This window comes from Pseudomonas lopnurensis (genome assembly GCF_015070855.1).
GTDB lineage: Bacteria > Pseudomonadota > Gammaproteobacteria > Pseudomonadales > Pseudomonadaceae > Stutzerimonas > Stutzerimonas lopnurensis.
On the sequence record NZ_JADDIX010000077.1, the window covers coordinates 233,747 to 345,398 of the forward strand.

The following is a 111,652-nucleotide window of genomic DNA, read 5'->3' on the forward strand; positions in this document are numbered from 1 at the left end:
CGATCCTGCGGCAGGCCCTTGTTCAGGTCGTGGCGCAGGTTCTGGCCGATCCTGTCGGGCGGGTGAAACCGGCGGGGTTGCACCGGCCAAATTCCCAGGAAGGAACAAAAGGCGTTTGCGGCGCTGCTATGATGAGGTCATTTTTCATTAAACGAGTGCCTTGCAATGAATGACTCGGATGTTCGCTGGCTGCAAAGGCTGGCCAACTATGGACGCGCCCTCGGGCAACTGACCCGCGCCGTTGAGCTGGCGCAGGAACGGCCGCTTAGCGAGCTGGAGCGCCAAGGTCTGATCCAGGCTTTTGAGTTTGTCTTCGAGTTGGCCTGGAATCTGATGAAGGATTACTTCCTTTACCAAGGCAATCCGACCATCACCGGCTCCCGGGACGCCATTCGCACCGCGTTCAAACAGGGGTTGATCGCCGATGGCGAAGGCTGGATGGAGATGATCAAAAGCCGCAATCAAAGTTCGCATACCTATAACGAGTCCGTCGCCAATGAAATCGTCGAGGGCATTCTGGGGGGCTATCAGCAACTATTCGTACAATTTCACCAGCAAATGCAGGTGCTGGCGGAGCAAGCATGAAAAGCGAGGAGCGTTTCGGCCTGCCACAGCATGCGGTCGATAAGCTATCGGGCGTGTTTCGCTCCTGCCCGCAGGTCGAACGGGTCGTTCTGTATGGCTCACGTGCCAAGGGAACCTATCGTCCGGGGTCGGACATCGACTTGACCATGGAAGGACAGGAACTGACTTTTGCGCAATTGCTGGCGCTGGAAAACCAGATAGATGAGCTGCTGCTACCCTGGATGGTCGACCTGTCTTTACGAGCGAGTATCGACAATCCCGCTTTGCTTGATCATATCGAGCGCGTCGGCACTCCATTCTATGAACGCGATGCGCATTAGCCCTGCAGGACGGGTGAAACACGCGCGGTTTGCGTAGCGTAGATTTCCGATCCGATAAAATCGCCTGGTGTCTGTGCCGTTACCTACCGCGCAGGGCGAGTTGCACCCACCCTGCGCCGACACAACCGATGGTGCGATCAGATCGCCCCACGCTCACGCAGCAACTGAATCACCTGCTTGGCCCCCTCTTCCACCGTCGCCGTTTCGGTGTCGATCACCAGATCCGCCTTCAGCGGCACGTCGTAGGGGAAGGACTCGCCCGGGATGTTGTCTGCTCCGGCGGCGTACAGGCCTTGCGGGTCGCGCTGCTGGCAGGTTTGCGGAGAAGCCTGGACATAGACGGTGATCAGCCGATCGTCGCCGATCAGCGTCTTGGCCTGCTCGCGGCCCTCGGCGTCCGGGGCGACGAAGGCGGCCAGGGTCAGCAGGCCCGCCTCGTTGAACTGCCGTGCTACCTGGGCGGCGCGGCGCCAGTTCTCGGTGCGGCCGGCGCGATCCTGCGGCAGGCCCTTGTTCAGGTCGTGGCGCAGGTTCTGGCCGTCCAGTACGTAGACCGCGCGCCCCATGTCGAACAGCTTGCGCTCCACCGCATAGGCCAGGGTGCTCTTGCCGGCACCGGACAGGCCGGTGAACAGCACGGTCGCCGGCTGCTGGCCGAAGCGGGTAGCCCGCTCTTCGGTGGAGACGTGCGCCAGCGCGCCATGGTGCCCAGCGGAACCCTGCACGACAGGATCGGCGATGATCATGCCCGCACCGACGGTGCCGTTGGTGAGGCGGTCGATGACGATGAAGGCGCCGGTGGTGCGATTCTGTGCGTAGCCATCCAGGGCGATCGGCGCGTCCAGGCTGACCTTGACCTTGCCGATTTCGTTGAGCTGCAGGCTGCTCGCCGCACCCTGCTCCAGCGTATTCACGTCCACCTTGTGGGCGATGCTGGCGATGGAGCCCGGCACATAGCTGGTGGCGCGCTTGATGTCGTATTTCTTGCCCGGCAGCATCGGCTCCTCGCCCATCCATACCAGCATGGCATCGAAGCTGTCGGCGATACGCGGACGATTGTCGGCATGCACCAGCATGTCGCCGCGGGAAACGTCGATCTCGTCTTCCAGCGTCAGGGTGATGGCTTCGCCCGGCGTGGCCTGTTCCAGCTCGCCGTCGAAGGTGACGATGGATCTCACCCGGCTGGTCTTGCCGGACGGCAACACGGCGATCTCATCGCCCTTGCGCACGATACCGCTGGCCAGGGTGCCGGCGAAGCCACGGAAGTTGAGGTTGGGGCGATTGACGTACTGCACCGGGAAGCGCAGGTCGTCGAAGTTGCGATCGCCGGCGATCTCGACGCTTTCGAGGATTTCCATCAGCGACTGGCCGTCGTACCAGGGTGCGCGCTCACTCCGGTTGACCACGTTGTCGCCCTTGAGCGCGGACATCGGCACGAAGTGCAGCGAGGACGGTTTCAGTTCGATGCGCTCGGCGAAGGCGAGGTAGTCGGCCCTGATCTTCTCGAAGACATCCTGATCGAAGCCCATCAGGTCCATCTTGTTGATGGCGACGACGATGTGCTTGATGCCCAGCAGCGAGGTGATGAAGCTGTGGCGCTTGGTCTGGGTCTGCACGCCGTAGCGGGCGTCGACCAGGATGATCGCCAGGTCGCAGGTGGACGCACCGGTGGCCATGTTGCGGGTGTACTGCTCATGGCCGGGAGTATCGGCGATGATGAACTTGCGCCTGGCGGTGGAGAAATAGCGGTACGCCACGTCGATGGTGATGCCCTGCTCGCGCTCGGCCTGCAGACCGTCGACCAGCAGCGCCAGATCGACATCCTCACCAGTGGTGCCCACCTTCTTCGAATCGCGGGTGATGGCCTCGAGGTGATCCTCGTAGATCATCTTGGAGTCGTGCAGCAGACGACCGATGAGCGTGCTCTTGCCATCGTCGACGTTGCCACAGGTGAGGAACCGCAGCAGCTCCTTGCGCTCGTGTTGCGCCAGGTAGGCGAGGATGTCGGCGGAAATAAGATCGGATTGGTGACTCATTCTTCGTAGCTCCAAGCTTCAAGCGGCAAGTAAAAGCACTCGGCTAGCCTGAAATTCTGTTGATCAACCCACTGAGCATTCTGGACAGCTCGCGGGTTTCCTGTATCCACCGAGTTGCAAGCGGTTCAGGGATATAGCCAATATCGCTACCGATCAGCAATTGAGTACGCAGCTCTGCACAGGAGCCTTTGGCGGTGCGTAGGTAGTGGCACTTTTCCTTGCCACTGCCGCGCTCCATGCCTTCAGCGATATTGCTCGGGACAGAAAGCGCGGAACGGCCTATCTGATCCCTGAACCCGTAGTCTCGACACTCGCGCAAGCCTACGAATACCTGTACTGCCAACTGCCTGGCGCGCTGCCAGACCTCAAGCCTCTCAAAATCCATCTGTCCCAGCTCCAGTCCACTTGAAGCTTGTCGCTTGCAGCTTGTGGCTTAAAAATACCCCTGCCGCTTCTTCTCCTCCATCGACCCTGCGGCATCGTGGTCGATGACGCGGCCCTGGCGCTCGGAGGTGCGGGTCAGGAGCATTTCCTGGATGATCTCCGGCAGGCTGGTGGCGGTGGATTCCACCGCGCCGGTCAGCGGGTAGCAGCCGAGGGTGCGGAAGCGCACCATGCGCTTTTCGATACGGGACTTTTCCTCGTCGGACAGGTGCTCGAGGATCCGCTCGTCGTCGATCATGATCAGCGTGCCGTTCTTCTCGATGACCTCGCGCTCGGCGGCGAAGTACAGCGGCACGATCGGGATCTGTTCGAGATAGATGTACTGCCAGATGTCCAGTTCGGTCCAGTTGGACAGCGGGAAGACGCGGATCGACTCGCCCTTCTTGACCTTGCCGTTGTACAGGTTCCACAACTCGGGGCGCTGATTCTTCGGATCCCAGCGGTGCTTGCTGTCGCGGAAGGAATAGACGCGTTCCTTGGCCCGGGACTTTTCCTCATCGCGTCGCGCGCCGCCGAAGGCAGCGTCGAAGCCGTACTTGTCCAGCGCCTGCTTGAGCCCCTCGGTCTTCATCACGTCGGTGTGCTTGGCACTGCCGTAGGTGAAGGGGTTCATGTCCTGGGCCACGCCGTCCGGATTGACGTGAGTGATCAGGTCGAGCCCCATTTGCGCGACCATCTCGTCGCGGAAGCTGTACATTTCCTGGAATTTCCAGCGGGTGTCGACATGCATGACCGGGAACGGCAGCTTGCCCGGATAGAAGGCCTTGCGAGCCAGGTGCAACATCACGGCCGAATCCTTGCCGATGGAGTAGAGCATCACCGGGTTGTCGAACTCGGCGGCGACCTCGCGGATGATATGGATGCTTTCCGCCTCCAGCTGTTTCAGATGCGTCAGTTTATCGACCATGGCTACTCACGATGTTTTTGCGAATGGACGGCCGGCCGGCCGTTGAGGTGGGCGCAACTCTAGCACGGCTCTAGATTCTAATCAGGCTGCCACTTAGATCTAAAAGTTCTAGTTTTATGCCGATGCAGAATCCCGGGCTCACCTGTAGCGTAGCGAGGCGCTCGAGAACCCCGCACGCCGAAAACGAGGGGCTCAGGCAGGATTCGGGCAATCGATGAACAGATGCTCGACGGCAAACCGGCGTGCAAGATAGTCGCCCAGGGCGCGCACGCCGTAGCGTTCGGTGGCGTGATGCCCGGCAGCGAAGAAACTCAGGCCATTTTCCCGCGCGACGTGCACCGTGGGTTCCGAGATTTCTCCCGTGAGGTAGGCATCCACCCCTGCCGCGACCGCCTGGTCGATATAGCCCTGAGCGCCGCCGGTGCACCATGCGATACGCCGGATCAACCCTTTTCCCTCGATCATCAGCGGCTCGCGGCCGAGCGCCTGGTGCACCCGGTGCAGGAAGTCCATCGGCGCCAAGGGGATCTCCAGCGAGCCGACCAAACCCACCGAGCGTGGGTTGTCCGGCTCCAGCGGTCCCTCGACGGTAAGCCCGAGCAACTCGCCCAGCCGGACATTGTTGCCGACCTCGGGGTGGACATCGAGGGGCAGGTGATAGGCCAGCAGACTGATATCGTTGCTCAGCAACGTCTTCAGGCGACGCTGCTTCATGCCGACGATGCGTGCGTCCTCGTTCTTCCAGAAATAGCCGTGATGGACCAGCACCACATCGGCCTGAGCCTCGACGGCGGCATCCAGCAACGCCTGGCTGGCCGTCACGCCGCTGACGATCCGCCGTACCTGTGGCCGCCCCTCGACCTGCAAGCCGTTGGGACAGTAGTCGGCAATTCTGGCGACATTCAGGTAACGGTCCGCCTCTTCGACCAGGGTGGTCAGTGCAATCGCCATGGAAAACCTCTTGAGTGAATACAGCAGGGCCCGCAGCGGACACGCTGCCCTGTGACAATTCTGCATGGGCGAAGCTGCATTTCAGCTTCAGCTTCGTATAATGCCGCCACCTTAAGGGGCGCTCCCCGCGCTCGCAACTCTTGCCCGGATTTCCAAGCGATGTTCAATGCCCTGCGTTTCCTTGGCTGGCCGTTGCTGGTCGGCGTACTCGTAGCTCTACTGATCATCCAGCGTTACCCGCATCTGGTGGGTATCCAGGAGCAGAGCATCGGGCTGCAGCAGGCACCGGCCTCTACCGCCGCGCAGCAAGGGCCGTATTCCTATGCCAGCGCAGTGGCCGGCGCCGCTCCGGCGGTCGCCAACCTCTATACCACCAAGGTGATCGAGAAGTCCGAGCAGCAGCCCCTGGCCAGGGATCCGCTTTTCCAGCGCTTTTTCAACGACAGCCTGCCAAGACAGCGGCGTATGGAATCCAGCCTCGGCTCGGCAGTGATCATGAGTTCGGAAGGCTATTTGCTGACCAACAATCATGTGACCGCCAATGCCGAGCAGATCGTGGTGGCGCTCAAGGATGGCCGCGAGACGCTGGCTCGAGTCATCGGCAGCGATCCCGAAACCGATCTCGCGGTGCTGAAGATCGACCTCACCGACCTGCCGGTGATCACTCTCGGTCATTCGGACCGGATTCGCGTCGGCGACGTCACCCTCGCCATCGGCAACCCGTTCGGCGTCGGCCAGACGGTGACCATGGGCATCATCAGCGCAACCGGCCGCAATCAGCTGGGCCTCAATACCTACGAAGACTTCATCCAGACCGACGCGGCGATCAACCGGGGCAACTCCGGCGGCGCGCTGGTGGACACCGGCGGCAACCTGATCGGCATCAACACCGCGATCATCTCCGAGTCCGGCGGCTCTCAGGGCATCGGTTTCGCCATCCCGGTGAAGCTCGCCCTGGAGGTGATGAAATCGATCATCGAGCACGGCCAGGTGATCCGCGGCTGGTTGGGGGTCGAGGTGCAATCGCTGACCCAGGAACTGGCCGAATCCTTCGGTCAGGAAGGCCGCCCGGGCATCGTGGTCGCCGGTGTCTATCGAGACGGCCCGGCCGAACGCGCCGGCCTGCAGCCGGGGGATCTGATCATCAGCATCGACGGCGTGCAATCGGCCGACGGGCGCAGCTCGATGAATCAGGTCGCTCGTGCCCGCCCGGGCGACGAGATCGACATCGACATCCTGCGCAACGGCAAGCCGCTGACGCTGACCGCCGAAGTGGGCATACGCCCGCCGGTAAAGGCGGGACCGAAATAGGAAAAGCATCGCCCAGAGGGCGGGCCGGCAAAGCAGTAGGCGCCACACCAGGCCTGAGAAAGGCACGACCTCGCGGGACTGCTGGCCGAAGACCTGCCCGAAGCTCAAAAGCGACGCCGAGGGCAGCTCTACTCCAGAGACGCCCCGTCTCTAGCCGAGCGCGTCCAGCAGCGCCTGGTTCTGTTCCGGCGTGCCGATGCTGATGCGCAGGAACTGCTCGATGCGCGGGAGCTTGAAGTGGCGGACGATGACGCCCTGTTCGCGCAGATCGGCGGCGATCCCGGCGGCGTCGCGCTGCGGGTGGCGAGCGAAGATGAAGTTCGCGGCCGACGGCAGCACCTCGAACCCTTTCCCCTGCATGGCCGCTACCACCGCCTCGCGACTGGCGATGACCTGCTGGCAGGTCTGCTGGAAATAGGCTCGATCCTCGAACGCCGCGGCCGCGCCGGCAATGGCGACACGGTCCAGCGGATAGGAGTTGAAGCTGTTCTTGATCCGTTCCAGCGCCTCGATCAGATCCGGATGGCCGACCGCCAGGCCCACGCGAAGCCCGGCCAGCGAACGGGACTTGGACAGGGTCTGCGTCACCAGCAGGTTCGGATAGCGATCGACCAGCGCAATGGCGGACTCGCCACCGAAATCCACGTACGCCTCATCCACCAGCACCACGGATTCGGCATTGGCCTGCAGCAGCCGCTCGATGGCGTCCAGCGCCAACAGGCAACCGGTCGGCGCATTCGGATTGGGGAAGATGATGCCGCCATTCGGACGGTTGTAATCGGCCACCTCGATCTGGAACTGCGCGTTCAGCGCGACGGTTTCGTAGGCGATGCCGTAGAGCCCGCAATAGACCGGATAGAAGCTGTAGGTCACATCGGGGAACAGCAGCGGACGGCCATGCTGGAACAGGCCGTGGAAAGCGTGGGCAAGCACCTCGTCGGAGCCATTGCCGACGAATACCTGGGCGGGCTGCACGCCATAGTAGTCGGCCACCGCCTGCTTGAGGCGTTCGCCGGTGGGGTCCGGGTACAGGCGCAGGTTCTCGTTGAGCTCCGCCTGCATCGCCGCGATCGCCCTGGGCGACGGGCCATAGGGGTTCTCGTTGGTATTGAGCTTGACCAGCTTGCTCAGCTTCGGCTGCTCCCCCGGCACGTAGGGCACTAGGTCCTTGACGAAGGGGCTCCAGAATCTGCTCATCTGCCCTTCTCTCCTCGAATGTGGTCGGTTTGCCGTAGGGTGGAAAACCGCGAAGCGTTTTCCACCTGCCAAGTTGGCCAGAGGTGGACAAGCAAAGCGTTGTCCACCCTACGATCTGACTTATCGCTTGCAGCTTGAAGCTTGCCGCTAGCCTTTGATCCGGTATTCCGCGCTGCGGGCGTGGGCGGTCAGCGACTCGCCGCGCGCCAGCACCGAGGCCACCTTGCCCAGCGTCGAGGCACCCTCGGCCGAGCAGTTGATGATCGACGAACGCTTCTGGAAGTCATACACGCCCAGCGGCGACGAGAAGCGCGCGGTGCCCGAAGTCGGCAGCACGTGGTTGGGCCCGGCGCAGTAGTCGCCCAGCGCCTCGGCGGTGTAGCGCCCCATGAAGATCGCCCCGGCATGACGGATCTGTGGCAGCCACTGCTCCGGCTCGGCGACCGACAGTTCCAGGTGCTCCGGGGCGATACGGTTGGCCACTTCGATGGCCTGCTGCATATCGGCGACCTGGATCAGTGCGCCACGCCCTTCGATGGACGTGCGTGCAATATCGGCGCGCTCCAGCGTCGGCAGCAGGCGGGCGATGCTCTCGGCGACCCGGTCGAGGAAAGCGGCATCCGGACTCACCAGGATCGACTGCGCATCCTCGTCGTGCTCGGCCTGGGAGAACAGGTCCATGGCGATCCAGTCCGGATCGGTCTGGCCGTCGCAAACCACGAGGATCTCGGATGGCCCGGCGATCATGTCGATACCGACCTTGCCGAACACGTGGCGCTTGGCGGTGGCGACGTAGATGTTGCCCGGGCCGACGATCTTGTCCACCGGCGGTACGCTCTCGGTGCCGTAGGCCAGCGCGGCGACGGCCTGGGCGCCACCGATGGTGAACACCCGGTCGACACCGGCGATGCAGGCAGCGGCCAGCACCAGCTCGTTGATCTCGCCACGCGGCGTCGGCACCACCATGACCACTTCCGGCACGCCGGCGACCTTCGCCGGAATTGCGTTCATCAGCACCGAGGAGGGATAGGACGCCTTGCCGCCCGGCACGTAGAGCCCGGCGCGATCCAGCGGGGTGACCTTCTGCCCGAGCACGGTGCCGTCGGCCTCGGTGTAGGTCCAGGAATCCTGTTTCTGCTTCTCGTGATAGCGGCGTACCCGCTCGGCGGCGACTTCCAGCGCCCCGCGCTGCTCCGGGGTGATGCGCTCGAGGGCCTGTTCGAGGCGCGCACGCGGCAGGATCAGGTCGGCCATGCTGGCGACTTCCAGCCCGTCGAAGCGTTGGGTCAGCTCGACCAGCGCCGCATCGCCGCGCTCGCGCACGGCCTTGATGATGTCCAGCACCCGCTGATTGACCCCGTCGTCGGACACGCTTTCCCAGCTCAGCAGATGATCCAGATGCCGGGCGAAATCGGCATCGGCAGCATCGAGTCGGCGAATGGCGGTGGGAGCGGTCATGGCGGGCCTCATGGTTGGCTAAGCATCGGAAACGGCCGGCATCGCTGCATTGGCAAGGAAGCTCAGGCCAGGCTCTCAGGCGCCGCTAGAATAACAAGCCCACCGTGCGGGCACCCGAGAATTTCGGCTATGACACGGATAGGCAGGCGCGGTGACGACCGCGAAGCATATCAATGCCGGTGCTGCTCGACGGCGGCCTGCAGCGTGTCGATCAGCGCCTGGATCCGCGCGTGCTGCATCTTCATCGAGGCCTTGTTCACCACCAGCCGCGAGCTGATGGTGGCGATCAGTTCCTGCGGCTCCAGGCCATTGGCGCGCAGCGTGTTGCCGGTATCGACCACGTCGATGATCTTGTCGGCCAGGCCCACCAGCGGCGCCAGCTCCATCGAGCCGTAGAGCTTGATGATGTCGACCTGGCGGCCCTGCTCGGCGTAGTAGCGCTTGGCGACGTTGACGAACTTGGTCGCCACCCGCAGCCGCCCCTTGGGCTCCGGCGCACCGACCTTGCCGGCGGTCATCAGCTTGCAGTTGGCGATCTGCAGGTCCAGCGGTTCGTAGAGGCCCTGGCCGCCGTACTCCATCAGCACGTCCTTGCCGGCGACGCCGAGGTCGGCCGCGCCGTGCTCGACATAGGTGGGCACGTCGGTGGCTCTGACGATCAGCAGGCGCACGTCATCCTGGGTGGTCGGGATGATCAGCTTGCGGCTCTTGTCCGGATTCTCGGTCGGCACGATGCCGGCGGCCGCCAGCAATGGCAGGGTGTCATCGAGGATGCGGCCTTTCGACAGGGCGATGGTGAGCATTGCGTTAATCCTTGGGTTGCGCGCGTTCGGCGGTCAAAAGCTGGCTCTTATGGAAAAGGACATATTATCCGTAACCTTTTCCTGTAGGAGCAGGCCATGCCTGCGAACAATCCCGCACACAAGCGCGGCGGCCTTTCGCGGGCATGGCCCGCTCCTACGGAGACCGGTCATCACAGCGCAGCCCTGGGCCGGCTGATATCCATCGCTGCGCCTCAGCCCGGCACCCGGCGAATCTTCGCGCCCAGCAGCTGCAGTTTTTCCTCGATGCACTCGTAGCCACGGTCGATGTGGTAGATGCGGTCGATCAGCGTATCGCCCTCGGCCACCAGGCCGGCGATCACCAGGCTCGCGGATGCCCGCAGGTCGGTGGCCATGACCGGCGCGCCCTTGAGCCGCTCGACGCCGGTGACGACGGCGGTGTTGCCCTCGACCAGAATCTGCGCGCCCATGCGGTTCATTTCGTAGACGTGCATGAAGCGGTTCTCGAAGACCGTCTCGATCACCGTGCCGGTGCCTTCGGCGATGGCGTTCAGGGCGATGAACTGTGCCTGCATGTCGGTGGGGAATGCCGGGTACGGCGCGGTACGCACGTTGACCGCTTTCGGCCGCTTGCCCTGCATGTCCAGCTCGATCCAGTTGCTGCCGGTATCGATGTGCGCGCCCGCCTCGACCAGCTTGTGCAACACGGCTTCGAGCAGGGTCGCGTCGGTGTCCTTGAGGCGTACCCGCCCACCGGTCGCGGCGGCGGCCACCAGGTAGGTGCCGGTCTCGATGCGGTCGGGCATGACGCTGTAGCGGCCACCGCCGAGGCGCTTGACGCCGTCGATCACGATGGTGTCGGTGCCGGCGCCGGACACCTGGGCGCCCATGGCATTGAGGAAGTTGGCCAGGTCGACCACTTCCGGCTCGCGCGCGGCGTTTTCCAGCACACTGCGGCCGTTGGCCAGCGCGGCGGCCATCATGATGTTCTCGGTACCGGTCACGCTCACGGTATCGAAGAAGAAGTGCGCACCGCGCAGCCCGCCGGCCGGGGCCTTGGCCTTGATGTAGCCGCCCTCCACCTCGATCTGCGCGCCCATGGCCTCGAGGCCACGGATATGCAGGTCGACCGGTCGCGAACCGATGGCGCAACCGCCCGGCAGCGCCACTTCGGCCTCGCCGAAGCGCGCCACCATCGGACCGAGGACCAGGATCGAGGCGCGCATGGTCTTCACCAGCTCATAGGGCGCGACCAGGGTCTTGATGCTGCTGGCGTCGACTTCGACGCTGAGCTTCTCGTCGATGATCGGCTGCACGCCCATGCGGCCGAACAGCTCGATCATGGTGGTGATGTCGTGCAGGTGCGGCAGGTTGCAGACGGTGACCGGGGTGTCGGCCAGCAGGGTAGCGGCCAGGATCGGCAGGGCGGAGTTCTTCGCGCCGGAAATGCGAATCTCGCCATCGAGGCGAATACCGCCGGTAATGATCAGTTTGTCCATGGATGTTCCCGTAACCCGCAGGCTGGAAGGCCCTGTCGAAGGGGGCGGCGCAGTCGGCTGACGACGCGCTCTACCTGGTCTGTATGGATGTCGCCGGTGGGCGCCCGGTCAGGCGCGCCCGGCCCAGTCGGCACGACTGAAGAACTTCATGGTGACGGCATGAATGCTGCCATCGGCGATCCAGGGATTGAGATGGGCATAGATCTGCTGCTGGCGTTTGACCGGGCTCAGGCCGGCCAACTCGTCGCTGATCACGTTGAGCTGGAAGTTGCAGCCTTCGCCTTCCACTTCCACCTGGGCTCCCGGAAGCTTCTCTTCCAGGAAATTCTTCACTTCTAGGGCCTGCATGTTCAACCTCGATCGGCGCAGGACGCGCACGGGCCGGCCATCATACAAAAAAGCCCGAAGGCTGCGAACCCCGATCCGCGCCGAGACCTCTCAATCGAGTGTCTCGGCGGCCTGGTCGCGGCTACTTCCGCGGTGCGCCCGACCACTGTCGGCCTGTACGGCCGGGAAGCGCGAGGACGCGAAGCGCACCACCAGAATCGCCAGCGCCAGCAGCAGGATCGCACCGGACACGTAGACCACGCCCATGTCGGGACGGTGGTGGTGAGAGACGTCGGAAATCAGCAGGCGGGTCAGCGCGGTGATCGCCACATAGATCAGGAAACGCACCGGCATATGGTTGGTCTTGAAATAGATCCCGACCATGGCGCCCAGTTCGAGGTAGATGAACAGCAGCAGGATATCGTCGACCGTGATGTGGCCTTTCTCGACCATGCCGAGGAAGGCCATGACTGCCGCCCAGGCCGTCACGCCGCCGATGGCGAACAACGCCAGGTAATGGAAGGTCTCGACCAGCAGGTTGCCCAGCGACTCGGCCAGTTCGTGGACGCTGTCGCGCAGATTCTCGGCCCAACGCATCTTCATTCGGCAGCTCCTTCGACCGTTGCGCCGTCCAGCGGCAGGATATCCAGCAGACCCGACACGCCGGCGATCTTCGCCATGTCCTCGGGCAGGCCGCTGATGTGCAGCTCGATACCGGCGGCCCGGGCATCGCGCATGAAGGCCAGCAACAGCGACAGGCCGACGCTACTGGATTTCTCCACCGCCGAACAGTCCAGCGTCAGCGCATCGCGAGCGCCGCCGATCAGTGCCCCGCCGGCCTCGCGCAGCGCCGGCCCGCTGCGGTAGTCCAGCACGCCGGCCAGGCGCAGCACGCCGTCCGCGCCGCGCTCGATACTGCCGTCACTCATCGCCCGCAGCCTGCTGCCCGGCCTCGGTGTCCTTGGCCCGCGCCACCACCTCGGCCCAGCCGTCGATGGTCTTGTCCAGGTCGCCGCCGTTGCGCTGCATGGCGTCGGCGAACTGGTCGCGGAACAGCTTGCCGATGTTGATGCCATTGATGATCACGTTGCGCACGCGCCACTCGCCTTCGTTGACCATGGTGTAGGACACCGGATAGACCTCACCCTGGCGGCCGACCACTTCCATGCCGACACTGGTGCGCTTGTCGTCCTGCTTGCCGCTCGGCGGCAGCACGCGAATCTGCTGGTTGTTGTACTCCAGCAGGGCGTTGCCATAGAACTGCATCAGGCTGCGCTTGAAGTTCTCCTGGAAGCGCTGCATTTGTTCGGAGGAGGCGTTGCGCGAGTACTTCACCGTCATGATGCTGCGCGAAATCCCCTCGGCATCCACCACCGGACCGAGAATCTCGTTCAGCGAATCGTAGAAGGCCGCCGGATCGTTGCGGTATTGCTCCTTGTTGGTCTTGAGGTCGGCCAGCAGCTCATCGGTGGTCATCTGGATCACCTGATGGGCGCTCGGGGCGGCATGGGAGAGCAATGGCAGTGCCGCCAGCAATACCAGCAGGCCGCGACGCAGGGCAGTCATCATCAAAATCTCCTTTAGTCTCTGTTAACCGAGTTGAGCAGGAACTTGCCGATCAGGTCTTCGAGCACCAGCGAGGACTGGGTGTCCTGGATGGTGTCGCCGTCCTTGAGCAGCTCGTCGTCGCCGCCCACGCTGATGCCGATGTATTTCTCGCCCAGCAGGCCGGCGGTCAGGATCGACGCCGTGGAGTCGGACGGCAGGATGTCCACGTCCTGCTGGATTTCCAGAGTCACGCGGCCGGTGTAGCTGTCGCGATCCAGATCGATCGCCGTGACCTTGCCGATCGTCACGCCGGCCATGGTCACCTTGGATCGGACAGTCAAACCGGCGATATTGTCGAAATAGGCATACAGCTTGTAGGTATCGGCGTTGCCGACGCTCAGCCCGCTGACGCGCAGCGACAACAGCAACAGGGCCAGCAGGCCGGCAAGCAGGAACAGGCCGACACCCATTTCCAGTGTGCGGATACGCATCAGAAATCTCCAAACATCAACGCGGTCAAAATGAAATCGAGGCCGAGCACCGCCAGCGAGGCGTATACCACGGTGCGGGTCGTGGCCCGGCTGATACCTTCGGACGTCGGCTCGCAGTCATAGCCCTGGAACACGGCGATCCAGGTGACCACCAGCGCGAACACCACGCTCTTGATCACGCCGTTGAGCACGTCCGAACTGAAATCGACGCTGTTCTGCATATTGGCCCAGAACGAGCCCTCGTAGACGCCGAGCCAGTCCACGGCGACCATCGCGCCACCCCAGATGCCCACCACGTTGAAGATCAGCGTCAGCAGCGGCAGCGAGATGAATCCCGCCCACAGGCGCGGGGCGATGATGTACTTGAGCGGATCGACGCCGATCATCTCCAGGCTCGAGAGCTGCTCGGTGGACTTCATGTTGCCGATCTCGGCCGCCAGCGCGGAACCGGCGCGACCGGCGAACAGCAAGGCCGTCACCACCGGCCCGAGTTCGCGCAACAGGGTCAGCGCCACCATCTGCCCGACCGCCTGCTCCGAGCCGTAGCTGCTGAGTATGTTATAGCCCTGCAGCGCCAGCACCATGCCGATGAAGATGCCGGAAACGACGACGATCGCCAGGGACAGTACGCCGACCGAATAGAGCTGTTTGACCAGCAGTGCCAGGCCGTTGTGCAGCCCGCTGCGGCCGAACAGCGCATGCACGAGGAATATCGTCGAGCGCCCCAGCGCCGCCAGCACATCCAGGCCGGCACGCCCGAGCAGGGTAATCCGATCCAACAGGGAACGCTTACGCATCGGTGCCTCCCAGCAGATCCTCGGCATAGGCCGGTGCAGGAAAATGGAACGGCACCGGGCCGTCGGCCGAGCCCTTCATGAATTGCCGGATGCGCGGATTGTCCGACTCCATCAGCTCGGCCGGCGTACCCTGGCCGAGCACCTGGGCGTCGCCCACCACATAGATGTAGTCGGCGATGGAAGCGGTTTCGGCCAGATCGTGGGAGACCACGATGCTGGTGATCCCCAGCGCATCGTTGAGCAGACGGATCAGGCGCACCAGCACGCCCATGGCGATGGGGTCCTGGCCGGCGAACGGCTCGTCGTACATGAGTATCTGCGGATCCAGGGCGATCGCCCTGGCCAGCGCGACGCGGCGCTTCATACCGCCGGAGAGTTCGTCGGGCATCAGTTCGACGGCGCCGCGCAAGCCCACCGCCTGCAGCTTCATCAGCACGATGTCGCGGATCATCTCCTCGGGCAGCCGGGTATGCACGCGCAGCGGGAACGCGACGTTCTCGAACACATCGAGGTCGGTGAACAGCGCACCGCTCTGGAACAGCACGCCCATCTGCTTGCGCATGTCGAACAGTTCGCTACGCGAGAGCTTCGGCAGGTTGTGCCCGGCCACCCAGACCTCGCCCCGCGAGGGCATCAGCTGAGCGGCGACCAGGCGCAGCAGGGTCGTCTTGCCACAGCCGGACGGCCCCATGATGGCCGTGACCTTGCCCCGGGGGATGGCTATATCGACGTTCTCGAAGATACTCCGCTCCCCGCGCTTGAAGGTCACTCCCTTCAGCTCGACGGCGTAGTCGTTGCAGGCGCTCATCTGGTCTCCTTGCATGCGGTCTGCGAAACAGACGGCTCCCGGCCGCGTCAGGATACGTTCTGGCATGACCGTTTACGGCGGCGCACTATAGCACCGCGCCGATAGCCGCCCAACCGGCGACCATTTCAACAGATGACCGACAGCCTCCCCGTTCAGCCTCGGTTCAGCTTGCGCAGCGATGATCGAAGCGCCCGGACGACAGGCGACCCCGCCACTTTTTCGATGAGCCACGGTCCGATTCCCGCTATAATCGCCGCCTTTTAATCGGACGACCTCGCCAACGATGAGCCAGAGCAGCCAACTGATCGAGACCGCACAACGCACCATCCGACTGGAAATCGAAGCCGTGGAGCAGCTCAATGCACGCATCGACGCGCGCTTCGTCCGGGCCTGCGAGCTGATCCTGGGCTGCAAGGGGCGGGTCGTCGTGGTCGGCATGGGCAAGTCCGGGCACATCGGCCGCAAGATCGCCGCCACCCTGGCCAGCACCGGCACCGCCGCGTTCTTCGTGCACCCCGCCGAAGCCAGCCACGGCGACATGGGCATGATCACCCGGGACGACGTGGTACTGGCGCTGTCCAACTCCGGCACCACCAGCGAGATCGTCACCCTGCTGCCGCTGATCAAGCGCCTGGGCATCACCCTCGTCAGCATGACCGGCAACCCCGAGTCGGTGCTGGCCAAGGCCGCCGCGGTCAACCTGGACGCCAGCGTGGCCATCGAAGCCTGCCCGCTCAATCTCGCACCGACCTCGTCCACCACCGCCAGCCTGGTGCTCGGCGATGCCCTGGCCATCGCCCTGCTCGAGGCGCGCGGTTTCACCGCCGAAGATTTCGCCTTCTCCCACCCGGGCGGCGCGCTGGGCCGGCGCCTGCTGCTCAAGGTCGAGCACGTCATGCACAGCGGCGAGCGTTTGCCGAGAGTCCTGCGCGGCACCTCGCTGCGTGATGCGCTGCTGGAGATGACCCAGAAAGGCCTGGGCATGACCGTGATCGTCGAAGCCGACGGCCGGCTGGCCGGGATCTTCACCGACGGCGACCTGCGCCGCGCGCTGGACAAGGGCGTCGACGTGCGCCAGACCCGCATCGACGAGGTGATGACCGTCCACGGCAAGACCGCCAACGCCGAGATGCTCGCCGCCGAAGCGCTGAAGATCATGGAAGACCACAAGATCAGCTCGCTGGTGGTGATCGACGAGCAGGAACTGCCGATCGGCGCGCTGAACATGCACGACCTGCTGCGCGCGGGGGTCATGTAATGCACGAACAGCTCCTGCAGCGCGCCCGCGACATCCGCCTGGCGATCTTCGACGTCGACGGCGTGCTCACCGACGGCCGGCTGTACTTCCTCGCCGATGGCAGCGAATTCAAGACCTTCAACACCCTGGACGGCCACGGCATCAAGATGCTGATCAATTCCGGCGTACGCACCGCGATCATCAGCGGCCGCAAGACCCCCGTGGTCGAGCGCCGGGCGCAGAACCTCGGCATCCAGCACCTCTACCAGGGCCGCGAAGACAAGCTGGTCGTGCTCGACGAACTGCTGGCCGAGCTGAACCTGAGCTATTTTGAAGTGGCCTACCTCGGTGACGATCTGCCGGACCTGCCGGTGATTCGCCGGGTCGGCCTGGGCATGGCCGTGGCCAGCGCCGACGCGTTCGTCCGCGAACACGCGCATGGCGCGACCCAAGCGCGTGGCGGCGAAGGCGCGGCGCGCGAATTCTGCGAACTGATCATGCGCGCCCAGGGCACCCTGGCCGCCGCTCAAACCGCTTACCTGTAGGGGCCTCGATGTTTCGCAAACTGCGCTTCGCTGCCGTTCTCGCCCTGATCGCCGCCCTGCTGGTGGCGATCGGCTACTGGAACATCCGCCCGGAAAGCTTCATGCAGCAGCCAGCCACCGCCAGCGGCACCGAGCCGGAAGTCGACTTCTACGCGATCAATTCGCGCACCGTGCAGTACCAGCCCGACGGCAAACGCCACTACGAAATGACCGCGGACAAGGTCGAGCACCTCAGGACCAGCGAAATCAGCCTGCTCACCCGCCCCGATCTGCTGGCCTACCGCGGCACCGAACTGCCCTGGCATGCGCGCAGCGAGCGCGGCGAAGTATCCGCCGACGGCAGCGAAGTGGAGCTGATCGACCAGGTGCGCATCGAACGCACCGATGCCAAGGGGCGACCGACGATCCTCACCACCAGCCGGCTGACCGTGCTGCCGGAGAAGGATTATGCCGAGACGAGCCAAGCCGTTAGAATCGAGGCCGCCAATGGCGTGACCACGGCGACCGGCATGAAAGCGTATCTGGATGACGGCAGGATGCACCTGCTGTCCAACGTAAGAGGCCAGCATGAGCTGCGTTAAGACTTTCCCCCTCCTGCTCGGTTTGAGCGCATTCCTGCTTGGCGCCTCTGCCTGGGCGCTTCCCGAAGACCGCGACCAGCCGATTCGCGTGCAGGCCGACTCCGCCGAACTGGACGACCGCCAGGGTGTCGCGGTGTACCGCGGCGACGTGGTGATCACCCAGGGCACCATGAAGATCACCGGCGACACGGTGACCATCACCCAGAACGACAACGGCGATGTCGAGGTTTTCACCTCCATCGGCAAGCCCGCCTACTACGAGCAGAAGCCGGCGGTGGACAAGGAAATCGTCAAGGCCTACGGCCTGACCATCCAGTACTTCGCCGCCAACGAACGCATCGTCCTGATCGACCAGGCCAAGGTAGTCCAGGAAGGCAACACCTTCGAAGGCGAGAAGATCGTCTACGATACCCGCCGCCAGATCGTCAACGCCGGCCGGGCGACCAACACCGACGTGACCACGCCACGCCCGCGGGTCGACATGGTGATCCAGCCGCGCAAGAAGGAAGCGGCAGCGGAGCAACCCCAGTAATGGCCGTCCTCAAAGCCCAGCATCTGGCCAAGAGCTACAAGAGCCGCCAGGTCGTGCGCGACGTCAGCCTGTCCATCGAGAGCGGCCAGATCGTCGGCCTGCTCGGGCCGAACGGCGCCGGCAAGACCACCTGCTTCTACATGATCGTCGGCCTGGTCAACGCCGATCAGGGCCGCGTGCTGATCGACCAGCACGACGTCACCCACCTGCCGATGCACGGCCGCGCCCGCGCCGGCATCGGCTATCTGCCGCAGGAAGCCTCGATCTTCCGCAAACTGTCGGTCGCCGACAACATCATGGCGATCCTCGAGACCCGCAAGGATCTGGACCGCAGCGGCCGCCAGCAGGCGCTGGAAGGCCTGCTGCAGGAGTTCCACATCAACCACATCCGCGACAGCCTCGGCATGAGCCTTTCCGGCGGCGAACGGCGGCGGGTGGAAATCGCCCGCGCCCTGGCCACCGCACCCAAATTCATCCTGCTGGACGAACCCTTCGCCGGCGTCGACCCGATCTCGGTGGGCGACATCAAGCAGATCATCCACCACCTCAAGGCCAAGGGCATCGGCGTACTGATCACCGATCACAACGTGCGCGAAACCCTGGACATCTGCGAGACCGCCTACATCGTCAACGATGGCCAACTCATCGCCGAAGGCGACGCGCAGACCATTCTCGACAACCAGCTGGTCAAGGAAGTCTATCTGGGCCACGAATTCCGCCTGTAGATCGGTTTTCGTCCCGGCACATCGCCCCGAGAGACCGTTGAGATTCCGTCACAAGCTACGGCCGTGCGCTTCGCGCATTGCCAGACCGCGGGACAGGCGCACCCGTGCGGCCCTGCCGGGCATCGCAAGCGACGGTTGCCCAACAGCCACTACGACCCGCTGGGCTCGGCAGAATCTCGACAGACCCTATGCAAAGGTATCGTCGGCAGGCATATAATTTGCTTTCTGTCGCGCCCAGCGCGTCGCATGTCGGAACAGGCGCGGTTGCGCCGGCATAATAAGGTTCGAAGTCCTCTGCCATGAAACCATCGCTAGTCCTCAAGATGGGCCAGCAGCTGACGATGACACCGCAGCTGCAACAGGCCATACGCTTACTCCAGCTTTCGACGCTCGATCTGCAGCAGGAGATCCAGGAAGCGCTGGACTCCAATCCCATGCTCGAGCGTGAGGAAGAAGGTGACGATTTCGACGGCGGCGATCCGATGGCCGAATCCGCCGACACGCTCGGCGACGGCGGCGCGCAGACCAGCGCCAGCCAGGACAGCCAATACCAGGAATCCACGCATACCGCCGAGAACCTCGACGACACCGACTGGGGCGAGCGCATTCCCAACGAGCTGCCGGTGGATACGGCCTGGGAAGACATCTACCAGACCAGCGCCAGCAGCCTGCCCAGCAATGACGACGACGAGTGGGACTTCACCAGCCGCACCTCCAGCGGCGTGAGCCTGCAGAGCCACCTGCTGTGGCAGCTCAACCTGGCACCCATGAGCGACACCGACCGCCTCATCGCCACCACCCTGATCGACTGCATCAACGACCAGGGCTACCTCGAGGAGTCGCTCGAGGAGATCGTCGATTCCTTCGATCCCGAACTGGAGATCGAGCTCGACGAGGTCGAGGTCGTGCTGCGCCGCATCCAGCAATTCGAACCGGCCGGGATCGGTGCCCGCGACCTGCGCGAGTGCCTGCTGCTGCAACTGCGCCAGTTGCCCGAACGGACCCCGTGGCTGAGCGAGGCACAACACCTGGTCGGCAACTACCTCGACATCCTCGGCAGCCGCGACTACAGCCTGCTGATGCGACGGCTCAAGCTCAAGGAAGACGAGCTGCGCCAGGTCATCGAGCTGATCCAGAGCCTCAACCCGCGCCCGGGCTCGCAGATCGAGGCCAGCGAACCGGAATACGTGGTGCCCGACGTCATCGTGCGCAAGCACAACGACCGCTGGCTGGTCGAGCTCAACCAGGAAGCCATGCCGCGCCTGCGCGTCAACGCCCAGTACGCCGGCTTCGTCAAACGCGCCGATTCCAGCGCCGACAACACCTTCATGCGCAATCAGCTGCAGGAAGCCCGCTGGTTCATCAAGAGCCTGCTCAGCCGCAACGAAACGCTGATGAAGGTCGCCACGCAGATCGTCGAGCACCAGCGCGCCTTCCTCGAGCACGGCGACGAAGCGATGAAGCCGCTGGTGCTGCACGACATCGCCGAAGCCGTGGGCATGCACGAGTCGACCATATCCCGTGTCACCACGCAGAAATACATGCACACGCCGCGCGGCATCTACGAACTCAAATACTTCTTCTCCAGCCATGTCAGCACCGCCGAAGGCGGCGAGTGCTCGTCCACCGCGATCCGCGCGATCATCAAGAAGCTGGTCGCCGCGGAAAACCAGAAAAAGCCGTTGAGCGACAGCAAGATCGCTGGTTTACTGGAGGCGCAGGGCATCCAAGTGGCCCGCCGCACGGTAGCCAAATACCGCGAATCGCTCGGTATCGCACCGTCCAGCGAGCGCAAACGATTGCTGTGACCGGCACCGGCCGAAACCTTCCGGTAGCGGGTCCGCCAGCCTGCTCTTCGCACAAGGCAAAGGAGATAGCAGTATGCAAGTCAACATCAGCGGTGTTCATCTGGAAGTAACCGATGCCCTGCGTGACTACATCGAGGAGAAATTCGACCGACTCGCCCGTCATTTCGACCGTATCATCAGCGCCCAGGTGATCCTGCAGGTCGAGAAGCTCAAGCAGAAAGCCGAAGCGACCCTGCATGTCGCCGGCCGCGAAGTGGTGGCCAATGCCGAACACGAGGACATGTACGCTGCAATCGATCAACTGGTCGACAAGCTCGATCGTCAGGTGATCAAGCACAAGGAAAAGCAGCTCGACCATACCCAGGGAACCGTCACTCGCTGACCCTCCTATGATCCGACTCGAAAATATCCTGACCCCCGGACGTTCCCTGGTGAACGTCCCGGGCGGCAGCAAGAAACGCGTCCTGGAGCAGATCGCCAAGGTGATCGCCCAGGACCTGCCCGACATCGACGCCCAGACCATCTTCGAGAGCCTGATCGCTCGCGAGAAGCTGGGCTCCACCGGCTTCGGCAATGGCATCGCCATCCCGCACTGCCGCATGGCCGGCTGCAGCGCCCCGCTGAGCGCGGTGCTGCGGCTGGAAACCCCGGTGGACTTCGACGCCATCGACGGCGTGCCGGTGGACCTGCTGTTCGTCCTGCTGGTGCCCGAGGCGGCCACCGACGAACACCTCGAACTGCTGCGCCAGATCGCCAGCATGCTCGACCGCGAGGATGTGCGCCAACGCCTGCGCCAGGCGCCCACCAACCAGAGCCTCTACCAGGTAGTGGTCGACGTGCAGAATGGGGCCTAGCAGAATGGGAACCAGATGCGGCTGATCATCGTCAGCGGTCGCTCGGGCTCGGGCAAGAGCACCGCGCTGAACGTGCTCGAGGACAACGGCTTCTACTGCATCGACAACCTGCCGGCGGGCCTGCTGCCGGAGCTCGCCGAGCGCGCGCTGCTGCATACCGAACTGCTGCATCCGCAGGTTGCCGTGTCGATCGATGCGCGCAACCTGCCCAGCCAGCTCAAACGCTTTCCCGAACTGCTCGAAGAGGTCCGCGCACGGCACATCCAATGCGATATCATCTACCTGGATGCCGATGACGAAACGCTGCTCAAGCGCTTCTCGGAAACCCGCCGCCGCCACCCGCTGACCAACGAGAGCCGCTCGCTGGCGGAGGCCATTCACGACGAAGAACTGCTGCTGGCGACGATCATCGACCATGCCGATCTGAAGATCGACACCACGCACCTGAACCTCTATCAACTGCGCGACGTGCTCAAGCTGCGCCTGCTCAACAAACCTGAACCCGGCACCGCCTTTCTCATCGAGTCATTCGGCTTCAAGCGCGGCATGCCGGTCGATGCGGATCTGGTGTTCGACGTCCGCTGCCTGCCCAATCCCTACTGGAAGGCGGAACTGCGCGATTTCTCCGGCCTCGACCAGCCCGTTATCGATTACCTCGCAGCCCAGCCCGACGTCGACGAGATGTTCCAGGACATCCACGCCTACCTGAGCAAATGGCTGCCGCGCTTCGCCGCCAGCAACCGCGCCTACGTGACCATCGCCATCGGCTGCACGGGCGGCCACCATCGCTCGGTCTATCTGGCCGAGCGGCTGGGCGAGGCACTCAGAGAGCCGCTGAAGAACCTGCAAGTCCGCCATCGGGACCTCGCCTAGGAAATACCTGCCGTCATGCCCGCCCGCGAAATCACCATCATCAACAAACTCGGCCTGCATGCTCGCGCAGCGGCCAAATTCGTCGGCATCGCCAGCCGCTACCCCTGCGACATCCGCGTCGGCCGCTGCCCGGCCAGCCTGGTCGATGGCAAGAGCATCATGGCCGTCATGATGCTCGCCGCCAGCAAGGGCACCACCCTGCATCTGCAAACCGAAGGCGAGCAGGAAGAAGACGCGCTCCAGGCCCTGGTCGCCTTGATCGAGGACTATTTCGAGGAAGGCGAATAGGGATTGCTCGTTGGGCTTCGCTGCGCCCGACCCAACCTCCGCACCTACTTCCCGGCGACCGTCATCCGCTCGATCAGCACCGAGCCGGTGCGCACGTTGCTGCGCGTCTCGACATCGCAGCCGACCGCGACGATCTGGCGGAACATGTCGCGCAGATTGCCGGCGATGGTCACTTCCTGCACCGGGAACTGGATTTCGCCATTCTCCACCCAGTAGCCACCGGCGCCACGGGAATAATCGCCGGTAACCAGATTGAGCCCCTGCCCCATCAGCTCGGTCACCAGCAGGCCTCGCCCCATGCGGCGAATCAGGGCCGCCTGGTCTTCATCGCCATGACTGACGAACAGGTTGTGCACCCCGCCGGCGTTGGCCGTGCTCGGCAAGCCCAGCTTGCGTCCGGAGTAGGTCGACAGCACATAGGACAGCAGCCGGCCGTTCTCGACGAACGGCTTGGCATAAGTGGCCAGGCCGTCGCCGTCGTAGCTGGCGCTGCCCAGGGCCTGCGGAATGTGCGGGCGCTCGTCGAGGCTCAGCCATTCGGGGAACAGTGTCTGCCCGAGGGCATCCTCCAGATACGACGCCTTGCGGTAGAGATTGCCGCCGGAAATCGCCGCAACGAAGTGGCCGAACAGGCCGGTCGCCAGGTCGGAAGAGAACAGCACCGGCACTTCGCAGGTGGGTATCGGCCGCGCGCCCAGGCGGCGCACCGCACGCTCGGCGGCGCGCCGGCCGATGCTCAGGGGATCGGCCAGGGCTTCGCCCACGCGGCTGACGTCGTAGTGGTAGTCACGCTGCATCTGCCCGTCGCTTTCGGCGATCATCACGCAGCTCAGGCTGTGCCGCGTGCTGCAGTAGCCGCCGATGAAGCCATTGCTGTTGCCATAGGCGCGACAGCCCTGATGGGTATTGAGGCTGGTGCCGTCGGCATTGCGGATGCGCTGATCGAAGGCAAAGGCGGCGCCCTCGCAGCTCAGCGCGCGCTCGATCGCCTGCTCGGGCGAGATATCCCAGGGGTGGTACAGGTCCAGGTCGGGGAGCTCCCGGGCCATGAGCGTCGCGTCGGCCAATCCGGCGAACGCGTCCTCCGAGGCGTGCCGCGCAATGGCCAGGGCCGCGGCAACCGTTTCGCGAATGGCCTCCTCGCCACTGCCGGTGGTGCTCGCCGAGCCCTTGCTCTGCCCCACGTACAGGGTGATGCCGAACCCCTGATCGCGGTTGAACTCGACCGTCTCCACCTCGCCCTGGCGTACCGTGGTGGATAGCCCCTGCTCCATGGAAACCGACACTTCGCTGGCACTGGCGCCCTGCCGGCGCGCCTCCTCGATGATGCGCTCGACCTTCTCGCGCAAACCGGGCAGCGCGTGCGGACCGATGCCCTCTACTTCACTCATAAGCACTCCCAAACCACTGCATTCGAATCAAGTGCAACCCGCCGGCGCTCCCTCTGAAGCTTGCCGCCGGGGCTGCTGTTATCATGGCGGCATTTCCTACTGGACCATCCCCATGCCTGAATACTCCGACGTCGAAGACTTCGACGAAAAAAGCAAATCCCAGGTCAAGCGCGAGCTGCACGCCCTGCAGGAGCTCGGCGAGCGCCTGACCACGCTCAAGCCCGACCTGATCGCCCGCCTGCCGCTCAGCGACGCCCTGCAAAAGGCCTTGGCCGACGCGCCGAAACACAAGGCGCACATCGCCCGCAAACGCCACATCCAGTACATCGGCAAGCTGATGCGCGACCAGGACGTCGACGCCATCCTGGCGCTGGTCGACCAGCTCGACGCCTCGACCCGCCAGTACAACGAGCGCTTCCATGCCCTGGAGCGCTGGCGTGATCGCCTGGTTGCCGGCAACGACGAGACCCTGGAAGCCTTCGTCGCCGAATACCCCGAGACCGACCGCCAGCACCTGCGCGGACTGATCCGTCATGCCCAGCACGAAGCGGCGCATAACAAACCGCCAGCGGCGAGCCGCAAGATCTTCAAGTACATCCGCAACCTGGACGAAACCAAGCGCGGACTGCGGTAAAGCAGCTGCAAGCTGCAAGCTGCAAGCTGCAAGCAAAAGCAAAAGCAAAAGCAAAAGCAAAAGCAAAAGCAAAAGCAAAAGCAGCTTTTCTCTTGAGGCTTGCAGCTTGAAGCTTGCCGCTGCTTTCAGGCTCCCGTTCCCCCCACCGTGATCTCGTCGATCTTCAGCGTCGGCTGGCCGACGCCCACCGGGACCGACTGGCCATCCTTGCCGCAGGTGCCGACGCCGCTGTCCAGGGCCAGGTCGTTACCGACCATCGACACCCGGTTCATCACTTCCGGGCCATTGCCGATCAGGGTCGCGCCCTTCACCGGCGCGGTGATCCTGCCATCCTCGATCAGGTAGGCCTCGCTGGTGGAAAAGACGAACTTGCCGCTGGTGATGTCCACCTGGCCGCCACCGAGGCTGGCGCAATAGATGCCCTTTTTCACCGAACGGATGATCTCCTGCGGATCGCTCTCGCCGGCCAGCATGTAGGTGTTGGTCATGCGCGGCATCGGCAGGTGCGCATAGGACTCGCGGCGCCCGTTGCCGGTGGGCGCGACGCCCATCAGACGGGCATTCAGCTTGTCCTGGATATACCCCTTGAGCACACCGTTCTCGATCAGCGTGGTGCACTGGGTCGGCGTGCCCTCGTCATCGACGCTGAGCGAGCCGCGGCGGCCGGCCAGGGTGCCGTCATCGACGATGGTGCAGAGCTTCGAGGCGACCTGCTGGCCGATCCGGCCGCTATAGGCCGAACTGCCCTTGCGGTTGAAATCGCCCTCCAGACCATGCCCGACCGCCTCGTGCAGCAGCACGCCGGACCAACCCGGGCCGAGCACCACCGGCAGGCTGCCCGCGGGTGCCGGCACCGCCTCGAGATTGACCAGCGCCTGGCGCAGTGCCTCGCGGGCATAGCCCATGGCGCGGTCCTCGCTGAGGAAATACTGGTAGTCGGTGCGCCCGCCGCCCCCCTGTCCGCCGCGTTNCGGCCGTTGTGTTCGACGATCACGCTGACGTTGAAGCGCACCAGCGGGCGGATATCCGTCGCCATGCCGCCATCCATGCCGGCGACCAGGATATGCTCCCAGACGCCCGCGAGGCTCACCGTGACCTGCTTGATGCGCGGGTCCAGCGCCCGCGTGGCGACGTCGATACGCTTGAGCAGCTCGACCTTCTCGGCACGGCTCAGCCCGTCCATGGGATCGTCGCGAGCGTACAGCGGCGCGAAGGCCGCCTTCGACAGCACTTGCACCCGCCCCTGCCGGCCGCCACGGGCGATGGAGCGGGCAGCCTGCGCCGCCTGCCGCAAGGCATCGGCGGTGATCGCGTTGCTGTAGGCGAAGCCGGTTTTATCGAAGGACAATGCCCGCACGCCGACGCCCTGCTCGAGGTGGAAGCCGCCCTCCTTGACGATGCCGTCCTCGAGCACCCAGGACTCGGAGACCTGATCCTGGAAATACAGATCCGCCGCATCCACGCCCGGACCGGCGAGTTCGCCCAGCAGTCCCGGCAGATCGTCGATTCCCAGGCCGCCGGGGGTCAGCAGTCGCTCGGTGACGGGTAACAGCAGTTCACTCATATTCACTCCAAACTGGCCGTGCCCAGGCACGGTACGGAAAATCGGCGGTGGCGCTGCACCGGCATGCGCTGGCGAATCGCGGCCTGCTCGGCCACGTCCCGGCCGGCCGTCAACGCCGCCTCGCCAGCCGCCTGCTCGCGCAGCAACCGGCCCCATGGGTCAACGATAGACGAATGGCCATGGGTGGTGCGACCGCCGGGATGCTCACCGCCCTGCGCGGCCGCCAGCATATAGCATTGCGTCTCGATGGCACGGGCACGAATCAGGCTCGCCCAGTGCGCCTCGCCGGTTACCGTGGTGAAGGCCGAGGGCGCGCTGATCAGCTCGGCGCCCGCCGCACGCAACGCGGCATAGAGCTCGGCAAAGCGCAGGTCGTAGCACACGCTCATGCCCAGGCGCCCCACCGGGGTATCGGCCACCACCAGCCGCTGCCCCGCCGCATAGTCATCGGACTCGCGGTAGCGCCCGCGGCTGTCGGACACGTCCGCATCGAACAGGTGCAGCTTGTCGTAACGCGCCACCCGCTGCCCCTGGTCGTCGACCAGCAACGAGCAGGCGTTGGGCTTGCCGTGCGGACGGTCATCCGGCGGCAACGGCAGGGTACCGGCGACGATCCATAACCTGAGGTCGCGGGCGGCCCATTTCAACCAGGGCAGGATCGGCCCTTCGCCCGCCGCCTCGGCGCGGCCTAGCTGCGGCAGGTCGCTGCGGCCCATGGCGGCGAAGTTCTCCGGCAGTACCGCCAGGCGCGCACCCTCGGCGGCCGCCTGCTCCAGCAGGCGACGGGCGGTTGCCAGGTTGCCTGCCACATCGGCCTGACTGGCCATCTGGATCACGGCGAGGGACATGAGGACTCCTTCGTCGAGCGGCAAGCTACAAGCTGCAAGTTAAAGCAGGATCGTGCACCGTCGCTTTTCACGTGCAGCTTGCGGCTTGAAGCTGTCTATTGCGGTTTCTCGAATGGCTTGTCGTAGCTGATCTTCGGTGCCTGCCAGGGACCTTCGACGTCGTACTGCACGCTGGCGAAACGCGCGACCCGGTCGCCTAGCAACCTGTCGACCACGAACAGTGCACCACCGATCGCGGGCGCACCGACGATCAGCGCCGCCAGCGGCAGATTGTTGCTGATCGGCAGGGTCACCAGCAGCTTGGCGTCGATCCGATCCCGGACCATGTCCAGCGTACCGTTCAGCTCCAGGTCGCTGGATGGCCCACTGACGCTGATCGCTTCCCGCGTGTCGAAAACCCCGTCCTTCGCCACCAGCAGGCCGCCCACCCGGTCGTAACTCAGCCCTTTGCCGAACAGATCGGAAAAATCCAGGCGCAAGCGGCGACCGATGGAATTGAAATTCAGCAGGCCGAAGACGCGCAACGCCTGGGCGCTGCCCTCGACCTCGACGAACTGCCCCTTGCGCAGTCCCGGCTGCATGCTGCCGGAAAAACGCGCCAGGCCAAACCAGGCCGGCGATCCCGGCCAGCGCCCATCGACATCCATGCGAAAGGTTTCGCTGGTGACCGAGGGCGCGAAGCCCCAGGCCAGCAACACGTCGGCCAGGTTGGCGCCTTCCAGTCGCCCCTTGTACCACGTCTGCGCATCGCGCCAGCCGCCGCTGCCACCGATCTTCAGCCCCTTGAGATTCAGATCGATATCGCGGAATTCGACGCCGCCGCTGACCGGCCGCAGCTTCAATGCCCAGGCACCCAGCGGATCGTCGCCCAGCGCAACCTGGCCGATGGCGATGTCCATCGGCGGCAGGCTCTGCGGGTCCACCTCTGCCAGCGGATCAGGCCGTGGCTCCCGGCCCTGGCCGGCCTGCGCGGCCGGCAGGCGCAGGTGCTGGAGATTGGCGACGACGATGCCGTCCGCAGCATCCGGCAGGCGCACGGCACCGCTGACGATCCGGCTGCGCAAGTCCAGCGCCCAGGCGCCGGGAACACGCTGCAGCTCCACGCCGAGGCCATCGATACGGGTGCCGAAACCTTCGAAACGGCCGATGTCGACCTGCACCTGGCGCAACAGCGAACCGCCCGCCCGCTGCGGCTCGCCCTGGCCGTAACGCTCGAACACCGCCTGCCAGGCGTTCCAGTCCAGCTCCGCCAGCGCGCCGCGCACCCTCAGACCGGCGCGGGTCGGCAGATTCGCCGCCCCCGGACCCAGGCGCAGCTCGCCGCGGCCATCCGCCCAGTTGCCGGCAGGTGCGGCGAAGGCGAGCGCCGCCAGATCACCGTGCTTGACCCCGTAACGTCGCTGCGCGCCCTGCAGGGTCATGCGCAGCGAGGTGTCGCGGCGCTCCCCGGCGGCCTTGCCGAACGGGGCCGGTAGCTCGATGCGCAGTCCCTGCAGCGAGGAGTCGACCTGTAGCTGGCTGTCGCCGCTGGCGAGACTCAGCCTGAGCTGGTAGGGCAGCTCGCCGCTGGCCGGCAGCGGCTGCGTCATGCCAAGCCACTCGAACAGACGTGCCAGCGCCACGCTGCCCTGGGCCTCGATACGCGTGGCGGGCTTGCCGGGCGAACCGGTCGCCACGGCCTTGCCGCGCACCGTCCGCCCCAGCACCCGAGCACGGATGTCCTGCGCACTCAATCCCGCCTGCGTGTCGTAGCGGAAGCTCCCGGCAAGCTGTTCGAAGCCGAGCTCCGGCTCGTCGATCTGCAGTGTCGCGTCACGAGTGACGAGATCGACGGCGATCCGCGGGGTGCCCTCGCCCAACGGAATCAGCAGATCGAGCGCGCCCTCCAGCGGGCCGTCGCCCTGCCAGCCGGCGAACAGCTCACCGGTGCCGATGGGCGCCTCCTGCAACAGCTTCAGACCATCGACGAGGCTGCTGGTGACCTTCCCCTTCAGCGCCAGGCGCGGCACTTGGCCCTTGTCGGCATGAGGGATGTCCGCCGTCACATCATGTACCCGGCTGTCGAGAATCCGCCCCTCGGCGAGCCGCACGCGCACGCCGCTGTCTTCGATCAGCACCTCGCCACTGCCTTCGCGCAGGGCCGGCCAGCCCGGCTGGAAGGCCAGCTCGGCGTCGCGCACCTTGAAGTACAGGCTGAGGCTCCGCGCACTGTCCGCCGCGCCCTTATTCAAGGCACCCTGATATTGGAAATAGCCCTGCTCGATGGCGCCGCCGCGAATCGCCTCCTCGAGCCAGGTCGACAGTGCCGGGCTCAGTGCCGCAGACCGCGTCGGCAGATATTTCTCGGTGTAGCGGGCATCCCCCTGGCTGATCCCGACCCGCAGGTCCATGTAGTCTTCGGCCGCGGGATCGCGCAGCAGACGGATCAGGAAATCCCCGGCAATCCGCCCCTCCTCGCCTTCGAGGCGCAGATAAGGCGCCGCCAGGGTGAACGCCTGCTCATCCAGCCGCCAGGTCAGACGGCCGCCGCCCTGCCGGTAATCCCAGGGGGCGGGAAACAGCTGCGCCAGGTGCAGGCTGAAGTTCTCGCTGTCCAGGCGCAGCTCGCCGCTGGCGAGGTCACCCTGGATGCTGCCGCTCAGGTTGCCTACCGCCGGAATCCAGTTGTGCGCGCCGAAGCCGACGGCATCCAGGTTGGCGGCAAAGCGCAGGCGTTGCGCAGAATCCAGCTCGCTGTGGTAATCCAGTTGCAGGTTGCGCAGGGTTCCGTGGGGTTCGAGCGCCGCCAGCGTCTCGCTTGCCACCTCCGGCAGCGGTGCCAGCTCGCGGACCAGCCTGGCCAGTGGCGCGATACCCAGCCGGTCGGCCTGCAGCCGCCAGCGCTGCTGCGCCTGGTCCTGCTCCAGGACGATCCGCGCATCGCCCCAGCGGTCGCCGCCGAGGTTGAACGCCAGGCCGTCGAACAGCAGCCGATAGCCTTGTTCGCGGTGGTCGAGGTAGGCATCGAGCGTCAGGTCATCGAGCTGCAACGGCGAACGCTCGGCATGGGCCACGTTCAGTTGCGGCACGTTCAGGCGCAGCACGGCGCGGTTCAAGCGCTGCGCGCGCCAGCTGGCCCAGGCCTCGCCGCCCGCCTGCAGTTGCAACAGGCGCCAGTCGCCCGTCAACCGCCGGGGCAGCCAGGCCGCCCAGTCGCTCTGCGGCAGGCTCAGATAGATCTCCGCCTCGGCCTCCCGCCAGCGCTGCGGCTGCACCCGGGCCTGCAGGCGCAGCGCCAGCGGCTGACCGTCGGGCAGCACCGTGCGCCCATCCAGGCGCAGGCGCTCGCCGTCGACCCGCAGGCCGAGGTCGGTATAGGTCAGGGTAAGCGGAGACTCGCCCAGGGGCTCCAGGGTGATCTGGCTGTCGAGCAGCGCCAGGCCACCGATTTTCTGCAGCGCCGTCAGCAACTTCTGCGGATCGAACGGCTGCTCGTCGCGCTCCGGCAGTCCGTCGACGCGCCATTTGCCGTCGGCATCCTCGGCCAGTGCCAGATGCACGCCCTCGAATTCCAGCATGCTCAGGCGCAGCTCGCGTGCCCAGAGGCTGTTCGCCAGGTCGGGCACGATAGCCAGCCGGTCCAGGCGCATCGCGCCGTCGCCCTCGCCGAGCAGCACATCGTGCGCCAGCAGGCGTGGCGCGAAGCCGTCCCAGCGTCCTTCGAGCCGGCCGAGCGTCACCGGCATATCGAGCATCTGGCGCGCCTTTTCCTGCACCTCCAGGCGATACTCCGCCACCAGCGGCACCAGTTGCCGCCCCAGGCTGACGTACAACGCAGCCAGCACCAGCCCCGCCGCGCCGATCCAGAGCAGCTGGCGCGACAGGGTGATGAGGAAGGCGGCGAAGCGGTTCATGCGCAGACGCTCCGATCGTCCCGGTCCTGGCCGGCCTTGTTCAGAGCAGCACCACGTCGTACTGCTCTTGCGAATACATGCTTTCCACCTGGAACTTGATCGAGCGGCCGATGAACGCTTCGAGGTCGGCGACATTGCCGGACTCCTCGTCGAGCAGGCGATCGATCACCTTCTGGTTGGCCAGGACCCGATAGCCTTCGGCCTGATAGGCCCGCGCCTCGCGCAGGATTTCGCGGAAGATTTCATAACAGATGGTTTCCGGCGTTTTCAGCTTGCCGCGCCCCTGGCAGCACATGCACGGCTCGCAGAGCACCTGTTCGAGGCTTTCGCGGGTGCGCTTGCGGGTCATCTGCACCAGGCCGAGCTCGGTGATGCCGATGATGTTGGTCTTGGCGTGATCACGCTCGAGCTGCTTTTCCAGGGTACGCAGGACCTGGCGGCGGTGCTCCTCGTCCTCCATGTCGATGAAGTCGATGATGATGATGCCGCCGAGGTTGCGCAGGCGCAGTTGCCGCGCGATCGCGGTCGCCGACTCGAGGTTGGTCTTGAAGATGGTTTCCTCGAGCGTGCGATGGCCGACGAAGGCGCCGGTATTGACGTCGATGGTGGTCATCGCCTCGGCGGGGTCGATGATCAGGTAGCCGCCGGACTTGAGCATCACCTTGCGCTCCAGGGCCTTCTGAATCTCGTCCTCGACGCCGTAGAGGTCGAAGATCGGCCGCTCGCCCGGATAATGCTCGAGCCGGTCGCCCAGCTCCGGCATCAATTCGCCGACGAACTGCCTGACCTTCTGGAAATTTTCCCGCGAGTCGATGCGGATCTTCTCGATCCGCGGGTTGACCAGATCGCGCAACGTGCGCATGGCCAGCGACAGGTCCTCGTAGATCACCGTGGGCGCCCCGGCGGTCTTCATCTGCCCGGCGATCTGCTCCCACAGCCGGCGCAGGTAGCGGATGTCCATGAGAATCTCGTCGCGGCCGGCGCCCTCGGCGGCGGTACGCAGGATGAACCCCCCAACTTCCTGGATGCCTTCGGCGGAGACGCACTCGGCGACGATCTGCTTGAGCCGTTCGCGCTCGGCCTCGTCCTCGATACGCAGGGAGATACCGACATGGCTGGTGCGCGGCATATAGACCAGGTAGCGCGAGGGGATCGACAACTGCGTGGTGAGGCGCGCGCCCTTGGTACCGATGGGGTCCTTGGTGACCTGCACCACCAAGCTCTGCCCCTCGTGCACCAGCGCGTTGATCGGCTCGACGGCATTGCCCTCGCGGGCGGAAATCTCCGACGCATGGATGAATGCCGCGCGATCCAGGCCGATATCGACGAACGCCGCCTGCATGCCCGGCAGCACCCGTACCACCTTGCCCTTGTAGATATTGCCGACGATGCCGCGGCGCTGGGTACGCTCGACGTGCACCTCCTGCAGGACACCGTTCTCCACCACCGCCACCCGCGATTCCATGGGGGTGATGTTCATCAGGATTTCTTCACTCATTATTGTTCTCGGCCGGTGCGTGATACGGGCAGCGAAAGCTGGTGGTTGGCTTCGATTCTAACGGCATGCGCGGCTCAACCACAGGCATTAGTGGCCTGTTTGAGCATTACGTTACGACCCGGGTCGGCTCCAGCGAGGGAGACCGAAGGCATCGAGAAGCTGTGCGGTTTCGCACAATGGCAAGCCGACCACAGCCGAATAGCTGCCACGCAACTGGCTGACGAACACCGCGCCCCAGCCCTGGATCGCATAGCCACCGGCCTTGTCGTGCGGCTCGCCGCTGGCCCAATAGGCCTCGGCTTCGGCCTCGCCGATAGGGCGGAAACAGACTTCGCTGACAACCACCCGTACGTCGCAGGTCGTCCGACTGGCCAGCGCCACCGCCGTCATCACCCGATGCACGCGGCCAGACAGAGCGGCGAGCATCGCCAGGCCATCGGCGCGATCCACGGGCTTGCCCAGAATGCGCTGATCGAGCACCACACTGGTATCGGCCCCCAATACACAGCCCTTCCGGCTACCCAGGCGGACCAGGCCGGCCTGCGCCTTGGCCCGCGCGATGCGCTCGACATAGGCTTCAGGCGACTCGGCCGGCGACGGGGTTTCGTCGACCGAGACGTCGAGCAGCGAAAAGGGCGCGCCGATCTGCGTGAGCAGTTCGCGACGACGAGGGGATGCGGAGGCGAGAAACAGTGCGGCCATACTCAGCTCTTATCGAAAATAAGCAGCAGAGTCGCACATCCGGTTTTCTCGAGGAAGGCAAAGAAGCCCGGCATGCCATGCGCACACCGGGCTTCTGCGAATCAGAACTTGAAGTTGACCACCTGGTCGCCCTTGAGCGACAGGGTGCGCTTCTGGGTGATGCCGCCGGAGGTGACCTGGATATCGTAGACGCCGCTGTCGAGCATCAGCGAGACCGGTGTCGCGCCATGCTCCTGGTCATTGATGCGGACCTGGTCGCCGTACTTGTTGCTGCGCACGATCAGCGAATACGTCTTGCTGTCGCACTGCTCGTAGGGCACGTCGAGAATCGCGCAGGGCATCATCTTCTTCGCGGTGATGTTCGCTTCGATGCTCACCTGGGCATTGACGGTACCATCCAGGCTCATGCTCGCCTGGGAAAAGTCGGTACGGGTGCGATAGCGGTACCAGCCGGTATCCAGCGCCAGATCGGCGACCTGATCGCGGATGTCCTCGGCGAGCACCCGCTGGTAGTGCTCCAGTACCCATTGCGACATCTGGCCGTCATTGCGGTGCTCGGCCAGGCAGTCGGCCAGACTCTTGCTGGCCGAGCAGCGGAAGGAGACCGATCGTTCGAAGCGGATCGTCTTGTCCAGCTTGCGAGCCACGGCCTGGATCTTCTTGCTGTTGCGCTCACGGATTTCGGCCGCCAGTTGCGCCTTGAGGCGCTCGACATCCCGTGCGGCCAGGGAAAACTTCAGGTGCTGACTGCCGAGATCCTTCTCCAGCGCATCGACGCGCTCACTGACCGCGGCGGCCTCTTCGGCGTTGCGCTTGTGCTCGTCGAGCAATTCGTCGAGTCGCCTGCGATCGGCGCTCTGGCCAAGGAAGTCGTCGACCTCCATGCGGATGAGCTTCTTGGTGTTTGCCAGCTTCAACTGCACGGCAGCCTGCGCACTCTTCTCGATGCGCAGGTCGTCTTCGAGCTTCTGCTTGTCGAGAAGGATGGCGTCGAGCTCGGCGATCTTCGCCGCCAGTTGCTCGGCACGGGGCGAGTCGGCCATCGCTTCGGCGACCGCGGGAGCGGCTGCAGAGAGGGCATCGGAGGCGGAGAGCGTGGCCAGTTGCAGCCTCTGCGGCGCGTTGTCGGCCTGGGAATAGGCACTGCCCACGACGAACGTCAGCAGCAGGGTTGCGGCCACGCCGCCGCCGGTCATCAACAAACGGGCACGGCGCGAGCCTCCCGGCTTGGAACAAATCGAAATGTCAGCTTCCATACCCACTCGCCCGTACTGTTGTATTTGTCGCCTATCAGAAGGCAGGAACCGATAATAGCTCAACGCCATAGTGGCGGCATGATTCCAGAAATGCACCACAGCTTCAAGGCAAGGGCCTGCTGCAGTACACAAACCACACAGAAAAAGACGGTTCACAAAGCCGACTGGGCGGGCGGTTCATCACTCAATGGACGGCGAAACGCTGGCGCAGCCATTGCAGCGCCACGAACACCCAGGGCCAGAGCAACGCGCTGATGGGCACCGGCACCAGGAACAGCAACGTCGGCGGACGGTTGCCGGTCAGCGTGTTGAGCCAGAGCTGGACCAACTGGGCCAGGCCGAAAATGACCAGCAGCACCATGCTCTGCTGCCACAGCGGGAACATGCGCAGGCGTTGCTGCAGGCTCAGGACCAGGAAGGCGATCAGAATCAGCGGCAGCCCGCTCTGGCCGAACAGCGTACCGGCGAGCACATCCTGTGCCAGCCCGAAACAGAACGCGGCTCCCAGGCCACCCCGATGCGGCAGGACCAGCGACCAGTAGGCGATGACCAGCCCCAGCCACAACGGGCGCCCCAGCTCGGCGCTGCCGGGCATCGGTGCCACGCTGAGCAACAAGGCCACGGTCAGGCTGAACCAGATGACCCAACCGTTGTTCGGGCGCCCCTCGATCATTGCGCCACCCCCGCTTCCACGGCCGGCGGCTCACCTTGCTCGGCGGCATCCTCGGCAGGCGGCTCGCTGGCCTGGCCCGCTTGCTCGGCGGCCTGGCGGTCCGCGTCGGCCTGCGCCTCGGCGGCTGCAGCGGCGCGTTCTTCCGGACTGCGCGAATCACTGAAGACCAGCATCAGATAGCGGCTGCGATTGAGCATCGCCGTCGGCACCGCCCGCACGATGGCGAAGGGCTGGCCGGAGCCGCGCACCACCTCGGTCACCTGGGCCACCGGGTAGCCGCTGGGAAAACGCTGACCGAGTCCGGAACTGATCAGCAGGTCGCCGGCCTTGATGTCCGCGGTTTCGGCCACGTGGCGCAGTTCGAGATAATCCGGATTGCCGGTGCCCGCGGCGATGGCGCGCAGGCCATTGCGGTTGACCTGCACCGGAATGCTATGGGTCACGTCGGTGAGCAGCAGCACTCGCGCGGCGTAGGGCAGCACTTCGACCACCTGCCCCATCAGGCCGCTGGCGTCGAGCACCGGCTGACCGAGGAACACGCCGTCCTTCGCGCCCTTGTCGATCAGGATGCGATGGGTGAACGGATTCGGATCGAGACCGATCAATTCGGCGACGAGAACCCGGTCGTCGACCAGCGCCGACGAGTTGAGCAGTTCGCGCAGACGCACGTTCTGCTCGGTCAGCATGGCCAGCTTCTGCAGCCGCCGCTGCATCAGCAGCGCTTCGGCCTTGAGCTTCTCGTTCTCGGCCATCAGGCTGCTGCTGCTGGCGATCTGTTCGGTGGCGCCCTTCCAGATGCGCACCGGCATGTCCGCCAGCCAGTAGAACGGCGTCAGCACCAGCCCCATCTGGCTGCGCACCGTCTTCAGCGCGTCGAAGCGCGCATCCACCCCCATCAGCACGACACAAAGGACGACGAACACCAGCAGGCGCACACCGAGCAAAGGTCCCTTGGCAAATAGCGGCTTGATTGCGAATACCTCACGGCTGAAAGCTTCAAACTGAACGCGACAAGCCGAAAGCCGGTCTGACCGGGCTTTCGGCTTGTCCAGAGTCTATTGACGTTTAGGCACGAGCCGCGAGCGAAACGTCAACAGCCCCCAGGAGCTTACCGCCTGGGGCTCACTCCGTGGACAGCAGATCCATGGTGTGACGGTCCATCATCTCCAGGGCGCGACCGCCACCCCGCGCGACGCAGGTCAGCGGCTCCTCGGCGACGATCACCGGCAAGCCGGTTTCCTGCGACAGCAGTTTGTCCAGATCGCGCAGCAGCGCGCCCCCTCCGGTGAGCACCAGGCCACGCTCGGCGATGTCGGACGCCAGCTCCGGCGGCGACTGTTCGAGTGCGCTCTTGACCGCCTGGACGATGGTCGCCAGCGACTCCTGCAGCGCCTCGAGCACTTCATTGGAGTTCAGGGTGAAGCTGCGCGGTACGCCTTCGGCCAGGTTGCGGCCACGGACGTCGACTTCGCGCACTTCGCCACCCGGGAACGCGGTGCCGATTTCCTGCTTGATGCGCTCGGCGGTCGACTCGCCGATCAGGCTGCCGTAGTTGCGACGCACGTAGGTCACGATGGACTCGTCGAAACGATCGCCACCGACCCGCACGGATTCGGCATAGACCACGCCGTTGAGGGAGATCAGCGCGATCTCGGTGGTACCGCCACCGATGTCGACGACCATCGACCCCCGCGCCTCGTCCACCGGCAGGCCGGCGCCGATCGCAGCCGCCATCGGCTCCTCGATCAGGAACACTTCGCGGGCACCGGCGCCCAGCGCCGACTCGCGAATGGCGCGGCGCTCGACCTGGGTCGACTTGCACGGCACGCAGATCAGCACACGCGGGCTGGGCTGCAGGAAGCTGTTCTCGTGAACCTTGTTGATGAAGTACTGCAGCATCTTCTCGCAGACGCTGAAGTCGGCGATCACGCCATCCTTCATCGGGCGAATCGCATTGATGTTGCCCGGGGTACGGCCCAGCATGCGCTTGGCCTCGGTGCCCACGGCCACCACGCTCTTCTGATTGCCGTGGCTACGAATGGCGACCACCGACGGCTCGTCGAGAACGATACCGCGATCACGCACGTAAATAAGGGTATTGGCAGTGCCCAGGTCGATCGACAGATCACTGGAAAACATGCCACGCAGTTTCTTGAACATGGGAAAAGGGCCCTGGGGCAAACGCGTGGGGAAAAAAGTGCCGCAAACTCTAACAATGGTGCGAACTTAGGGCAAGGTGCGAGTCCGCCCTCATCACGCCAGACGTGAGCCACTACGCGATGCAGGGCAATGCCTGGGCAGCCGGCCCGAACCGCCATATCCCGGCCGGCGCTACCGGGAAACGCCCCGGACATGTAAGATTGACGGCTTTTCCGGGCTCGAAAGCCCGTTGCCGCGATTCGACCCATGATGTCCTCATGCGCCGTTCGACCGCCGCAAGGGCAGCCCCGACTCGCTTTCCGCTGGAGATACCCGATGGCGCTTGAACGCACCGAGGTGGAAAAGATCGCTCACCTGGCCCGCCTGGGCCTGGCTGAAGCCGACCTGCCCCGCACCACCGAGACCCTCAACAACATCCTTGGCCTGATCGATCGCATGCAGGCGGTCGACACCTGCGGCATCGAGCCGCTGGCCCACCCCCTGGAGACCACCCAGCGCCTGCGCGCCGATGTGGTCACCGAGCGCAACCAGCGTGACGCCTACCAGGCGATCGCTCCCGCCGTGGAAGACGGCCTGTACCTGGTCCCACGGGTGATCGAGTGATGAAGGACGCCGATATGCATCAACTGACGCTTGCCGAGATCGCCCGCAACCTCTCGCAGAAGCGTTTCTCCGCCGAAGAGCTGACCCGCACCCTGCTGGCGCGCATCGAGCAGCTCGACCCGCAACTCAACAGTTTCATCAGCGTCACCGAGGAACTGGCCCTCGAACAGGCCCGGGCCGCCGACGCCCGTCGCGCCGCGGGCGAGGACGGTGCGCTGCTCGGTGCGCCAATCGGTCACAAGGACCTGTTCTGCACCCAGGGCGTACGCACCAGTTGCGGCTCGCGGATTCTCGATGCATTCAAGGCGCCCTACGACGCCACCGTCGTGGAACGACTCGCCGCCGCCGGCACCGTCACCCTCGGCAAGCTGAACATGGATGAATTCGCCATGGGTTCGGCCAATGAGTCCAGCTACTACGGCCCGGTGAAGAACCCCTGGGACCCGACCCGCGTGCCCGGCGGCTCTTCCGGTGGCTCCGCCGCCGCCATCGCCGCCCGTCTGATCCCGGCCGCCACCGGCACCGACACCGGCGGTTCGATCCGCCAGCCGGCGGCACTGACCAACCTCACCGGCCTCAAGCCCACCTACGGCCGCGTGTCGCGCTGGGGCATGGTCGCCTATGCCTCCAGCCTCGACCAGGGCGGCCCCATGGCACGCACCGCCGAGGATTGCGCCCTGCTGCTGGCGGCCATGGCCGGCTTCGACCCCAAGGATTCCACCAGCGTCGAGCAGCCGCTGGACGACTACCTCGCCGCGCTGAGCCAGCCGCTCGCCGGCCTGCGCATCGGCCTGCCGAAGGAATACTTCGGTGCCGGTCTCGACCCGAAGATCGCCGACGCGGTGATGCGGGCGGTGGACGAGCTGAAGAAGCTCGGCGCCACGGTGAAGGACATCAGCCTGCCGAACATGCAGCATGCGATCCCTTCCTACTATGTGATCGCGCCGGCCGAGGCCTCCTCCAACCTCTCGCGCTTCGACGGCGTGCGCTTCGGCTACCGCTGCGAGAACCCCGCCGACCTCACCGATCTCTACAAGCGCTCGCGCGCCGAAGGCTTCGGTGACGAGGTCAAGCGCCGCATCATGGTCGGCACCTACGCCCTCTCGGCCGGCTATTACGACGCCTACTACCTGAAGGCACAGAAGATCCGCCGGCTGATCAAGAACGACTTCGTCGCCGCCTTCGAGGAGGTCGACGTGATTCTCGGCCCGACCACGCCGAACCTCGCCTGGAAGCTCGGCGAGAAGAACGCCGACCCGGTCTCGGCCTACCTGGAAGACATCTACACCATCACCGCCAACCTGGCCGGGATCCCGGGCATCTCCATGCCGGCCGGCTTCATCGACGGTTTGCCGGTGGGCGTGCAACTGCTGGCGCCGTACTTCCAGGAGGCGCGCCTGCTCAACGTGGCGCACCAGTACCAGCAAGTCACCGATTGGCACACGCGGGCACCGCAGGGCTTTTGAGGCATTGCCGCCCCCTCTCCCGCGAGAGGAGAGGGGCTTATAGAGTTCGAGGAACACGCACATGCAATGGGAAACCGTGATCGGGCTGGAGATCCACGCACAGCTCGCCACCCAATCGAAGATCTTTTCCGGCAGCGCCACCACCTTCGGCGCCGAGCCCAACACCCAGGCCAGCCTGGTCGACCTCGGCATGCCCGGCACCCTGCCGGTGCTCAATGCCGAAGCCGTGCGCATGGCCTGCAAGTTCGGCCTGGCGATCGACGCGGTGATCGCCGAAAAGAACGTCTTCGCGCGCAAGAACTACTTCTACCCGGACCTGCCCAAGGGCTACCAGACCAGCCAGATGGACCATCCCATCGTCGGCAAGGGGCACCTGGACATCACCCTGGAAGACGGCACCACGCGGCGCATCGGCATCACCCGCGCACACCTGGAAGAGGATGCCGGCAAGAGCCTGCACGAAGATTTCCACGGCATGAGTGGCATCGACCTCAACCGTGCCGGCACGCCGCTGCTGGAAATCGTCTCCGAGCCGGACATCCGCAGCGCCAAGGAAGCCGTGGCCTACGTCAAGGCGATCCACGCACTGGTCCGCTACCTGGGCATCTGCGACGGCAACATGGCCGAAGGCTCGCTGCGCTGCGACTGCAACGTCTCGGTGCGGCCCAAGGGCCAGGCCGAGTTCGGCACCCGTGCCGAGATCAAGAACGTCAACTCCTTCCGTTTCATCGAGAAGGCGATCAACCATGAAGTGCAGCGCCAGATCGAGCTGATCGAGGACGGCGGCAAGGTGGTGCAGGAAACCCGCCTGTACGACCCGAACAAGGACGAGACGCGCTCCATGCGCAGCAAGGAAGAAGCCAACGACTACCGCTACTTCCCCTGCCCCGACCTGCTGCCGGTGGTGATCGAGCAGCGCTTCCTCGACGAGGTGCGCGCCAGCCTGCCGGAGTTGCCGGTGCACAAGCGTGAGCGCTTCGAGCGCGAGTTCGGCCTGTCCGCCTACGACGCCACGGTGCTGGCGGCCAGCCGCGAGCTGGCCGACTACTTCGAGGCGGTGCAGAGCGCCTGCGGCGATGCCAAGCTGTCGGCCAACTGGGTCATGGGCGAGCTGTCCAGCCTGCTCAACAAGGACAACCTGGACATCCAGCAATCGCCGGTTTCCGCCGAGCAGCTGGGCGGGATGATCCAGCGCATCAAGGACAACACCATCAGCGGCAAGATCGCCAAGATGGTCTTCGAAGCGCTGGCCGCCGGCGAAGGCGCCACCGCGGATGAAATCATCGAGAAGAAAGGCCTCAAGCAGGTCACCGACACCAACGCCATCGAAGCGATGCTGGACGAGGTGCTCGCCGCCAACGCCGAGCAGGTCGAACAGTACCGCGCCAGCGACGAAGCCAAGCGCGGCAAGATGTTCGGCTTCTTCGTCGGCCAGGCGATGAAGGCCTCCAAAGGCAAGGCCAACCCCGGCCAGGTGAACCAACTGCTCAAGAAAAAACTCGAAGGCTAAGGCTGAAGGGTCCGCGCGCGCTCCGCCCGCGGGCCTGCCCGGCTTGCCGCCCCGCCTCGCTCCACATCCATGGCACATGATCGATCCCGGGGCGCCAGCCGCGGGCTTTCTGCGGTCTACCCAACGAAAGGATCGTCCATGCGCCAAACCCGGCTTCTCGTTCCGCTGCTGCTGGCCCTGCTGGTAGGCGGCTGTGCCGAGCGAGCGCCCGCGCCCTCGGCCGGAACACCGATCCCGGCACGCCAGGAAAGCTTCAGCCAGAGCGGCAAGGCCTCCTATTACGCCACGCTGCACCATGGCAAACGCACCGCCAACGGGGAAATCCATGACCAGAATGCCCTCGTCGCCGCGCACCGCAGCCTGCCGTTCGGCACCAGGGTGCGCGTCACCAACCTGCACAACGGTAAGCAGGTAGTGGTGCGCATCAACGATCGGGGGCCGTTCCGTCGCGGCCGTATCATCGACGTTTCGCGCGCCGCCGCCGTGCAGCTGGACATGCTCGGCGCCGGCGTGGCCCGCGTGCGCATCGAAACCCTGCCATGAGCCAGGCCATGACCTCAGTCGCCATCCTCCGCGCGCCCCTGATTGCGCCCGTTCCGCCCCAAAACCTGGAAACGGCCACATGTCGCTGATGACTTTCGCCTACCTGATCGGTGGCCTGGTGCTGCTGGTGGTCGGCGCCGAGGCGCTGGTGCGCGGCGCCGCCAGGCTGGCCGGGCGCTTCGGCATCCCTCCGCTGATCATCGGCCTGACCGTCGTCGCCTTCGGTACCAGCGCCCCGGAAACGGCGGTGAGCGTGCAGGCCTCGCTGAGCGGCAGCGGTGACATTGCCGTGGGCAATGTGATCGGCAGCAACATCGCCAACATCCTGCTGATTCTCGGGCTGTCCGCGGTGGTCGCACCACTGGTGGTGTCCCGTCAACTGATCCGCCTGGACGTCCCGGTGATGATAGGCGCCGGCCTACTCTGCTATGCCCTGGCCTGGGATGGCCGCATCAGTCGCCTCGATGGCGCCCTGCTGCTGATCTGCCTGGTCGGCTACACGCTGTTTCTGGTGATCGCCAGCCGACGCGAGCGAAACGCGCCGGCTGGCGACGAATTCGTCACCGAGTTCGGTCCGGACGAAACCGCCAGACCGCTGGCCTGGCTCCTGCACCTGCTGCTCATCGTGATCGGCCTGGGCCTGCTGGTGGGCGGCTCGAACCTGCTGATCGAAGGCGCCGTGGCGTTGGCGCGCGCGCTGGGTCTATCGGAACTGGTCATCGGCCTGACGGTGGTGGCTGTCGGCACCTCGATGCCGGAACTGGCCACGTCGCTGCTGGCAGCGCTCAGGGGCGAGCGCGATATCGCGGTGGGCAACGTGGTCGGTAGCTGCATCTTCAACCTGCTGCTGGTGCTCGGCGCAGGCGCGGCGGTAGCCAGCGAAGGTCTATCGATCTCGCCGAACGCGCAGTCGTTCGACTTCCCCATCATGCTCACGGTTTTCGTCGCGTGCCTGCCGATATTCTTCTCCGGCTATTGCATCCGCCGCTGGGAAGGCCTGCTGTTCTTCGCCTATTACGTAGCCTACACGCTGTATCTGGTGATGTTCGCCACCGGCCTCGGCGCGATCGATCTGCTGCGCGATGCCATGCTCTGGTTCGCCTTCCCCTTGACGGCCATCACGCTTTTGGTGATCTTCCTGCGCGCCTGGCAGCGCCAGCGCTGATTCCCCCCCTTTCGTTTTTCCCGGAGCAACCATCGTGACCCTGATGACTTTCGTCTACCTTTTTGCCGGCCTGGTGCTGCTCGTCGCCGGCGCCGAGGTCCTGGTACGCGGCGCCGCCAGACTCGCCGCCCAGTTCGGCATCTCGCCGCTGGTGATCGGCCTGACCGTGGTCGCCTTCGGCACCAGCGCCCCGGAAACGGCGGTCAGCGTCCAGGCCGCGCTCAACGGCAGCGGCGATATCGCCATCGGCAACGTGCTGGGCAGCAACATCGCCAACGTCCTGCTGATCCTCGGCATGACCGCACTGGTCGCACCGCTGGTGGTATCGCGCCAGTTGATCCGCCTCGACGTGCCGATCATGATCGGCGCCAGCCTGGTCACCTTCGCGCTGGCCTGGGACGGCGAACTCAGCCGCCTGGACGGCGCGCTGCTGTTCACCGCCGTGGTGGTCTACACGCTCTTTCTGGTCATCAGCAGCCGCCGCGAGAAAGCCGCCGCAGCGGACGATGAGTTCGCCAAGGAGTTCGGCCTGGATCAGCCGGCCAAGCCCCATGCCGGCCTGATCAATGCCGGCCTGGTGATCGCCGGCCTGGCGCTGCTGGTGCTCGGCTCCAACTTCCTGGTCGAGGGTGCCGTGGCGCTGGCCCGCGCGCTGGGCCTGTCGGAACTGGTCATCGGCCTGACCGTCATCGCCATCGGTACCTCGCTGCCGGAGCTGGCCACGTCGATGCTCGCCGCCTTCCGTGGCGAGCGGGATATCGCCGTCGGCAACATCGTCGGCAGCAACATCTTCAACCTGCTCTGCGTGCTCGGCCTGGCCTCGCTGGTTTCGCCGCTGGCGATCGCCGTGTCGCCCAATGCACTGGCCTTCGACTTTCCAGTGATGATCGCGGTCGCGCTGGCCTGCCTGCCGATCTTCTTCAGCGGCTACAGCATCAACCGCTGGGAAGGCCTGCTGTTCCTCGCCTATTACGTGGCCTATACGCTGTACCTGGTACTGGCCAGCACCGGTCGCCCGCTTGCCGAGACCTTTGGCGACGCCATGCTCGGCTACGCGTTGCCGCTGACCCTGATCACCCTGCTGGTGATCAGCGCTCGCGCCTGGAAACGGCAGCACTGAAAGCCGACCTGTACACGGGCCTGCCTCGACAGACAGGCCCTCGGCTCAGCCTTCGCGAACCTGCGGCCGCGGCAGTTCGAGGACTTGTGCGCCCTCGTCTTCGTCGCCCATCCGGTTGAGCGTGCCGTCGACCACCGCACCGTTCTCCATGCTCAGCTGGCGGTAGCGGATATTGCCGCGCACCCGTGCGTTGGAATGCAGCTCGAGCAGATGCTCCACCACGAGGTCGCCGACGATGGTGCCGTCGATCAGCGCATCGTAACTGCTGACGTTGCCCTCGATTCGCCCTTCGGCACCCAACGCCAGCAGACTGTGCGTTCCCGGCTGGTGACGGACGTCGCCCGTCACCGTGCCGAGAATTTTCAGCCCCTCCTCGAACTGCATGTCGCCGACCATGGACACATTGCCGGAAATCAGGCTGGAAAACTGGTCGACGGTGACTCGCGAAACCCGCTTTTTCTTGTTGAACATACTCACTCCTCCACCTGTCAACGAGCCTTCTTCTGTTGCCGGAAGAAGGCCAGGTCTGTCTGCAATCGTTCGATCTGCGCGGACAATTGAGCGATGCGCCTGAGCAACTGCTGTTCCGTCGCCTGGGCTTCCTGGCGCTGCAATCGCCCCTGCTCCAGCGCCGCCTGGAGCGCCTGGTTCTCGGCGGCCATCGCGGCGATCCGCCGCTGGTGGGCGGCGTTTTCCTCGCCGCGCAGCAACAGCAGCGCGACGACCAGGCACAGCATCGCGAACGTCGTCCAGAGCCATGGGCGCCCGGATGGGGCGGCCAACAGACGGTGCTCGGCGCGCACCAGCTCGCGCGTGTTGGGTTTTCTAGTCGCGAGGCTGAACATCGCTGTCCCGCTCCATATCGCCAAGGGCGAGGAAGCGCTGCGGGTCGACGAACCGTCCGTCGTGCAGCACCTCGAAATGCAGGTGTGGCCCGGTGGAGCGCCCGGTGGAGCCCACGGCCCCGATCCGTTGCTCGGGCGTGACCACCTCGCCCGCCCGTACATGCAGCCGCGACAGATGCGCGTAGCGCGTCACGAGCCGGTTGCCATGATCGATTTCCACTAGCTTGCCGTATGCGCCGCGATAACCGGCGAAGCGAACCCGGCCACCGGCGGCGGCGAACACGGCCGAACCGGAATTCGACGCGAAATCGACGCCGGAATGGAAGGCCAATCGCTTTCTGAATGGATCGATACGGTTGCCGTAGGCCGACCCCAGGCGCGCCTCCCCGACGGGACGGCGGGAAGGAATCGCCATGAGCGCCGCATTGCGCTCGGCCACGCGCTGCATCATCGCGTCCAGCACCGCACGCATACAACGCACTGACGTCTCGCTACGCTCCAGATCGTCCAGCGATACGGCATCGACCGCCAATTCCCCCGAACAGCCTCGCGGCGGCAACAGGATGCCCCCCTGCCCGGCACGGCCACGCGCCGGCCTCTCCGGCGCCAGCAAGGGCAACAGGCTCGGGTCGAGTGCCGAGAGCTGCTCGCCCAGGGCGCGCTGTTCACCCAGCATCTGCTGCAGCGCGAGCACATCGGATTCCAGCGATTTCAGCCGGCCGACCACTTCGCCGACCCGGGTAATGGCGAAATGATCCTCATCGACGAGCGCGGGTTCGTCCAGGCTCGCGGACAACGGCTCGCTGCCCAGGTCCCGCCCGATCCAGACGCCACCGGCGAACGACCCCAGATTCAGCGCCGCCAGTAAAGCCAGGCTCGGGCCGAGCAGGCGGCGCAGGTTGACGATGCGATTGAGATCGCGCGTCAGCGAACGGCTCGAAGGTTTGAAAAACGGCATCATGCAAATCCCCGGAAAGCAAGGCGGCCAGGCCCGGCATCGATCATCCGAGGCACTTTGACGGAAACGGGTATTTTTTTCTGAGGCCCATTGACGATTACGACCATTGCACAGCTTTCCTTAAGCTGAAACCGATATCGATCACGCTGGCGGCCCGGGTCTCCTCGTTCCGCTCGTGGCCGCGAGCGAAACGGCAACGACTAGATCCACCCCAGCCAGCCGAGCAGGAAGAGCCCGGCGTTGGTGCTGACCGCAGCCATCAGCGTGGTGATCACGATGATGGTGGCGGCCAACTGGTGATTGGAGTTCACCGCGCGCGCCATGACGAAGCTCGCCGCGGCCGTCGGGCTGGCGAAGTAGAGAAACAGGATAGCCAGATCCGCCTCGCGGAAACCACAGGCCCAGGCCCCCAGCGTGGCGATCGCCGGCAGCCAGACCATCTTCATCAGGCTCGAACTCAGAGCGCTTCCACTGCCCTCGCGCAGCACCGCCAGCGACAGCGTGGCGCCAATGCAGATCAGCGCCAGCGGCAAGGTCATCTGCGCGAAATACTCGGCGGAGGTCATCAGCCAGTCCGGCAGGGCGATCTGCCAATAGGCGAAGGGCATGGCCGTGACCACGCCGATGATCAGTGGGTTGCGCGCGATGCTCGCCAGGATTGCCGTCGCACTGGCCCGCCCGTTGGGGCTGTAGATCGCCAGGATCATCGCCGACAGGCTGTTGTAAACCAGGATCACCACTCCGGCCAGGACACTGCCGAGGGACAGCCCGTAGTCGCCATAGAGGCTGCCGGCCAATGCCAGGCCGACGATGCCGTTGTTGCCGCGAAAGGCCCCCTGCACGTAGACCCCACGATCCTCTACCGGGCAGCGCCACAACGCCCAGCCCCAGGCAAGCAGGAAGGTGCCGATGGTCGCCAGCACGAAGTAGCCGAGCAAGGCCGGCTGCAGAGCGGCGCTCAGATCGGCCTTGAGGATCGAGACGAACAGCAGGGCCGGCATGGTGCCCTTGAATACCAGCGCCGAGGCCATGTGGACAAAGGACGCATCGATCCAGCCGGCACGCTTGAGCACCACGCCGAGAAACAGCATGGCGAATACCGGAGCGGTGATACTCAAGGTCTGGATGACGATGGGAAGCATGGACGAACTCGGGAGCGAGGAGGCTGCCCTATGTTAACCGTAGACAATCCCTAAGCTGGAAACCGGAGCCAGCCCAAGGCGGCTTTTTTATCGCTCAGTCCCAATTGCGTGCTGCTCGAAGAGTCGAGGTGTTCCGAACATCCGTAGGAGCGGGCCATGCCCGCGAAGCTTTGCGCGCTGGAATATTCGCGGGCATGGCCCGCTCCTACAGGACAGCCGACTCAGACAGAGCCTTCTATCGCCTTACCGGCCGCTTCTGCAGCTTGCGCTGCAACGTCCGACGGTGCATGCCCAGCGCGCGCGCCGTGGCGGAAATATTGCCGTCATGCTCGCTGAGCACACGCTGGATGTGTTCCCACTGCAGGCGATCGACCGACATCGGGTTTTCCGGCACCAGGCTGTCCAGGTCGGCATGCTGCGACAGCAGCGCCGCCAGCACGTCGTCGGCATCGGCGGGCTTGCACAGGTAATTGCAGGCGCCACGCTTGATCGCCTCCACCGCGGTGGCGATGCTCGAGTAGCCGGTCAGGATCAGCACGCGCATCTCCGGGTCCAACTCGAGCAGCTTGGGCAGCAGCACCAGGCCGGAATCACCCTCCATCTTCAGATCGAGCACCGCGTAGTCGGGGATGTCCTGCTTGGCCAGCATCAGTCCCTCTTCGGCCGAACCGGCGATACTGACCTGCAGTCCACGGCGGCTCATGGCGCGCGCCATCACGCGGGTGAACGTCGGGTCGTCATCCACCAACAGCAGATGAGGTTGTTCTTCACCCTCTTGCTGCAATTCGTCGGTCATCTGTGCATTCCTCGCGTTGAGTCACGATCAGGGTCACGCGCGAACCGAACCGTGCGGCAAGCGCAGTTCGGTCAGTGTGCCACCTTCTTCATGATTGTAGAGCTTCACTGTGCCGCCAGCGCGCGTCACGCTGGCCTGACTGAGAAACAGGCCAAGGCCGAAACCCTTGCCCTTGGTGGTAATGAACGGCCTGCCGATCTGCTCGGCGATGGCCAAGGGTACACCGGCGCCATGGTCACGGATGGTCAACTTGACCCACTGGGCGTCCCAGTCGAGGCGGATGTCGAGATTTTCCGGGCTGGCGTCGGTGGCATTGTTCAACAGGTTGAGCAACGACTGGCTGAGATCCGCCGGCGGCATCAGGCGGGGCGAGGAGCCACGCCCGACGCACTGGAAGCGATAGGTCGCCTCGGGGCGCATCAGATGCCAGCGCTGCAGCACCGACTCGACCCACTCGCGAGCGGTTTGCTCGACGACCGCCTGGCGCCGATCGGCCTCGGCGGCGCGAACCAGTTGGCGCAGGCTTTCCTTGCACAGTTGCACCTGCGACTGCAGCAAGCCGAGGTCCTCGTTCAACTGCGGCTCCTTGTATTCCTGGCGCAACTCCTTGAGCAGCACGCTCATGGTCGCCAGCGGAGTGCCCAGTTCGTGGGCGGCGCCGGCCGCCTGCGTGGCCACGGCCAGCAACTGCTGATCGCGCATGCTTTCCTCGCGACGCTGCGCCTGCTGCTGCTCCTGACGCCGCAATTGCTCGGCCATACGGGCGACGAAAAAGGTGATCAGCGCCGCCGCCAGGGCGAAACTCAGCCACATGCCGTAGACCTGCAGCGTGGCGCGCTCGAACGGTGGCAGCGTCAGCGGGTCGTACCAGACCAGCATCAGGGTGTAACCCAGCAGCGCCAGCCCGGACAGCACGATGGAATACAGCCACGGCAGGGTCGCAGCGGCGATGGTCAGCGGCACCAGGTAGTAGGAAACGAAGGGATTGGTCGAGCCACCGGAGTAATACAGCAGTGCGCTATGGACCAGCAGATCGCAGCCCAGATGCACCGCGTATTCGAGTTCGGTGACCGGCCAGGGGCCGCGCAGGCGCAAGGCGGTACCGAGGCAGAGGATCGCCGACACCGCCAGGGTGATGCCCAGGGCCAGCCACGGCAGTGTCAGCAGTTGGGTGGCGTAGGCCATACCGACAGCGCCGGACTGCGCGGCCAGTACGAGGACGCGGATGAGCGTCAGCAGCCGGAGGTTCTGGCGACTGGCCGAAAGCAGCGGAACGGATGTGTACATGAAGTCTCCAACAATTCGCCGGAGTATAACCAAGCCACTCCCGGGCCTGCCCGCAATGCGGCAACGCGACGCATACAACGGCTGCGCGCCGTCATCGAGGAAGGTACAGTTTCTGCTTACGCGCCCTCAGCGGCGCTCATATCAAGGAGCCATCATGCCCCATGCTTTCTTTCGCAGCGCCGCCCTGCTGGCCTGCATCGCGGCCGTCACCAGCCTGCCCGCCGCAGCCGAACAGCCGCATTACAATCAGGTCGCCCTGCGCGCCGAAGTCAGCAGCGAAGTCGCCCATGACCGCATGCACGTCACGCTCTACAGCGAAGCACAGCACAGCGATCCGGCGCAGCTCGCCGCCGAAACCACCCGCACGCTCAACCAGGCGGTGCAGCGTGCGCGCCAGGAAAAGGCAGTGATCGTCAGCCAGGGCAGCCGCAGCAGCTATCCGGTCTACGAGGAAAAGGGTCAGCAGATCACCGGCTGGCGCGAGCGCGCCGAGCTACGCCTGGAAAGCAGCGATTTCGCCAGCCTGTCCAAGCTCACCGCCGAGCTGATGCAGAGCCTGAAGATGGGCAGCATGCATTTCAGCGTCTCCGACTCGATTCGCAAGCAGAACGAGGATGCCCTGCTCAAGGATGCGGTCACCGCCTTCCGCGCCCGCGCCCAGTTGGCCACCGAGGCCCTCGGCGGCTCCGGCTACAAGCTGGTCAGCCTCAACCTCAACAGCGCCGGCTACCAGCCGATGATGCGCAGCTCGGCGATGAAAATGAACATGATGGATGCCGCGCCGGTACCGGAAGTCGAAGCCGGCACCCGGCAGGTGACGGTCAACGCCGATGGCGTGATCGAAGTGCAGATGCCCTAGGGTCGGGGCGTAGCCTGAGCTGCGCAGCGGCGAAGCCCAGCACACGGAGAAGGCGGGTCTTGCGCGTGGCGCACGAATGTGTCGCCTGATTCCTCGCTCGTTGGGCTTCGCAGGCCCAACCTGGGCGGCTCCACCCAGCCTGCCTCAGCTTGGCGTAGAGTCTGTCGCTCCCGCTTTTCATCATCGCCGCGGGCGCGCTCGCCAACCTCTCAGCCACGAAAGAAACGGTAGAACTGCCGCAGCTCATCCTGGACCTGCAACAGCTCGACGGGCCGAAAGCGCAGCGGGCTATGCGCCGGGCATTGGGCCAGGCGCGCCATGTCCAGCGGGTGCAGCCAGCCCAGCAGCGGATAGCCGCCCATGGTCTGGCGATCGGCCATGAGTACGATCGGCTGGCCGTCCGGCGGCACCTGGATGCTGCCGCCGACCACACCCTGTGACCATTGCTGCGGAGTCGGCGACAGAGGCTCGCCGAGCAAACGCGCGCCCATGCGATCGGACTGTGGACTGAGCGTCCAGCGTCGCTCGAAGAACCGCTGCCGCTCACCGGCAGCAAGACCGTTCGGATCGGCCATCACCCGCAGGCACGGCTCGGCGCGATAATCCACCACGAAAGCCCCGGGCACGCTGGCCGCGCCAGGCAATCGTGCCGGCAGGCATGGCAGCAGGTCGCCCGCCCGCAGCGCGCCGCCGCGGCCGGCGAGCCCACCCAGCCCCTCGCGCATCTGGGTCGCCACGCTACCCAGCGTCGTTGCTACACGGAAACCACCGGCCACCGCCAGATAGGTCCGTTGCCCGCTGCGGGCGAAACCCAGGCGCAGGCGCTCGCCCACGCGCAGCGCAAAGCGCGACCAGTTCGGCCGCAGCTCATCATCGACCTTGATCGGCATATCCGCGCCACAGACCGCCAACCAGGTATCCACCAGCGCCTCGAGCTCGAAATCCCCCAGCGCGATCTCCAGCAGCGGCGCGCCCCAGCGATTGCCCAGTAACCGATTGGCCCAGGCCGCGGCCTGCACGTCCAGCGGGCCGCTCGGCGAAACGCCCAGATGCTGCCAGCCGAAACGGCCGGCGTCCTGCAGCAGGCTCAGCGGCCCGCCACGCAGCACGCGCAGGCCGCTCATCCGGCGGCCTCGGCGCGGAACTGCGCGGCATCGATGGGATGAAAGACCACCCGATCACCCGGTTGCAGTGGGCACGGCGGCTCCCGCTCGGCATCGAACAGGCGCCAGGGACAGCGGCCGAGCAGGTGCCAGCCACCGGGCGAGGCCTGCGGATAGATCGCCGTCTGCCGCTCGGCGATCGCCAGCGAGCCCGCGGGAACCCGCGTGCGAGGCGTGGCGCGGCGCGGCAGCACGAGCCGCGAATCGAGCTCGCCGAGGTAGGCGAACCCTGGCGCGAAACCGATCGCACCGACGCGATACTCCGTCGCGCAATGCACGGCGATGACTTCCTGCTGGCTCAGGCCACAGGCCCGGGCCACCTCGGCAAGATCCTTCCCGGCATACCAGATGGGAATCTCGTGTCGGCGCGGCGACCGCTCCCGGGCGGCCTCGCCGGGCCAGCGGGCCAACAGCGGCGCCAGGCGCTCGGCAAGTTGTGCGTGATCGGTCAGCAACAGGTCGTAGTGCAGCAGCAAGGTCGTCCAGCCCGGCACCAGATCGACGAGCCAGGGCCCGAGCTCCCGGCGAACGGCGGCGGCCAGCGCGGCGATATGCGAGGGCAAGTCCGGATAGGGTTGCTCGGCCAGCACCACCAGCAGCGCCTGCGCGCCGATCGGCTGCAGGCGAATCATGCGGCGTCGAGCAATGCCCGCAGGCGGCGCAGTATCGCCAGCGATTCGGGATTGTCACCGTGAACGCAGAGGCTGTCGGCGCATAGCCGCAGCGGCCTGCCATCCCTATCGGCGAACGGCTCGCCACGGGCGATCGCCAGCGCCTGGTCGAGAATGCGCTGCGGCTCCTGGTGCACGGCGTGGTCCAGGCGGCGCGGCACCAGCTGGCCGTCGGACTGGTAGGCCCGATCGGCGAAAGCCTCGAACAGCAACGGCACACCAGCCGCCTCGGCCAGGGTGGCTTCCCGCCGGTTGTCGGCCAGCGCCAGCACCATCAGCGGTAGTCCTGGCCGGTAGGCGGCACAGGCCGCAAGCACCGCGGTGAACAACCCATCGTCGCGCACCAGGTCGTTGTACAGCGCGCCGTGCGGTTTGACGTAGGCGACCTGGGTGCCGGCCGCACGGCAGAACGCATCCAGCGCGCCGATCTGGTAGAGCACCATCGCCTGCACTTCCTCTGCCGAACAGGCCAGATGGCGACGACCGAAGCCGGCGAGGTCCGGGTAGGCCGGGTGCGCGCCGAGGCTCACTCCATGGCGAACCGCCAGCGCGACGCTGCGCTGCATCGTCAGCGGGTCGCCGGCATGAAAGCCACAGGCCAGGTTGGCCTGGTCGATCAGCGCCATGGCGTGTTCGTCGTTGCCCATTTTCCAGGCACCGAAGCTCTCACCCATGTCGCAGTTGAGCAGTATGCGGGTCGTCATGCCGTAGAGCTTCGGCTTTTGTGGAGCCAGTCGCAACAGGCAAAGCCATATGCCGTTGCCAAGCGGTTCCGGAAGACTTCCAGCCTTGTGCGCTTCAACCCCACCACAGGTTCGGTGAAGTCCCTGGGACGGGTTCGGTTTCACATGCTGTTTTTTGCAGAGCCTGACCTGGGCGATGTTTTTGCGCCCTTGGCAGTCCAGGTAGGGTGGGCTTCAGCCCACCAATGGCAGTCAGCGTGGGCTAAAGCCCACCCTACAGACTATCGCAACAGGAAAAGCCCGGCGCCATAGCCGGAACCCCTCGCAACATATCGAAACAACACGGCAAAGCCAGGCCAGCCGCGGCCTGTAGGCCGATTTTTACTTTCCATCCTGACCACGCATGTAAAGGGAATGTCAATTTGCAATCGCGAATTACTATCATGCGCACTACTAAAAACTATCGACACTCAACACCAAGGAGTTCCACGGATGCATGTTCCCTACGCCCGCACCGTATTGGCCAGCGCCGTCGTGTTCAGCAGCCTGAGCGCCGTCGCCCAGAATGTTCCCGTCACCCTCGGCGACACGGTGGTCAGCGCCTCCGGCTTCGAGCAGAAAATTACCGAGGCACCGGCGAGCATCAGCGTGATCAGCCAGCAGGATCTGCAGCAGAAGCGCTACGGCAATCTGGCGCAGGCGCTGGAAGACGTCGAAGGCATCGATGTGCGCCAGGGCACCGGCAAGACCGGCGGCCTGAATATCAGCATTCGCGGCATGCCCAGTGAATACACTCTGATCCTGATCGACGGGCGTCGGCAGAACGCTGCGGGCAATGTCACGCCCAATGGTTTCAACGAGACCTCCACCAGCTTCATGCCGCCGATGTCAGCCATTGAGCGAATCGAAGTCATCCGCGGCCCGATGTCCACCCTGTACGGTTCCGATGCCATGGGCGGCGTAGTCAATATCATCACCAAGAAAGTCGCCCCCGAATGGGGCGGCTCGCTGAGTCTGGACCATACCTATCAAGACAACCGCGACTATGGCGATGCCAGCAAGGCCAGCCTGTATGCCAGTGGTCCACTGATTGACGGCCTGCTGGGCCTGGCCGTGCGCGGTAGCCTCTATGACCGTGGCGAGTCCGATTTGAGCTTCGATAACGACAACACCGTCAGCAAGCGTGGCGCGGCGCCGGTGGAAGGACGCAACACCAACTTCGGAGCCCGGCTGTCGCTCACACCGCATGAAAACCACGACCTATCCCTGGACTTCGAGCGTGGCCGTCAGGTTTACAACAACGACGATTGCCAGCTCGGCACTCTCGACGGGAAAGCAGGAGGCAACGCCATCGGTGGTTGTACCGTCGACGCTCCGACGAACATCAGTGGCTACAAGGATGAACTACGCTTCGAACGTGATCAGTTCGCTCTGTCCCATACCGGCCGTTTCGGCTTCGGCACCCTCGACAGCAGCCTGACCCACAACACCACCGAGACGCTGGGCCGTACGATTCCCGGCACTCTCGGCATCCCCTACACCGGCTATCCGAACATCGTTGGCGGCAATGATCGCAAACTGAAGTCTACCGATCTGGTATTTGATACCAAGCTGGTCGCCCCTGTAGGCGAGTCCCATATCGCCACGATTGGCGCACAATACTGGGATGCCGAAGTCGAGGACGGAATCGCGACCGAAAAATTCGAGCAGTCGTCCTGGGCGCTGTTCATCGAAGATGAATGGCGTCTGCGCGACGACCTGGCTCTGACGCTCGGCGGCCGCTACGAAGACCATGAGGCTTTCGGCGGTCATTTCAGCCCCCGTGCCTACCTCGTCTGGAGCGCGACCGATAGCTGGACTGTTAAAGGCGGGGTCAGCCGCGGCTACAAAGTCCCGACACTCAATCAATTGCACGACGGCATCAACGGTGTGAGCGGCCAAGGCTCGACCATCACCATTGGCAGCCCGGATCTCGATCCTGAAATCACCACCAATACCGAGGTTGGCGTTTACTACGATGACCTCGCCAACTTCAGCGCCAACGCCACCCTCTTCCATACCAAGTTCAAGGACAAGATCGACGACGGCACTCCGCTTCCCAACTGTAATTACCCCACGAATCCCAATCAGCCTGGATGCGTTGATCTGGGTAGTAGCTTCCTGCAGGAAAGCTTCGCCCAGAGCATCAATATCGGCGAGGCGGAGACCCAAGGTCTGGAGCTAGCAGGACGCTGGCAGTTCGCACCAGCCTGGTCGCTGTCGGGTAATTACACGTACACCGACAGTGAACAGAAAAGCGGACCCGACAAGGGCGCTCCCTTGACCAATACGCCGAAGCACATGGCTCATGCCAGCCTCAACTGGAGCGCCACCGACCGCCTGAGCCTGTGGTTTAAAGGCGAATACCGGGGCGAGCGCGCCCGCTTCAACCAGCGCTATGCGACTCTGAGTGACGCCAACCGGGCCCTCATGGACCAGGTCGGTGAATTGAAGTCATATGAAGTATTCCACCTGGGCGGCTCGTTCCGCGCTTCGGAAAACGTAACCCTCAACGCCACCATCTACAACCTGTTCGACAAGGACTTCCTGGACGGCGAAACTTACGTCACCGATACCGGCGCGACCGGCTGGGCGTCTCACTACATCCAGACCGCCCAATCGACTACCGGCACTCTGGAAGAAGGCCGCCGCCTCTGGCTGTCTGCCAACATCACGTTCTAAGAGAAAAGCGACGCAACGAGCCGGGACGTATCCCGGCTTCGTCGTTTGTGGGCCACACCCGGCATGCGCGCGACAAAACGCGAATGTATGCTGTTTGTAAATCTTTAGCATCCCAGCGGGCAAGCGCCCTAGAATCCGGCCATCGCTCCGTATGACAAGGACCACTATGCACCTCTGGCTCGGCACCCTGCGCCAATGGCACTGGATCAGCTCCGCGCTGTGCCTGGTCGGCATGCTGCTGTTCGCGATAACCGGCATCACGCTCAACCATGCCGGCCAGATCGAGAGCAGACCGCAGGTGCAAACCCACAGCACCCGATTGCCCGAGTCGCTGCTCGCCCCCCTGCGGGCCGGCGTCCCCGAGTCGGGTTTGCCCGTCGGCCTGCAGGAGTGGCTGGAACAGGCCCTGGATATCCGCCTGGCAGGCCGCGAAGCCGAGTGGAGCGATGGCGAGCTGTACGTCGCCCTGCCCCGTCCCGGCGGCGACGCCTGGTTGAGCCTGGACCTGGAAACCGGCGAGCTGGAATACGAATCCACCGATCGTGGCTGGATCGCCTACTTCAACGACCTGCACAAGGGCCGCCACAGCGGCGCGGCCTGGAGCTGGTTCATCGACCTCTTCGCCGCCGCCTGCGTGGTGTTCAGCCTCACCGGCCTACTGCTTCTGCAACGCCATGCCGGCAACCGCCCAAGCACCTGGCCGCTGGTAGGGCTGGGGCTGGTGATCCCGCTGTTGCTGGCGCTGCTCTTCATTCATTAAAGGACTGCTCATGCGTAAACGCCTGTTGTTGCCCCTCGCCCTGTTCAGCTCGCCGCTGTTCGCCGCGGACCTGCAGCTGGACGTGGAAATTCCCCGCCTGCACGTCGCCGAATACCATCGTCCGTATGTCGCCATCTGGGTGGAGCGGCCGGACCAGAGCCATGTCGCCAACCTCGCGGTGTGGTACGACACCAAGCTCAAGGACAAGGAAGGCGAGAAGTGGCTCAAGGACCTGCGCCAGTGGTGGCGCCGCAGTGGCCGCGCCCTGGAGATGCCGGTCGATGGCATCAGCGGCGCCACCCGCGCCGTGGGCAGCCATACGCTGCGGTTCTCGGACCAGCAGGCCCCCTTGAAGAAGCTCGAAGCCGGTGAGTACCGCCTGGTCGTCGAGGCCGCCCGCGAAGTGGGGGGCCGCGAACTGCTGCGCGTCCCCTTCAGCTGGCCGCCACAGCGGAACGAAAGCCACCAGGCCCAGGGCCAGAGCGAACTGGGCGCCATCACCCTCACGTTGACCCCTTGAACAGGAAGCTCGCCATGAAACCCGTCATCAAATGGACCGCCCTGGCCCTCGCTGTCTGCCTGCCTCTCTCGGCCCAGGCCCACCGCGCCTGGATGCTGCCCTCGGCCACCGTGCTTTCCGGTGATGAGCCGTGGATCACCGTCGATGCCGCCGTCTCCAACGATCTGTTCTACTTCGAGCACTTTCCCCTGCGTATCGCCGGCGTCGGCGCACTCGACCAGGCGCCGGCCGGCGGCCCGCCCGGCATGCGTCCGCGCCCGGCCGCGCAACTGTCGATCCAGGCCCCGGACGGCAGCCACCTGGAGCCGCTCAACGGCAGCATCGGTCGCTACCGCAGCACCTTCGATGTGCAGCTGAGCCAGAAAGGCACCTACAAGCTGGCCATCGCCAACAGCGGGCTGTTCGCCAGCTGGAAGGAAAACGGCCAGGTACGCCGCTGGATGGGCGCCCCGGAGCATTTCGCCAAGGACGTTCCGGCCAAGGCCGACGAACTGAAAGTGTCGCAGAACAGCAGCCGCATGGAAGTCTTCGTCACCTCCGGCGCACCGAGCGAAACCGTGCTCGCGCCGACAGGACAGGGGCTGGAGCTGGCACCGGTCACTCACCCCAACGACCTGTTCGCCGGCGAAGCGGCGCAGTTCGCCTTCCTGCTCGATGGCAAGCCGGCGGCCGGCGTGGAGATCAGCGTGATACCCGGCGGCAATCGCTACCGCGATGACCTGGGCGAGATCAAGGCCACCACCGACGCCGACGGCAAGGTCAGCATCACCTGGCCCGAAGCCGGCATGTACTGGCTGGAAGCCGAGCTGACCACCGACAAGGGTGTCAGCAAACCGGCCACCGAGCGCCGCGCCAGCTACAGCGCAACCCTGGAAGTGCTGGCGCCCTGAGCTGGCGCCACGTACCGGCAACGCCCGGGCCGTCACCGACGGCCCGGGCGATCTTGCTTCCGGCCTCCTGTTAACGAGCCTTTCACTTGCCCTCGCCTTTTTCATCGCTCCAACGTGCCTGGCCGCTGCTCTGCTGCATCGCGAGCGGCGCGTGTCTGCTGTGGTGGCAACCCGCACGGGAGGTCAGCGCGGCGCTGGTGGTCGCGGTCTACCTCGGGGTGTCGCTGTACTGCTGGCGTGGGCAGCTGCGCCCGCAAGCGGCGCCAGACGCCTCGGCGCACGTGCTGGTGGCCTATGCCAGCCAGAGCGGACAAGTACGGGCATTCGCCGAACGCAGCGCCAACCAGTTGCGCGAAGCCGGCCTGAATGCGCAGCTGTTGTCGTTGAATGCGCTGGAGCCGACCCGGCTGCCTGCGCAACGCATCCTGTTCGTCGTCAGCACCTATGGTGAAGGCGAGGCGCCGGACAACGCAGCCCGCTTCGAGCGGCGGCTCGCCACTGACGAGGTGCGAGCGCTAAACCTGGACTATGCCGTGCTGGCATTCGGTGATCGCCAGTACCGGGACTTCTGCGCATTCGGCCGCCGCCTCGACGAAAGACTGCGCCAGCTCGGCGCTACGCCATTGTTCGATCGTCTGGAGGCTGACCGTGCCGACCCCGGCGTGCTGCGTCACTGGCAACACCAGCTCGCTCACCTGAGCGGCAACGGCAACTTCAGCGATTGGCTGCCGCCCCCCTACCAACCCTGGCGGCTAACCGATCGTCGCTGCCTCAACCCCGGCAGTTCCGGGGCGCCGGTACACCACCTGACCCTCGCGCCGCCAAACGGCCAGGAAGATTGGCGCGCCGGCGACATCGTCGAAGTCGGACCACGGCACGACCTGGGTCGTATCGAGACGATGTTGCGGCAGGTGGGACTCGACCCACATGGCCTCGTCGAGAGCCAGAGCCTGGCCGTACAGCTTTCCAGGCGACGACTTCCCCGGAATGCGGAACTGCGTGGGTTGAACGCTCATGCCCTGCTGGCCCTTCCGCTGCTACCCCACCGCGAGTATTCGATCGCCTCGACACCTGCCGATGGTTCGCTGCAGTTGCTGGTGCGCGAGGTCCATCATGCCGACGGCACGCCGGGACTAGGCTCCGGATGGCTGTGCCGGTACGCCGAAACGGGCGAGGAAATCGATCTGCGCATTCGCAGCAACCCTTCGTTCCATGGCCCTGCCGCCGAAACCCCGTTGATCCTCATCGGCAACGGCACGGGCATCGCGGGGCTGCGCGCGCATCTGCGCGAGCGTGCCGTCCTGCACGGTTCTCGCAACTGGCTGCTGTACGGCGAGCGCAACGAGGCACATGATTTCTTCTTCGCCGACGAGCTGAAGCAATGGCTCGAAGACGGCCATCTGCAGCGGCTGGACCTGGCCTTCTCCCGCGACCAGGCGGAGAAACGCTACGTGCAGCACGCATTGCGTGATGCTGCCGACGAACTGCGTCGCTGGCTGGCCCAGGGCGCGGCGATCTACGTCTGTGGCAGCCTGGAGGGAATGGGACAGGAAGTGCAACAGATCCTGCTCGGCCTGCTGGGCCAGGAGCAGTTGGACAAGCTTGGCGAGCAAGGGCGTTATCGTCGCGACCTGTACTGACGAAGCGGCAACGCGGAAAGCAGAAGGCCGCTCCGGGGAGCGGCCTTCGTACCTCGGCTTGGCCTCAGAAGTGGAAGTTGGTACTCAGCAAGGCGGTACGACCTGCCGCGACGTGCGCGTAGTGGCTGCCGTAGACCTGGTCGAAGTAGCGCTTGTCGGTCAGGTTCTGCACGTTCAGCTGGAGGTCGAGATTCTTGCTGACGCGGTACGCCGCCATCGCGTCGTAGCGCCAGTAGTCCGGCACCTGGATGTTATTGGCCGTATCGCCATAACGAGAGTCGACGTAGGTGGCGCCACCACCGATGCTCAGGTCCTGGGTGAGGTTATAGGTGTTCCAGAAGCTGAAGCTATGCTTCGGCGTACTCGGCACCTCGTTGCCGTCGTACAGCCCCTCGACGTAGACCGGCGCGGTACGGGTGCCAACGTTGGCGGCGCCGGACTTCACCAGCTCGGCGTCCAGATAGGTATAGCTGGCGAACACCTTCCAATTGCGTGTGATCTGGCCGGTCGCGCCCAGTTCCAGGCCGTCGACCCGGGTTTCGCCGATGCTCTCCTGGAAACCGCTGGCATTGGTCACGCGCGCGTTGCTCTTCTCGGTGCGGAACAGCGCGGCGGTCAAACCCAGGCGCTCGTCGAGGAAGTCCCACTTGGTTCCGACCTCGTAGTTGCGGTTGCGCTCCGGATCGAGGACCTGGTTGGCCTCGCTGAGGGCGTCGGCACCTTCGCCACCGGTCTCCCCGGACGGGTTGCTGGACGTCGACCAGGCTGCATAGATGCTGCCATTGGGCAGCGGATTGAAGACCAGGCCCAACTGGTAGTTCCAGAAATGGCTCTTGTTCTCCGGCCGCGTCACGACGCCGGCGGTGGAGACGGCCTTCTGCTCCGTTTCGTAGTCGTCGTAGCGCAACCCCATGTTCAACGACCATTGCTCGTTGAACTTCAGCGTATCGAAGACGTAGGCCGCAAGCGTTTCCGTGCCGGTATCGGTCGTCGCGGCACTGCGCGCGATGCTGCCGGTCCAGGCGTCCTTGGGGCTCGGGTTGTACAGGCTGGTGCAGTCCCCGGAAGCCAGGTGCGCTGGCGTACAGGTGTTGCCACTGGTGCCCGGGGTGACCACGTAGGGGCGGTTGTGCACGTCGACATCGCTGATCTCCACGCCCGTCACCAGGGTGTGCTCGATGCTGCCGGTATCGAATCGTGTTGTCAGATCGGTCTGGTTGACCCAGCTCTGGGTATTGGAGTTGCGGCTCTTGGCCGAACGCGAAACCAGGCCGTTGGGCACGTTGCCGCGCGAGTCGTCCGGGTTGGTGACGATGTAGTCCAGCGTGGTGCGGGCGACACGCGTGGTATTGGAAATGGTCAGGTTCTCATTCAGGTCGTGCTCGAGCCGAATGGTGCCGGCATCCGTGGTGCTCTCGCGGAAGTCCCGGCCTTCCAGTCCGTAGAAGTTGTCGCGATCGACCTTGGCCGGCTCGCGGCCTGGATTGTCTGCCGTAGCCACCGTCAGCGGAATGCCGTAATCGGGCATGTCGTCGGTTTCCAGGTGGTAGTAGGACAGCGTTGCCCGGGTCGGTGTGTCGAAGCCGAAGGTGATGGTCGGCGCCACGCCCCAGCGGCTGACGTCCACGCCATCGCGGCCGGCGACGTTGGCCTCGTGTTTCATCAGGTTCAGGCGGCCGGCGACGTTGTCACCGAGCACGCGGTTGACGTCCAGGGTGTAGCGGCGCGTCTGGTCCGAGCCGAGGGTGACGCTGGCATCGCCGAAGTCACGCTGCTTGGCGGTCTTGCTGATCAGGTTGAGGCTGCCGCCGGTGGAGCCCGCCCCGGTGTAGGCCGAGCCCGGCCCCTTGCTCACCTCGATGCTCTCGACGTTGAAGATCTCGCGTGTCTGCGAACCGATGTCGCGCAGGCCGTCGATGAAGGTGTCGCTCTCGGCATTGAAACCGCGAATGATCGGCCGGTCCCCCGCCGGGTTGCCGCCCTCGCCGGCGCCGAAGGTAATGCCCGAGGTGGTGCGCAACGCATCCACCAGCGTGAGCGAGCCGGTATCGCGAATCACCTGGTCGGTGATCACCGTGACCGACTTCGGTGTCTCGCGCAGCGGAGCCGTGTACTTCTTCGAGGCGGACGTATCGGCCTTGTAGTCCTGCACGTCTTCCCCGACGACGGTCACTTCGTCGAGCGCAACCGGACTCTCGGGGCGCGGCGAGGTGGAACCGATGGGGGTTTGCGCAAGCGACGGAACGGAAAAAGCGGTAAGGGCAACACCAATGGCCGAAGCCAACACACGCGGTGGCTGGGACAGCTCGAGAGACTGACGCGACATGGATGGAAGTCCTTCAAATGAGCGCAAGTGATAATTGCTATTATTAGCACGAAGCATTCTGATACATTCTGTCGCATTCTGAAACATGTGAACGCAAATTAATCTCATTGGACATTCCGTCTGCCCGGTGCCCCATGCTGCTACACATTGCCAACCTGTTTTCCCTCGAAGAAACCGATCGTATCCGCGCCGCGCTGGAGCAGGCCGACTGGCTGGACGGCCAGGTCACGGCCGGTTACCAGTCGGCCAAGGTCAAGCACAACCTGCAACTGGCCGAGGGCGATCCGCTGGCGCAGGAGATAGCCGAGGCCATGCTGCAACGCCTCTGGCAGCATCCTCAGTTCATGTCCGCCGCATTGCCGAGCAAGGTGTTTCCGCCGCTGTTCAACTGCTATACGGCAGGTGGCCAGTTCGGCTACCACATCGACAATGCGGTGCGACAGGTGCGCAACAGCGCCGAACGCGTACGTACCGATCTCTCGGCAACCCTGTTCTTCAGCGACCCGGACGAATACGACGGTGGCGAACTGGTCATCCACGACACCTATGGCACGCAGCGGGTGAAATTCGCCGCTGGCGACATGGTGCTCTACCCCAGCACCAGCCTGCACAAGGTCGAGCCGGTAACCCGCGGCACACGGCTGGCCTCGTTCTTCTGGATTCAGAGCCTGGTCCGCGAGGACGCCCAGCGCACCCTGCTCTACGAGATGGATCAGGCGATTCAGCAACTGACCGCGGACGTGCCGGGCCACCCCTCGCTGGTCCAGCTGACCGGCACTTATCACAACCTGCTGCGGCGCTGGGTCGAGGTCTGATGCGACATCTTCTGCGCCGCGAGGAGACGCTCGACACGGCACAACTGGACGACCTCGCCGAGCAACCGCAACGGGCGGCACGGCTGGTGCTCAGCGCGGCCGCGGCCGGGGAAATCGAAGCGCAGGCGCTGCTTGGCCAGATCCTGCTGGACGGGCGCGGTATCGAGGCCGATCCGGCACTGGCACTGACCTGGTTCGGCATCGCCGCCGACCGCGGCCATGCCATGGCCTGCAACATGGCCGGCCGCTGTCACGAGCACGGCTGGGGTTGCAGCGCAGGCTCGACGCGCGCCGCCGAGTACTACCGTCGCGCAGCCGATCTGGGCCTGGACTGGGGCATGTACAACCTGGCCAACCTGCTGGCCACCGGGCGCGGCGTCGCGCAGGACGAGGCCGCGGCCTACCGGCTCTACCGCCAGGCCGCCGAGCTTGGCCATGCCAAGTCGATGAACCTGACCGGCCGTTGCCTCGAGGACGGCTGCGGCGTAGCGCAGGACGTGGCCGCGGCGCACGCCTGGTATGCACGCTCGGCCGAGGCCGGCGACTTCCGCGGGCAGTTCAGCCATGCCGCTGTCCTGCTGGCGCAGGGCCAATGGGAGCTGGCTCGACACTGGCTGGGCCGCGCCCTGGAGCTGGGTCACCTCAGGTTCATCGAAACCGCGCTGGCGAGCCTGCAGGCCGCCGCGTTGCCAGCGATCGCCGATATCGTCGAGGGGTACGCCCGGCGGCGCGACGCGCTACGTGCCGGGTTGCGGTGAACGCGAAAGGCGGAGACGAAAACACCCCGCATGGCGTAATGCTGTTTACTTAACGACTCAAGCTGGATCACATGTAGGAGCGGGCCACGCCCGCGATTCGCGCGCATGGCGCGCTCCTACAAAGTATTCTCCGCGCTTATCTGAACAGCATTACCCGCATGGCGGGGCGTTCGTGCAGCGGCTACGGCTTAGATGTAATAGGCCTTCAGCGGCGGGAAGCCGTTGAACTCCACCGCGCTGTAGCTGGTGGTGTAGGCGCCGGTGGACAACCAGTACAGGCGGTCGCCGATGGCCAGGTTCAGCGGCAGGCCGTACTTGTAGTCCTCGTACATGATGTCGGCGCTGTCGCAGGTCGGGCCGGCGATCACGACTTCTTCCATCTCGCCCTTCTTCTCGGTCCAGATGGGGAACTTGATGGCTTCATCCATGGTTTCGATCAGGCCGGAGAACTTGCCCACGTCGGTGTACACCCAGCGCTCGACCGCGGTGCGCGACTTGCGCGCGACCAGCACCACTTCGCTGACCAGGATGCCGGCGTTGGCGATCAGCGAGCGGCCCGGCTCGAGGATGATCTCCGGCAGGTCGTCGCCGAAGTCTTCCTTGAGGAAGCGGATGATTTCCTCGGCGTAGGTTTCCAGGCTGTTGGTGCGGGTGATGTAGTTGGCCGGGAAGCCGCCGCCCATGTTGATCATCTTCAGCTCGATGCCGTCCTCTTCCTTCAGGCGCTCGAAGATCACCTTGACCTTGGCGATCGCCGCATCCCACACGGAGATGTCGCGCTGCTGCGAGCCGACGTGGAAAGAGATGCCGTAGGGCACCAGGCCCAGCTGGCGGGCGAGGATCAGCAGATCCATGGCCATGTCGGTCTGGCAGCCGAACTTGCGCGACAGCGGCCAGTCGGCGGTGGTGGAACCCTCGGTGAGGATGCGCACGTAGATCTTCGAGCCCGGCGCGGCCTTGGCGATGTTGCGCAGGTCGGCTTCGGAGTCGGTGGCGAACATGCGCACGCCCTTCTCGTAGAAGTAGCGGATGTCCTTGGATTTCTTGATGGTGTTGCCGTAGCTGATGCGCTCCGCGCCGACACCGCGGGACATCACCTTGTCCAGCTCGTAGATCGAAGCGATGTCGAAGCTCGAACCCTTGTCCTTGAGCAGGTCGATGATCTCGACCGCCGGGTTGGCCTTGACCGCGTAGTACACCTTGGCGAATTCGAAACCGGCGCGCAGGTCGTCGTAGGCCTGGCTGATGGTCGCGGTGTCGATGACGACGAAGGGGGTTTCGTGCTGGTCGGCGAACGCCTTCATCTTCTGGAAGGTGGCGCGGGGGAAATAGTCTTCGATCTTGACCGTCATGCGGGGGCTCCAAAAACGGGAAACAAAAGTCGGATGAGGGATGCGGGCCGCTGGCCCGACAAGAACGCCTGATCAGTATCCCCACTTTGGTTCGCCTACTTCCCAAGGCATGTCGCCGAGCATCACCAGGTGATCTCTCGTCGTCAGTACTTGAGCCGGATGGATCGTTGCCAGCATGGACGTTCGGGCGCGAACTTTAGGACCAAGGGGGGCATAGATCAATCAAAAAAACGTCCCGGATGCGCATCCGTTTCGCGTTGTTGTCGATTCGAAACGAAGCGTCATGAAAACTGCACAAATCGGCCTTTTTCCGCCGCCGTGCGGGCCGCAGGAAATCCATTTACCGCTATAATCGCCGCCTTTTTTGACAGACCGACTACTCGTCGACGGGTTCCTTAATTCCGATGACCATCCAGGCCGCCGAAGTCGCGAAGCGCCGTACCTTCGCCATCATCTCGCACCCCGATGCGGGCAAGACCACCATCACCGAAAAGCTGCTGCTGATGGGCAAGGCGATCGCCGTCGCCGGCACGGTGAAATCGCGCAAATCCGACCGCCACGCCACCTCCGACTGGATGGAGATGGAAAAACAGCGCGGCATCTCCATCACCACCTCGGTGATGCAGTTCCCCTACCGCGAGCACATGATCAACCTGCTCGACACCCCCGGCCACGAGGATTTCTCGGAAGACACCTACCGCACCCTCACGGCCGTCGACAGTGCCCTGATGGTCCTCGACGGCGGCAAGGGCGTCGAGCCGCGCACCATCGCCCTGATGGACGTCTGCCGCCTGCGCGACACGCCCATCGTCAGCTTCATCAACAAGCTCGACCGCGACATCCGCGACCCCATCGAGCTGCTCGACGAGATCGAGGCGGTGCTGAAGATCAAGGCCGCCCCCATCACCTGGCCGATCGGCTGCTACCGCGACTTCAAGGGCGTCTATCACCTGACCGAGGACCGCATCATCGTCTTCGTCCCGGGCCACGGCCATGAGCGCATCGAGACGCGAGTGATCGACAAGCTGGACTCGGACGAGGCCCGCGCGCACCTGGGCGACATGTACGACGATTTCGTCGAGCAGCTGGAACTGGTCCAGGGCGCCTGCCACGAGTTCGACAAGGATGCCTTCCTCAAGGGCGAGATGACCCCGGTGTTCTTCGGCACGGCGCTGGGCAACTTCGGTGTCGACCATGTGCTCGACGCCGTCGTCGACTGGGCGCCCAAGCCGCTGGCGCGCGTCGCCAACGAGCGCACGGTGGAGCCGGTCGAGGAGAAATTCAGCGGCTTCGTGTTCAAGATCCAGGCGAACATGGACCCCAAGCACAGGGACAGGATCGCCTTCATGCGCATCTGCTCGGGCAAGTACGAGAAGGGCATGAAGATGCGCCACGTGCGGATCAAGAAGGACCTGAAGATCGCCGACGCCCTGACCTTCTTCTCCAGCGAACGCGAAATGCTGGAGGAGGCCTGGGCCGGCGACATCATCGGCCTGCACAACCACGGCACCATCCAGATCGGCGACACCTTCAGCGAAGGCGAAGCCCTGTCGTTCACCGGCATCCCGCACTTCGCCCCGGAGCTGTTCCGCCGCGTGCGCCTGAAGGACCCGCTCAAGTCCAAGCAGCTGCGCCAGGGCCTGCAGGAACTGGCCGAGGAAGGCGCCACCCAGGTGTTCTTCCCCGAGCGCAACAACGACATCATCCTCGGCGCAGTCGGCGTGCTGCAGTTCGACGTCGTCGCCAGCCGCCTGAAGGAGGAATACAAGGTGGAATGCGCCTACGAGGCGATCAACGTCTGGTCGGCGCGCTGGATCGAGTGCGACGACAAGAAGAAGCTCGAGGACTTCAAGAACAAGGCCTACGAGAACCTCGCCATCGACGGCGGCGGCCACCTCACCTACCTGGCGCCGACACGGGTGAACCTGTCGCTGATGGAAGAGCGCTGGCCCGAAGTGAAATTCCGCGCCACCCGCGAGCATCATTGACCGGCACAATCCTGTAGGAGCCGGCTTGCCGGCGATCGCTTTTTGGCCCGATCATCGGTGCAAGCCCCGGATCGCCCGCAAGCGGGCTCCTACAGTCACAGTCAATCTCGAGAGGCCTGGAATGGATGCCAGCCGCTTCGTCCATCATGGCGCTCTACGCGCCGGACGCGTTTCGGAACCGGGGCGTATCTATCTGCTGACGGCGGTCACTCATAACCGGCAAGCCCTCTTCCATGACTGGCACCTGGCTCGCCTGCTGATAGCCGAGATGCGGCGTCTGCACGAGAGCCAGGAAGTCCACTCCCTCGCCTGGGTCGTGATGCCGGACCACGTTCACTGGCTGGCGCAGCTGGAAGGCATGCCACTGCCCAGACTGATGCTCCAGCTCAAGTCCCGCAGCGCCATCGCCATCAACGAAGCCCGCAACGACAGTGGTCGCGTCTGGCAGAAAGGCTTTCACGACCATGCCTTGCGCCAGGAAGAAGACCTCGCCGCAACGGCCCGCTGTATCGTCGCCAATCCACTACGAGCGGGGCTGGTGAAGCGTATCGGCGATTATCCGCACTGGGACGCCATCTGGCTCTGAGGCCCGCTCTCCAGCAAAAGCCGCACGCCCCAGCTCCCAACTGCAGGAGCGAGCTTGCTCGCGAATGCCTCCACTACGGTATATGCCTCTACCACTGTCACCACAGCAGGCCTCGATTCGCCCGCAAGCGGGCTCCTACAAAAAGCGGCCCCNGCGGGCGATCAGGGCTTGCCCCCTTGCGAGAGGCGGCACGCTGAAGGAAGCTAGCCGCCTTCCCGCACGCCGCAGCCACCATGAATATCGAAACCATCCTCCAGCGCCTCCATGCCATCCGCGACCAGAACCACTGGCAGCGTTTCCACAGTCCGAAGAACCTGGCCATGGCCGCCAGCGTGGAGATGGCCGAGCTGGTGGAGATATTCCAGTGGCTGAACGAGGACGAGTCCCGCGCGCTACCCGCCGACAAGCGCGAACATGCCGGCCAGGAAGTCGGCGACATCCTCATGTACCTGTTGCTGATGTGCAGCGAGCTGGGTATCGACATGGAGCAGGCACTGCTGGCCAAGCTGGCCGACAACGAAAGGCGCTTCGCCCGATGAGCGACCGGCATTTCGACGAACTGGCGGCGCGTTTCGCCGAGAAGATCTACGGCGGCGCCAAGGGCGCGATCCGCCTCGCCGTACTGCAGGCCGATCTGGCAGAGGTCTTGCCGCAACGCTCGCTGCGGGTACTGGACATCGGCGCCGGCCTTGGCCACATGAGCCTGTGGCTGGCGCAACAGGGGCACCAGGTCACGCTGGCCGAGCCGGCCGCGCCGATGCTGGAGGGCGCGCGCGAGCGCTTCGCGGCGGCCGGCCAGCCGGCACGCTTCATCCAGGCGCCCTGGCAACAGGTGCAAGAGCACGTCGAGGGCCGTTTCGACCTGGTGCTCTGCCATGCCGTGCTGGAGTGGTTGGCCGAACCGGCGGCGATCCTGCCGGTACTGCAGCGCCTGACGATGCCCGACGGCTGGCTGTCGCTGGCCTTCTACAACCGCGACGCGCTGATCTACCGCAACCTGCTCAAGGGCCACTTCAAGAAGCTGCGCGCACAATCCTTCGCCGGCGAGCGCCAGAGCCTGACACCGCAGCAGCCGCTCGACCCTCGCGACCTGATGGCGCAACTCGACCCGCTGTGGAAGGTCGAACATACCAGTGGCGTGCGGGTATTCCACGACTACATGCCACCCGAATTCCAGGCGCGCACCGAGCCCGCCGAGCTGCTGGAAATGGAACTGGCCTACCGCCGTCATCCGACCTTTGCCGGGCTCGGGCGCTATCTGCACTGGTTGTGCCGGCCGCGCTGAACGGCCAGGAGGAACCGCATGCTGCCTCGCATCGCCATCTGCCTGCTGGCCCTGGGGCTCGCCGCCTGCCAGGGCCGCAACCCGTACACGGCCGAGTCGACGTCCCTGCCCGCTGCGCCGGCGGAGTCGACGGCAGGCGAGGTTCGCGGTGTGTATCCGGCCGCGGCGCTGGACTTTTCCAGCTACCGCAACTGGAGCTGGCGCGGCTTGCCGGCCGGCACCGCTGCGCTCGCGCCCGAAGAGCTGCAGGAAATCGTCGCCGATGCGCTGGAGCAACGCGGGCTGCGCGCCTCGACGGACCTGTCGCCGGCGACCTTGCAGGTCAGCGCCGCGGCGCGCACGGAAACCCGCGAACGCCAGGTCTACGATGACTACGGCAGCTACTATGGACGCGGCCGCTATGGCAGCGACTATGGCCTGTGGGGCAGCAGGCCGCTGGTACGCACCTATCGTGAAGACGTTGTGGTGGTACGCATCGAGCTGTTCGATGCCGCCAGTGGCAACGCGGTCTGGAGCAACCAGGCCGAGGCGCGCAGTACCGGCAGCCGGGCCGAACGCAAGGATGCGGTGCGAACGGCGGTACAGCGGGCACTGGGCGACTATCCGCCGCGCTGATCCAGAGCGTCGCCACAACCAAACGCCTATGCCAGGCGTAGACTGGTCATCTATATCCACACCGTGGAGAACGATCATGTTCCAACGACTGTTAGTGATCCCTTTCATTCTGCTGCTGACGGCCTGCCAGAGCACGCAGCTGCAGCGCGATTTCGACCCCAACCGGGATTTTTCCGCCTACCGCAACTGGAGCTGGAAAGAGCCGGCCCTGCAATACCGCCCGGACGATCCACGCATCCAGAGCGACCTCACCGAGCAGCGCATCCGCGGGGCGATCGCCGAGCAGCTCGACCAGCGCGGCCTGCGCCCGACGGCCAGTGGCGCGACGGCGGACGTCCAGGTCCAGGCCTGGTACATCGTCGATACGCGCACCCAGCAGTACACCACCACGTCCGGTGCCTGGGGCAGCCCCTGGTACGGCTACTGGGGCGGGCCGATGTATACCGACACCCGCACCGTCGACTACCAGGTGGGCACCCTGCAGATCGACCTCTACGACGCCAAGGACGGCAAGCTGGTCTGGCGCGGCAGCGCCGAGCAGGTTCTGCGCAGCCGCTCAGGCACGCCCGACGAGCGCGCCGGGGCTATCCGCGAAATCGTGACCCGGGTGCTTTCGCAGTATCCGCCAGGCTGAACCCCACGAGGCTGGCGGCCGGCATCGCGTCCCGCCATACTGTCGCGCCGTGATTTCGGAGCCCGTTATGCCTGCCGTCGCCTGGTGGTTGCTCACCCTGCCCTTCATCGCCGGGGCCATGCTGCCCTTGCAGGCCGGCATCAATGGCCAGGTGGCCCGTCATCTGGGCAACGCACTGAGCGCCGCGCTGCTGTCCTTCGCGGTCGGCACCCTGCTGCTGTTCTGCATCGTGCTGGCCCAGCGGGATCTACCGGTGCTGCAGACGCTCAAGGGGCTCAACTGGTGGCACTGGAGCGGTGGCCTGCTGGGCGCGTTCTTCATCGCCACGGCCACCTTCGCCGCGCCGCGCACCGGTGCGCTGCTGTTCATGGCGCTGGTGCTGGCCGGGCAGTTGTTCATGGCGTTGATGCTGGATCACTTCGGCTGGGCCGGCTTTCGCCCGTCGGCGATCGGCCTGGGCAAGGTCGCCGGCCTGCTGCTGATCTTCGCTGGCGTCTGGCTGATCCAGCGGGGCTGATGCCAGCCCCTTGCGCAAGATCAGGCCAGGCCTCGGTTCACTGGTGCTCGAAGGAATAGAACAGGTTGGGCTCGCTGACCAGATAGAGATTGCCCTGCCCATCGAAGGTCATGCCTTCGGCCTGCGGCACGCTGCGTTCGAGCCCGGCGAAACCACCCCATAGCGAACGGAAGCTGACCATCTCGCCCTGCCCGTCGAGCTCCAGCATCATCTTCGCCTCGTCGCTCAGCAGCACCAGGTGGCCGGTACGCTCATCGAAGTGCACCGAAGCCAGGTCGCTGGCCATGTCCTTGTTCTCGATCCAGGCTTCGCGATCGATGATGCTCAGGTTCAGTTTGCCTTCCAGCGTGCTCTTGATGCCCTGGATCTCGTACAGCTTGCGCGGCGAATGCTCCTTGACCACGAACAGACGATCACCCTCGCGATCGTAGCCGACGCCTTCGAAGCCCGCGTTCTCGGCCTCGTGCAAGTTGAGGGTCACCGACTGGTAATCGCCCCGGTTCAGCGGGCCGACGGTTTCGGGAATCCGCACGATCACCAGCGACTGATTGCGTTCCTCGGTCAGCACCAGCAGGTCGTCGCCGAGATAGGTCACCCCCTCGACATCCGCGAAGCCCTGCAGCGGATAGCGCGCGATGAAGCGGCCGTCCTTGCCCAGCGCCAGCAGTTCTTCCGGGTTGTTCACCACCGCCCAGAGCTGGTCGCGCTGGGCGTCGTAGGTCAGCCCGGACAGGTTGTTCTTCACCGACTCCACCGGCAGCGCATCGACCGCGACCCGGTACTCGGGCAGCCAGAGGCTGCGCTTCTCCCAGTTGGCCTCATGCCAGGCGGTCTTCAGGCTGTAGAACACACGCTCGCCGAGGTGCATCGAGAAGGCGGCATACACCAGGCTTGCCAGCAAAGCGGCAAGCAGCCAGAAGCGGCGGCTCGAGGTCAGGGCCGCCACGGCCGTTTTCGAAGGGGACATAGGTGGGTTCCTTGGGGCAGTTGGCGCCATCATGGCGCGCTCCATTTCTGCCGGACCACAACTTATAACAGGAATCATTAACGGAACATGAATGAAGTACCCGCCCCCTTGACAGGGTTGAACTCTGAGCGGCCTGAAACGGCCCAAGCACATGGCGGCACACGCCGCATCACAGGCGTCTGGAGAATGGCATGCGGGTTGAAGGCTTTTTCGAATGGCTGGGCCAGGCGCTCGGCACCGTGATTCGCTATATCGTCGAAGGCCTCAGCGACTTCTTCGGCATGTTCGCCCGTGCCGGGCACAACTTCCTCGAAGGCCTCTCACGCACCCTGGGCATGGACCGCTCGCTGCTCAGCCTCGCGGCCCTGGTGGTCGGCCTGCTGTTGCTGGTCGCGGCGCTGCGGGCATTCTTCCGCGGCTCGATCATCGGCGGCCTGATCTGGCTGTTTTTCGGACTATGGCTGCTGAGCTGGCTGATTCATTGAGCTGCACGCCGCGCAGGCGCGCCTGGTGGGCTGAGTACCGTCATCCGCAACGGCCATTCGATAGGAGGTCGGAAGGTCGGACTAAGAACGCCGGCTTCCGCCCGGGTCCATGCCGCCTGTCGTTCAGCGCTGTTTTCGGCTCTCTGAACGCCGGATCGTTGGGTTGAGCAGCACAGCGACGAAGCCCAACATGGCCCCCGGGTTCAAGGCCGTATACGACGGCGAGCATGCAATGGCGCGGCGGACGTATCGCCTGGCGCCCCGCCTGTTGGGCTTCGTTGCGCTCAACCCAACCGGTGCCTTCGAGCGCATAGCGCGATAGCCCTGGAGTACCGATGCGGTGGCTTTTCCCGCCCCCCTACGCCACGTATAGTGCCGGGCTGTCCCGGAGGCCCGTACATGTCCCGCCTGCTCGCCGCCTGGCGTCATGCGCCAACCCACCGCAGGGTCTGGGCGCTGGCTGCGCCGATGATCCTGTCGAATCTGTCCGTCCCGCTGGTGGCACTGGTCGACAGCGCCGTGATCGGGCACTTGCCGCATGCACACCAGTTGGGCGCCGTCGCCGTGGGCGGCAGCCTCTATACCTTGCTGGTGTGGGTCATGGGCTTTCTGCGCATGGGCACCACCGGTTTCGCCGCGCAGGCCGCCGGGCGTGGCGACGGCGGTGCACTGCGCCAGACGCTGCTGCAGGGGCTGGCCCTGGCCCTGGGTTTCGCCCTGTTGCTGGGCGGGCTGGGCATCCCATTGAAAGACGCGGCGCTGCAGCTGATGCAACCATCGGCCGAGCTCGACGGACTCACGCGCGATTACTTCCACACCCGCCTGCTCGGCCTGCCGGCCGCGCTGGCCAGCTACGTGCTGATCGGCTGGTTTCTCGGCACCCAGAATGCCCGTGCACCGCTGGCCATCCTGCTCACCACCAACCTGACCAATGTCGTGCTGGACCTCTGGTTCGTGCTCGGCCTCGACTGGGGCGTCGCGGGTGCGGCGCGGGCATCGGTGATCGCCGAATGGAGCGGCGCGCTGCTCGGCCTGGCGCTGACACGCAAGGCCCTGGTCCGCTACCCGGGACGGCTCGACCCCGGCGCGCTGCGCCGCTGGATCAATTGGCGCCCGCTGATGGCGGTCAACCGCGACATTTTCCTGCGCTCGCTGGCTTTGCAACTGGTGTTCTTCCTGGTCACGGTACAGGGCACGCGCCTGGGCGACACGACCGTTGCCGCCAATGCCCTGCTGCTCAACGGCCTGTTGCTGACCGCGCATGCGCTGGACGGCCTGGCGCATGCCGTGGAGGCGCTGAGCGGGCATGCCATCGGCGCGGGCGATCGCCTGGCACTGCGGCGGGTGATGGTCGTTGCCGGCGGCTGGTCGCTGCTGGCCAGCCTGCTGTTCGGACTGTTCTTCCTCTATGGCGGCCAGCTGTTCATCCACATGCAGACGGACATCCCCGAAGTGCGCCAGATGGCCCTGACCTACCTGCCCTACCTCGCGGCACTGCCACTGGTCGCGGTGTGGAGCTACCTGCTCGACGGCCTGTTCATCGGTGCCACCCGCGCACGGGAAATGCGCGACAGCATGCTGCTGGCGGTGGCCATGGCGCTGCCGCTGGGCTGGCTGCTGCAAGGGCTGGGCAATCACGGCCTGTGGCTGGCCTTCCTGAGCTTCATGCTGCTGCGCGGAATCTGCCTGGGTACCCTCGCCCATGCCCTGCAGCGCCGCGGGGCGTGGTTTATCCTTGCCCAACGGACAACCGGACATTCCGTCAAAGGAACCTGAAACATGGCCTATGCCATCGCCGCCTACTTGCACTTCATGGCGATCTTCCTGCTCTTCGCCCTGCTGTTGCTGGAGCACCAGCTGTTCCGCCAGCCCTTGACGCTGGAGCGGGCACGCAGCCTGTTCCGCACCGACATCGCCTTCGGCATCGCTGCGGCCCTGGTGCTGGCCACCGGCATCGCGCGCGCTATGCTGTACGGCAAGGGCCTGGACTACTACCTGAGAAACAGCCTGTTCCATGCCAAGGTCGGCCTGTTCGTGGTGCTGGCCATCCTGTCCATCTATCCGACCCTGACGTTTCTGCGCTGGCGCCCCGCTCTGAATTCGAACCAGGCACCGCAAATATCCTGCGGCACCGCCAGATGGGTTACGCTGGCGATCCGCCTGGAACTCGTGCTGCTTCTGCTGATCCCATTGCTGGCGGTGCTCATGGCGCGTGGCTTCGGGGTAATGACCGGCTGATCGCGCCGTTTCGCCACAGGCGCAGGCGTTCAGCTCCGACATAACCGAACCGCACCCGACCGAGATACCCATGTCCGACAATCCCGCGTTCCAGCTCTCCAGCGAGAACTACGAAGTTCTGGTGAATGCCGTCGTCGACTATGCCATCTACATGCTCGACCTGAACGGCCATGTGATCAGTTGGAACGTCGGCGCCGAACGCATCAAGGGATACAGCCGCGAGGAAATCCTCGGCCAGCATTTTGCCTGTTTCTTCACCGAGGAGGATCGCCTCGGCGGCAAGCCCGACGATGCGCTGAACATAGCGAAAAATGGCGGACGCTTTCAGGACGAAGGCTGGCGCTTGCGCAAGGACGGCACGCGATTCTGGGCGCTCACCGTGCTCGAAGCGATATATGACAAGCAGGGCACGCTGATCGGCCTGGCCAAGATCACCCGCGACATCACCGAACGCCACGAGGCACAGCAGCGCCTGACCGAAGCGCGCGAGCAACTGTTGCAGTCGCAGAAACTCGAGGCCCTCGGCCAGCTTACCGGCGGCCTCGCCCATGACTTCAACAACCTGCTGACCATCATCCGCGGCGCCGCCGACCTGGGATCGCGCCAGACCGCCGACGAAAACCTGCTGCGCCAGTTCGAGGCCATCAGGAACGCCGCGGACCACGGCGGCAGCATCACCCGCCAGTTGCTGGCCTTCGCCCGCCGCGAACCGTTGCGAACCCAGATCATCGACCCCAGCGAGACGCTGCGCAGCACGCTGCAACTGCTCAAGCAATCGCTGCGCAGCGACTTGCAACTGACCAGCGACATCCCGTCGGACCTGCCCAGCATCGAAGTGGACCCGAGCCAGCTGGAGTTGAGCCTGCTCAATCTCGCGGTCAACGCGCGCGATGCCATTGCCGGCGCCGGCACCATCCACCTGAGCGCCGTCAGTTGCGAATTGCAGGAAGAGTTCGACGGCCTGCGGGGGCGCTTCGTCGCCATCGGTCTGAGCGACAGCGGTTGCGGCATATCGCCGGAGGTCGCCCAGCGGGTTTTCGAGCCTTTCTTCACCACCAAGCAGTTCGGCCAGGGCACGGGCCTGGGCCTGAGCCAGGTGTATGGCTTCGCCAAGCAGTCCGGCGGCGGCGTGCGGCTACAGTCCGAGCCCGGCAGGGGCACGACCGTCACGCTGTATCTTCCGGCCCGCACGCAGTACGGCGGCGAAAATACTGCCCGCCCGGCTGCCAAGCACGTACTGCTGGTGGAAGACGACGTCAACCTGGCCCAGGTATGCAAGGACATGCTGGAGATGATGGGCTTCCAGGTGACTCTCGCCCACAATGCCACGGCAGCCATGCAGTCGCTCAACCAGCTGACCCATGTGGACCTGCTGTTCAGCGACATCCGCATGCCCGGCGGCACCAATGGCCTGGAACTGGCCAACCGGATACGCCAGCGGTTGCCGGAACTGCCGGTACTGCTCACCACCGGCTTCAGCGAAGCGCAGCGCCGCGAGGCGCTGATCTATCCGCTGCTGAACAAGCCATATACCTACGAGAGCCTTTCCCGCGCCTTGCAGGAATTGCTGTAAAGGGGCTGGTGACTGGAGGCGTTCGGGCACCGTGAATGCCTGTCCAGTTTTTTGGAGCCCGATGCCGCAACGGCGGGTTGCAACCCGCCGAACCGGGCCAGAGGCCAACGCCCTATCGGCGGGTTGCGCCCGCCCTACGATGCTCTTTCACCGTCAAGGCGTCAGGTACGAGGAGCGTGTCAGCCCCAGGCGCAACGCATCGATGTACTGGGTCCGCTCCTTGGCGCTCAGCCTGGCGCTGGCCACCTTGTCGCGGTAGTAGGTCATCAGTTCCTCGGGCGACAAGTGCACATAGCGCAGCATGTCCTCGATGGTGTCGTGGGTCTCGATGCCGGCGTGGTAGTAGCTGCCATCCTCGCGCTGATAGACGTTCACCGAATCGGTATCGCCGAACAGGTTGTGCATGTCGCCGAGGATTTCCTGATAGGCGCCCACCAGGAACACGCCGAGGAAATATTCCTCGCCGGGCGCGACCTCATGCACCGGCATGCTGCTCTCGATGCTCTGCTCGTCGACGTAGTGCTTGATCTTGCCATCCGAGTCGCAGGTCAGGTCCTGCAGCACCGCGCGGCGCACCGGTTCCTCGCCCAGCCGCTGCAGCGGGACGATGGGCAGGATCTGGTCGATCGCCCAGGTATCGGGCAGGCTCTGGAACACCGAGAAATTGCAGATGTACTTGTCCGCCAGCTTGTCGTTGAGCTCGTCGAGCACCGCCCGGTGCGAACGCTGGCGCGCCTTGAGCTGGTTGTACAGGCGGCGGCAGATGGCGAAATAGCTCTGCTCGGCCAACGCCTTCTGCGCCAGGCTCAGCTTGCCGGAGGCGTATTGCGCACCCGATTCGCTCATGTAGTGGGTGGCGCGCCAGTAGGTCTCGGTGACCATTTCCGGGTCGGTCGGCCCGAGCAGGTCGGCCAGCGACTGGACGATGTCCGGCAGCTCGTCGTAGTTGTCGATCTGCGGCACCTCGTCGTTGTGCCGCTCGATGTCGGTGACCTGCATCACCAGCACCGCGTGGTGCGCCGTCATCGCCCGGCCGCTCTCGGAGAAGATGTGCGGGTGCGGCAGCTCCTGGCGATCGCAGAATTCCTTGAGCATGCCGACCACGGTACCGGCGTACTCGTCCATGTCGTAGTTGATCGAGCTGGCATTGCGCGAATGGGTGCCGTCGTAGTCGACCCCCAGCCCGCCGCCGACGTCGATGTAATCCACCGGCAAGCCCAGCGCGCGCAGCTCGGCGTAATAGCGGATCGCCTCGCGAAAGCCCTGGCGATAGTCGGCCAGGTTGGCGATCTGCGAGCCCATGTGAAAGTGCAGCAGGCGAATCCCCTGGTCGACCCCGGCCGCCCGGAAGCGCTCGATCACCGACAGCAGCTGCGCCGCCGACAGGCCGAACTTGGAGCGCTCGCCACCGGTATCCGCCCATTTCGACGAGGCCAGCGAGGACAGCCGCACGCGCAAGCCCACCTGCGGCGTCAGCTTGAGCTCGGTCGCCTCCTCGATCACCAGCCCGACCTCGGATTCCTTCTCGATGACGATGAAGACGTTATGGCCGAGCTTCTGTCCCATCAACGCCAGGCGGATGAACTCGCGGTCCTTGTAGCCGTTGCAGACGATGGTGCCGCCCTTCGGCGCCAGCGCCAGCACGGCCATCAGCTCCGGCTTGGAGCCCGCCTCCAACCCGATGGACACGTTCTGCGTGGCGATGATGTTCTCCACCACCGCTTCCTGCTGGTTGACCTTGATCGGATACAGCGCGGTGTACTTGCCAGCGTACTCCATGCGCTCGATATTGGCGTCGAAGGCACCGGTCAGGCGCCGCACGCGATCCTGCAGGATGCCAGGGAAGCGCACCAGCAACGGCAACGACAAGCCAGCCTCGCGCAACTGCTCGATCAGGCCGCTGAACTCGATCGGCGCGCCGTCCGGTCCCTGCGGGCGGACTTCGACCTTGCCCTGATCGTTGATCGCGAAATAACCCGCCCCCCAATGGCGGATGCCATAGATGCTGCGGCTGTCGGCTGCAGTCCATTGGCTGCCGTCGTCTTTACGTGTGCGTCGTACAGGCATCGAGGCCTCCGGAAGAAATGACTGTTTCGCAGCGGGCATGAATTGCCGCGCGAAGGCTATGCGGCTTCGACAGCCGATATGCAAGAAATAGCGGAAAAGACGGAGTACGGGCGTGAAGGCAGTCAGCCACCGGACTTCTTCGCCTTGAACCCACGTTTGCTCAGCTCGTCGATGAGCAACTGGACATGATCGCCCTGGATCTCGATCACCCCATCCTTGAGCGCGCCGCCGGTACCGCAACGGCGCTTCAACGCGCTGGCCAGCTCCTTGAGCTCGGCCTCCGGCAACGGCACGCCCGTGACGGTGGTGACGGTCTTGCCACCACGCCCCTTGCTTTCACGGCGCACCCGGGCGATGCCATCGCCTTCGGCAATGGCCGTCTGCCTGCAGACACACGCATCGACCGGCTTGCCGCAATCGGGGCAATGACGCCCCGATTCGGTGGAATAGACCAGCCCGCCCAGGCTGGCGAGTGAGGTGGTTTTCTTCGCCACCGGACACCTCTCGATCAAACGGATGGAAGCCGCGCCAGCAGGCGGCGGAAAAGCGCGCAATTTAACAGACCGAGGCGAACGAATCCGCCACTGCTCGACAAAACTTTCCGCCACCTCCCGGCGCTTCGGCTTGCCGAGGGTCAACCATCGACTATTCGAGAAAGGAGGCCATGTGCCCGCTACGTGTTGCGCGGAGGCGTCTGTAGGAGCGGGCCATGCCCGCGAACAACGCGCGCAAAAGCTTCACGGTATGACCTCGACGTCCCCGCCCGCGATTCGCGCGCATGGCGCGCTCCTACAATGATTCTCCGTGACTGCCTGAACGCCATCAGCCCATAGAGCGAATGAAACCCGCCCTACACGATCCGCCCGGTCGGTGCATAGGGCGCCGGATCGACCACCGGCTCGCGTCCGAGCATCAGGTCGGTCAGCAACTGGCAGGAGGCGGGCGCCAGTACCAGGCCGTTGCGGAAATGCCCGCAATTGAGCCAGAGCCCGTCGAAGCCACTCACCGCTCCGATATAGGGAACCCCGTCCGGCGAACCGGGACGCAGCCCCGCCCAATGCCTGACCACCTGTGCACCGGCCAGCGCCGGCAGCAGCTCGATCGCGGTCGCCTTGAGGCTTTGCAGCGCCTCTTCGGTGGGCACCTTGTCGAAGCCGACATCCTCCAGCGTACTGCCGACCAGGATATGACCATCGCGACGGGGAATCGCATAGCGCCGCTCGGCCAGCACCATGCTGGGCAGGAAGTCTTCGGCGCACTTGAAGAGAATCATCTGCCCTTTCATCGGTTTCACCGGCACCTCCAGCCCCAGCGTGGCCAGCAGCTCGCCGCTCCAGGCGCCTGCCGCCACGACCACCTGGTCAGCGCGCCGCTCGCCCTGCGCCGTCTGCACACCGACGATCCGCCCGCCGTCGCGCACGAACCCCGTCACCGGGCATTGCTCGACCACGCGCACGTTCGGCAACCGCTGCAGCGCCTCGCGCAGCGCCCGCAACAACCGCGGGTTACGCACATTCGCCACGCCGGGCATGTACACCGCACGAGAATAACCGCCGCCCAGCGACGGCACCGCCTCGTGCACCTCGCTCATCGGTACCGAACGCAAGGGCCGCCCATGGCGCTCGGCCCACGCCAGCGCTTGGGCTTCGTCATCCAGATCCAGCCAGTACAGACCGGTCACATGCACCTCGGGATCGACCCCGGTCTCCGCCAGCAGCCGCTGGCCCAACTGCGGATAGAAATCCTGCGACCAATGCGCCAGTGCGGTGACCGCCGGACTGTAGCGCCACGGATACAGCGGCGAAACGATACCGCCCCCGGCCCAGGAGGCTTCGCTGCCAACGGCGGCGGACTCCAGCAACAAAACAGACTTGCCGGCCTGCGCCAGCCGATAGGCAGACAGCAGGCCGATTACCCCGGCGCCGACAACGATCACATCTTGGTCCACTTTCCTCTCCACCATCTGGTTCACATTTCTGCCCACCCCGACTTGACTGGCGGGCAGGCTGCTTTAAAAGAACTCCTGCGAAGGCCATGCAGCGCCACCACGCGCCACAGCAGCCAGGACGGCTGAACATCATACGTGCAAAGGAACCGCACTATGGCGAACCGAAATCAAGGCTTCACCCTGATCGAACTGATTAGCACGCTAGCGATACTGGCCATCGTCGCCTCGATAGCCGTGCCGGCACTCACCGAACTGATCGAGAGGAATCGTCAGCAAGCGCTCATGCACAAGATCCAGAATGTCCTGCACAACGCCCGCGCCCAGGCGGTCATGCAGCGCCGCACCATCGAGGTTTGCGGCAGCCGTGACGGCCAGGACTGCTCGACGAGCTGGGCCGACGGCTGGCTCGTGCGCACCGCAAGTGGCCAGCTACTGCAGCTCACCCAGCTTCCCACGCGTGATGCACTGCGCTGGAACGGTTTCGGCCAGAGCATTCGTTTTCACGACAACGGCACAAGCCCCACCGGCAATGGGCGATTCTACCAATGCCACAAGGGCCAGCTAGCCTGGCAGCTCGTCCTCAGCCGCCAAGGACGCCTGCGCCCGGGAACGCCGACGGAGAACGTAAGCAAAGCCAGCCTATGCGATTGATGTCCTCGCACCGAAGCGCCGCACAAAGCTTGACGCAGCTCACACCGCATGGAGCGGGCAAATCGATGACCGACCGCCCGTCCACGTAAACGCGCCAACCATCTTTCCCGCGGGGACAAGACAACGGCGCATTTGCATCATCCGCTCACGATTGTCCTGGAGCACACCATGTCACGCCGAACCGACATGCACGGATTCACCTTGGTCGAGCTGATGATCACCGTTGCTCTGCTGGCGATATTCGCGGTCATCGCCATCCCCAGCTTCGGCACCCTGATCCGCAACAATCAGTTGCAGAGCAAGGCTGAGGAACTGGTTGCCTTCCTACAACACGCCCGCGGACAAGCGGTCGTCAACCGCACGCCCTACGAGATATGGATCAAGGCCAATGGGCCGTGGGAAATCCGCAAGGCCGGCAGCGGCGAAGTCGAGCGCATTCTGGCGCACGATCCCGAGCAGGTGCTCATCCTCGCTTCCTCTCTCAGCGACGACAAACTGCTCTACCGCGCCAACGGCACCGCCACGGCCGCCAGGTTCACCCTCTGCCGCGATGCCGACCCCAGCACGGGCTACCTGCTCGAAGTCCAGCCCAGCGGCAGCACTCTTCTCTATCCGCGCGGCAGGCAAGACGCCACTGGTGCCGCCTTGGACAGCTGCGCCCCATGAGGAATGCGATGACGACCAACAAAGGCTTCAGCCTGATCGAAGTGCTCGTGGCACTGCTGCTGACCACCATCGGAATACTCGGCATGGTGGCCTTGCAGGGACGCAGCATCCAATACACCCAGGATTCGGTGCAACGCAACACCGCCATCGTATTGGCTGGCGACCTGATCGAAATCATGCGGGCCCACCCGAAGGCGCTCTTCGACATGGCACCGCCGCAGTTCCCCATGAACAGCGGGATAAAGAGCGCCTCCCTGCTCTACAAGAAGAAAGGCGACGACTTCGCCAATCGCGCCGCCTGCGTGACGAGCCCGACCCGCATCGCCAAGACCGCGCAAGAATTTCGCGACTGCTGGGCCGACAGGGTCGAGGCCCTGCTGCCCGGCGGTGCGGAGCTGTTCGAGGACCACACCTACATCTGCCGCAGCTCCACACCTGGCGACTGCGACGACAAGGGTTCGATGATCGAGATTCGCCTGGCCTGGCAAGTTCGCGAGGGAGCCTGCCTCGATGCCAGCAATCCCGATGACACCGTTTGCACCTACACCGTGCGGGTAGAGCCATGAACAAGATGAACGAGCAAGCCGGCCTGTCGATGATCGAACTGCTGATCGCGCTCGCCATCAGCAGCTTTCTTATCCTCGGCATTACCCAGGTCTATATCGACAACAAGCGCAACTACGTCTTCCAGCAGAACCAGGCCGGCAACCTGGAAAGCAGCCGCTTCGCCGCGTTGACCATCAGCGACTACCTGGGCAAGGCCGGCTATCGTCGGACGCCGTCGGCGCTGCTGGATATCGTCTTCCCCTCGCGCCCGGCCGCGAACGGCTGTCTCGCCTTCAGCGCAGGGCATGCCGTCACCGGGCTCGATCCCAGCGAGGGCACCGGCTTCTGCATCCGCTACCAACCGCAGACCAGTGGCGAACTGGACTGCCAGGGCGCGGCCAGCCCCGTCGCCTATGACGAAGCCTTCCCCTCGGGCCCGACCAGCGAAAGCGACCTCACCGTACTGGCATTCAAGTACGAACCCAGCGTGGACGGCGAGTTGCAGGAGGGCCGCCTGCTGTGCAAAAGCCTGAATGCAACCAGCCCACAGTACGGCGAACTGCTGCGCGGCATCGCCGACCTGCGCCTGGATTTCGGTGTGGGCAACACGGACATGCTGGAAAAGGAAGTCACCACCTTCGTCCCGCAAGCGGACTGGTCTCCGTCCAGCGGCGCAATCCGCAGCGTGCGCTATGCCCTGCTGCTGGCCAGCCGTGCAGGACAGCGCGATGGCGATGACTCGAAGATTCTCGCCGACTGGCTGCGCGAGGCGCCGGCAGACGCCCAGGCCAGGCTGCAGGAGGCGGACAACAAGCGCATCTACCAGATCGCAGGCAGCACCCAGACCATCAGGAATCTCATGCCATGACCCCTCTCTTTCGCAAGTCCCAAGGCGGCGCGGTATTGCTCGTTTCCCTCGTCATGCTGCTGGTACTGACCCTGCTGGCCGTCAGCAGCATGCGCGGTGTCACCCTCGAGTCGCGTATTACCGCCAACCGCGCTCATGACATGCAATTCCAGAATGTTGCCGATGCGGCCCTGCGCGAAGCCGAGTTCCGCTTCTATGGTCCAGGCAACCTGGTCGACAAGCTGGAAGCAAACGCCCAGAACTGCTCCTCGTCGAACACACTGAAAACCAACGGGCTCAACAAGCCCTGCCTGCTCGAAATCAAGACCGATCGCTTGCTGACCTTCGTCGAGACCCCCAAGCTAATTGTCGCGAACTTCCTCGAAGTGCCCTCGAACATCTGGATGCCCTATCGCGGCACCGACCCGGCAGCCGAGACCAAAGGCGATGCCTATTACCACAGCATCGTGGCGGATGAAACCGGCAATGCCGTCGTCAACGCTGAATACGGCGGGCGCGGCGAGGGAAGCGGCACCTACTTCTACCTCAACAACGGCAAAACCGGCGATGCCCTGTATCTGCAGTCGACGCACGCCAACATCTACCTTGGCCTTAACAATTGAGAGCCGACACCATGCTCCGTTCCCGTCCCCACTCTCGCACCAAGACGCTCTCGTACGCGGTCTTCGGCGTGCTCCTGCTCAGTGCTGCCGATGCCTTTGCGACCGTCTCCCAGAGCCCGTTGAGCCTGACCGTAGGCGTTCCGCCGAACATGCTGCTGACCCTCGACGACTCGGGCAGTATGCGCTGGGCCTTCGCTCCGGATAACAAAAGCGGCTATTCCACTACACGCCGCGCCAAGTCGAGCACCTTCAACCCGATCTACTACAACCAGGAGGCGAGCTACCAGGCGCCGATCGTCTTCGACGCATCAGGCAACGAGAACCAGCTTTCCACCAGTTTCACCTCGGCTCTGGTCAACGGTTACAACAGCGATCGCGGTAATCTGAATCTCTCTGACGGCTACAAGGTGTCTTGGACCTATGTGCTGGAAGAGGGTTTGCCCACCAGCTACGGCTATAGCAGCACCAGCAACCGGTTGGCGGAAAACCCCTCTGCAGACTTTTCCTGTTATGTGGAGTCTCTGAATAGCAACGGCTCATACAAAACTTGCAATCTCAGCACAGGGAAAACGATTAAGATCACTCGCGGTGCTGATACCGGTGGCTGGAACTCAACTCGGACTTGCACTGCCGCTACTGATAACTGGGTTGCTGGAGACTGCACCTACAATAGCAGTAATGGCCGCTATACAGGCAGTTGGGCACGCAAGGGAGTCCCAGCGTACTACTACATTTACGACTCGAGCAAAGCGGCGAACTGCACGTTCGACAACGATGACTGTTACACCCTTCAATTCGTCGGCAGCGATGAACAGCAGAACTTCGCCAACTGGTATTCCTTCTACCGCAACCGTGGCCTGGCAACCATTTCCGCCGCGGCGCTGGCCTTTTACGACCTGTCTCCGGCCGTACGCCTGACCTGGCAAGGGCTGGGTCGCTGCACCACCTTCAACGGCAACGACAGCAACTGCCGAAACAACGCCTTCAAGGCCTACTCACCCGAGCACAAGGGCCAGCTGTATACCTGGCTGCAAAATATCAATTTCAACCAGAGTACCTACCTGCCGGCCGCCATGAAGCGTGCAGGTGAGTTCTTCAAGACCGCAACGCCCTGGCAGAAGAACCCCAACGGTACCGGCAACACGACGCAGAATACCTACGCCTGCCGCGCCAGCTACCACATCATGATGACCGATGGTTTGTGGAACGAATCGGTCAGCGCGCCCGGCAGTTTCCGTCACGACGCCACCACCTTCGACCTGCCCGACGGCCAGCGCAGTTACAGCGGCCAGGCCCCTTACCATGACAGTCAGAACAACACGCTTGCCGACCTGGCCATGCACTATTGGGCAACCGATCTGAACCCGACCCTCGACAACGAACTACCGCCTTACCTTCCCTTCAAGAGCGGCGATTCCACAACCGACTATTGGGATCCGCGCAACGACCCGGCCACCTGGCAACACATGACCAACTTCATGATGGGCCTGGGCCTGACCGAAGCCATGGATCGTTCGGATATTCCATGGGAGGGCGGCACCCACAAAGGCGTCGGCTACCAAGCACTGTTGGCCGGTAACGCAACCTGGCCACCCGCCAGCGCTTCGGGCAACAACAATAACGTCTATGACCTGTGGCACGCCGCAATCAACTCACGGGGCGAATTCTTCAGCGTCGACAGTCCGGAAACCATGGTCCAGGCGTTCGACGACATTCTGTCGCGCATTGCCGATCGCAAATCCACCGCCGCCCGGCCGGCCATCAATTCCGGCCAGGTCAGTGCCGACGAAAACGACAATGGCACGGTCAAGACCGTCTCCTACCAGACTTCTTACGCCAGCGACGACAACTGGTCCGGCGATGTCAAACGCTTCGAGAAGGCCTGGAACGCCCAGAGCAACACCTTCGAAACCGCCGAAATATGGAGCGCCAAGAACAAGGTACCCGGCTGGCAAAGCCGCACGATCAAGATTGCCGGCAACACCAATAGCGGGCTGGTGGATTTCAGCTGGGCCAATGCCGGCTCCGCCACCGCCAACGGCACGCTGGCCAATCTGCTCAGCCGCAACCCGGAAAACAGCAACGTAACCGATGGCTTGGGCGCGCAGCGGCTAGAGTATCTGCGCGGCAACCGTAGCGGTGAAGGCACCACCTTCCGCCAGCGCAGTGGTGTACTGGGCGACTTCTACTCGTCCAGCCCAGCGGTGGTGTCCGGGCCGCGCTACCTGGTCAATTTCAGCAACAGGCTCGAAGGCAACACCGCCTACACCACTTTCGCCACCGCCATCGCCCAGCGCACCCCGCGTCTCTATGTCGGCGGCAACGACGGCATGCTGCATGGTTTCAATGCCCAAACCGGGGTCGAGGAGTTCGCCTTTATTCCAAGTGCGGTGTTCCACAAGCTGAACAAGCTAACCGGTGCTAACTACAGCCATGAGTTCTATGTCGACGGCAGTCCCGTCGTGGCCGACGTATTCGACGGTACTGAATGGCGCACCATCCTGGTCGGCACCCTGAAAGCAGGCGGCAAATCGATATTCGCCCTGGACATCACCACCCCAGGCAGCGAGAAGCTGCTTTGGGAGTTCGACGACAGCAGCCTGCCTGACGACGCCGCGGTGAAAATGGGCTACAGCTTCTCCCAACCAACCATTGCGCGCCTGCATACCGGAACATGGACCGTGGTGTTCGGCAATGGCTATGAAAGCGCCAACAACACCAACGGCAAGGCCGCGCTGTTCATCGTCGATGCCATGGAAGGGACTCTGCTCAACAGCCTGGAAGTCGAGGGTGTGGATGGTATCGCCAATGGTCTGTCCACTCCAAAGCTTGCCGACTACAACGCCGACGGTGTAGCGGACTATGCCTACGCGGGAGACCTGCAGGGCAACGTCTGGCGCTTCGACCTGCTGCGTAACGGCCGTAGCGACACCGCGCCCTTCACCACCGAAGACGATAGCGAAAACGCTGTCTCGAATTTCGAAGTGGCCTATGGTGGGAGGCCACTGTTCAGCGCGGTGGCAGACAACGGCAGCACTCGTCAACCCATCACGTCCGCTCCCAGCCTGGTACTGCACCCCACCGGATCTGGCTATCTGGTCGTTTTCGGTACCGGCAAATTCTTCGAGACCGGCGACAAGGAAGGCGACAAGAGCATCGCGCAGACCGTCTACGGCATCTGGGACAAGCAGACCCTGGGCGAGGAAGCCAGCAATCCGAATATCAGCCGCACCAGCCTGCAAGAGCAGGAGATCGTGACCCAGACCACCGTCGAGGCCGATGGCTCGACCCGCCAGGGCCTGGTCATCAGCAACAACAATGTCAGTTGGCAGGCAAGCGAAAACCAGTCGGCACAGAATGGCTGGTACCTGAACCTGCGGCAGAGCGAGGGCGAAATGGTGGTGGAGAACATGTCGCAACTGGGTCGTACGGTATTCTTCCAGACGCTGATCCCCAACGACGACCCCTGCGGTGATGGCGCCACCAACTGGACCTATGCCATCAACCCCTTCACTGGCGGCAGAACGTCCCACAACGCCTTCGACTACAGGCCCACCACAGACATCGAGACGAGCAACATTTCCGCAATCCGCCAGGACGGCGAAGGGGGCGGCACCCTTTCGCAGGATTCCGACGGAACCTACCAGTACTGCACTGGCCAGGAGTGCGTGAACATCTACCCGGACCCAGCCAGTCTGGGCCGCCAGAGCTGGCGCCGAATCGAAGGGGAGTAGAGATGAAACCAGCAGTATCAACGGAGCAGTCCATGAAACGGGTCCAGACCGGTTTCACCCTGATCGAACTCATGATCGTGGTCGCCATCATCGGCATTCTGGCAGCCATTGCGTACCCGAGCTACGACGAATACGTCAAGCGTGGCAACCGTACCGAAGGCCAGGCCCTGCTGAGCGACGCCTCCGCCCGGCAGGAGCGCTACTTCGCGCAGAACAATGCCTACGTCACCTCCGACGCGGATATCGCCAAGTTGGGACTGAAGAATGGCAACAAGTCAGAAACCGGGAAATACACCCTAGCCGTTGATGAAGCCAACAACAACGGTTACATCCTAACGGCGAAACAAGAGTTCAACGATGCCAAGTGTGGCGATCTGACCTTGGATGATCTCGGCAGAAAAGGACGCAGCGGCAGCAAAGCCATCGAAGATTGCTGGCGTTGACCCTCTGCCCTGTAGGGCGGGTGCAACCCGCCCTACCCGCCATTGAGGAATGGTCTTGCCGTGTCGGCGGATGTCACCCGTCCGGCACGAAACACCAAAGAGAGGCTGCGCCTTACGGCAAAGGCTGTTCACTCAAGACCATAAGCCGGTTGCAGCATCACAGGCTCTTATCAGCATAAAATAACGCTTTGTTTTTATTGGATAAATCTTAGAGCTTCCGCCCGTCCGCAAGGATGGACAACGGCGAAGCCTTGCCCACGCGTCTGTCGGGCACGTACATGGATTAGCCTTTCGCCCCCCCTGTGGAGCCCGCTTGCGGGCGATCGGCCGCAACGCCGATGATCGACGGCTAGGACTCGGCGTCCCCCGGGCTCCTACGGGCGCGATGTGCACATGCAGCTTTCTCGGGCAGTATTATGCGCCTTACAGCGCCTTCACCCGCAACTCCTTCGGCATCGAAAACGTCACGTTTTCCGGCCGCCCCTGCAGTTCATCCGTGCCGCTGGCGCCCCACTCTTTCAGCTTTTCGATCACCCCACGCACCAGCACTTCCGGCGCCGAGGCGCCGGCGGTGATGCCGATGCGCTGGATGTTCTCGAACCACTCGGGCTCGAGGTCCTCGGCGCCGTCGATCAGGTAGGCCGGGGTGTCCATGCGTTCGGCGAGTTCACGCAGGCGGTTGGAGTTGGAGCTGTTGGGGCTGCCGACCACCAGTACCACGTCGCACTCGTCGGCCAGTTGCTTCACTGCATCCTGGCGATTCTGTGTGGCGTAGCAGATATCGTCCTTGCGCGGCCCGCCGATGCTGGGGAATTTGCTGCGCAGGGCATCGATGACGCGACTGGTGTCATCCATGGACAGCGTGGTCTGGGTGACGAAGGCCAGCGCCTCGGGGTTGCGCACCTGCAGCCTGGCGACGTCTTCCTCGTCTTCGACCAGATAGATGGCACCACCGTTGCGGTCATCGTACTGCCCCATGGTGCCTTCGACTTCCGGATGCCCCTGGTGACCGATGAGGATGCATTCGCGCCCTTCACGACTGTATTTGGTGACCTCGAGGTGCACCTTGGTCACCAGCGGGCAGGTGGCGTCGAACACTTTCAGGCCGCGCTTTTCCGCCTCCTGCCGTACGGCCTGGGACACACCGTGGGCGCTGAAGATGACGATGACGTCATCCGGCACCTGGTCCAGTTCCTCGACGAAGACCGCGCCACGCGCACGCAGGTCCTCCACTACGAACTTGTTGTGCACGACTTCGTGACGCACGTAGATCGGCGGGCCGAAGACTTCCAGGGCGCGGTTGACGATCTCGATGGCGCGGTCGACGCCCGCGCAGAAGCCGCGGGGATTGGCGAGTTTGATTTGCATGGTGGTCTCGGCACGCGGAGCTTGAAAATGGGGGAAGTGTAGCGCGATACGCTGCAGGGCGTTCTTCGACGCCCTTGCGCTATGCTGTCGGGCCTGATCGCCAGCAAGGACTCGGCGTCCCCAGGCTCCTACCTCTTCGGCCCTGGCCCGGCGGGCTCTAGACCGGCTTGACCTCGATGATCTCGACTTCGAAGGACAGCGTCTTGCCGGCCAGCGGATGATTGAAATCGATGGTGACCTGGTTGTCATCGAAGGCCTTCACCACGCCCGGCAGTTCGGCGCGAGAGGCATCCTGGAAGCTCACCATCAGCCCTTCGGAGAGCTCCATGCCCTCGAACTGGCTGCGCGGCATGACCTGCACGTTCTGCGGATTGGGCTGACCGAAGCCCTGCTCGGGCGCAATCTGCAGGGTGCGCCGGTCGCCGGCCTGGAGGCCGTAGAGCTGTTGCTCGAAGCCCGGCAGAAGATTGCCGTCACCGACTGTGAAGGTCGCGGGTTTCTTGTCGAACGTGCTGTCGACCAGCTCGCCCGTTTCCAGGCCAAGCGCGAAATGCAGGGTAACTTCCTTGTCCGGCCCAATGCGCTGTTCAGTCATGTGCGGATTCTCCGGTCTTGTTGCTCTTGAACATATCCAGCGCCAGCATCACGGCGCCTACGGTAATGGCACTGTCGGCGATGTTGAACGCCGGGAAATACCAGCGGTTCTGCCAATGCACCAGGATGAAATCGACCACGTGGCCCAACACCACCCGGTCGTAGAGGTTGCCCAGCGCGCCACCCAGAACCAGGGCCAACGCCACCGCCAGCCAGGTTTCATTGGCCTTCAGCCGCTTGAGCCAGACCACCAGCACGACGCTCACACCGATCGCGATCACCGCGAACAGCCAGCGCTGCCAGCCGCTGTGATCGGCGAGAAAGCTGAAAGCGGCGCCGGTGTTGTAGGCCAGCGTCCAGGCGAAGTAGTCGGGAATGACCTCGACCCTCTGGTACAGGCTGAAATTGGCCTCGAACCAGTGCTTGGCCGCCTGATCGAAGGCGACGACCAGCACGCTGAGCCATAGCCAGGCGAGCTTGCCGAAACGTGCGCTCATGCAGTTGCCTCCGCTAGAACACCGCGCGGTAGGGTGGGCTTTAGCCCACCGAGACTGAAGGCAACATCGTAATGGTGGGCTGAAGCCCACCCTACGGTAGTACGCACGGGGTCACGCATAGTGACGAACCTCGCCAGCGCCCTCGATATTCTCCACGCAGCGTCCGCAGATTTCAGGATGCTCGGCGTGACTGCCGACATCCGGCAGATGGTGCCAGCAGCGGCCGCACTTGGCGTGCTCGGTCTTCTTCACCAGCAGCTTGAGCCCGGTCAGCTCGCTCGCCACCGCCTCGGCGGGAGCTTGCGCCAGCGGGGCGACCGCGACGGCCGAGGTGATCAGCACGAAGCGCAGCTCGTTGCCCAGCTTGGCCAGTTCGGCAACCAGCGCCTCCTCGGCATACAGCGTGACTTCCGCCTGCAGGTTGCCGCCGAGGGTCTTGGCCGCGCGCTGGTTTTCCAGCTCCTTGTTCACCGCGGCCTTGACCGCCATCACCTGGTCCCAGAAGGTGCGATCCAGCTCGGCATCCTGCGGCAGCTCGGCCAGACCTTCGTACCAGGTGTTGAGCATCACCGACTCGTTGCGCTCGCCCGGCAGGTATTGCCAGATCTCCTCGGCGGTGAACGCCAGGATCGGCGCGATCCAGCGCACCAGCGCCTCGGCGATGTGGTACAGCGCGGTCTGGCAGGAACGGCGCGGCAGGCTGTCGGCGCCGGTGGTGTACTGGCGGTCCTTGATGATGTCGAGGTAGAAGCCGCCCAGCTCTTGCACGCAGAAGTTGTGCACCTTCTGGTAGACGTTCCAGAACTTGTAGGTGCCGTAGGCTTCCTCGATCTCGCGCTGCAGCAGCAGGGCACGGTCGATGGCCCAGCGGTCGAGGGCGATCAGTTGCTCGTTGGGCACCATGTGCTGCGCCGGATCGAAGCCATCCAGGTTGGAGAGCAGGAAACGCGCGGTGTTGCGGATACGCCGGTAGGCATCGGCGCTGCGCTGCAGGATCTGCTTGGACACGGCCATCTCACCGGAGTAGTCGGTGGCCGAGACCCACAGACGCAGGATGTCGGCGCCCATGCTGTCGGTGATTTCCTGTGGCGCGATGACGTTGCCGAGGGACTTGGACATCTTGCGGCCGTTCTCGTCCACGGTGAAACCATGGGTGAGCAGGCCCTTGTAGGGCGCGTGGCCGTCGATGGCCGCGCCGGTCAGCAAGGAGGAATGGAACCAGCCACGATGCTGGTCGGAGCCCTCCAGATAGAGATCGGCGCGCGGCCCCTGTTCGTGGCCCATGGGGTGCGAGCCGCGCATCACGTGCCAGTGGGTGGTGCCGGAATCGAACCAGACGTCCAGGGTGTCGCTGATCTTCTCGTACTGCGCCGCTTCGTCGCCCAGCAGCTCGGCCGCATCCAGCTTCGACCAGGCCTCGATGCCGCCCTGCTCGACGCGCTGCGCCACCGCCTCCATCAGCTCGACGGTACGCGGATGCAGCTCGCCGCTTTCCTTGTGCAGGAAGAACGGGATCGGCACGCCCCAGGTACGCTGGCGCGAGATGCACCAGTCCGGGCGCCCGGCGATCATGCCGTGCAGGCGCGCCTGGCCCCAGGCCGGGACGAACTCGGTCTGCTCGATGGCATCCAGTGCGCGGCGGCGCAGCGAACTGCCATCGTGGGCGACCTTGTCCATGCCGACGAACCACTGCGCGGTGGCGCGGTAGATCAGCGGCGTCTTGTGCCGCCAGCAGTGCATGTAGCTGTGCTGGATCGACTCGTGCTTGAGCAGCGCGCCGACTTCGGCGAGCTTGGCAACGATGTTCGGGTTGGCCTTCCAGATGAACTGGCCGCCGAAGAACGGCAGGTCCGGCACGTAGACGCCATTGCTCTGCACCGGGCCGAGGATGTCGTCGTTCTCCATGCCGTAGTGCTTGCAGGAACGGAAGTCGTCCTCGCCGTAGGCCGGCGCCGAGTGGACGATGCCGGTACCGGCGCCGGTTTCCACGTACTCGGCCAGGTAGACCGGGGCGAAACGCTCGTAGAACGGATGACGGAAGCGGATCAGCTCCAGCGCCTGGCCTTCGCAGCGGGCGACGATCTCGCCCTGCAGGCCGTAGCGCGCCAGACAGGATTCAACCAGCTCTTCGGCCAGCACCAGCAGGCGATCGCCGGTGTCGACCAGTGCGTAGACGAACTCCGGATGCACGTTGAGCGCCTGGTTGGCCGGGATGGTCCAGGGCGTGGTGGTCCAGATGACGATGCTGGTCGGCTTGGCCAGATTCGCCACGCCGAAGGCGGCGGCCAGCTTGTCGGCGTCCTCGACGGCGAAGGCCACGTCGATGGCATCGGACTTCTTGTCCTGGTATTCGACTTCCGCCTCGGCCAGCGCCGAGCCGCAGTCGAAGCACCAGTTCACCGGCTTCAGGCCCTTGAAGACGAAACCGCCCTCGACCATCTTCGCCAGCGCGCGGATCTCGCCGGCTTCGTTGGCGAAATCCATGGTCTTGTAGGGATTGTCCCAGTCGCCGAGCACGCCGAGGCGGATGAAGTCGGCCTTCTGCCCTTCGATCTGTTCGGCGGCGTAGGCGCGGCAGCGCTCGCGGGTCAGATCGGCCGGCTGGTTCTTGCCGAAGGTGGTCTCGACCTTGTGCTCGATCGGCAGGCCGTGGCAGTCCCAGCCCGGCACGTAGGGCGCGTCGAAACCGGCCAGGGTGCGCGAACGGACGATCATGTCCTTGATCACCTTGTTCACCGCATGGCCGATGTGGATGTTGCCGTTGGCGTACGGTGGGCCATCGTGCAGGACGAATTTCGGGCGACCTTCGCCGATCTGCCGCAGCTTCCGGTACAGGTCGATGCTGTTCCAGCGCTGCAGAATCTCCGGCTCGCGCTGTGGCAGACCGGCCTTCATCGGAAATGCCGTGGACGGCAGATTGAGGGTCGCTTTGTAATCGGTCATTTCAGTCCTGACTCGTGGTGAAGGGGTGAAGCCCGCCAGTAATCGCGGGCAGCGGCGATGTCCGCGTCGATCGCCGTCTTGAGTGCCTCCAGCGAGGCGAAACGCTGCTCGTCGCGCAGCTTGCGCAGGAAGGTCACCTGCACCAGGCGACCGTAAAGATCGCCCTGATAGTCGAGCAGGTGCACTTCCAGGTGCGGCTTGCCGTCGCTTTCGACCGAAGGTCGCATGCCGATGTTGGCCACGCCGGCCAGCGGCTGGCCATCCAGTTCGAGGCTGACCACGAACACCCCGCTGAGCGGCGTATTGCGGCGCTTGAGCTGGACGTTGGCGGTCGGCGCGCCCAACTGGCGACCGAGTTTCTGCCCGTGCATGACCCGGCCGGTGATGCCGAACGGCCGACCGAGCAGCGCTTCGGCCAGCGGTAGATCGCCATCGGCCAGCACCTGGCGCAACCGTGTGCTGCTGACCCGCTCGCCAGCCACCTCGATGGTGGTGGCGGCCTCGACGGTGAAGCCTTCGGCGGCACCGGCCTCGAGCAGGAAGTTGAAGTCGCCGGCACGATCACAGCCGAAACGGAAATCGTCGCCGACTTCCAGATGCTGCACCCCCAGCCCTTCCACCAGCGTGGCGTGAACGAATTCCGCGGCACTCAGTTCACGCAGCCGCCGATTGAAGGCCAGGCACAGCACCCGATCGACACCCTGCTCGCTCAGCAGTTGCAACTTTTCACGCAGCCGGGTCAGGCGCGCAGGCGCCCTGTCCGGGGAGAAGAATTCACGCGGCTGCGGCTCGAAGATCACCACGCAGCTGGGCAGCACCAGCTCGGCCGCACGTTCGCGCAGGCGCGCCAGGATGGCCTGATGCCCCCGGTGCACGCCGTCGAAGTTGCCGATGGTGGCGACGCAACCCCGATGCCGGGGTCGCAGATTGTGAAGGCCTCGAACCAGCTGCATACCGCACTTCTTGCTTGAAAAGTGGCCGATTATACGCATGTGGCGAGCATCCCGGACAGGTTTGCATCGGCCTGGCAGCATCGATCAGTGTCGCAAATGTCGGGGCCGCAGGCCTGCCAGCAGAAGTCCGCCGGCAAATGCTGCCAGACCGGCACAGACCAGCAATCCCAGGCGCAGCGCGCGCTGCTGCCAGCCCCAGGCGAACCACTCCTGCGCCGGCACGTTGAGCCACCAGACCACCGCCACCATTGCCGCACAGGCAGCCGCCAGGCGCAGCCCGAACGACCACCACCCCGGCGCCGGGCGGTACACGCCGATCTTGTACAGCCCCCAGAACAGGAGAACGGCGTTGAGCATGGACGACAGCGACGTCGCCAGCGCCAGCCCGACATGCTTGAGCGGCCAGATCAGGATGAGGTTCATCACCATGTTCGCCACCATGCAGATGACCGCCACGCGCACCGGCGTCTTCAGGTCCTGGCGCGCAAAGAAGCCAGGCGCAAGCACCTTGATCAGCATGAACGCCAGCACGCCCAGCGAATACGCCTGCAGCGCCCTGGCCGACTGCACCACCGCTTCCTCGCTCATGGCGCCGTAATAGAAGAGGCTGGCGATCATCGGCTCGGCGAGAATGCCCAGCGCCAGCGCAGCGGGAACGCCGACCAGCAACACCATGCGCAACGCCCAGTCGAGCGTCGAGGAAAACGCCTTCGGGTCCTCACCAGCATGCTGGCGCGACAGGCTCGGCAGGATCACCGTACCGATGGCGATGCCGAACGCCCCCAGCGGCAGCTCGGACAGGCGATCGGCGTAATACAGCCAGGACACGCTGCCGGTCTGCAGAAAGGACGCCAGTACGGTATCGAGCAGCAGGTTGATCTGGCTGACCGAGACCCCGAACAGTGCCGGCACCATCAACAGCATGATGCGCCGCACGCCCTCGTCGCCAAGCTTGACCCGCGGCCTCGGCAACAGGCCCAGCCGGGCGACGTAGGGCAGCTGGAAGGCCAACTGGGCGAAGCCGGCGATGAACACGCCCCAGGCCAGCGCCATGATCGGCTGATCGAAGTACGGCGTGAGGAAAACCGCCGAAACGATCATGCAGACGTTGAGCAGCACCGGGGTGAAGCCCGGCACGGCGAAGTAGCCGTAGCTGTTGAGCACGCCCGAGGTGAAGGCCGTCAGCGAAATCAGCATCAGGTAGGGGAAGGTGATGCGCAGCAGTTCGCCGGCAAGCTGCATCTTCGCCGGATCGTCATGGAAGCCCGGCGCGAAAACCATTACCACATAGGGCGCGAACAGCACGCCCAACGCGGTCAACCCCGCGAGAATCAGGCCCAGCATCCCGGCGGTACGGTCCACCAGCAGCTTGACGTCGGCGAGCGTGCGCTTGGTGCGGTATTCCGACAGCACCGGTACGAACGCCTGGGCGAAGGCGCCCTCGGCGAACAGCCGGCGCAGGAAGTTGGGAATCTTGAAGGCGATGAAGAAGGCGTCCGCCGCCGCCCCGGAGCCGAAGTAGCTGGCGACCACCATATCGCGTACCATGCCCAGCACGCGCGACAACAGGGTCATCACACTGACCACCGCGCTGGAACGCAACAATCCGCCCTTGCCGGTTTTTTCGGACATTTGTCTTCCTAGAATTGCAGCGAGATTGATCGACCGAGCGCGCAGCGTCGACCGGATCGATGGCCAGTTACGACACGAAACGAGCCGGCGAGTTTAGCCCCAGCCCATCTGTCCGACCAGCATCTCGAGCCATTCGACCGGGCTTGACAAGCGCCCGCCGCGTCGGCATGATTCGCGGCCTTATTTGCTTTGCAATCCCCCACGTTTTCGAGGAGTTCGACGGTGGCCAACAGCCCTTCCGCCAAAAAACGCGCAATTCAGGCTGAGAAGCGTCGCAGCCACAACGCCAGCTTGCGCTCCATGGTTCGCACCTACATCAAGAATGTGGTCAAGGCCATCGACGCCAAGGACCTGGACAAGGCCCGCGCAGCCTACACCGCCGCCGTGCCGGTCATCGACCGCATGGCCGACAAAGGCATCATCCACAAGAACAAAGCCGCTCGTCACAAGAGCCGCCTGAACGGCCACATCAAGGCCCTCGGCGAAGCTGCTGCAGCCTGAACTGCAGGTTCTTGAAAAAACCGGCCTGGCGCCGGTTTTTTTATGTCTGCAGCTCCTGGCAGCTTCGTAGGTTGGGTTGAGGAGCGCAGCGACGAAGCCCAACACGCTCAAGCACCGCCCGACATCCTGCCCGTTGGGCTTCGCTGCGCTCAACCCAACCTACGGCCAGGGCAGGATCGGAATCGCCGTCACCGCATTCTGCGGACTGCCCTCGATGAGCCGATCGCTGTAGACGAGATAGACCAGCGCATTGCGCGCCTCATCGAAGAAGCGCACCACCTGCATGCTCTTGAACACCAGCGACGTGCGCTCCTTGAACACCACTTCGCCATCCTTCAGTTGGCCATCGAAGCGAATGGGCCCGACCTGGCGGCAGGCGATCGACGCCTCGGCCCGATCCTCCGCGAGTCCCAGCCCACCCTTGATGCCGCCGGTCTTGGCTCGCGAAAGGTAACAGGTCACGCCTTCGACCCTGGGGTCGTCGAACGCCTCGACGACGATCTTGTGGTTCGGCCCGAGCCACTTGAACGCCGTATCGACCTCGCCGACCTGCTCGGCGACTGCCAACTGGGGTACCAACCCCAGCATCAATGCCACGATCGCCAGACGCATAAGCACCTCAGACCAGAATCATGTTGTCGCGATGAATCAGCTCCGGCTCGTCGACGTAGCCGAGCAGCTTCTCGATCTCGTCGGATGGCCGCCCGAGAATCCGCTGCGCCTCGGCCGCGCTGTAGTTCACCAGCCCCCGCGCGACCTCCGCCCCCTGAGGGCCGACGCAGACCACCATCTCGCCACGGCGAAACGCACCCTGAACCGCCTTCACACCGACCGGCAACAGGCTGCGATGCCCCTGGCGCAGCGCATGCACGGCACCGTCATCCAGCGTCAGCGTGCCACGGGTCTGCAAATGCCCGGCCAGCCATTGCTTGCGTGCCGCATGCCGACTGCACTCGGGCGCCAGCAGCGTACCCAGGCGCTCGCCAGCCTTGAGTCGCGCCAGCACCTGCTCGATGCGCCCACCGACGATCACCGTGTGCGCACCGGAACGCGCAGCCAGGCGCGCCGCGCGCAGCTTGGTCTGCATGCCGCCGCGCCCCAGCGCACCACCGGTACCGCCGGCCACGGCATCCAGCGCCGGATCGTCGGCGCGCGCCTCGCTGATGAGATTGGCCTGGAGATTGAAACGAGGATCGGCATCGAACATGCCGTCCCGATCGGTGAGGATGACCAGCAGATCGGCCTCGACCAGGTTGGCCACCAGCGCGCCGAGGGTATCGTTGTCACCGAAGCGGATCTCGTCGGTGACGACGGTGTCGTTCTCGTTGATGACCGGTACCACGCCGAGATCGATGAGCGTACGCAGGGTGCTGCGCGCATTGAGATAGCGCTTGCGGTCGGAAAGGTCGTCATGGGTGACCAGGATCTGCGCGGTCTGCTGGTCGCGCCGGGCGAAGCTCGATTCCCAGGCACGGATCAGCCCCATCTGGCCCACCGCGGCGGCCGCCTGCAGCTCATGCACCGCCTTGGGCCTGCCTGCCCAGCCCAGACGACTCATTCCGGCGGCAACCGCGCCGGACGACACCAGCACCAACTCCACGCCAGCCTCGCGCAGGGCCACCATCTGGTCCACCCACACCGCCATCGCCGCCTGATCCAGACCACGCCCATCGGCGGTCAACAACGCACTGCCGATCTTCACCACCCAGCGCCGCGCGCCGCTCACCTTGTCCCGCATCGTTCCCGCCTTCTATCCGGCCAAAACACTTCTGGATCGGGCTGCGCACGAGCCAGCCCGCCGACCACTCGCATGAACCGGGCCGCCGCGCGACCCGGATTCCGGCTCAGCGGACGTAGATGATTTCGGCACCACCTTCGTCATCGTCATCGTCGTCGAAGTCGTCATCATCGACCTCGTCCGCCGCCTTGACCCCGGCGCGCCGCAGCGCGCGCTGATCATCGAGCTCCTGCAGCCGCGCGCGCGCCTCGTCCTCGATCTGCCGATCCAGCTCGGCCAGCGCCTCGGCATAGTCCGGCTCCTCGGCGATGCGCAGCGTGCGCTCGTCGAGATAGCGCATGATCGCCTGGGTCAACGCCTCGGTGCCCTCGCCCTCCAGCGCGGAAATCACGAATACCGGCCCATCCCACTCCAGGCGCTCGACCACCTGCCGCATGCGCTCCTCGCGCTCTTCGTCGAGCAGCTGATCGGCCTTGTTCAGCACCAGCCAGCGGTCGCGCTGCATCAAGGCCGGGCTGAATTTCTCCAGCTCGCGCAGGATGACCTCGGCCGCATCGGCCGGATCGCTGTCGTCCAGCGGCGCCATGTCGACCAGATGCAGCAACAGGCGCGTGCGCGCCAGATGCTTGAGGAAGCGAATCCCCAGTCCGGCGCCTTCCGCCGCCCCCTCGATGAGCCCGGGGATATCGGCGATCACGAAGCTCTTGTAGCGACCCACGCTGACCACGCCGAGATTCGGCACCAGCGTCGTGAAGGGATAATCGGCCACCTTAGGCTTGGCTGCGGAAACCGAGCGGATGAAAGTGCTCTTGCCGGCATTCGGCAACCCCAGCAGGCCGACGTCGGCCAGCACTTTCAGCTCCAGCTTGAGATCGCGCGCATCGCCCGGCTTGCCCGGCGTGGTCTGCCGCGGCGCACGGTTGGTACTGGACTTGAAACGCGTGTTGCCCAGCCCGTGCCAGCCACCCTGGGCCACCAGCAGGCGCTGGCCGGCCTTGGTCAGGTCACCCATGATTTCCTGGGTCGCGGCGTCGATCACGGTGGTACCGACCGGCACCGGCAGGATCAGATCGTCACCCTTGGCGCCAGTGCAGTCGGTGCTTCCACCCTTCTGCCCGTTCTGCGCATTGAAGCGACGGGTATAGCGGTAGTCCACCAGGGTGTTGAGGTTCTCGTCGGCCTCCAGATACACCGAGCCGCCGTCACCGCCATCGCCACCGTTGGGGCCACCTTTCTCGATGAACTTCTCCCGACGGAAGCTCATCATGCCGTTGCCACCGTCACCGGCCTTTACAAAAATCGATACTTCATCGACGAATTTCATGGGAACGCCTCCCGTCGCAGGACGGGCTTAAGAAACAAGAACGTAAGGGTCTTGCAAAAAACCCAGCGAAAACTGAATGAGTACCGAGCAGTTCTTTGCAAGAGCCTCACAAGGATACAGAAACAAAAAAGCCCCGTCGCATGACAGGGCTTTTCCAGCAACGCCGCGGTTAGGCTGCGACGACGCTCACGTAGCGACGGCCGAAAGCGCCCTTCACTTCGAACTTGACCACACCTTCGACCTTGGCGAAGAGCGTGTGATCCTTGCCCATGCCCACACCGTAACCGGCATGGAACTGGGTGCCGCGCTGACGCACGATGATGTTGCCGGCCTTGATGACCTGGCCGCCGTACATCTTCACGCCAAGGCGTTTGGCTTCTGAGTCGCGACCGTTGCGGGTAGAACCGCCAGCTTTTTTGTGTGCCATGAGTTCAATACTCCTATAAGGGGATCCAGGCCCGATTAGCCCTGAATACCGGTGATTTTGACCTCAGTGAACCACTGACGGTGGCCCTGACGCTTCATGTGGTGCTTACGACGGCGGAACTTGATGATGGTCACTTTGTCGTGGCGGCCCTGGGCGACCACTTCAGCGGTGACTTTGGCACCATCGACCACCGGAGCGCCGATCTTCACATCGTCGCCGTTGCCGATCAGCAGAACGCGGTCGAAAGTGACAGCTTCGCCAGTCGGAACTTCGAGTTTTTCAATCTTGAGGTATTCGCCTTCGGCAACCTTGTACTGCTTGCCGCCGGTAACGATAACTGCGTACATCTGTGTATCTCCGTTGATCCTGCTCACCCAGCGCTTTGTAAGAATGGTTGGTGGCTGGCATGGCTGCATGGGGCCGGAAGTGACGCCCGTGCAATTGCGTAAGGCAGGGAAATGCCCAGGGGGGAAGTTCAGGGTCCGCGATTGTACGCATGCGCCACCCCCCGCGCAATAGCCAACCGGTGTCGCCTTGACAGTGCCAGACCCGCCCCCTAGCATGCCGCGCAACCTGCGAGGAGTCCCCGATGCAACCCCAGCCTTTCTACCAAGTTGTGGCGGACGATTTTGCCGCTGTCGACGGCATCATCCGCAAGCAACTGACTTCTCGCGTTCCGCTGGTGGAAAAGATCGGGGATTACATCACCTCGGCCGGCGGCAAGCGCCTGCGTCCGCTGCTGGTGCTACTCAGCGGCAGTGCGCTCGGTCATCAGGGCGACCAGTTGCGCCTGTTGGCCGCGATCATCGAATTCCTGCATACCTCCACGCTGCTGCACGACGACGTCGTCGACATGTCCGGCATGCGTCGCGGCCGCTCCACCGCCAACGCCCTGTGGGGCAATGCGCCCAGCGTGCTGGTCGGCGACTTTCTATATGCACGCTCGTTCGAAATGATGGTGGAACTGGATTCCATGCCGGTCATGCGCATCATTTCCCAGGCGACCCGGGTCATCGCCGAGGGCGAAGTGCTGCAGCTGTCCAAGGTCCGCGACGCCAGCACCACCGAAGAAATCTACATGGAAGTCATCCGCGGCAAGACCGCCATGCTCTTCGAGGCCTCCACCCATAGCGCGGCCACCCTGGCCGGCGCCAGCGAGGCGCAACGCGAAGCCCTGCGCGCCTTCGGCGACTACCTCGGCATCGCCTTCCAGCTGGTCGACGACCTGCTCGACTATCAGGGCGACACGGAAACCCTCGGCAAGAACGTCGGCGACGATCTCGCCGAAGGCAAGCCGACCCTGCCGCTGATCTACACCATGCGCGAAGGCGACGCCGAGCAGGCCGCGCTGGTACGCAAGGCGATCCAGAAAGGCGGCCTCGAGGACCTGGAAAGCATTCGCGCTGCCGTGGAGGCCTGCGGTGCCCTGGACTACACCGCCAGGCTGGCCCGCGATCATGTCGAGCGCGCCATTGCCTGCCTCGAAGTCATTCCCGCCAATCGGTATCGCGACGCCCTGGCGGAGCTTTGCCGTTTCGCCGTGGCCCGCACGCACTGATCACCTCCTCCCGATGCTGCGCCGCATGGCGCAGCTGCCAGCCCCCTCCTCTCTCCCCATCGATGCCCCAGCAGTCGGCACAGGCCCAGCGATCATTTGCGCTTGCAGTTTTGCAAATAACAATTATTCTCATCAAGAGAATTCACTGGAGGTGCCGCATGACTTATCTGATAGATGCCTGGCTGGATCGCCCACAGCCTTACCTGCGGATACTCGATCGCAACACTGGCGCAGTATGCGTTTCGCTCGAAGGGGAAGCGCTCGAGGAGCTGCGGGAACAGGGCGACCTGGACCTGCAGGAGTTGAGCACGACCGAGCCCTGCGTGCTCAAGGAACAGGTCCGCAACCTGTTCCTGTTCAGCTATGCCCGGGCGTTGCGCCCTTGAAGCGGCGCAAGCGGCAGAGAGCTTGCGTTGGCGTAGGAGCGAGCCATGCTCGCGAATCCAGGCCCCGCAAGTTTCGCGGGCATGGACTCGGCGTCCCCACCCGCCCCTACACGCCGGCCTGAAGAGGCCTGCCGCCTTTAAAGCACGTCCAGCAGTTCGACGTCGAACACCAGCGCGCTGTGCGGCGGAATGCTGCCGACGCCCTGGGCACCGTAGGCCAGCTCGCTCGGTACGTAGAGGCGCCATTTGCTGCCCGCGTTCATCAGTTGCAGGGCCTCGGTCCAGCCGGCGATCACACCGCTCACCGGGAACTCGGCAGGCTGGCCACGCTGATAGGAGCTGTCGAACACGCTGCCATTGATCAGGGTCCCGTGATAATGGGTGCGCACGCTGTCCTCGCGGCTCGGGCGAGGACCTTCGCCGGTGCTCAACACTTCGTACTGCAGGCCCGACTCCAGCACGATCACGCCTTCGCGCCTGGCATTCTCGGCGAGGAAGTCGCGACCTTCGGCCGCCGCAGCCTCGGCCTTCTTCTGCGCTTCGGCCTGCATGCGCTCGCGGATCACGGCGAAGCTGGCATTCAGCGCCTCCGGGCTGACCTGGCTGGTCACGCCGGCGAAGGCGTCGCGGATGCCGGCGATCACTGCATCCAGGCTGACGCCCGGCGGCGGGTTGTCGCGCAGCTGGTCGCCCAGTTGGCGGCCGATGCCGTAGCTCACGCGGGTTTCGTCGGTGGAGAGGTTGAGATCGGTCATGCCCGGGCTCCGATAGGAAAAAAGGTCGGCCAGCCTAGCACATCTCGCAGTCCGGCTTTGCCCCTGCCGTCCTCACGCTCATGGTGATTGCTGAACGCAGGGCCGATTGCTCCCCCCGAACGGACCAGACGCCAGCTCCATATCGGCCGGTTCCACAAAAAAGCGGCCAGATCAGTGCTTGGTGATCTTGTCCATGTAGCCCATGGCGAATGCCGACAGCACGAACGTCAGGTGGATGATCACGTACCACATCAGCTTCTCGCTCTCGATTTGCTGCACGTTCATGAACATGCGCAGCAGGTGGATCGAGGAGATCGCCACGATCGAGGCGGCGACCTTCAGTTTCAGCGAGCCGGAGTCCATCTTGCCGAGCCAGTCGAGCTTTTCCTTTCCCTCGTCCACGTCCAGCTGGGAGACGAAGTTCTCGTAGCCGGAGATCATCACCATCACCAGCAGCCCGCCGACCAGGGCCATGTCGATCAGCGACAGCAGCGTCAGCACCAGATCGGCCTCGCTGATCGCCAGGATCATCGGCAGGATGTGGAAGATTTCCTGGAAGAACTTGATCGCCAGCGCCAGCAGCGCGAACGCCAGACCGAAATAGATGGGTGCCAGCAGCCAGCGCGCGGCGTACATGGCGTTCTCGAGGATGCGCTCCATGGGGTCTCACAACGAAAATTACGAAGGGGCGAGTATACGCAGCAGGACCGAGCGCACAAGGCACGCCCAGACGCTGAATTCACGTGTGGATAAAAAACGCAACGGAAGGCTGGCCGCCTACCAGAATTCGCCAGCGCCCGCTGGTGAACTCGGACTCAGGCCTCCGGACGCGACTCCCAGCCGCCGAGAAATCGCGCCTGATTGGCGTTCACCCGGCGCAGCTCGGCCTGCATGTGCAACTGCCAGATGGCCGGGTCGTCGGATTCACGGTAGCCCTGGTCCAGCAGATTGCTCGCGATCGCCGAGAGCACCGACTCGGCCATCGCCGGCCCGTGGAATGGGCCCTGCACCTTGATCGCGGTGGGTTGGCTGCCGGCCAGCCCGGCGGCGCAGAGCAACGTCCACAGGCCGTTGCCGCCCGCCAGCGGGCGAATGATGCATTCGATTCGGGTAACCAGGCCCAGGCACTGGCGATTGAGGCAAAGGCTATGCGGCATGGCGGCGGTCCTCGCGTCGGGCTGACGCGGGAACATCCTAGGCGGACGAGCGCGAAAGCCAGTTTATCCCCTGAAGCTGTGGATAACCTTGTGGATGGAGGGTGGATGCCCTCCTCCTTTGCAGACCCGCCGTGCGCGCTATCGTTCCGTTCAAAATTCGCTCAGTGTTTGTCCCCCTCCGGCAGCGCCGGCGACTGCGGCGATTCGCCCTTGCCTTCGTCTTCCAGCTCGATCTCGGCGATGTCGCGCAAGCGCTCCACCACGCGCGCATTGACGCTGCCCTTGGGGAAGTGCCCCTGCTCGTTGGCCGCGCCGACGTCCTCGCCCACCAGCAGCGACAGCGCCTCGTCCACCTGCCTCACCGCGTAGACGTGGAAACGCTGCTGACGCACGGCCTCCAGCACACGCTCGTCGAGCATCAGCGTGGTGACGTTGGCGAACGGGATGATCACGCCCTGCTCGCCGGTCAGCCCGCGCGCCTCGCAGAGGCGGAAGAAACCTTCGATCTTCTCGTTGACGCCACCGACCGCCTGCACCTCGCCGAACTGGTTGATCGAACCGGTGATGGCGAAGCACTGCTTGAGCGGCGTGCGCGACAGCGCCGAGATCAGCGCGCAGCACTCGCCCAGCGAAGCGCTGTCGCCGTCGACGTAGCCGTAGGACTGCTCCAGCGCGATGCTCGCCGAAATCTCCAGCGGAAACTCCTGGGCGTAGCGGCTGCCGAGGTAGCCGGTGAGGATCATCACGCCCTTGGAGTGGATCGGCTGGCCGAGGTTTACTTCGCGCTCGATATCGACGATTCCCGAGCCCCCCGGATAGACCGTGGCGGAAATCCGCGCCGGCATGCCGAACGCCGAGTCGCCGACCTCCAGCACCGTCAACCCGTTGCACTTGCCGATCGCCGCGCCTTCGCTGTCGATCAGGATCACGCCGGCGAGGATGTCCTCGAGAATCCGCGCCGACACGCGGCCGGTGCGGGTCGCCTTGGCCTTCAGGGCGCGCTCGATATGGCCGACGTCGGTCACCTCGTCCTTGGCCAACTGGCGGATGAAATCGGCCTCGCTGACCAGCTGGAACAGGTCGCCGATGCGCGCCGACAGGCGGCCCTGGTGCTCGGCCAGCCGCGCGCTGTAGGTCGCCAGGCGCGCCACCGCCGCCGCCGTGAGCGGCGCCATGCCTTCCTCCGAGGTGCGGGTCTTCATCAACTGGGCGAACTGCTCGAGGCTGTCTTCGGCCAGCGGGATGTCCTCGTCGAAATCCACCAGCACCCGGAACATCTCCTGGAAGTCCGGATCCAGGTCCTGCAGCGTGTAGTAGAGCTGCCGCGAGCCGATGATGATCACTTTCACGTTCAACGGGATGACCTGCGGCGTCAGCGTCACCGTCGCCAGGCGGCCCAGTTCGGCGAGCGGCGATTCCATCTTCAGCTTGCGCGACTGCAGGGCGCGCTTGAGTGCTTCCCAGACGAAGGGCTCGCTCAGCAGTTTCTCCGCTTCCAGCATGAGGAAGCCGCCATTGGCGCGGTGCAGCGCACCCGGGCGCAACTGGCGATAGCTGGTGTAGAGGGCGCCCTGATCGGTGTTGTATTCGATGCGACCGAACAGGTTGTCGTAGGTCGGATGCGGCTCGAACACCACCGGCGCACCGCCGTCGATCGGATGGCCGACCACCAGGCTCGGGCTGTACTGCTCTTCGAGCAGCAGGCGGTTCTGCGCCTCCGGGCGGTTCTCGTCCACCAGCTGCTCGACCACGGTCTTCAGCAAATTGACCTGCACGGCCTGCAGATAGGCCTCGATACCGGCGTTCTCCGCATATTTCTCGGACAAGGGCGCCAGCAGCGGCTGCAGCGCCTGGCTGATGGTCTCGTCATTGAGCTGGCGCAGCTGGTTGGTCGATTCGCGCTTCCACTGCGGCAGGCTCGCCAACTCCTCGTTCAGGCGCACTTCCAGCGCGGAAATGTCCTCGTGATAGCGCTCGCGTTCGGCCTCCGGCAACTGGGCGAACTCGGCCTCGTCCATCGCCTTGCCATCCTTCATCGGCGTGAAGGCAATATTGCTGCTGTCGCGGTAGAGCGCGATTTCCTTCTCCAGCGCCAGCTTCTCGATCACGTCCAGCGCCTTGTCGTAGCGCTGGTTGAAGGCACGATCGATGGCGCTCTTCTTCTGCTGGAAGCTGGGGTGCTCGAACACCGCCGGGAAGGTCGCCAACAGGTTGTCGATCAGTTGCGTGATGTCGGCGATGAACGCCGCGGCACCGCCGTGCGGCAACTCCAGCACCCGGGGCTCGCGCGGCTCGTCGAAGTTGTTCACGTAAACCCAGTCGGACGGCGTATCCAGCCGCTTGCCTTCGGCCTTCAGGTAGCGACGCACGAAGGAGAAACGCCCGGTACCCGGCTCGCCCATGACGTATACGTTATAGCCGGGACGCGGCATCGCCACGCCGAACTGCAGCGCCTCGACCGCCCGTTCCTGGCCGAGCACACCGAGAAACGGCTCGAGCTCGGCGGTGGTATTGAAATTGAATTGGCTGGGCTCGAAGGGACGGGTCAGCGCATCGGGTGCCAGGCGCAGGCCGGCAGCGACAGTTTCAGACATCGGGAATCCTTGCTGGGGTGGCGCATGCGGCCACGATGGATGCCGCCATTCTGGCGCTGCCTCCGCCGCGCCGCAAGGCTGGCACCCATAGTTCCCGGCCGCTGCTGGCCGATCGATCCGGGTTCCGGTAGACAGGCCCGGGACGCGCCGGGATGGCCAGATAATGGCAAGTCAGCGCTCGATCGGCTCGGGGCAAACCGTGCACTCACAACCAGACACAATTAACCGCACCCGCTTTACTCACCCGCCTTGATGCAGATCAAGCGGTCGCTCGCGCAAAAAGTGCCTCCTAGCGTCAGCCAACACCAAAGGAGCTTCCGTGATGCGCCCCTCCCTTCCTCTATTGCTTAGCAGCCTATTGTTCGCCAGCGTAGCGAACGCCGATGATCTGCGTGAGCGTGCCAGCGCAATCTTCAAGCCGATCCCGGACAAGGTCACCGAGGTCCGCGGCCACGCCGTCAGCGAAGACCAGGCAGTACTCGGACACAAGCTGTGGTTCGATCCGCGCCTGTCCAGCAGCCATGTGATCAGTTGCAACACCTGTCACAACCTGAGCATCGGCGGCAGCGACAACGTGCCGACCTCCATCGGCCACGGCTGGCAGAAGGGCCCGCGCAACTCGCCGACCGTATTGAACGCCGTATTCAACGCCGCGCAGTTCTGGGATGGCCGCGCCAAGGACCTGCAGGAACAGGCCAAGGGCCCGGTACAGGCCAGCGTCGAAATGAACAGCACGCCCGAGCGGGTCGTCGCGACGCTCAAGAGCATTCCGGAGTACGCCGCCGAGTTCAAGAAGGCCTTCCCCAACGACAAGGACCCGGTCAGCTTCGACAACATGGCCTACGCCCTGGAAGCCTTCGAAGTCAGCCTGACCACGCCGAACTCGCCGTTCGACCGCTTCCTCAAGGGAGAGGACAAGGCGCTGGACGACAAGCAGAAGAAAGGCCTCGCCCTGTTCATGGACGTCGGCTGCATCGCCTGCCACAACGGCGTCAACGTCGGCGGCCAGAGCTACTTCCCGTTCGGCGTGATCAAGAAGCCGGGCGCCGACATCCTGCCGGCTGGCGACAAGGGCCGCTTCACGGTCACCAACACCGCCGACGACGAGTACGTGTTCCGCGCCGCTCCGCTGCGCAACATCGCCCTGACTCCGCCGTACTTCCACAGCGGTGAGGTCTGGGAACTGGAACAGGCCGTGGCGATCATGGGCGACAGCCAGCTCGGCCGTCAGCTCAACGACGACGAAGTCGGCGCCATCACCGCCTTCCTGCGCAGCCTCACCGGTGAGCAGCCGAAGGTGGTCTACCCGATCCTGCCGGCCAGCACGGCGACTACGCCGAAGCCGGAGTGACGCGCCCCACCCTTTCCGGCACCAGGCGCCGGAAAGGGTGGGATGCCCGATCCGTTCCAACGAAGAACGCCCCGCACGACGGGGCGTTCTTCATCGCCTCGACATCCGGTCAGGCACGGTTCCGCTCCTTGAGCAGGTCGCGGATCTCGGTCAGCAGCAATTCTTCCTGGCTCGGCGCTGGCGGCTCCGATGGAGCCTCAGCCTCCTTGCGCTTGAGATGATTGAGCGCCTTGATCGCCATGAAGATGGCGAAGGCGATAATGGTGAAGTCGACGACCGTCTGGATGAAGGCCCCGTAGGCCAGCACCACGGCAGGCGCATCGCCGGTGGCGGCCTTGAGCACGATGGCCAGGTCGGAAAAATCCACCCCGCCGATCAGCAGGCCCAACGGCGGCATGATCACGCCGTCGACGAAGGACGAGACGATCCTGCCGAACGCCGCGCCGACGACGATCCCCACGGCCATGTCGACCACATTGCCCCTGACGGCAAACGCCTTGAATTCGCTGATCAGACTCATAATCTAAAGATCCTGTGTCGCTAATGGGCATGCCCCTGCGCAGACCACCGCCACGGTGGTGCCAGCCGCTGTAGAGCATAGGCGCCCTCCAGACGCGAGGCCAGAGCAGGTCTCATCGTTGACCGAGCCGGGCGGATGGCGTTCGCTTGATCGCCGTCAACCGGATAAAACAGGCGTCAGACTATGGTATGGCCTTCCCGATAACCCGGAGCCATCTCCATGCATGTCGAACACCACCCGTTGACCAACGATTTCCCCGAGAAGCACGAGCAGCTGCACAAGCTGCGCCAGGAAGATCCGGCCTTCGCCCGCAAGGCCGAAGAATACGAAGCCCTGGACAAGCGCATCTGCCGAGTGGAAGACGGCATAGAGCCCCTGGACGACGCTGCGCTGAACGCACTCAAGCTGGAGCGCGTGAACCTGAAGGACGATATCGCCCGCGACCTCAAGCGCGCCTCCGGCAGTTGCTGCGGCGCTTGCTGCGGCTAAGCCGGTAAACGACGAACGAAGCCTGCCGCCACGGCGGGCTTTTTCGTTGGCCATGTCCCCATAGCGTGCTGCATGGGCGATAAGTCGTCGGGGCATGCTTCATCGACCCGCGAGCGGAGTACGGTGGATGTAAAAAGCGACATCCACCCTACGGCAGCTTGCAGCCCGTAGATACAGGGTTGGATCGGGGCGCGCAGTCTGATAAGCGCAGCGACGAAGCCCAACGCCTCATACCAATGCCTGTTGGGCTTCGCGGCGCTCAGCGCCAACCTACCCGCGTCTGCCCGATCGACGAAAGCCCGGGCCGCGTATTGCCTACGTGAGCGGGCTCGCCCGCCAACGGCATGTGCCGGTGATCGTTCCCTAGAACATCCCACCGAACCTGAACCCCGCCCCGACCCAGACGAACGCCACCGCCGTCAGGGTGATCAGCAGGATATGCAGCCCCAGCTGCGGCAGGCGCTGGGCATCGAGCCTGGGAATCAAGGCCAGCCGCGCATGCACGCCGAGCAGAGCGGTGAACCCCAGCAGCACCAGCTTGGCCTGCACCAGACGCGCCACCGGTGTCGCCTCGAACCACTGCACATGGGGCAACCACAGGCTCGCGAGCCATACGCCGGTGACGATCTGCAGCAGCAACGCGGGGATACCGATGCGCTCGTAGATCTGTTCGAAGTCGCGTACCGGCTGGGGGTCGTGGCGGCGCATGGCCCTGGGCAGTACGCCGAAAAGCAGCACCAGGTGGCCACCGGCCCAGACGCAAGCGCCCAGCAGGTGAAGAAACAGCAGATGGCGCATGGCTCTCGCTCCGGTTCCGTTTGTTTCACGAGTCTGACGACTCGCGCACCGCTTGTAGCTGATGGCAATCAAGTCAGCCGTTATCATGCGACTCCACAACCCCCACCCGGAGCTTCCCATGGCCAAGGCCAAGCGCATGTATGGCTGCACCGAATGCGGCTCGACCTTTCCCAAGTGGGCCGGCCAATGTGGCGACTGCGGCGCCTGGAACACGCTGGTGGAAACCATCGTCGACGCTGCCGCGCCGCCGTCCGGCCGTGCCGGCTGGGCCGGCGACCAGGCCAACATCAAGACCCTCGCCGAAGTCAGCGTGGAGGAAGTGCCGCGCTTCTCCACCGCTTCCGGCGAACTCGACCGCGTGCTCGGCGGCGGCCTGGTGGACGGCTCCGTGGTGCTGATCGGCGGCGACCCGGGCATCGGCAAGTCCACCATCCTGCTGCAGACGCTGTGCAACATCGCCCAGCGCTTCCCGGCGCTCTATGTCACCGGCGAGGAATCGCAACAGCAGGTCGCGATGCGCGCGCGGCGCCTGGACCTGCCGCAGGACCGGCTCAAGGTGATGACCGAGACCTGCATCGAATCGATCATCGCCACCGCGCGGCTGGAAAAGCCCAAGGTGATGGTGATCGACTCGATCCAGACCATCTTCACCGAGCAGTTGCAATCGGCCCCCGGCGGCGTCGCCCAGGTCCGCGAGAGCGCGGCGCTGCTGGTGCGCTATGCCAAGCAGAGCGGCACGGCGATCTTCCTGGTCGGCCACGTCACCAAGGAAGGCGCGCTGGCTGGCCCGCGGGTGCTCGAGCACATGGTCGACACGGTGCTGTATTTCGAAGGCGAGTCCGATGGCCGCCTGCGCCTCTTGCGCGCGGTGAAGAACCGCTTCGGCGCGATCAACGAGCTGGGTGTGTTCGGCATGACCGACAAGGGCCTGAAGGAAGTCACCAACCCCTCGGCGATCTTCCTTACCCGCGCCCAGGAGGCGGTGCCCGGCAGCGTGGTCATGGCGACCTGGGAAGGCACCCGGCCGATGCTGGTCGAGGTGCAGGCACTGGTCGACACCAGCCACCTGGCCAATCCGCGGCGCGTCACCCTGGGCCTGGACCAGAACCGCCTGGCCATGCTGCTCGCCGTGCTGCATCGCCACGGCAGCATCCCCACCTACGACCAGGACGTGTTCATCAACGTCGTCGGCGGCGTGAAAGTGCTGGAAACCGCGGCGGACCTGGCGCTGATGGCGGCGGTGATTTCCAGCCTGCGCAACAAGCCGCTGGATACCGATCTGCTGGTGTTCGGCGAGGTCGGCCTGTCCGGCGAGATCCGCCCGGTGCCGAGCGGCCAGGAACGCCTGAAGGAGGCCGCCAAGCATGGCTTCAAGCGCGCCATCGTGCCCAGGGGCAACGCACCGAAGGAAGCCCCGGCCGGCTTGCGCATCGTTGCCGTGACGCGCCTGGAGCAGGCGCTGGATGCGCTGTTCGAATAAGGGTCTATTCGGGCCGGCGCCCGCCGCAGCGGCAGGGCGGGCTGTAACCCGCCGAGCGGGCTGGATGCCGCTCCGTAGCGGCGGGTTGCACCCGCCCTATGTTCTGATCCGCAATGCCTGCGTCATGGGCTCAGTTGCCACCCAGCGCCGCCAGCTCACGGTCCAGCAGTTGCTCGTCACCCAGGTTGAGTTCGACCAGGCGCCGCAGATGAGCGATCGAATCGAGATCGATATGCCGGCAGACGAAGCCGATCAGCTCACCCGCCTCATGGGCCATCGCCACCGCCATGCGCACTTCGGCATCGTCCGCCAGACGCACCCGCGCTTCGAACGGCTGCGTCGCATCGGCATCCCACTGCGCCGGCCGGCGAACCAGCAGCCCCTTGAGCGACAGATCGTTCAGTTCGACCGGCCAGCGACGTTCGCCCTGGAACAGCTCGGTGGCGGCGTCGAACTCGATGCGCTGGAAGCGCCGACGTTCGCTGGGGGTATTGCTCATCAGAAATCACTCCGCAAGGTCTTGTTTCACTATAGGACAACGGCGCCCGACCGCGCGCCATCACAACCAGCGGCGTACGCGCCGGCAGTAGCCGCGGTAGTCGTCGCCGAACAACTGTGCGAGTAGACGCTCTTCATGCACGATCACGCCACGTTGCATGCTGTAGATCACGGCAGGCAGCAGCAGCCACGGCCAGAGACTGCCCCACAGCAGCGCGATGCCGCAGTAGATCAGGCTGTCGGCCAGATAGATCGGATTGCGCGAGAAGCGGAACGGCCCCTCCTCCAGCAGCCGGGCAGGCTCGCCATAGGGATTGACCGTGGTCTTGCGCCAGAGCATCAGCAGCCCGGCCCAGAGCATCAGCAGCACCCCGGCATCGATCAGCCCCCAGCCGAAGTAGCGGGTCCAGAGGCTCTGTGGCAGCCCGATCGGCAGCAGCGCGTCGAACGCCCAGGCCGCGGCGAGGAACAGCAGATAGATGATCGGTGGCGGCAGGATCACGCCAGTGGCGCGCTTGAACATGGGACGACTCCGAATCAGGCCAGCGGTGAAGTCTAACGCGCGACGCCGCCGATGCGACGACCGCGATCAAGACGACGTTTTGCCGGGACCAGACAGCAGAAAGCCCGCCGAAGCGAGCTTTCTGTCGAAGCGGCGAACTACTTAGGGTCTAGTTGCCGTAGACCGGGAACCTGGCGCAGACGGCCTGGACCTTGGCGCGTACCGCATCGACCACGGACTCGTCGCCCATCTTGTCGAGGATGTCGCAGATCCAACCAGCCAGTTCGCGACACTCGGCTTCCTGGAAGCCACGGGTGGTGACCGCCGGAGTACCGATGCGCAGGCCCGAGGTCACGAACGGCGAACGCGGATCGTTCGGCACGCTGTTCTTGTTGACGGTGATGAAGGCGCGGCCCAGGGCGGCGTCGGCGTCCTTGCCGGTGATGTCCTGCTTGATCAGGCTGAGCAGGAACAGGTGGTTCTGGGTGCCACCGGAAACCACGTCGAAGCCGCGCTGGATGAACACCTCGGCCATCGCCTGGGCGTTCTTCACCACCTGCTGCTGGTAGGCCTTGAACTCGGGCTGCAACGCTTCCTTGAAGCACACCGCCTTGGCCGCGATGACGTGCTCCAGCGGGCCGCCCTGGGCGCCCGGGAAGACGGCGGAGTTGAGCTTCTTCTCGATTTCCTCGTTCTTCTTCGCCAGGATCAGGCCGCCACGCGGACCGCGCAGGGTCTTGTGGGTGGTGGTGGTGACCACGTCGGCGAACGGCACCGGGTTCGGATAGACGCCCGCGGCGACCAGACCGGCGACGTGGGCCATGTCGACGAACAGGTAGGCACCGACCTTGTCGGCGATGGCGCGGAAGCGGGCGAAGTCCAGCACCTGCGAATAGGCGGAGAAGCCGGCGACGATCATCTTCGGCTTGTGCTCCACCGCCAGGCGCTCGACTTCGTCGTAGTCGATCAGGCCCTGGTCGTTGATGCCGTACTGCACGGCGTTGTACAGCTTGCCGGAGGAGGACACGCTGGCGCCGTGGGTCAGGTGGCCGCCGTGG

110 protein-coding genes and 3 pseudogenes (1 of these 113 only partly in view) are annotated in these 111,652 nt (G+C 64.5%); 53 read left to right on the plus strand and 60 right to left on the minus strand.

Going from position 1 to position 111,652, the window contains the following annotated elements:
- Positions 1–165 precede the first annotated feature (165 nt).
- Positions 166–585: a nucleotidyltransferase substrate binding protein gene (locus IN820_RS16250; protein WP_193681957.1), complete on the plus strand. Its 420-nt coding sequence runs from the start codon at positions 166–168 to the stop codon at positions 583–585.
- Positions 582–905, plus strand: coding sequence for a nucleotidyltransferase family protein (locus IN820_RS16255; RefSeq protein WP_193681958.1), 324 nt, complete (start codon positions 582–584; stop codon positions 903–905). Before IN820_RS16250 ends, IN820_RS16255 begins: the two co-directional genes overlap by 4 nt.
- Before the next feature lie 137 nt (positions 906–1,042).
- Here the strand turns inward: IN820_RS16255 and cysN are convergent, their stop codons facing one another.
- The 4 genes from cysN to IN820_RS16275 form a co-directional block, all read right to left on the minus strand.
- A complete protein-coding gene (gene cysN / locus IN820_RS16260) occupies positions 1,043–2,941 on the minus strand; it encodes a sulfate adenylyltransferase subunit CysN (RefSeq protein WP_193681959.1) in 1,899 nt (632 codons plus the stop codon).
- A gap of 43 nt (positions 2,942–2,984) precedes the next feature.
- Positions 2,985–3,326 (minus strand): four helix bundle protein, encoded by a 342-nt coding sequence (locus IN820_RS16265; protein WP_193681960.1) that lies wholly within the window; start codon positions 3,324–3,326, stop codon positions 2,985–2,987.
- Positions 3,327–3,374: 48 nt separating this feature from the next.
- On the minus strand, positions 3,375–4,292 hold the full coding sequence (cysD, locus tag IN820_RS16270; RefSeq protein ID WP_193681961.1) for a sulfate adenylyltransferase subunit CysD: 918 nt from the start codon (positions 4,290–4,292) through the stop codon (positions 3,375–3,377).
- A 192-nt stretch (positions 4,293–4,484) separates the two neighbouring features.
- Positions 4,485–5,243, minus strand: coding sequence for a Nif3-like dinuclear metal center hexameric protein (locus tag IN820_RS16275; protein WP_193681962.1), 759 nt, complete (start codon positions 5,241–5,243; stop codon positions 4,485–4,487).
- Positions 5,244–5,402: 159 nt separating this feature from the next.
- Between IN820_RS16275 and algW the strand changes: the two genes are divergently transcribed.
- A complete protein-coding gene (algW, locus tag IN820_RS16280) occupies positions 5,403–6,554 on the plus strand; it encodes a Do family serine endopeptidase AlgW (RefSeq protein ID WP_193681963.1) in 1,152 nt (383 codons plus the stop codon).
- A gap of 150 nt (positions 6,555–6,704) precedes the next feature.
- Here algW and hisC read toward each other — a convergent pair whose 3' ends face one another.
- The 11 genes from hisC to IN820_RS16335 form a co-directional block, all read right to left on the minus strand.
- Positions 6,705–7,751, minus strand: a complete 1,047-nt coding sequence (gene hisC / locus IN820_RS16285) for a histidinol-phosphate transaminase (RefSeq protein ID WP_193681964.1) — start codon at positions 7,749–7,751, stop codon at positions 6,705–6,707.
- 147 nt (positions 7,752–7,898) lie between these two features.
- Complete coding sequence (gene hisD / locus IN820_RS16290) at positions 7,899–9,209, minus strand: histidinol dehydrogenase (RefSeq protein ID WP_193681965.1); 1,311 nt, start codon at positions 9,207–9,209, stop codon at positions 7,899–7,901.
- A 170-nt stretch (positions 9,210–9,379) separates the two neighbouring features.
- Complete coding sequence (gene hisG, locus IN820_RS16295; RefSeq protein WP_193681966.1) at positions 9,380–10,012, minus strand: ATP phosphoribosyltransferase; 633 nt, start codon at positions 10,010–10,012, stop codon at positions 9,380–9,382.
- A gap of 212 nt (positions 10,013–10,224) precedes the next feature.
- A complete protein-coding gene (murA, locus tag IN820_RS16300; RefSeq protein ID WP_193681967.1) occupies positions 10,225–11,490 on the minus strand; it encodes a UDP-N-acetylglucosamine 1-carboxyvinyltransferase in 1,266 nt (421 codons plus the stop codon).
- Positions 11,491–11,598: 108 nt separating this feature from the next.
- Positions 11,599–11,838, minus strand: coding sequence for a BolA family protein (locus tag IN820_RS16305; RefSeq protein ID WP_193681968.1), 240 nt, complete (start codon positions 11,836–11,838; stop codon positions 11,599–11,601).
- A 90-nt stretch (positions 11,839–11,928) separates the two neighbouring features.
- Complete coding sequence (locus IN820_RS16310; RefSeq protein WP_193681969.1) at positions 11,929–12,420, minus strand: phosphate-starvation-inducible protein PsiE; 492 nt, start codon at positions 12,418–12,420, stop codon at positions 11,929–11,931.
- Positions 12,417–12,746 carry an STAS domain-containing protein gene (locus IN820_RS16315; RefSeq protein ID WP_193681970.1) on the minus strand — a complete coding sequence of 110 codons (330 nt, stop codon included), beginning with the start codon at positions 12,744–12,746 and terminating at the stop codon, positions 12,417–12,419. The genes IN820_RS16310 and IN820_RS16315 overlap by 4 nt, the downstream gene beginning before the upstream one ends.
- Entirely contained in the window at positions 12,739–13,386 is a 648-nt protein-coding gene (locus IN820_RS16320) for an MlaC/ttg2D family ABC transporter substrate-binding protein (RefSeq protein ID WP_193681971.1), read from the minus strand. Before IN820_RS16320 ends, IN820_RS16315 begins: the two co-directional genes overlap by 8 nt.
- A gap of 11 nt (positions 13,387–13,397) precedes the next feature.
- Positions 13,398–13,856 (minus strand): outer membrane lipid asymmetry maintenance protein MlaD, encoded by a 459-nt coding sequence (mlaD, locus tag IN820_RS16325; RefSeq protein WP_193681972.1) that lies wholly within the window; start codon positions 13,854–13,856, stop codon positions 13,398–13,400.
- On the minus strand, positions 13,856–14,653 hold the full coding sequence (gene mlaE, locus IN820_RS16330; RefSeq protein ID WP_193681973.1) for a lipid asymmetry maintenance ABC transporter permease subunit MlaE: 798 nt from the start codon (positions 14,651–14,653) through the stop codon (positions 13,856–13,858). The genes mlaD and mlaE overlap by 1 nt, the downstream gene beginning before the upstream one ends.
- Positions 14,646–15,461 (minus strand): ATP-binding cassette domain-containing protein, encoded by an 816-nt coding sequence (locus IN820_RS16335; protein WP_193681974.1) that lies wholly within the window; start codon positions 15,459–15,461, stop codon positions 14,646–14,648. The genes mlaE and IN820_RS16335 overlap by 8 nt, the downstream gene beginning before the upstream one ends.
- 283 nt (positions 15,462–15,744) lie before the next feature.
- On the opposite strand from IN820_RS16335, the gene IN820_RS16340 reads away from it, so the two are divergent.
- The 10 genes from IN820_RS16340 to IN820_RS16385 all read left to right on the plus strand — a co-directional run bounded on the left by IN820_RS16340 (position 15,745) and on the right by IN820_RS16385 (position 22,904).
- Positions 15,745–16,719: a KpsF/GutQ family sugar-phosphate isomerase gene (locus tag IN820_RS16340; RefSeq protein WP_193681975.1), complete on the plus strand. Its 975-nt coding sequence runs from the start codon at positions 15,745–15,747 to the stop codon at positions 16,717–16,719.
- Positions 16,719–17,243 carry a KdsC family phosphatase gene (locus tag IN820_RS16345; protein WP_193681976.1) on the plus strand — a complete coding sequence of 175 codons (525 nt, stop codon included), beginning with the start codon at positions 16,719–16,721 and terminating at the stop codon, positions 17,241–17,243. The genes IN820_RS16340 and IN820_RS16345 overlap by 1 nt, the downstream gene beginning before the upstream one ends.
- 8 nt (positions 17,244–17,251) lie before the next feature.
- Positions 17,252–17,824, plus strand: coding sequence for an LPS export ABC transporter periplasmic protein LptC (gene lptC / locus IN820_RS16350; protein ID WP_193681977.1), 573 nt, complete (start codon positions 17,252–17,254; stop codon positions 17,822–17,824).
- Entirely contained in the window at positions 17,811–18,356 is a 546-nt protein-coding gene (gene lptA, locus IN820_RS16355; protein ID WP_193681978.1) for a lipopolysaccharide transport periplasmic protein LptA, read from the plus strand. The genes lptC and lptA overlap by 14 nt, the downstream gene beginning before the upstream one ends.
- Positions 18,356–19,081, plus strand: coding sequence for an LPS export ABC transporter ATP-binding protein (gene lptB, locus IN820_RS16360; protein WP_102894585.1), 726 nt, complete (start codon positions 18,356–18,358; stop codon positions 19,079–19,081). The genes lptA and lptB overlap by 1 nt, the downstream gene beginning before the upstream one ends.
- Before the next feature lie 299 nt (positions 19,082–19,380).
- A complete protein-coding gene (locus IN820_RS16365) occupies positions 19,381–20,889 on the plus strand; it encodes an RNA polymerase factor sigma-54 (RefSeq protein ID WP_193681979.1) in 1,509 nt (502 codons plus the stop codon).
- A 73-nt stretch (positions 20,890–20,962) separates the two neighbouring features.
- Positions 20,963–21,271, plus strand: a complete 309-nt coding sequence (gene hpf / locus IN820_RS16370; RefSeq protein WP_193681980.1) for a ribosome hibernation-promoting factor, HPF/YfiA family — start codon at positions 20,963–20,965, stop codon at positions 21,269–21,271.
- 7 nt (positions 21,272–21,278) lie between these two features.
- Complete coding sequence (gene ptsN / locus IN820_RS16375; protein ID WP_193681981.1) at positions 21,279–21,743, plus strand: PTS IIA-like nitrogen regulatory protein PtsN; 465 nt, start codon at positions 21,279–21,281, stop codon at positions 21,741–21,743.
- A 15-nt stretch (positions 21,744–21,758) separates the two neighbouring features.
- Positions 21,759–22,616 carry an RNase adapter RapZ gene (rapZ, locus tag IN820_RS16380; protein ID WP_193681982.1) on the plus strand — a complete coding sequence of 286 codons (858 nt, stop codon included), beginning with the start codon at positions 21,759–21,761 and terminating at the stop codon, positions 22,614–22,616.
- Positions 22,617–22,631: 15 nt separating this feature from the next.
- The gene (locus tag IN820_RS16385; RefSeq protein ID WP_193681983.1) at positions 22,632–22,904 is read left to right on the plus strand and encodes an HPr family phosphocarrier protein; all 273 of its coding nucleotides are present in this window, start codon (positions 22,632–22,634) and stop codon (positions 22,902–22,904) included.
- A 44-nt stretch (positions 22,905–22,948) separates the two neighbouring features.
- Here the strand turns inward: IN820_RS16385 and pmbA are convergent, their stop codons facing one another.
- Positions 22,949–24,295 carry a metalloprotease PmbA gene (gene pmbA / locus IN820_RS16390; RefSeq protein ID WP_193681984.1) on the minus strand — a complete coding sequence of 449 codons (1,347 nt, stop codon included), beginning with the start codon at positions 24,293–24,295 and terminating at the stop codon, positions 22,949–22,951.
- 112 nt (positions 24,296–24,407) lie between these two features.
- Here pmbA and yjgA point away from each other — a divergent pair, with 112 nt between their 5' ends.
- Entirely contained in the window at positions 24,408–24,929 is a 522-nt protein-coding gene (gene yjgA, locus IN820_RS16395) for a ribosome biogenesis factor YjgA (RefSeq protein ID WP_207793660.1), read from the plus strand.
- 125 nt (positions 24,930–25,054) lie between these two features.
- Here the strand turns inward: yjgA and tldD are convergent.
- The 9 genes and pseudogenes from tldD to mreB form a co-directional block, all read right to left on the minus strand.
- Positions 25,055–26,493 (minus strand): annotated as a pseudogene (gene tldD, locus IN820_RS16400) (metalloprotease TldD).
- A 2-nt stretch (positions 26,494–26,495) separates the two neighbouring features.
- Positions 26,496–27,341: a carbon-nitrogen hydrolase family protein gene (locus IN820_RS16405; RefSeq protein ID WP_193681986.1), complete on the minus strand. Its 846-nt coding sequence runs from the start codon at positions 27,339–27,341 to the stop codon at positions 26,496–26,498.
- Positions 27,342–27,436: 95 nt separating this feature from the next.
- The gene (locus IN820_RS16410; protein ID WP_193681987.1) at positions 27,437–31,234 is read right to left on the minus strand and encodes a YhdP family protein; all 3,798 of its coding nucleotides are present in this window, start codon (positions 31,232–31,234) and stop codon (positions 27,437–27,439) included.
- A 40-nt stretch (positions 31,235–31,274) separates the two neighbouring features.
- Positions 31,275–32,732 (minus strand): ribonuclease G, encoded by a 1,458-nt coding sequence (gene rng, locus IN820_RS16415; protein WP_193681988.1) that lies wholly within the window; start codon positions 32,730–32,732, stop codon positions 31,275–31,277.
- Between the two features lie 111 nt (positions 32,733–32,843).
- The gene (locus IN820_RS16420) at positions 32,844–33,434 is read right to left on the minus strand and encodes a Maf family protein (protein ID WP_193681989.1); all 591 of its coding nucleotides are present in this window, start codon (positions 33,432–33,434) and stop codon (positions 32,844–32,846) included.
- A 101-nt stretch (positions 33,435–33,535) separates the two neighbouring features.
- Positions 33,536–34,690, minus strand: a complete 1,155-nt coding sequence (locus IN820_RS16425; RefSeq protein WP_193681990.1) for a PEGA domain-containing protein — start codon at positions 34,688–34,690, stop codon at positions 33,536–33,538.
- A 184-nt stretch (positions 34,691–34,874) separates the two neighbouring features.
- The gene (mreD, locus tag IN820_RS16430) at positions 34,875–35,363 is read right to left on the minus strand and encodes a rod shape-determining protein MreD (protein ID WP_193681991.1); all 489 of its coding nucleotides are present in this window, start codon (positions 35,361–35,363) and stop codon (positions 34,875–34,877) included.
- Positions 35,360–36,307: a rod shape-determining protein MreC gene (gene mreC / locus IN820_RS16435; protein WP_207793661.1), complete on the minus strand. Its 948-nt coding sequence runs from the start codon at positions 36,305–36,307 to the stop codon at positions 35,360–35,362. Before mreC ends, mreD begins: the two co-directional genes overlap by 4 nt.
- Positions 36,308–36,485: 178 nt before the next feature.
- On the minus strand, positions 36,486–37,523 hold the full coding sequence (gene mreB, locus IN820_RS16440; RefSeq protein WP_193681992.1) for a rod shape-determining protein MreB: 1,038 nt from the start codon (positions 37,521–37,523) through the stop codon (positions 36,486–36,488).
- A gap of 315 nt (positions 37,524–37,838) precedes the next feature.
- Between mreB and gatC the strand changes: the two genes are divergently transcribed.
- From gatC to IN820_RS16470, 6 genes are all read left to right on the plus strand, one after another.
- Positions 37,839–38,126 (plus strand): Asp-tRNA(Asn)/Glu-tRNA(Gln) amidotransferase subunit GatC, encoded by a 288-nt coding sequence (gene gatC / locus IN820_RS16445; RefSeq protein ID WP_193681993.1) that lies wholly within the window; start codon positions 37,839–37,841, stop codon positions 38,124–38,126.
- Positions 38,127–38,140: 14 nt separating this feature from the next.
- The gene (gene gatA / locus IN820_RS16450; RefSeq protein WP_193681994.1) at positions 38,141–39,592 is read left to right on the plus strand and encodes an Asp-tRNA(Asn)/Glu-tRNA(Gln) amidotransferase subunit GatA; all 1,452 of its coding nucleotides are present in this window, start codon (positions 38,141–38,143) and stop codon (positions 39,590–39,592) included.
- Between the two features lie 61 nt (positions 39,593–39,653).
- Positions 39,654–41,102: an Asp-tRNA(Asn)/Glu-tRNA(Gln) amidotransferase subunit GatB gene (gene gatB, locus IN820_RS16455; RefSeq protein ID WP_193681995.1), complete on the plus strand. Its 1,449-nt coding sequence runs from the start codon at positions 39,654–39,656 to the stop codon at positions 41,100–41,102.
- Between the two features lie 138 nt (positions 41,103–41,240).
- Positions 41,241–41,645, plus strand: a complete 405-nt coding sequence (locus tag IN820_RS16460; RefSeq protein WP_193681996.1) for a septal ring lytic transglycosylase RlpA family protein — start codon at positions 41,241–41,243, stop codon at positions 41,643–41,645.
- Positions 41,646–41,724: 79 nt separating this feature from the next.
- Positions 41,725–42,810: a calcium/sodium antiporter gene (locus IN820_RS16465; protein ID WP_193681997.1), complete on the plus strand. Its 1,086-nt coding sequence runs from the start codon at positions 41,725–41,727 to the stop codon at positions 42,808–42,810.
- 34 nt (positions 42,811–42,844) lie between these two features.
- The gene (locus IN820_RS16470) at positions 42,845–43,930 is read left to right on the plus strand and encodes a calcium/sodium antiporter (RefSeq protein WP_193681998.1); all 1,086 of its coding nucleotides are present in this window, start codon (positions 42,845–42,847) and stop codon (positions 43,928–43,930) included.
- A 45-nt stretch (positions 43,931–43,975) separates the two neighbouring features.
- Here IN820_RS16470 and IN820_RS16475 read toward each other — a convergent pair whose 3' ends face one another.
- The 6 genes from IN820_RS16475 to IN820_RS16500 form a co-directional block, all read right to left on the minus strand.
- The gene (locus tag IN820_RS16475) at positions 43,976–44,401 is read right to left on the minus strand and encodes a bactofilin family protein (RefSeq protein WP_193681999.1); all 426 of its coding nucleotides are present in this window, start codon (positions 44,399–44,401) and stop codon (positions 43,976–43,978) included.
- A gap of 17 nt (positions 44,402–44,418) precedes the next feature.
- Positions 44,419–44,775 carry a hypothetical protein gene (locus tag IN820_RS16480; RefSeq protein ID WP_193682000.1) on the minus strand — a complete coding sequence of 119 codons (357 nt, stop codon included), beginning with the start codon at positions 44,773–44,775 and terminating at the stop codon, positions 44,419–44,421.
- Positions 44,756–45,733: a M23 family metallopeptidase gene (locus tag IN820_RS16485; RefSeq protein WP_193682001.1), complete on the minus strand. Its 978-nt coding sequence runs from the start codon at positions 45,731–45,733 to the stop codon at positions 44,756–44,758. Before IN820_RS16485 ends, IN820_RS16480 begins: the two co-directional genes overlap by 20 nt.
- Before the next feature lie 200 nt (positions 45,734–45,933).
- Positions 45,934–46,875 (minus strand): AEC family transporter, encoded by a 942-nt coding sequence (locus IN820_RS16490; protein ID WP_193682002.1) that lies wholly within the window; start codon positions 46,873–46,875, stop codon positions 45,934–45,936.
- Between the two features lie 235 nt (positions 46,876–47,110).
- Positions 47,111–47,671 (minus strand): response regulator transcription factor, encoded by a 561-nt coding sequence (locus IN820_RS16495; protein WP_102894574.1) that lies wholly within the window; start codon positions 47,669–47,671, stop codon positions 47,111–47,113.
- Between the two features lie 33 nt (positions 47,672–47,704).
- On the minus strand, positions 47,705–48,958 hold the full coding sequence (locus IN820_RS16500; protein ID WP_193682003.1) for an ATP-binding protein: 1,254 nt from the start codon (positions 48,956–48,958) through the stop codon (positions 47,705–47,707).
- Between the two features lie 154 nt (positions 48,959–49,112).
- Here IN820_RS16500 and IN820_RS16505 point away from each other — a divergent pair, with 154 nt between their 5' ends.
- On the plus strand, positions 49,113–49,817 hold the full coding sequence (locus IN820_RS16505; protein ID WP_193682004.1) for an SIMPL domain-containing protein: 705 nt from the start codon (positions 49,113–49,115) through the stop codon (positions 49,815–49,817).
- A gap of 209 nt (positions 49,818–50,026) precedes the next feature.
- On the opposite strand, the gene IN820_RS16510 is transcribed toward IN820_RS16505, so the two are convergent.
- The 3 genes from IN820_RS16510 to IN820_RS16520 are packed head-to-tail and all read right to left on the minus strand — an operon-like array spanning position 50,027 to position 52,355.
- Positions 50,027–50,941 carry a 5-oxoprolinase subunit C family protein gene (locus IN820_RS16510; RefSeq protein ID WP_193682005.1) on the minus strand — a complete coding sequence of 305 codons (915 nt, stop codon included), beginning with the start codon at positions 50,939–50,941 and terminating at the stop codon, positions 50,027–50,029.
- On the minus strand, positions 50,938–51,612 hold the full coding sequence (gene pxpB / locus IN820_RS16515) for a 5-oxoprolinase subunit PxpB (protein WP_193682006.1): 675 nt from the start codon (positions 51,610–51,612) through the stop codon (positions 50,938–50,940). The genes IN820_RS16510 and pxpB overlap by 4 nt, the downstream gene beginning before the upstream one ends.
- Positions 51,609–52,355 carry a 5-oxoprolinase subunit PxpA gene (locus IN820_RS16520; RefSeq protein WP_193682007.1) on the minus strand — a complete coding sequence of 249 codons (747 nt, stop codon included), beginning with the start codon at positions 52,353–52,355 and terminating at the stop codon, positions 51,609–51,611. Before IN820_RS16520 ends, pxpB begins: the two co-directional genes overlap by 4 nt.
- Before the next feature lie 471 nt (positions 52,356–52,826).
- On the opposite strand from IN820_RS16520, the gene IN820_RS16525 reads away from it, so the two are divergent.
- The 5 genes from IN820_RS16525 (at position 52,827) to IN820_RS16545 (ending at position 58,865) form a co-directional block, all read left to right on the plus strand.
- On the plus strand, positions 52,827–55,055 hold the full coding sequence (locus IN820_RS16525; RefSeq protein WP_193682008.1) for a TonB-dependent receptor domain-containing protein: 2,229 nt from the start codon (positions 52,827–52,829) through the stop codon (positions 55,053–55,055).
- Between the two features lie 166 nt (positions 55,056–55,221).
- Complete coding sequence (locus IN820_RS16530) at positions 55,222–55,815, plus strand: PepSY-associated TM helix domain-containing protein (RefSeq protein WP_193682009.1); 594 nt, start codon at positions 55,222–55,224, stop codon at positions 55,813–55,815.
- A 10-nt stretch (positions 55,816–55,825) separates the two neighbouring features.
- The gene (locus IN820_RS16535; protein ID WP_193682010.1) at positions 55,826–56,335 is read left to right on the plus strand and encodes a DUF2271 domain-containing protein; all 510 of its coding nucleotides are present in this window, start codon (positions 55,826–55,828) and stop codon (positions 56,333–56,335) included.
- A gap of 14 nt (positions 56,336–56,349) precedes the next feature.
- Positions 56,350–57,225: a DUF4198 domain-containing protein gene (locus IN820_RS16540; RefSeq protein WP_193682011.1), complete on the plus strand. Its 876-nt coding sequence runs from the start codon at positions 56,350–56,352 to the stop codon at positions 57,223–57,225.
- An 86-nt stretch (positions 57,226–57,311) separates the two neighbouring features.
- Positions 57,312–58,865: a sulfite reductase subunit alpha gene (locus tag IN820_RS16545; protein WP_193682012.1), complete on the plus strand. Its 1,554-nt coding sequence runs from the start codon at positions 57,312–57,314 to the stop codon at positions 58,863–58,865.
- 64 nt (positions 58,866–58,929) lie between these two features.
- Here IN820_RS16545 and IN820_RS16550 read toward each other — a convergent pair whose 3' ends face one another.
- A complete protein-coding gene (locus IN820_RS16550) occupies positions 58,930–61,191 on the minus strand; it encodes a TonB-dependent receptor (RefSeq protein WP_193682013.1) in 2,262 nt (753 codons plus the stop codon).
- A 134-nt stretch (positions 61,192–61,325) separates the two neighbouring features.
- Between IN820_RS16550 and IN820_RS16555 the strand changes: the two genes are divergently transcribed.
- Together IN820_RS16555 and IN820_RS16560 are read left to right on the plus strand one after the other, a co-directional pair.
- Entirely contained in the window at positions 61,326–62,006 is a 681-nt protein-coding gene (locus IN820_RS16555; protein ID WP_193682014.1) for a Fe2+-dependent dioxygenase, read from the plus strand.
- Entirely contained in the window at positions 62,006–62,764 is a 759-nt protein-coding gene (locus IN820_RS16560) for a tetratricopeptide repeat protein (RefSeq protein WP_193682015.1), read from the plus strand. The genes IN820_RS16555 and IN820_RS16560 overlap by 1 nt, the downstream gene beginning before the upstream one ends.
- Before the next feature lie 188 nt (positions 62,765–62,952).
- On the opposite strand, the gene IN820_RS16565 is transcribed toward IN820_RS16560, so the two are convergent.
- Entirely contained in the window at positions 62,953–64,116 is a 1,164-nt protein-coding gene (locus IN820_RS16565) for a type III PLP-dependent enzyme (protein WP_193682016.1), read from the minus strand.
- Positions 64,117–64,520: 404 nt separating this feature from the next.
- On the opposite strand from IN820_RS16565, the gene IN820_RS16570 reads away from it, so the two are divergent.
- From IN820_RS16570 to IN820_RS16600, 7 genes are all read left to right on the plus strand, one after another.
- A complete protein-coding gene (locus IN820_RS16570) occupies positions 64,521–66,104 on the plus strand; it encodes a peptide chain release factor 3 (RefSeq protein WP_193682017.1) in 1,584 nt (527 codons plus the stop codon).
- A gap of 121 nt (positions 66,105–66,225) precedes the next feature.
- Positions 66,226–66,690: an REP-associated tyrosine transposase gene (locus IN820_RS16575; RefSeq protein WP_193682018.1), complete on the plus strand. Its 465-nt coding sequence runs from the start codon at positions 66,226–66,228 to the stop codon at positions 66,688–66,690.
- Between the two features lie 233 nt (positions 66,691–66,923).
- Positions 66,924–67,229 carry a nucleotide pyrophosphohydrolase gene (locus IN820_RS16580; protein ID WP_193682019.1) on the plus strand — a complete coding sequence of 102 codons (306 nt, stop codon included), beginning with the start codon at positions 66,924–66,926 and terminating at the stop codon, positions 67,227–67,229.
- Positions 67,226–67,975, plus strand: coding sequence for a methyltransferase domain-containing protein (locus IN820_RS16585; RefSeq protein WP_193682020.1), 750 nt, complete (start codon positions 67,226–67,228; stop codon positions 67,973–67,975). Before IN820_RS16580 ends, IN820_RS16585 begins: the two co-directional genes overlap by 4 nt.
- 18 nt (positions 67,976–67,993) lie before the next feature.
- The gene (locus tag IN820_RS16590; RefSeq protein WP_193682021.1) at positions 67,994–68,590 is read left to right on the plus strand and encodes a DUF4136 domain-containing protein; all 597 of its coding nucleotides are present in this window, start codon (positions 67,994–67,996) and stop codon (positions 68,588–68,590) included.
- A 76-nt stretch (positions 68,591–68,666) separates the two neighbouring features.
- Complete coding sequence (locus tag IN820_RS16595; protein WP_193682022.1) at positions 68,667–69,224, plus strand: DUF4136 domain-containing protein; 558 nt, start codon at positions 68,667–68,669, stop codon at positions 69,222–69,224.
- A 67-nt stretch (positions 69,225–69,291) separates the two neighbouring features.
- On the plus strand, positions 69,292–69,741 hold the full coding sequence (locus tag IN820_RS16600; protein WP_193682023.1) for a DMT family transporter: 450 nt from the start codon (positions 69,292–69,294) through the stop codon (positions 69,739–69,741).
- 37 nt (positions 69,742–69,778) lie between these two features.
- Here the strand turns inward: IN820_RS16600 and IN820_RS16605 are convergent, their stop codons facing one another.
- Entirely contained in the window at positions 69,779–70,609 is an 831-nt protein-coding gene (locus IN820_RS16605) for an SdiA-regulated domain-containing protein (RefSeq protein WP_408005246.1), read from the minus strand.
- Positions 70,610–70,899: 290 nt separating this feature from the next.
- On the opposite strand from IN820_RS16605, the gene IN820_RS16610 reads away from it, so the two are divergent.
- The 5 genes and pseudogenes from IN820_RS16610 to IN820_RS22695 form a co-directional block, all read left to right on the plus strand.
- Positions 70,900–71,193 (plus strand): hypothetical protein, encoded by a 294-nt coding sequence (locus IN820_RS16610; protein WP_193682025.1) that lies wholly within the window; start codon positions 70,900–70,902, stop codon positions 71,191–71,193.
- Positions 71,194–71,592: 399 nt separating this feature from the next.
- On the plus strand, positions 71,593–72,969 hold the full coding sequence (locus IN820_RS16615) for an MATE family efflux transporter (protein ID WP_193682026.1): 1,377 nt from the start codon (positions 71,593–71,595) through the stop codon (positions 72,967–72,969).
- 3 nt (positions 72,970–72,972) lie between these two features.
- Complete coding sequence (locus IN820_RS16620; protein WP_193682027.1) at positions 72,973–73,431, plus strand: DUF2214 family protein; 459 nt, start codon at positions 72,973–72,975, stop codon at positions 73,429–73,431.
- Positions 73,432–73,501: 70 nt separating this feature from the next.
- Positions 73,502–74,614: pseudogene (locus IN820_RS16625) on the plus strand (two-component system sensor histidine kinase NtrB); the annotation flags it as partial.
- Between the two features lie 63 nt (positions 74,615–74,677).
- A pseudogene (locus IN820_RS22695) lies at positions 74,678–75,004 on the plus strand (response regulator); the annotation flags it as partial.
- Positions 75,005–75,157: 153 nt separating this feature from the next.
- On the opposite strand, the gene speA reads toward IN820_RS22695, so the two are convergent.
- The 3 genes from speA to thiO form a co-directional block, all read right to left on the minus strand.
- On the minus strand, positions 75,158–77,071 hold the full coding sequence (gene speA, locus IN820_RS16630) for an arginine decarboxylase (protein ID WP_193682029.1): 1,914 nt from the start codon (positions 77,069–77,071) through the stop codon (positions 75,158–75,160).
- A gap of 122 nt (positions 77,072–77,193) precedes the next feature.
- The gene (locus IN820_RS16635; protein WP_193682105.1) at positions 77,194–77,565 is read right to left on the minus strand and encodes a translation initiation factor Sui1; all 372 of its coding nucleotides are present in this window, start codon (positions 77,563–77,565) and stop codon (positions 77,194–77,196) included.
- A 356-nt stretch (positions 77,566–77,921) separates the two neighbouring features.
- Positions 77,922–79,019, minus strand: a complete 1,098-nt coding sequence (gene thiO, locus IN820_RS16640; RefSeq protein WP_193682030.1) for a glycine oxidase ThiO — start codon at positions 79,017–79,019, stop codon at positions 77,922–77,924.
- 153 nt (positions 79,020–79,172) lie between these two features.
- Between thiO and IN820_RS16645 the strand changes: the two genes are divergently transcribed.
- The 7 genes from IN820_RS16645 to IN820_RS16675 all read left to right on the plus strand — a co-directional run bounded on the left by IN820_RS16645 (position 79,173) and on the right by IN820_RS16675 (position 86,529).
- Positions 79,173–79,670 (plus strand): GspH/FimT family pseudopilin, encoded by a 498-nt coding sequence (locus IN820_RS16645; protein WP_193682031.1) that lies wholly within the window; start codon positions 79,173–79,175, stop codon positions 79,668–79,670.
- Positions 79,671–79,838: 168 nt separating this feature from the next.
- Positions 79,839–80,336 (plus strand): GspH/FimT family pseudopilin, encoded by a 498-nt coding sequence (locus tag IN820_RS16650; RefSeq protein ID WP_193682032.1) that lies wholly within the window; start codon positions 79,839–79,841, stop codon positions 80,334–80,336.
- 8 nt (positions 80,337–80,344) lie between these two features.
- Positions 80,345–80,902, plus strand: coding sequence for a type IV pilus modification protein PilV (pilV, locus tag IN820_RS16655; RefSeq protein WP_193682033.1), 558 nt, complete (start codon positions 80,345–80,347; stop codon positions 80,900–80,902).
- Positions 80,899–81,750, plus strand: coding sequence for a PilW family protein (locus IN820_RS16660; protein ID WP_193682034.1), 852 nt, complete (start codon positions 80,899–80,901; stop codon positions 81,748–81,750). Before pilV ends, IN820_RS16660 begins: the two co-directional genes overlap by 4 nt.
- The gene (locus IN820_RS16665) at positions 81,747–82,352 is read left to right on the plus strand and encodes a PilX N-terminal domain-containing pilus assembly protein (RefSeq protein ID WP_193682035.1); all 606 of its coding nucleotides are present in this window, start codon (positions 81,747–81,749) and stop codon (positions 82,350–82,352) included. The genes IN820_RS16660 and IN820_RS16665 overlap by 4 nt, the downstream gene beginning before the upstream one ends.
- A gap of 11 nt (positions 82,353–82,363) precedes the next feature.
- On the plus strand, positions 82,364–86,086 hold the full coding sequence (locus IN820_RS16670) for a pilus assembly protein (protein WP_235989179.1): 3,723 nt from the start codon (positions 82,364–82,366) through the stop codon (positions 86,084–86,086).
- A 32-nt stretch (positions 86,087–86,118) separates the two neighbouring features.
- Positions 86,119–86,529, plus strand: a complete 411-nt coding sequence (locus IN820_RS16675; protein ID WP_193682036.1) for a type IV pilin protein — start codon at positions 86,119–86,121, stop codon at positions 86,527–86,529.
- A gap of 423 nt (positions 86,530–86,952) precedes the next feature.
- On the opposite strand, the gene ispH is transcribed toward IN820_RS16675, so the two are convergent.
- The 6 genes from ispH to murJ all read right to left on the minus strand — a co-directional run bounded on the left by ispH (position 86,953) and on the right by murJ (position 94,516).
- Positions 86,953–87,897, minus strand: coding sequence for a 4-hydroxy-3-methylbut-2-enyl diphosphate reductase (gene ispH / locus IN820_RS16680; RefSeq protein ID WP_193682037.1), 945 nt, complete (start codon positions 87,895–87,897; stop codon positions 86,953–86,955).
- Between the two features lie 157 nt (positions 87,898–88,054).
- Entirely contained in the window at positions 88,055–88,492 is a 438-nt protein-coding gene (locus IN820_RS16685) for an FKBP-type peptidyl-prolyl cis-trans isomerase (protein ID WP_193682038.1), read from the minus strand.
- Positions 88,485–88,988 carry a signal peptidase II gene (gene lspA / locus IN820_RS16690; protein WP_193682039.1) on the minus strand — a complete coding sequence of 168 codons (504 nt, stop codon included), beginning with the start codon at positions 88,986–88,988 and terminating at the stop codon, positions 88,485–88,487. The genes IN820_RS16685 and lspA overlap by 8 nt, the downstream gene beginning before the upstream one ends.
- A 111-nt stretch (positions 88,989–89,099) precedes the next feature.
- Positions 89,100–91,931, minus strand: a complete 2,832-nt coding sequence (ileS, locus tag IN820_RS16695) for an isoleucine--tRNA ligase (RefSeq protein ID WP_193682040.1) — start codon at positions 91,929–91,931, stop codon at positions 89,100–89,102.
- Positions 91,928–92,884 (minus strand): bifunctional riboflavin kinase/FAD synthetase, encoded by a 957-nt coding sequence (gene ribF, locus IN820_RS16700; protein WP_193682041.1) that lies wholly within the window; start codon positions 92,882–92,884, stop codon positions 91,928–91,930. Before ribF ends, ileS begins: the two co-directional genes overlap by 4 nt.
- An 84-nt stretch (positions 92,885–92,968) precedes the next feature.
- Positions 92,969–94,516 carry a murein biosynthesis integral membrane protein MurJ gene (murJ, locus tag IN820_RS16705; protein ID WP_193682042.1) on the minus strand — a complete coding sequence of 516 codons (1,548 nt, stop codon included), beginning with the start codon at positions 94,514–94,516 and terminating at the stop codon, positions 92,969–92,971.
- A 222-nt stretch (positions 94,517–94,738) separates the two neighbouring features.
- On the opposite strand from murJ, the gene rpsT reads away from it, so the two are divergent.
- Positions 94,739–95,017: a 30S ribosomal protein S20 gene (rpsT, locus tag IN820_RS16710; RefSeq protein WP_003288018.1), complete on the plus strand. Its 279-nt coding sequence runs from the start codon at positions 94,739–94,741 to the stop codon at positions 95,015–95,017.
- A 159-nt stretch (positions 95,018–95,176) separates the two neighbouring features.
- Here the strand turns inward: rpsT and IN820_RS16715 are convergent, their stop codons facing one another.
- The 5 genes from IN820_RS16715 to rplU form a co-directional block, all read right to left on the minus strand.
- Positions 95,177–95,629, minus strand: coding sequence for a CreA family protein (locus IN820_RS16715; RefSeq protein WP_193682043.1), 453 nt, complete (start codon positions 95,627–95,629; stop codon positions 95,177–95,179).
- Positions 95,630–95,636: 7 nt separating this feature from the next.
- Positions 95,637–96,755 (minus strand): glutamate 5-kinase, encoded by a 1,119-nt coding sequence (gene proB, locus IN820_RS16720; protein ID WP_193682044.1) that lies wholly within the window; start codon positions 96,753–96,755, stop codon positions 95,637–95,639.
- Between the two features lie 106 nt (positions 96,756–96,861).
- Positions 96,862–98,079: an Obg family GTPase CgtA gene (cgtA, locus tag IN820_RS16725; RefSeq protein ID WP_193682045.1), complete on the minus strand. Its 1,218-nt coding sequence runs from the start codon at positions 98,077–98,079 to the stop codon at positions 96,862–96,864.
- A gap of 169 nt (positions 98,080–98,248) precedes the next feature.
- Positions 98,249–98,506, minus strand: coding sequence for a 50S ribosomal protein L27 (rpmA, locus tag IN820_RS16730; protein WP_003292362.1), 258 nt, complete (start codon positions 98,504–98,506; stop codon positions 98,249–98,251).
- A gap of 35 nt (positions 98,507–98,541) precedes the next feature.
- The gene (gene rplU, locus IN820_RS16735) at positions 98,542–98,853 is read right to left on the minus strand and encodes a 50S ribosomal protein L21 (RefSeq protein WP_013981863.1); all 312 of its coding nucleotides are present in this window, start codon (positions 98,851–98,853) and stop codon (positions 98,542–98,544) included.
- A gap of 242 nt (positions 98,854–99,095) precedes the next feature.
- Here rplU and IN820_RS16740 point away from each other — a divergent pair, with 242 nt between their 5' ends.
- Positions 99,096–100,064, plus strand: coding sequence for a polyprenyl synthetase family protein (locus tag IN820_RS16740; protein WP_193682046.1), 969 nt, complete (start codon positions 99,096–99,098; stop codon positions 100,062–100,064).
- 158 nt (positions 100,065–100,222) lie between these two features.
- Complete coding sequence (locus tag IN820_RS16745; RefSeq protein ID WP_193682047.1) at positions 100,223–100,450, plus strand: PA4570 family protein; 228 nt, start codon at positions 100,223–100,225, stop codon at positions 100,448–100,450.
- A 137-nt stretch (positions 100,451–100,587) separates the two neighbouring features.
- Here the strand turns inward: IN820_RS16745 and IN820_RS16750 are convergent, their stop codons facing one another.
- From IN820_RS16750 to IN820_RS16765, 4 genes are all read right to left on the minus strand, one after another.
- Entirely contained in the window at positions 100,588–101,205 is a 618-nt protein-coding gene (locus IN820_RS16750) for an FKBP-type peptidyl-prolyl cis-trans isomerase (RefSeq protein ID WP_193682048.1), read from the minus strand.
- Positions 101,206–101,376: 171 nt separating this feature from the next.
- Complete coding sequence (locus IN820_RS16755; protein ID WP_193682049.1) at positions 101,377–101,865, minus strand: TIGR00645 family protein; 489 nt, start codon at positions 101,863–101,865, stop codon at positions 101,377–101,379.
- 155 nt (positions 101,866–102,020) lie between these two features.
- Positions 102,021–102,362 carry a PA4575 family protein gene (locus IN820_RS16760; protein WP_193682050.1) on the minus strand — a complete coding sequence of 114 codons (342 nt, stop codon included), beginning with the start codon at positions 102,360–102,362 and terminating at the stop codon, positions 102,021–102,023.
- Positions 102,363–102,523: 161 nt separating this feature from the next.
- On the minus strand, positions 102,524–104,956 hold the full coding sequence (locus tag IN820_RS16765) for a Lon protease family protein (protein ID WP_193682051.1): 2,433 nt from the start codon (positions 104,954–104,956) through the stop codon (positions 102,524–102,526).
- A gap of 322 nt (positions 104,957–105,278) precedes the next feature.
- On the opposite strand from IN820_RS16765, the gene IN820_RS16770 reads away from it, so the two are divergent.
- Positions 105,279–106,307, plus strand: a complete 1,029-nt coding sequence (locus tag IN820_RS16770; protein WP_193682052.1) for a cytochrome-c peroxidase — start codon at positions 105,279–105,281, stop codon at positions 106,305–106,307.
- 109 nt (positions 106,308–106,416) lie between these two features.
- Here the strand turns inward: IN820_RS16770 and mscL are convergent, their stop codons facing one another.
- A complete protein-coding gene (gene mscL, locus IN820_RS16775; protein ID WP_193682053.1) occupies positions 106,417–106,827 on the minus strand; it encodes a large-conductance mechanosensitive channel protein MscL in 411 nt (136 codons plus the stop codon).
- A gap of 219 nt (positions 106,828–107,046) precedes the next feature.
- On the opposite strand from mscL, the gene IN820_RS16780 reads away from it, so the two are divergent.
- Positions 107,047–107,316, plus strand: a complete 270-nt coding sequence (locus IN820_RS16780; RefSeq protein WP_193682054.1) for a YdcH family protein — start codon at positions 107,047–107,049, stop codon at positions 107,314–107,316.
- 363 nt (positions 107,317–107,679) lie between these two features.
- Here IN820_RS16780 and IN820_RS16785 read toward each other — a convergent pair whose 3' ends face one another.
- Positions 107,680–108,114, minus strand: coding sequence for a CopD family protein (locus IN820_RS16785; RefSeq protein WP_193682055.1), 435 nt, complete (start codon positions 108,112–108,114; stop codon positions 107,680–107,682).
- A 118-nt stretch (positions 108,115–108,232) separates the two neighbouring features.
- Between IN820_RS16785 and radA the strand changes: the two genes are divergently transcribed.
- The gene (gene radA / locus IN820_RS16790) at positions 108,233–109,594 is read left to right on the plus strand and encodes a DNA repair protein RadA (protein ID WP_193682056.1); all 1,362 of its coding nucleotides are present in this window, start codon (positions 108,233–108,235) and stop codon (positions 109,592–109,594) included.
- Between the two features lie 130 nt (positions 109,595–109,724).
- Here radA and IN820_RS16795 read toward each other — a convergent pair whose 3' ends face one another.
- The 3 genes from IN820_RS16795 to glyA form a co-directional block, all read right to left on the minus strand.
- The gene (locus tag IN820_RS16795) at positions 109,725–110,093 is read right to left on the minus strand and encodes a PilZ domain-containing protein (RefSeq protein ID WP_193682057.1); all 369 of its coding nucleotides are present in this window, start codon (positions 110,091–110,093) and stop codon (positions 109,725–109,727) included.
- Positions 110,094–110,153: 60 nt separating this feature from the next.
- On the minus strand, positions 110,154–110,615 hold the full coding sequence (locus IN820_RS16800) for a methyltransferase family protein (RefSeq protein ID WP_193682058.1): 462 nt from the start codon (positions 110,613–110,615) through the stop codon (positions 110,154–110,156).
- Positions 110,616–110,763: 148 nt separating this feature from the next.
- A protein-coding gene (glyA, locus tag IN820_RS16805; RefSeq protein WP_193682059.1) for a serine hydroxymethyltransferase crosses the window boundary here: on the minus strand, positions 110,764–111,652 show its 3' portion. It continues 365 nt past the right edge of the window; only the last 889 of its 1,254 coding nucleotides appear in the window; its start codon lies beyond the right edge, outside the window — the gene reads right to left on this strand; its stop codon occupies positions 110,764–110,766.

What these genes read in the sequence shown, in the direction of transcription:
- IN820_RS16250 (WP_193681957.1), top strand. Translation starts at nt 166, where the DNA reads ATGAATGACTCGGATGTTCGCTGGCTGCAAAGGCTGGCCAACTATGGA.
- IN820_RS16485 (WP_193682001.1), bottom strand. Translation starts at nt 45,733, where the DNA reads ATGCCGTTTTTCAAACCTTCGAGCCGTTCGCTGACGCGCGATCTCAAT.
- hisC (WP_193681964.1), bottom strand. Translation starts at nt 7,751, where the DNA reads ATGAGCAGATTCTGGAGCCCCTTCGTCAAGGACCTAGTGCCCTACGTG.
- IN820_RS16520 (WP_193682007.1), bottom strand. Translation starts at nt 52,355, where the DNA reads ATGACGACCCGCATACTGCTCAACTGCGACATGGGTGAGAGCTTCGGT.
- speA (WP_193682029.1), bottom strand. Translation starts at nt 77,071, where the DNA reads ATGCCTGTACGACGCACACGTAAAGACGACGGCAGCCAATGGACTGCA.
- IN820_RS16770 (WP_193682052.1), top strand. Translation starts at nt 105,279, where the DNA reads ATGCGCCCCTCCCTTCCTCTATTGCTTAGCAGCCTATTGTTCGCCAGC.
- IN820_RS16580 (WP_193682019.1), top strand. Translation starts at nt 66,924, where the DNA reads ATGAATATCGAAACCATCCTCCAGCGCCTCCATGCCATCCGCGACCAG.
- pilV (WP_193682033.1), top strand. Translation starts at nt 80,345, where the DNA reads ATGACGACCAACAAAGGCTTCAGCCTGATCGAAGTGCTCGTGGCACTG.
- ileS (WP_193682040.1), bottom strand. Translation starts at nt 91,931, where the DNA reads ATGACCGATTACAAAGCGACCCTCAATCTGCCGTCCACGGCATTTCCG.
- IN820_RS16755 (WP_193682049.1), bottom strand. Translation starts at nt 101,865, where the DNA reads ATGGAGCGCATCCTCGAGAACGCCATGTACGCCGCGCGCTGGCTGCTG.
- IN820_RS16795 (WP_193682057.1), bottom strand. Translation starts at nt 110,093, where the DNA reads ATGAGCAATACCCCCAGCGAACGTCGGCGCTTCCAGCGCATCGAGTTC.
- murJ (WP_193682042.1), bottom strand. Translation starts at nt 94,516, where the DNA reads ATGTCCGAAAAAACCGGCAAGGGCGGATTGTTGCGTTCCAGCGCGGTG.
- proB (WP_193682044.1), bottom strand. Translation starts at nt 96,755, where the DNA reads ATGCGGGACAAGGTGAGCGGCGCGCGGCGCTGGGTGGTGAAGATCGGC.
- IN820_RS16525 (WP_193682008.1), top strand. Translation starts at nt 52,827, where the DNA reads ATGCATGTTCCCTACGCCCGCACCGTATTGGCCAGCGCCGTCGTGTTC.
- IN820_RS16765 (WP_193682051.1), bottom strand. Translation starts at nt 104,956, where the DNA reads ATGTCTGAAACTGTCGCTGCCGGCCTGCGCCTGGCACCCGATGCGCTG.
- IN820_RS16780 (WP_193682054.1), top strand. Translation starts at nt 107,047, where the DNA reads ATGCATGTCGAACACCACCCGTTGACCAACGATTTCCCCGAGAAGCAC.
- IN820_RS16585 (WP_193682020.1), top strand. Translation starts at nt 67,226, where the DNA reads ATGAGCGACCGGCATTTCGACGAACTGGCGGCGCGTTTCGCCGAGAAG.
- rng (WP_193681988.1), bottom strand. Translation starts at nt 32,732, where the DNA reads ATGAGTGAAGAAATCCTGATGAACATCACCCCCATGGAATCGCGGGTG.
- lptA (WP_193681978.1), top strand. Translation starts at nt 17,811, where the DNA reads ATGAGCTGCGTTAAGACTTTCCCCCTCCTGCTCGGTTTGAGCGCATTC.
- IN820_RS16425 (WP_193681990.1), bottom strand. Translation starts at nt 34,690, where the DNA reads ATGGAAGCTGACATTTCGATTTGTTCCAAGCCGGGAGGCTCGCGCCGT.
- lptC (WP_193681977.1), top strand. Translation starts at nt 17,252, where the DNA reads ATGTTTCGCAAACTGCGCTTCGCTGCCGTTCTCGCCCTGATCGCCGCC.
- IN820_RS16535 (WP_193682010.1), top strand. Translation starts at nt 55,826, where the DNA reads ATGCGTAAACGCCTGTTGTTGCCCCTCGCCCTGTTCAGCTCGCCGCTG.
- mscL (WP_193682053.1), bottom strand. Translation starts at nt 106,827, where the DNA reads ATGAGTCTGATCAGCGAATTCAAGGCGTTTGCCGTCAGGGGCAATGTG.
- IN820_RS16335 (WP_193681974.1), bottom strand. Translation starts at nt 15,461, where the DNA reads ATGAGCGCCTGCAACGACTACGCCGTCGAGCTGAAGGGAGTGACCTTC.
- IN820_RS16675 (WP_193682036.1), top strand. Translation starts at nt 86,119, where the DNA reads ATGAAACGGGTCCAGACCGGTTTCACCCTGATCGAACTCATGATCGTG.
- IN820_RS16540 (WP_193682011.1), top strand. Translation starts at nt 56,350, where the DNA reads ATGAAACCCGTCATCAAATGGACCGCCCTGGCCCTCGCTGTCTGCCTG.
- IN820_RS16760 (WP_193682050.1), bottom strand. Translation starts at nt 102,362, where the DNA reads ATGCCGCATAGCCTTTGCCTCAATCGCCAGTGCCTGGGCCTGGTTACC.
- IN820_RS16660 (WP_193682034.1), top strand. Translation starts at nt 80,899, where the DNA reads ATGAACAAGATGAACGAGCAAGCCGGCCTGTCGATGATCGAACTGCTG.
- IN820_RS16565 (WP_193682016.1), bottom strand. Translation starts at nt 64,116, where the DNA reads ATGACGGTCAAGATCGAAGACTATTTCCCCCGCGCCACCTTCCAGAAG.
- mreB (WP_193681992.1), bottom strand. Translation starts at nt 37,523, where the DNA reads ATGTTCAAGAAACTGCGTGGCATGTTTTCCAGTGATCTGTCGATCGAC.
- hisG (WP_193681966.1), bottom strand. Translation starts at nt 10,012, where the DNA reads ATGCTCACCATCGCCCTGTCGAAAGGCCGCATCCTCGATGACACCCTG.
- ptsN (WP_193681981.1), top strand. Translation starts at nt 21,279, where the DNA reads ATGATCCGACTCGAAAATATCCTGACCCCCGGACGTTCCCTGGTGAAC.
- mlaE (WP_193681973.1), bottom strand. Translation starts at nt 14,653, where the DNA reads ATGCGTAAGCGTTCCCTGTTGGATCGGATTACCCTGCTCGGGCGTGCC.
- IN820_RS16265 (WP_193681960.1), bottom strand. Translation starts at nt 3,326, where the DNA reads ATGGATTTTGAGAGGCTTGAGGTCTGGCAGCGCGCCAGGCAGTTGGCA.
- algW (WP_193681963.1), top strand. Translation starts at nt 5,403, where the DNA reads ATGTTCAATGCCCTGCGTTTCCTTGGCTGGCCGTTGCTGGTCGGCGTA.
- hpf (WP_193681980.1), top strand. Translation starts at nt 20,963, where the DNA reads ATGCAAGTCAACATCAGCGGTGTTCATCTGGAAGTAACCGATGCCCTG.
- IN820_RS16620 (WP_193682027.1), top strand. Translation starts at nt 72,973, where the DNA reads ATGGCCTATGCCATCGCCGCCTACTTGCACTTCATGGCGATCTTCCTG.
- IN820_RS16460 (WP_193681996.1), top strand. Translation starts at nt 41,241, where the DNA reads ATGCGCCAAACCCGGCTTCTCGTTCCGCTGCTGCTGGCCCTGCTGGTA.
- IN820_RS16665 (WP_193682035.1), top strand. Translation starts at nt 81,747, where the DNA reads ATGACCCCTCTCTTTCGCAAGTCCCAAGGCGGCGCGGTATTGCTCGTT.
- IN820_RS16465 (WP_193681997.1), top strand. Translation starts at nt 41,725, where the DNA reads ATGTCGCTGATGACTTTCGCCTACCTGATCGGTGGCCTGGTGCTGCTG.
- IN820_RS16605 (WP_408005246.1), bottom strand. Translation starts at nt 70,609, where the DNA reads ATGCACCTCGGCGAGCGTGTGTTCTACAGCCTGAAGACCGCCTGGCAT.
- IN820_RS16365 (WP_193681979.1), top strand. Translation starts at nt 19,381, where the DNA reads ATGAAACCATCGCTAGTCCTCAAGATGGGCCAGCAGCTGACGATGACA.
- IN820_RS16800 (WP_193682058.1), bottom strand. Translation starts at nt 110,615, where the DNA reads ATGTTCAAGCGCGCCACTGGCGTGATCCTGCCGCCACCGATCATCTAT.
- lptB (WP_102894585.1), top strand. Translation starts at nt 18,356, where the DNA reads ATGGCCGTCCTCAAAGCCCAGCATCTGGCCAAGAGCTACAAGAGCCGC.
- IN820_RS16255 (WP_193681958.1), top strand. Translation starts at nt 582, where the DNA reads ATGAAAAGCGAGGAGCGTTTCGGCCTGCCACAGCATGCGGTCGATAAG.
- radA (WP_193682056.1), top strand. Translation starts at nt 108,233, where the DNA reads ATGGCCAAGGCCAAGCGCATGTATGGCTGCACCGAATGCGGCTCGACC.
- IN820_RS16645 (WP_193682031.1), top strand. Translation starts at nt 79,173, where the DNA reads ATGGCGAACCGAAATCAAGGCTTCACCCTGATCGAACTGATTAGCACG.
- IN820_RS16495 (WP_102894574.1), bottom strand. Translation starts at nt 47,671, where the DNA reads ATGACCGACGAATTGCAGCAAGAGGGTGAAGAACAACCTCATCTGCTG.
- gatA (WP_193681994.1), top strand. Translation starts at nt 38,141, where the DNA reads ATGCATCAACTGACGCTTGCCGAGATCGCCCGCAACCTCTCGCAGAAG.
- IN820_RS16385 (WP_193681983.1), top strand. Translation starts at nt 22,632, where the DNA reads ATGCCCGCCCGCGAAATCACCATCATCAACAAACTCGGCCTGCATGCT.
- yjgA (WP_207793660.1), top strand. Translation starts at nt 24,408, where the DNA reads ATGCCTGAATACTCCGACGTCGAAGACTTCGACGAAAAAAGCAAATCC.
- IN820_RS16475 (WP_193681999.1), bottom strand. Translation starts at nt 44,401, where the DNA reads ATGTTCAACAAGAAAAAGCGGGTTTCGCGAGTCACCGTCGACCAGTTT.
- IN820_RS16340 (WP_193681975.1), top strand. Translation starts at nt 15,745, where the DNA reads ATGAGCCAGAGCAGCCAACTGATCGAGACCGCACAACGCACCATCCGA.
- ribF (WP_193682041.1), bottom strand. Translation starts at nt 92,884, where the DNA reads ATGCAGCTGGTTCGAGGCCTTCACAATCTGCGACCCCGGCATCGGGGT.
- IN820_RS16505 (WP_193682004.1), top strand. Translation starts at nt 49,113, where the DNA reads ATGCCCCATGCTTTCTTTCGCAGCGCCGCCCTGCTGGCCTGCATCGCG.
- mlaD (WP_193681972.1), bottom strand. Translation starts at nt 13,856, where the DNA reads ATGCGTATCCGCACACTGGAAATGGGTGTCGGCCTGTTCCTGCTTGCC.
- IN820_RS16315 (WP_193681970.1), bottom strand. Translation starts at nt 12,746, where the DNA reads ATGAGTGACGGCAGTATCGAGCGCGGCGCGGACGGCGTGCTGCGCCTG.
- IN820_RS16575 (WP_193682018.1), top strand. Translation starts at nt 66,226, where the DNA reads ATGGATGCCAGCCGCTTCGTCCATCATGGCGCTCTACGCGCCGGACGC.
- IN820_RS16650 (WP_193682032.1), top strand. Translation starts at nt 79,839, where the DNA reads ATGTCACGCCGAACCGACATGCACGGATTCACCTTGGTCGAGCTGATG.
- lspA (WP_193682039.1), bottom strand. Translation starts at nt 88,988, where the DNA reads ATGAGCGCACGTTTCGGCAAGCTCGCCTGGCTATGGCTCAGCGTGCTG.
- pmbA (WP_193681984.1), bottom strand. Translation starts at nt 24,295, where the DNA reads ATGAGTGAAGTAGAGGGCATCGGTCCGCACGCGCTGCCCGGTTTGCGC.
- IN820_RS16570 (WP_193682017.1), top strand. Translation starts at nt 64,521, where the DNA reads ATGACCATCCAGGCCGCCGAAGTCGCGAAGCGCCGTACCTTCGCCATC.
- gatC (WP_193681993.1), top strand. Translation starts at nt 37,839, where the DNA reads ATGGCGCTTGAACGCACCGAGGTGGAAAAGATCGCTCACCTGGCCCGC.
- IN820_RS16550 (WP_193682013.1), bottom strand. Translation starts at nt 61,191, where the DNA reads ATGTCGCGTCAGTCTCTCGAGCTGTCCCAGCCACCGCGTGTGTTGGCT.
- IN820_RS16310 (WP_193681969.1), bottom strand. Translation starts at nt 12,420, where the DNA reads ATGAAGATGCGTTGGGCCGAGAATCTGCGCGACAGCGTCCACGAACTG.
- cysN (WP_193681959.1), bottom strand. Translation starts at nt 2,941, where the DNA reads ATGAGTCACCAATCCGATCTTATTTCCGCCGACATCCTCGCCTACCTG.
- IN820_RS16510 (WP_193682005.1), bottom strand. Translation starts at nt 50,941, where the DNA reads ATGAGCGGCCTGCGCGTGCTGCGTGGCGGGCCGCTGAGCCTGCTGCAG.
- IN820_RS16685 (WP_193682038.1), bottom strand. Translation starts at nt 88,492, where the DNA reads ATGACTGAACAGCGCATTGGGCCGGACAAGGAAGTTACCCTGCATTTC.
- rpmA (WP_003292362.1), bottom strand. Translation starts at nt 98,506, where the DNA reads ATGGCACACAAAAAAGCTGGCGGTTCTACCCGCAACGGTCGCGACTCA.
- IN820_RS16785 (WP_193682055.1), bottom strand. Translation starts at nt 108,114, where the DNA reads ATGCGCCATCTGCTGTTTCTTCACCTGCTGGGCGCTTGCGTCTGGGCC.
- IN820_RS16740 (WP_193682046.1), top strand. Translation starts at nt 99,096, where the DNA reads ATGCAACCCCAGCCTTTCTACCAAGTTGTGGCGGACGATTTTGCCGCT.
- IN820_RS16595 (WP_193682022.1), top strand. Translation starts at nt 68,667, where the DNA reads ATGTTCCAACGACTGTTAGTGATCCCTTTCATTCTGCTGCTGACGGCC.
- IN820_RS16560 (WP_193682015.1), top strand. Translation starts at nt 62,006, where the DNA reads ATGCGACATCTTCTGCGCCGCGAGGAGACGCTCGACACGGCACAACTG.
- rapZ (WP_193681982.1), top strand. Translation starts at nt 21,759, where the DNA reads ATGCGGCTGATCATCGTCAGCGGTCGCTCGGGCTCGGGCAAGAGCACC.
- IN820_RS16490 (WP_193682002.1), bottom strand. Translation starts at nt 46,875, where the DNA reads ATGCTTCCCATCGTCATCCAGACCTTGAGTATCACCGCTCCGGTATTC.
- IN820_RS16305 (WP_193681968.1), bottom strand. Translation starts at nt 11,838, where the DNA reads ATGCAGGCCCTAGAAGTGAAGAATTTCCTGGAAGAGAAGCTTCCGGGA.
- IN820_RS16590 (WP_193682021.1), top strand. Translation starts at nt 67,994, where the DNA reads ATGCTGCCTCGCATCGCCATCTGCCTGCTGGCCCTGGGGCTCGCCGCC.
- rplU (WP_013981863.1), bottom strand. Translation starts at nt 98,853, where the DNA reads ATGTACGCAGTTATCGTTACCGGCGGCAAGCAGTACAAGGTTGCCGAA.
- IN820_RS16750 (WP_193682048.1), bottom strand. Translation starts at nt 101,205, where the DNA reads ATGACCGATCTCAACCTCTCCACCGACGAAACCCGCGTGAGCTACGGC.
- cgtA (WP_193682045.1), bottom strand. Translation starts at nt 98,079, where the DNA reads ATGAAATTCGTCGATGAAGTATCGATTTTTGTAAAGGCCGGTGACGGT.
- IN820_RS16420 (WP_193681989.1), bottom strand. Translation starts at nt 33,434, where the DNA reads ATGGCCGCACTGTTTCTCGCCTCCGCATCCCCTCGTCGTCGCGAACTG.
- IN820_RS16615 (WP_193682026.1), top strand. Translation starts at nt 71,593, where the DNA reads ATGTCCCGCCTGCTCGCCGCCTGGCGTCATGCGCCAACCCACCGCAGG.
- mreD (WP_193681991.1), bottom strand. Translation starts at nt 35,363, where the DNA reads ATGATCGAGGGGCGCCCGAACAACGGTTGGGTCATCTGGTTCAGCCTG.
- IN820_RS16715 (WP_193682043.1), bottom strand. Translation starts at nt 95,629, where the DNA reads ATGCGTCTGGCGATCGTGGCATTGATGCTGGGGTTGGTACCCCAGTTG.
- gatB (WP_193681995.1), top strand. Translation starts at nt 39,654, where the DNA reads ATGCAATGGGAAACCGTGATCGGGCTGGAGATCCACGCACAGCTCGCC.
- IN820_RS16275 (WP_193681962.1), bottom strand. Translation starts at nt 5,243, where the DNA reads ATGGCGATTGCACTGACCACCCTGGTCGAAGAGGCGGACCGTTACCTG.
- IN820_RS16530 (WP_193682009.1), top strand. Translation starts at nt 55,222, where the DNA reads ATGCACCTCTGGCTCGGCACCCTGCGCCAATGGCACTGGATCAGCTCC.
- IN820_RS16320 (WP_193681971.1), bottom strand. Translation starts at nt 13,386, where the DNA reads ATGATGACTGCCCTGCGTCGCGGCCTGCTGGTATTGCTGGCGGCACTG.
- IN820_RS16405 (WP_193681986.1), bottom strand. Translation starts at nt 27,341, where the DNA reads ATGTCCCTCGCCGTGATCCAGATGGCCAGTCAGGCCGATGTGGCAGGC.
- IN820_RS16610 (WP_193682025.1), top strand. Translation starts at nt 70,900, where the DNA reads ATGCGGGTTGAAGGCTTTTTCGAATGGCTGGGCCAGGCGCTCGGCACC.
- pxpB (WP_193682006.1), bottom strand. Translation starts at nt 51,612, where the DNA reads ATGATTCGCCTGCAGCCGATCGGCGCGCAGGCGCTGCTGGTGGTGCTG.
- hisD (WP_193681965.1), bottom strand. Translation starts at nt 9,209, where the DNA reads ATGACCGCTCCCACCGCCATTCGCCGACTCGATGCTGCCGATGCCGAT.
- cysD (WP_193681961.1), bottom strand. Translation starts at nt 4,292, where the DNA reads ATGGTCGATAAACTGACGCATCTGAAACAGCTGGAGGCGGAAAGCATC.
- IN820_RS16410 (WP_193681987.1), bottom strand. Translation starts at nt 31,234, where the DNA reads ATGAACCGCTTCGCCGCCTTCCTCATCACCCTGTCGCGCCAGCTGCTC.
- IN820_RS16345 (WP_193681976.1), top strand. Translation starts at nt 16,719, where the DNA reads ATGCACGAACAGCTCCTGCAGCGCGCCCGCGACATCCGCCTGGCGATC.
- IN820_RS16500 (WP_193682003.1), bottom strand. Translation starts at nt 48,958, where the DNA reads ATGTACACATCCGTTCCGCTGCTTTCGGCCAGTCGCCAGAACCTCCGG.
- murA (WP_193681967.1), bottom strand. Translation starts at nt 11,490, where the DNA reads ATGGACAAACTGATCATTACCGGCGGTATTCGCCTCGATGGCGAGATT.
- IN820_RS16480 (WP_193682000.1), bottom strand. Translation starts at nt 44,775, where the DNA reads ATGTTCAGCCTCGCGACTAGAAAACCCAACACGCGCGAGCTGGTGCGC.
- IN820_RS16555 (WP_193682014.1), top strand. Translation starts at nt 61,326, where the DNA reads ATGCTGCTACACATTGCCAACCTGTTTTCCCTCGAAGAAACCGATCGT.
- ispH (WP_193682037.1), bottom strand. Translation starts at nt 87,897, where the DNA reads ATGCAAATCAAACTCGCCAATCCCCGCGGCTTCTGCGCGGGCGTCGAC.
- IN820_RS16600 (WP_193682023.1), top strand. Translation starts at nt 69,292, where the DNA reads ATGCCTGCCGTCGCCTGGTGGTTGCTCACCCTGCCCTTCATCGCCGGG.
- IN820_RS16745 (WP_193682047.1), top strand. Translation starts at nt 100,223, where the DNA reads ATGACTTATCTGATAGATGCCTGGCTGGATCGCCCACAGCCTTACCTG.
- IN820_RS16670 (WP_235989179.1), top strand. Translation starts at nt 82,364, where the DNA reads ATGCTCCGTTCCCGTCCCCACTCTCGCACCAAGACGCTCTCGTACGCG.